Source organism: Acinetobacter sp. 24-47-47 (genome assembly GCF_057737035.1).
Window position 1 is genome coordinate 1,268,772 of the sequence record NZ_CM173216.1, and the last position, 115,343, is coordinate 1,384,114.

A 115,343-nucleotide genomic window follows, 5' to 3' on the forward strand; every position below is an offset into this window, starting at 1 on the left:
CTCTTGTTCATCACTAGCAAGAGTTGGAATACTGTGAGCGAATAGACTGCCAGTGCAATAAAATTTTTCACCATTGAGGACATATCCATTTTCAACTTGTCTTAAAGAGGTATAGCGTTGTGCTGCATTCTTAGTTTTAAACTCAGCCAAGGCATTTCCAAAGCGAGCACCTTGTAAAACTTCAGTAAATAAACGTCTTTTTTGAGCATCAGACCCAGTATTTCTCAAAATTTCAAGTGCATAGAAATGATTTTGTGGAATTTGTCCGATAGAGCCATCTACACCACTCATTAATGCGATGATTTTTGTCAGTGTATGAATAGAAACATCGGCACCGCCATATTGTTGAGGTACTGTAATGGCCCATAAGCCAGATTGACTGTACGCTTCGATTTCTTCATGAGGAAGTTCACGATTTAAATCTCGTTCAGATGCACGGTACTTAAACTTTTCTGCAAGTTCGTGTGTGACTTTTAATGCTTCTTCATCAGAGCGAATAATATGCGCTGGTCTATAGCTGCCTGATTCTTGGATCTCTAAAGCTTGTAAAGATGACATGATGACTCCTTAAATCCAGGCATGACGTGCAGGAAAAGTATGGTTTAAGTAATACGAACCCAGCGCGTGAAGTTTCCAGCGAATAGGATCATGAAGGGTATGTACACGTGCATTTCGCCAGTGTTGATCAAAATTATGAACATTGAGGCTGGCGCGACTTCCTCCGAGCTCAATCAACTTTTCTGAGATATGCAGTGCAGCATCATTGGCATAGACTTTAGCTTCAGCAACTTTGATCGAAGCTTCAGCAATCTGTTCATCGGAGATTTGTTCAACTACACTGAGTGAATCTAAATAATCAGCTGCTTCATCAAGCAAAAGAATGGCGGCATCTAACAAAACATTAGCTTTGCCAGCTTCTTGCAAGGTGAAATGCTCATCACTGGCACGTTCAACTTGTGCATCCACAATTGGGCGTGCTTTACGGATCGCAAACAACATGTCCTCAAACGCTGCTTCAGCAATACCAACATCGATAGCCACTTGCATCAGCTGTGAAAACGCGCCTCTAAAATTAGGGACGTCCAATAATTTTCTTTCATCAAAAATCAGTAATGGATCAACTTCAACATGGTCTAAAATCACTGTGCCACTTGAAGTGGTACGTTGACCAAATCCATCCCAGTCATTGATGACTTCGATACCAGTGGATTCACGGTTCACTAAAATTAAAACCACGTGACCTTCAGGGTGTATGGCTTTGATGGCTAACCAATGTGCAAATGAACTGCCTGTAGAATAGAATTTTTTTCCTGAAACTCGATATTTCCCATCCTCCAAAACAAGGTGTGTGTCTAAAGTCTTGGTATCTTTGGTATGTCGTTCTGGCCCCCCATTGGCAAGACGCTTACCTTTTAAAATTTCGTTGAAAATAAATTGCTTTTGTTCATCGCTTCCCATGATGTTGATCATATTGAGCAATGCAATTTGATTTTGTGGAATTTGCCCTAAACTTGAGTCCGCTTTATTTAGAATACGAAATACTTGGGCAAGGGTACGATGAGATACTTCAGCACCGCCATATACGTGGGGGATGCGTAAGCCTCCTAAACCTTTTTGGCTGAATAATTCAATTTCTGCAAATGGTAAAGCTCGTTGTTGGTCACGCTGATTGCGACCTTCGAGCGCATAATCAGCAACATGATAGGCTGCATGAATGGCATCTTGATCATTTTCAATAACATGAACATTTTCAGTAATTAAACGAGACATAGATCAATTCCTCTTTGAGGAGATATACGCTACGCCCATAGAATATTTTTTTTAAATGCTGGTTTTCGTTGAACTATTCAAAAAAAATGCTTAAGACAAATATAGATATCGATTGAAAAATATTAGAAAACTTAAAATTTTGATTAATAATGAATTTTAATAAATTTCAGTGCTCTAAACACGTTGAATTCATTTAGACTTTGCAATAAAAAAGATAAAGATTTGCTAAACATTTATAATTTAACGGATTCATATTTCCAAAAATAACAATTTAAGTTGCAATTGATGCATTATCACATTGTGTTTTGGCATAGGGTTGCATAAAGTAAGCAAAACAATAAATCCTATGATTGATCAAGACTTCGGAGATTTTATGCGCATCCTTTACCAGTTTCCTTTATCTCACTTTTGTGAAAAAGCTCGCTGGTTACTTGATCATAAGGAATTGGATTATGTTGCTCAAAATATGATTCCGGGCGTACATCGTGCATTCGCAAAATTAAAAACAGGTCAAAACTCTCTGCCGATATTACGTGATAAAGAAAAGTGGATTGCAGATTCAACCCAAATTGCCCTGTATTTGGATGATGTTTATCCAGAGCATTCATTGCTCAGATCAGATTTAAAGTTAAGAAAAAAAGCACTTGAAATTAATGACCTGAGTAATCAATTGGGTGTATCAGTGAGGCGGTGGGGGCTTGCTCAAGCTTTATCTGAAAGCGATGAGCCGCTAGAAATCATGATTGGTGAAAAAGGATATCTGAGAAAATTTCAAAAGATCAGTAAGCCACTTATTAAAACTTTAGTTTCAACTAGCTACCAACTTGATGATGAACAAGTTGCGCTTGCTAAAGAAAATATGCATGAAATTATTTTGCAGTTAAACGACCAATTGATTCAGAATCAAGCTCGATATTTGGTAGGAGATCGTTTAGGTTTGGCAGATATCGCTGTTTGTTCAATGCTTGCTCCACTACTCGAGATTTCTGGTACACCATGGGAAAGAGAATATCATCAGCCAGTTTCATCTGAATTTGAGGACTATCAAAATCAATTGCTTGATTTGCCGATAGGGCAATATGTCAAACGTATTTATGCCAACGAACGAAATGCGCGGGTAGATTGGCGCGGGATATAACAGAGCATATTTTCTGTTATGTTGTCTGATTGGTTAATTTATTTTCATTTTAATCGATATTTTTGAAAAAATAACGCATAATCATTTTGTGCCATGAAAATATTGAGAAGAAGATGGAATTAGATCGATACGATAAACAAATTTTAGAAATCCTTACGCATGAAGATTTGAATCTGAACGAGCTTTCGGAGCGTATTAACCTGTCTGTAAGTTCAGTGCACCGTCGTATTAAACACCTCATTGAAACCAATATCATGACAAATTTAAAGCGTGATATTAATTATCAAAAATTGGGGTTTAATTTACATGTGTTGTTACAAGTATCATTGAGTAAGCATGACTCAGATACTTTTGCAAAATTTTTAGATGAACTTAAAAGTATTCCTGAAGTGATCAATGCTTTTTTAGTCACAGGGCAATCTGCTGATTTTATTATAGAAGTTGTTGCTCGTGATATGGAAAATTATAGCCAGATTTTGTTACAGCGCATTGGTAAAATTGATCATGTTGTGGCATTGCATTCAAGCTTTGTCATTAAAGAATATGATGTATTTAACTGTCATGGTTTATTGAGTAAAGCATAATTCAAGCAATTACAAAATAAAGACGACCATCAGTTATAAAAAAACGCACCTGAAGGTGCGTTTTTCTAATTCTGAATATAGATTAAGCATCCAATTGTGCTAAAACTTCTTCAGAGAATTCAACGTTGGTATATACGTTTTGAACATCATCTAAATCTTCAAGCATATCAATCATTTTCATGATTTTTTTCGCTTGATCGATATCTGTGATTTCTGCTTTAGTTGAAGGGTTCATCACCACTTCTGCATTGTCAGATTTTAAACCTGCAGCCGCTAAAGCATCTTGCACTGTACCAAAAGACTCTGGTGTAGTGATCACAAGAATTTCATCTTCTGTCACTTCAATGTCTTCTGCACCAGCTTCCAACGCAACGTCCATAATTTGGTCTTCTAAAGAAACATCTTCAAAAGTAATTTCGCCACGTTTTGTGAAAAGGAAAGCAACTGAGCCGTTAGTACCTAAGTTACCATCTGTTTTAGAGAAGCAGTGACGAACATCTGGTACGGTACGGTTTAAGTTATCAGTCATTGTCTCAACAATAACAGCTACACCACCAACACCATAACCTTCGTATGTGACTTCCTTTAAATCATCATTGTCTTCACCACCAGCACCACGCTGAATGGCACGGTTGATGACATCACGAGTCATGTTAACGGACAATGCTTTTTCAACAACTGCACGAAGACGTGGGTTGCTTGCTGCATCTGGACCACCGAGTTTTGCAGCTGTAACAATTTCACGAATATATTTTGTGAAAACTTTACCACGACTAGCATCTTGTTTAGCTTTACGATGCTTAATATTGGCCCACTTGGAATGACCCGCCATGCGAAATATGCTCCTTGTAGATTGGCCTTATGCCTAATCAAATCTGCGAAATTCTACCATAAGGGCTTTTTTTTAATAAAGACCCTTATTTTAGCAATTGATCAAGATCAGGCTTTATTCTTCGGTTCAGGAATAATAATGTCTAAACCTGTATGTTCCTTATAAAGTTCCTGAATCAATTTCAAATCATGATCCAACTCTGATGGCATGATTTTGCCAAAAATTCCGCCTTGTTTGGTTTTTTGGTTCACAAACAAGAAAACGATAGGGACGTTTGCCGCTTTTGCGATATGCCAAAAACCAGTGCGGATCGGTTTACGTTGTTCACCATTTTTCGCACGAGTCGCTTCAGGAGCAATCACGAGATTAAATTTGTCATTAGAGTTGAAGAGTTCAACCATTTGCGCCACGATATCTTTATTTGAGTGACGGTCAACTGGAATACCGCCAACCCCTTCTAGAATTGGCTTAAAAGGTCCTTTGAATAGTTCTTTTTTAATTAGTGTGTGAATCGGGATATCATGGATTTGGAACAGTGCGATTGAGAGTACAGCATCCATCATCGTGGTATGTTCAAAACCGATAATGACTTGTTTATCACCAAGAACATTCGGTTCAACATGATATTTGACACCAGCAAGTTTAAATGCCATTTCGGCAATGTGTTTTTTCATGATTCACAGAGATATTTGAATTTTATATGGCAGAGTTTCTTACTTCATTTTAAAAAATTCAATCCCTTTAGTAATAAATTATAGAAAAATTGACTACTAAATTTAGATTTTATCTGCAAACTTTACATCCTCGACGCTTACCGAAAATTCATAATTTTTCACATATTTGTGACTGAAATTCTATAGGTGATCAAGATCGTACGTGATTTGCAAACTATGATGAATAAATTTTGGTCAAGCTGAAGATAAAAAAATGAAAAACCTTGTTTTTGAATTTGATATTGGCTAGTATTCTGATTCGAAAATACTTGAGAAATCAGTATTTATAGGGCCTATAGCTCAGTTGGTTAGAGCAGCGGACTCATAATCCGTTGGTCGACAGTTCAAGTCTGTCTGGGCCCACCAAATTTTATAATCATATGCATTCATATGAAATCCAAACCCTTAATTCTAAAAGAGTTAAGGGTTTTTTATTGCTTTGTTTAACGTCATATAACTTCATATGGGAACACGCTCTGTGTATCCTTGTTTGTATCCTAAATGGCTTTGTTGCACAAAGATTTGAAAGGCAAAGAGCCCCTAATTGAGCCAAATTTAAGGCGTAACTTGGGTAAGTGGTCGACCTAATTCCGTAAATCTGTTGAGGACCGCTACACGTGCATGAACCTCATTGACTTGGCTATCAAAGCTCCTTGCACTTAGTTTATCTCCTAATAATTTGATGCATTGCATTTTAGTCTCAACCAAACTTCGGCGATGATAGCCTGACCATTTTTTCCATAGAGTCCTACCTAAACGATTAACTGTTTGAAGTAATTCATTTCGTGCTAGCGAGCTGCTCTTTGTATCTTTCCATGGTTTCGCATTTTTTCTAGGTGGAATCACCGCATGCGCTTGCCGATCTGCAATGGCCTGACGGCATTGCTTGGTGTCATAAGTTTTATCGGTATAAACAGAGTCAATCTGCTCATCTTGTGGAATCTGATCTGTAAATCACCTAGTACCTGTGAATCACTGATATTATTGGTTGTGAGCTGAATAGCTCGTATTTGAAGAGTTTCAGCATCTATAGCAATATGTAGCTTACGCCATTGGCGACGATATTCAGGTCCATGTTTTTTGCGTTTCCATTCACCCTCACCTACAAACTTCAAGCCTGTAGAGTCCATGAGTAGATGCAGCCCATAGCTACTTTTTTGGTAGCTGATTGCAATATCAATATACTTTTGTCTTCTACAAAGCGTACTGTAATCTGGCGCTGTCCAATTTAATCCGCAAAGTTTAATCAGACTTTGCACAAAGCCAGTGACCATACGTAAAGACAGATGGAATAAGGATTTAATCATTAAGCTGAATTGGATGGCTGCGTCGGAGTAGGTTTGATTTCGTCCTTGTTTGCCTTTTGATAGAGCATACCATTGCGTAGTAGGATCAAACCAAATGGCAATATTTCCGCGATTAATGAGTGCTCGGTTATATGCGGGCCAATTGGTTGTGCGGTAGATTTTGTGTGTAGGCTTCTTCATTTGAAAATTATATGGCTGAAGAAGCCCTTAAGAATAGCTTTCTGCAACAAAGCCCCTCTAAGCTAAGAATATTTTAAAATGATGCTATTACGAATAAAAATCAATTAAAGCTTTAAAATTATTATAAGAATCATTTGATTATAAATATCTATTAAACAAAGGGTTTACAGATGTTGTAAAATAAACTTTTAATTGTTAGATTTATCGCAAATTTAATACAAAGTGACAACATGTTTACAGAAAAATTATTGTTCAAGGGGATACTTCTAAGTATTGGTGGAGGGATATTTATTTCATCTGCACATGCACAAAATTTTGACCCTGCGATTGATGGACTTATACGAAATCAAGAACGCCAAGCAGAATTAGAAAAAATCATACAACCTTCGGCAGATGTAAATTTAGATGCTGTACACCAAAAAGAAAGCTTGAAACTTCACGAAATAAAAGAAGAAAAATGTTTTGATATTAATGAAGTAAAACTAAATGGTGAAATGAGTGATAAGTTTAGTAAATACTTAACACAAGCTTTAAAAGAACTCGAATTTAAGTCTGGCATGTGTATAGGTGAGCAAGCTGTTAATTTGCTCATGACTAAAACACAAAACATCATTATTGGTCGTGGCTATACCACAACACGTATTTTGGTAGCCCCGCAAAACTTAAGTACGGGTACGTTAGAACTGACTGTTATTCCTGGTTTGGTTCGAGAAATCAAACTCGATTTAAGTGATGAAGATAATACCCGCGCCGGCCGAATTCAATATGCGAAAAACATATTCCCAATTAAAAATAGTGATGTGCTGAATCTACGAGATTTAGAACAAGGCTTAGAAAATTTAAAACGTGTGCCTACTACAGAGGCTGATATTCAAATTGTCCCTGCTGATGCACCGAATCAGAGTGATGTCATCGTCAAATGGAAACAAAGAAAAATTCCAATCCGTGTGACTCTAAGTGCGGATGATGCAGGAAGTCGCCAAACAGGTAAATATCAAGGTAATATAACAGTCTCGTTAGATAACCCTTTATTCCGAAGTGATTTATTTTATATCACAGTTGGTCGCAACTTAGCGGATCAACAAAAAATCACAGATCAGCATGGTACGACTGTAGAAAGTGGTACTAATAACTATGCACTGCATTACTCAGTACCGTATAAAAACTGGCTCATTAGTGCTAATGCAAGCCAATACAACTACGACCAAGCCGTTGCCGGAGCGAATAACGTCTATAACTACAATGGTGAAAGTAAAACACAAGATCTAGGTGTAACACGATTGTTATATCGCGATGCGAAAAGAAAAACTTCAGCAAGCTTTAAAGGTTGGCATCGAGAATCAAAAAGCTTCATTGATGATGCAGAGGTGAGCATTCAAAGACGTGATGTTTCAGGCTGGCAATTCAATATAGATCATCGAGAATATATAAAATCATCGGTACTTGATTTGAGTCTTGGGTATAAACGCGGGACAGGTGCTTTTAGTGCTTTACGTGCCCCGGAAGAAGCCTTTGATGAAGGTTCTTCACGCATGAAAATTTGGACATTAGATGCCAATCTAAATGTCCCATTTCAATTTGAAAAACAAAACTATAACTACTCCAGTTCAATCAGAGCACAGTACAACGATACACCATTAACCATGCAAGATCGTATGTCAATTGGTGGGCGTTATACAGTACGTGGTTTTGACGGGAACATGACTTTAGCTGCTGACCGTGGTTATTACTGGCGTAATGATTTAGCGATGTCAATTTTCCCAGCACACCAATTTTATATTGCATTAGATGCAGGGCATGTCGATGGACAGTCAGCAGAATTGCTACTGGGTAAAACCTTAATTGGTGGTGCAATGGGTTTCAGAGGACAGTTCAAAGTCGGTGGGAATTTCTATTATGACGTATTTGCAGGTAAGCCGATTAAGAAGCCTGAGTACTTTCAAAATTATGACATGAACTATGGTTTTAGTGTGAATTACTCATTCTAGTTGAGGCCATTATGAAAATTGGAAATATTAGTTTAATTGCACCATCACATTACCCTCATGAGCATTGGAGTGAAGCTGAAGTATTGGGTTCATTGATGTGGTTATGGCAATACGTGCCCAGCTTAAAGGATGCACCCTTAAGTTACTTAATGACGAGAGTTGTGCCTTATATACAGAATAAGCAATTTGTTGTGTGTGTTGAAAATGGTCGAGTCATTGGCTATGTCAGTTGGGCATTTTTAAATAATGAAACTGAAAAAAAATATATACAAAGCCAAGGTCTACCGTTGTCAATCAATGAAAGTAACAGTGGTGATCGTTTATGGATTATAGATTGGTTTAGTCCATTTGGCCGTAGTAAAACAATGAAGAATCTAGTCGCACAACAACTGTTTCCTAAAAATGGTATGAGATCGCTTTATCACAGAGGTAGAGAGACAGGTTTAAGAGTTATGACATTCAAAGGCGATTTAATGAGTGAGCAAGATTTTAACGATTGGCAAAACAAATACGCACTTGCTGAATAATTTATTTAAAAGATTAAAGAATAGGTAATTGAAAAATGAATAAGAACTTTTATAAAACGATTTTCAGTAAAACACGTGGTGAAATGGTCGTTGTTGCAGAAAATGTGTCTGCAGAAGGACAAACAAGTAATTCAAACATCACACATTTAGAGCTAGACACAGAATCTACAGCTGAAAAAAGTTTAGGCTTAAAAGTTCTATCATTTTCCATCATGCTTTTGACGGGCGTTGCAAGCATTGGTATGACCACAGATTTAGCAGAAGCCAATGTGATTGCAGACCCAAATGCAGCAGGGAATCAAAGACCGACGATTATTAACAGCGCTAATGGTACCACCCAGGTGAATATTCAAACGCCAAGCCAAGCTGGTGTTTCAATGAACCACTACGAACAATTTGATGTGAATAAAAATGGGGTGATCCTCAATAACAGCCGTCAAAATGCTCAAACGCAATTGGGTGGTTATATCCAAGGTAACCCTTGGCTTGCAGTCGGTGAAGCTAAAGTCATTGTGAATCAAGTTAACTCAACCAATGCCAGTCACCTTAATGGCTATATTGAAGTGGGTGGACGTAAAGCCGATGTAATTATTGCCAACCCATCTGGAATTAATGTTGATGGTGGTGGATTCATCAATGCTGGTGCAGTTACGTTAAGTACGGGTAATCCGTTACTAAATAATGGTGCGGTTACAGGCTTTCAAGTTCGCGATGGTTTAATCAATATTACAGGACAAGGATTAGATACCAGTACAGCAGACTACACGCGTTTACTTAGTCATGCAGCACAAATTAATGCAGGTGTATGGGCAAAAGACTTGCAAATAGTCACAGGTCAAAATGACATTGATGCACAAAGTAATATTAAAAGTATAGGTAATGCAAGCAGCGGTACAACGAACAACACACCAAAATTTGCCATAGATACAGGTAGCTTAGGGGGAATGTACGCAGGTAAGATTAGCCTGATTAGTACAGACAAAGGTGTGGGTATTAATAATGCAGGGCAAGTGTTTGCTTCTGCTGGCAGTATTAAAATTAGTGCAGATGGACAACTACAAAACAGTGGTTCAGTTGTTGCACAACATAAAGAAGATCCTCAACAAGCAACATTAGATATTCAAGCTACAGAGTTAAATAACAGTGGCAGTATTTCGAGTTTGGGTAAGCAAAGCATACAAACGACAAACCTGAATAACACTGGTTTGATAGCAACTTCTGGTGAATTGAATATTCGAAATAAAGAAACCATTCAAAACCAAGGCGAACTCAATGCAGGTCGTGTTGATCTAGAAACAAAAGATCTGAAGAACAGTTCAGGTAAAGTTGTTCAAACAGGCTTACAGGACTTAGCGATTGATGCAAAAACACTTAACAATAAAAACAAAGGCTTAATTGGTTATACCGAAATTAATCAAGACACAGGAACAAACCCTAGTACAGGCACAGGTGGTGGAAATACAGGTGGCTCAGGTGCAGAAACAGAAGCCCCAAGCACTGCGACAGGCGGCGGTAGTACCAGTTCAGCCAATTCGTCTATTACAGCGAGTTTTGCCCAAGGTAAAATTAAGGCGGACAGCATTGAAAATGATGCAGGGAAAATCACGGCAAATGGTGGGGTAAGTTTAACGCTCAATCAAGGTTTGGATAACAGTGATGCGACATTAAACTTAAATACTTTGAATGTTCAGGGACAGCATTTTAAGAATAATCACGGTGTGATTACAGCACAAGATGCCAGAGCTAAAACAAAAGATGTTGATAACACTACAGGTAAAATTCAAGTCGTTCAGCACCTGAGTATTGAGAGTGAACAACTTAAAAATACACAAGGACAAATCCTTACGGGTAAAACATTAAGTATTCGTACAGGTGACCTAAATAATAACGAAGGTGAGCTTCTTTCATCACAAGATTCAGACATTCAAGCAAATGATGTTCAGAATACAGCAGGTAAAATTTTAGCGAATCAAAATGTAGCGATTGATGCAACATCAATTACAGCTGATGGGCAACTCAGTGCAGGCAATGATTTAAAGCTGAAGTTAAAAGAGAGCTTCACGACGAAAAATAAAATTGAAGCAGGAAACAATTTAAAAATTGAGACTGTGGGTAATTTGGTAAATACAACAGAATTACAAGCAGGATCAAAATTAGAACTTAAAGCCAGTGATATTGATAATAAAGATACAGGTAGAATCATTGCCAATAACGGTACCCTTATTCAAAGTGAAAACTTAACCAACCGTGGTGAAATTAACAGTAATGGTCAAACATTAGTTGAGCTGACGAGTACTTTAAATAATATTGGCACAGGTCGTATTTATGGTGACCATGTTGCAGTAGCTGCAAATAAAGTGCTCAACCAAGAAGAAACTGTTGATGAAACAATAGCTGCTGTGATTGCAGCACGAGATCGATTAGATTTGGCAGCGCAAGATATTGTCAATAAAGAAAAAGCATTGATCTCAAGTGAAGGCAATATGGTGATTGCTGGCACTTTAGATGAAAACAAACATGCGGTTGGACAAGCACAAAGTATCAATAATAACAGTGCTAAAATTGAAGCAGGTGCCGACTTAACGATTTCAAGTCGATTGTTGAGAAATACCAATGAGCATTTGCAAACTCAAATAAAAGAAGTTGATCGTCAATATATAGTTGAATATGAAGCACAGGGGCAGAATCAACGCTATCTAGAAGGTAGCCAAGCTGAACTAGGTTGGAAGATTGGCAATGATGAGTCGGATCATCTTGTGACACCAGATGGTCAATGGCATGAAAATTGGCATCGCTATAATTACGAAAAAATTAAAGACCAAACACAAGTTGTAAATTCTGCCCCTGGTCAAATCCTCGCTGGAGGAAATATTAAAATTACGGGTGACGTATTATTGAATTCGGACAGTCAAATACTGGCTGGGGGATTACTAGATGTTAAGGTTGGTGATTTAGACAATCATGAAACATTAGGTCAAACAATTATACGTGATGAGGGAACTTTAACAAATTTTTGGAGAGATCATAAAAAAGGCACGGATGTAACAGGGTCAAATACTTCTGCATATAGACCTGCACCAATGATTACAGAGTTAAATTTAGGTGTGTTGAGTTATCAAGAACATGTTCAGGGATTATCAACAACGAATCCTAATACCCAACTTAATACAAATTCAACACTTGAAAATGATATTACGGTTCGCACAATTGATGTAAATACGTCTTTACCAAGTAGTAGTTTATTTAATACTAATCCAGCTAATCCTGAATATTTAATAGAAACTGATCCAGCTTTCACAAATTATAAAAAATGGCTAGGCAGTGACTATATGCTCAAATTATTGAGTTTAGAACCTCAAAATCTGCATAAACGTTTAGGCGATGGTTACTATGAACAAAAAATCACGACTGAACAAGTGAGTCAGTTAACTGGTCGACGCTTTTTAGATGGTTTCAATAGCAGTGAAGAACAATTTCAGCAATTGATGCTGAATGGCGTAACAACTGCACAAGCAATGCAACTTAAAGTCGGGATAGCTTTAAGTGTAGAACAAATTGCTAAATTAACCAGTGATATTATTTGGTTGGTGGAAAAGCAGATCACTTTGAATGATGGAAGTATTGAAACTGTACTAGCTCCACAGGTCTATGTAAGGTTGCAGAATGGAGATATTAATGGCAATGGCGCATTACTAGCAGGCAGTAATACCGCCCTGAATGTTGAAAATAGTCTTGTTAACAGCGGTACAATAGCAGGTCGAAATGCACTAGTGATTCAAGCAGATGGTATCCAAAACCTCGGTGGACGATTAACAGCAGATCAGCTTTCGGCTAAAGCTAAGAAAGATATTAATAATTTAAGTGGGACCATTGATGCTAAGCAAAAGTTATTCTTAGATGCTGGTGAAAATATCAATATTGTCACTGAAACCAATACAACAGAAAGTGATCAGGGTTCAAACACGCATTTAAACCGTCAAGCTGGTGTTTATGTAACAGCTAAAGGTGGACAAGGCATACTTGCATTAAATGCAGGAAAAGATATACAACTCAATGCTGGTGTTATTACAAATGCCAGTGAAGAGGGTATTACACAACTTAATGCCAAAAATAATATTAACTTGGGAACGACACAAGTCAGTCAGAAACAACAAAATATTAAAGATTCAAATAATTATATTAAACGTAGTGAGTCTGGAGAAATTGGTAGTCAGATTCAGGCAAATAACGATATTCAGCTTAATGCAGGAAATGATATTAATTTACGTGCATCTGAAGTCAATAGTGCAACAGGGAATGTTGTTGCTCAAGCACAAAATATCAATATTGAATCTGGTGAATATACAAAAGTTGCTGATGATGCTTTAAAAACGAAGAGTAAAGGCTTTGCGAGTACAACGACTCGAATATTCAAGGACAGCTCTGAACAAACACAAGCTGTAGCTAGTGTCATTGGTGGTGAGAATATTTACTTAAATGCTGAAAAAGATATCTCTGTAAAAGGTAGTCATGTTATTGCAGATCAAGATACCAATTTAAGCGCAAAAAATAACATAAAAGTGGAGTCGGCACTTACTCAGTCTACTGAAGAGAGTTTTTATAGTAAGAAAAAATCAGGACTATTTAGCAGTGGTGGTATAGGTGTTACTGTAGGTCAGATAAAAGAAAGTACAGATAACAACAATCAACAATTCACAAGCAATGCTTCATCAGTTGGAAGTTTAGCTGGTCATACAAACATTATCGCTGGCAACACCTATCAACAAACGGGGAGCACAGTATTAGCACAAGAAGGTGATGTAAATATCTTGGCACAACGTGTCAATATAGAAGCAGCCAACGAGCAAAATACCAATGATTATAAGCGTGAAATGGAACAGAAAGGCTTAACGCTTGCTGTAAACGTGCCAATCGTGCAACAAGTTGAATCTGTTTTAGATTCAGCAAAACAAGTGGGTCAAAGTAAAAATGATCGTGTTAATGCAATGGCAGCAGCCAATGCAGTCTTCGATACCTACAAAGCAGGACAGTCCATAGGCAAATTAAATGATGTTCTTACTGGCTCTGCTACTTTGAACCAATCGGTAGAGGTTGGGGTGAGTCTAACGTATGGCGAACAAAAGAGTGTAGAAACAAGCCATACACAAAGTAATACAGCTGTTCAAAGTAAAGTGAGCGCTGGAGGCACAACAAACATTGTAGCAAGTGGTGCAGGGGGAGATTCCAACATTAATATCCTTGGTTCTGATGTTGTTGGATTGAATGGTACCCACTTGGTAGCAGATAACGATGTCAACATCAAAGCCGCTGAACAAAGTAGTATTGAACAATCAAATAACAAGAGTTCAGGTTGGAATGCCGGTGTAACTATCAGTAACCAAACAGGTTTGGGGGTGACAGCAGGAGGGAATCTTGGAAAAGGCAAAGGTGATGGCACTAATACAAGCTATGTCAATAGTCATGTCGGTTCAAAAGACAGTTTAACGACAATTAGCAGCGGTAATGCAACCAATATTATTGGTGGTCAGGTACAAGGCAAAGGTGTACAAATTGATGCCAATGAACTGAATGTTGAAAGCTTACAAGATAAAGCGACCTATAAGAGCAAACAACAAGATGTTTCAGGGCAATTCAGTGTCGGTACCAATGGCGGTAATGCATCGGGTAGCTTTAGTAAGTCGAATGTTGATGCAAATTATGCCTCAGTTAATGAGCAATCAGGGATCTTTGCTGGAGATGATGGTTACCAAATCAATGTGAAGACTAATACTGATTTAAAAGGTGCTTTAATCACCTCATCTCAACAAGCTGAAAACTTAAAAAATAATAGTCTAAATACTGGGACTCTGACTAAATCAGATATTCAAAATATCAGTGAATATGATGCTAAAGGGATTTCACTGAGTGCTGGATTAAATGCGACTAAATCTGATCAGGGTAAACTCGGTACTGTAATATCAGCGCCTGAAAAAATTGATCAACATGCTTCCACAATCCAAGGTGTAAGCAAGTCGATTGGTTTTGGTGTGGACAGTGATAAAAACAGTAGTGTGACGCAAAGTGGAATTAATACGTCTAATATCACGATTAGAGAAACAGTTCGTCAAGAAGAGCTAACAGGAAACTCTGCTGGGCAGATGAAGTCAGAAATCCTCACACATGTCACAACAGATACAGCACGTGAAAACAGTGGCGCATTGCAAAATAACTTTGATCGAGATCAAATTCAAAGTGAAATTAATTTACAGATGGATGTGACGAAGCAATTTGATGCGAACCGCCAAGAAGTACGTACTGAAATTAATAAAAAGCTAGATGAAGCCCAAAAAGCAAAAGAAGCAGGAACACTGAGTCAAGCTGAGTTTGACAAGAAACAGCAACAACTTCAAACCTTAGGAATATTAGTCGATAGTATTTCAGCAGGATTATCAGCCCCAACGAGCAGTGGCTTAGGTATAGCAGCCGCAACAGCAAGTCCTAAACTCAGCTATGAGATTGGGCAATATTTCAAATCAAATGATAGTGAAGGAAGTGCAGCGCATATTTTAGCGCATACTGTATTGGGTGCGGCAGTTGCAGCAGCAGGTGGCAATAATGCTTTAACGGCAGGTTTGGCAGCAGGTGGAGCAGAAGCATCGGCACCTCTACTAGCTAAATACTTATATGGTAAAGAAGCAAAAGACTTAACTGCTGATGAGAAAGGAACGGTAAGTGCGATTACAGGTTTGGTGGCATCAGGTTTAGAAGCGACTACAGGCGATGTAAGTTCTACAGTGCAAAGTGGGCAGGTTGCGCAGAATGCGGTTGATAATAATGCTTCCATTGCTGGTGCTTATGCCAAGAAAAAATCTGAACAATACAATGATCTTTGTAAACAAAGTGGTATTTCTGCTGGACAGTGTAGTGAATGGACTGGTCAGCGAATTATAAATAATTCGAAAGAACTAGCAATGATCATAGTTCCTACAGAAATATATGAATTAATTCCTGTTGGTAAAGGGGTTGGAATAATAAGTAAAGCCACAGGTAAAGTAATAGCAAAATTTGATGATGCGAAACAAGCCGAGAAAGTTTTAGAGAATATTAAAGTCAGCAAGAAAGCGAGAGAATCATCGAATTTTAAAAAATATAGTGAAGATATACGAAACAAATATTTTGAAAATATTAATAGTCAAAACTTTTTTGAAAATACTAAATATACCTCCAAGGTTAATGCACAAATCCAAAAAGATAATTATCATGGTTTTCCTGCTACGATAGACGAATTGGCTAAAAAGTATGGAAAAACAACAGTATTTACAGGATCAAAAGATGGGGTGCCACGTCTAAAATTGGAGTTAGAGGGGAATTATAATGGTAGAAAAGGTACTTTTGAATATCTTCGTAATCATGATGGTACTATTAATCATCGATTGTTTGTTCCAAATAAGGATTAACTATGTTAAGTGAAGTTTTAGAGATCTATGCAAAAGATGGTTTGACATTAAGAGATAATGGCTTAAAGGAGGCAGTTATCAGCATTAATGCATCTCTTGAAGTGCTTGAATTGTTTACAAATTTTAACATTTTAATTCTAGGAGGTGACATTTATGAAAAGCAACCTGATGGTAGCTTCAAAAATGCTTACACCGATTGGTATTATGAAGGGGATTGTGCTTTAGAAAGCATAGAGGTTGCAAAGAGTTTTTTATCAAAAATTAATAGCGATCTCTTTGTTTCATTTGTATTTAATATTTAGATAATGTGAGGTTTGCTTGGGCCAATGATTTGAATCGTTGGCTTATTTTAAAAATAATGATAGTGGTGAATTATAAGGCAAAGGTGTACAGATTGATGCCAATCAGCTGAATCTTGAAAGTTTGCAAGATACGGCCACTTATAAGAGCAAACAACAAGATATTTCAGGCCAAATTAGCGTTGGTACCAATGGTGGTAATGCATCGGGTAGCTTTAGTAAGTCGAATGTTGATGCAAATTATGCCTCAGTCAATGAGCAATCAGGGATCTTTGCTGGAGATGATGGTTACCAAATCAATGTGAAGAATAGCACTGATTTAAAAGGTGCTTTAATCACATCAACGCAAAAAGCTGAAAACTTAAAAAATAATAGTCTAAATACTGGCACTCTGACTAAATCTGATATTCAAAATATCAGTGAATATGATGCTAAAGGGATTTCACTGAGTGCTGGATTAAATGCGACTAAATCTGATCAGGGTAAACCCGGTACTGTAATATCAGCGCCTGAAAAAATTGATCAACATGCTTCCACAATCCAAGGTGTAAGCAAGTCGATTGGTTTTGGTTTGGACAGTGATAAAGACAGTAGTGTGACGCAAAGTGGTATTAATACGTCTAATATCACGATTAGAGAAACAGTTCGTCAAGAAGAGCTGACAGGAAACTCTGCTGAGCAGATCAAGTCAGAAATCCTCACACATGTCACAACAGATACAGCACGTGAAAACAGTGGTTCATTGCAAAATAACTTTGATCGAGATCAAGTTCAAAGCGAAATTAATGTACAGATGGATGTGACGAAGAAGTTTGATGCGAATCGTCAAGAAGTACGTACCGAAATTAATAAAAAGTTAGATGAAGCTAAAAAAGCTAAGGAAGCAGGAACACTGAGTCAAGCTGAGTTTGACAAGAAACAGCAACAACTTCAAACCTTAGGAATATTAGTCGATAGTATTTCAGCAGGATTATCAGCCCCAACGAGCAGTGGCTTAGGTATAGCAGCCGCAACAGTGAGTCCTAAGCTTAGCTATGAGATTGGGCAATATTTCAAATCCAATAATAGTGAAGGAAGTGCAGCGCATATTTTAGCGCACACTGTGTTGGGCGCGGCGGTTGCAGCAGCAGGAGGCAATAATGCACTGGCTGCGGGTATTTCTGCAGGTGGAGCAGAAGCATCAGCACCTCTACTAGCTAAATATCTGTATGGTAAAGAATCACAAGATTTAACAGCTGATGAGAAAGGAACGATTAGTGCAATCACTGGTTTGGTTGCATCTGGTGTAGGTGCAAGCACTGGTGAGGTGGCTTCGACTGTGCAAAGTGGGCAAGTGGCCCAAAATGCAGTGGATAATAATTACCAGACCAGAGCTACTCTTAAAGCTGTGAATAAACATCTGCAAAAATGTAGTGCGAATGATAGAGCTTGTATTGAGCAAGGAATTTCAATATTAAGAAAGACCGACCAAATGCTTGATAAAGCTTTCAATAAGTGTGTGCAAAAAGCTGATGCTGCTTGTGTAGAACACCATTTAAAAAATATTTTGGCAAGTGATGTTTCACCGGAAATGAAAGAGATTGAACAACAGCTAAGAAGACTAAAAGTTTCAATTGAAGCAAAAGGGCTTCTCAATGAAACTAGTGGATTTTCAATACAAGCAACGAAGCAATTAGATTTCTTGAGATATGCACAAAGAAGTTGCCAAAACATGACGTATGGTGCTTGCAGTACAAAATATAATGGTTTAAAGCAAAGCGCAGCAGAAAAAATATTGATTCCAGCAAAATCAGCTGTTTTAGATTATATGGTAGGGGAAAAACCAAGAACAGGAGCAAGTTACTATATTGCTGGTTTTGGTTATGTTGCGACAGAAATATTTTTCCCTGAAAGTGCAACAGATCTAGCTTTAATGGCAGTAGGTGGTGGAACAGCTAAAGGAGTCAGTCTAGCCAATAAGGAGGCAAAAGTAGCAGATGGTTTAATTCAGCGACAAAAAATTGAGAATAACGCTAATGTGGAGAATCCTAGTTTTGGAGACTCATCAGTACGTGACTTTCAATCCGGTACAACGTATAGGGCGGAAAATATTAATGCTGGACAAGTAACAGATAGAGATGGATTAGTACGAGTAAATGAAAATCTTATTGGAAATAATCCAAAAACATTAATGATCAACAGGTTGGTGGTAGTTATCATCCTACAGGTTATCCAGCATGGAAAGCAGGCACAACTGTAACTGATCGAAGAGTAATTCAATCCGAAAAAATGCGAATGGTGATTGATGAAGTTCAATACTCTAACATGGTAGAAGCTATCAAAAAAGGAGAAAATCCGGCACAGAAATTAGGTGGTTGGGCGACAAAAGAACAGGTTAATTCTGTTGCAGATATGAGAAATAAACTTGCAATAACTGAAGAGTTTAAGCCTAGTATTAATGAATCATCTGGTAAGCCAAATAAATTTTATGTGGTTGAATTTGAAGTACAGCCAAGTGTGGGTATACGAGAAGGAAGAGCAGGCTCTATGTATGATTATAAGACTGGTAAAACTCTACCAGGTAATGCTCATCAGATTAATTTCGTAGATAAATCTCCTTACACGAACCCTGAGCTATTTAAAATTAGCTCGACAAGAGAGATTAAATAATGAAAACAATACAGAAAGTAATAGAGACAAATGTTTTTGAAAATGGAGAAATTTATGAATTTATGAATTATCCTGAATATGATTCTGATATTTCGCTCAATATTTTTAATAATTTATTATTGAAGAATGAGCAAATTACTGCTTTAGAAAAAAAAATTATTTATAGTGATGGTAGTGAGTATATTTTACCTATTGCGGAGAGTGTTCATGTTTTATTAGATTGTAAATGCTTTTTGATTATTTTTAATAACCAGCCTTCTAAGTTAAGTAAAAAAATAGAATATCCTTGGTACTTCTTAAGACCAAACAACGCTGCTGTATACAATTCGGATGGTAGTTTAAGACATCAATTAATTATTCCAAAAGATCTAATCAACTTAACTAAGATCGGAAAAGAAGATTGGTATATACATTCTCCTTATTATGGTGATTTTCCTAATTTTCAAGGGTTTGGAGTAATGGTTACTAATGATTTGTATTGGCCTGATTTGTGTTTTTGTATATATGATGGTACACCGAATTTAATTTGGACAGAATATACTCAAGCGCGACGATGATATTGTGTAACGGATTTAAAAGGGTATTTCTTGAAAACCCATTCAGTTGAAGATGCAAAGTATGATATTTTTTGATTGAGTGATTAGCCGCCTATTTTATAGAGACCTTTTAGTTAGATAAAATGGCAAATTAACGAGGTGCTTATGAGCAATAAACCATACCCTGAAAAATTTAAAATTGAAGCAGTAAAACAGGTCACAGAGAAAGGTCATAGTGTTGCTGATATCGCATCACTTTTAGGTATAACTACACATAGTCTTTATGCATAGATTAAACGTTATGATCCACAGCAGCCCAAGATCACAGAATCTAATGATCCAAGTGCATAATTAACAAATTTAAAAAAATAACTGCAATGACTCAGCGAAGAAAGGGCTATATTAAAGAGGTCGCGGTGTACTTGGCAAACCAGTCCAAATGAGGTACGCCTTTATTCGGGACAATATGATGCTAAAGGGATTTCACTGAGTGCTGGATTAAATGCGACTAAATCTGATCAGGGTAAACCCGGCACTGTAATATCAGCGCCTGAAAAAATTGATCAACATGCTTCCACAATCCAAGGTGTAAGCAAGTCGATTGGTTTTGGTTTGGACAGTGATAAAGACAGTAGTGTGACGCAAAGTGGTATTAATACGTCTAATATCACGATTAGAGAAACAGTTCGTCAAGAAGAGCTGACAGGAAACTCTGCTGAGCAGATCAAGTCAGAAATCCTCACACATGTCACAACAGATACAGCACGTGAAAACAGTGGCGCATTGCAAAATAACTTTGATCGAGATCAAGTTAAAAGCGAAATTAATTTACAAATGGATGTGACGAAGAAGTTTGATGCGAACCGCCAAGAAGTACGTACTGAAATTAATAAAAATTTAGATGAAGCTAAAAAAGCCAAGGAAGCAGGAACACTGAGTCAAGCTGAGTTCGACAAGAAACAGCAACAACTTCAAACCTTAGGAATATTAGTCGATAGCATTTCAGCAGGCTTGTCAGCCCCAACGAGCAGTGGCTTAGGTATAGCAGCCGCAACAGTGAGTCCTAAGCTTAGCTATGAGATTGGGCAATATTTCAAATCCAACAATAGTGAAGGAAGTGCAGCGCATATTTTAGCGCATACTGTATTGGGTGCGGCAGTTGCAGCAGCAGGAGGCAATAATGCACTGGCTGCGGGTATTTCTGCAGGTGGAGCAGAAGCATCAGCACCTCATATCTGTATGGTAAAGAATCACAAGATTTAACAGCTGATGAGAAAGGAACGATTAGTGCAATCACTGGTTTGGTTGCATCTGGTGTAGGTGCAAGCACTGGTGAGGTGGCTTCGACTGTGCAAAGTGGTCAATTAGCTCAGAATGCGGTAGAAAATAATGGATTTTCAATTATTGATGAGAATTATGGGCAGGTAGTTAAAGAAAATACTAAAGAGAAATTTTCTTGTCCAACTGGATATATCTGTCCGATACCTGAGAAAACCATAGGTGAAAAGGGCTTATTGGTTATTAATGATTTAACGATTAGACAATTGGCTGCTGCTTTAGGTGCGACATATGATCCTTTAACAGGGGATTTTATTACTCCAAAAGAAAGACAAGATGCTAAAGTTGCCATGCTTGGCTTAGGTTTCTCAAAGACACTCAATGGGCCAATTAAATTAACTGATGAAGCATTTGAGAATATTGGGAAAAAATATGGTAGTGACATTACGAAATTATTAAAAGAACCTGAGGCAGATTTTGCTGGTCGAATTCCTGTTCGACCTAGAGATGGCTATACTGAAGTTGGTACAAACCAAATTGATACACCTTTAGGGAAACATTTAATTGATGCGACAATTAATAAAAAATCCAAAGTAATTTCTGGAGGGCATAATGCTGATAATTTTTATGATGTCCTTAAGAGTAGTGGTGGGAAAGTAATTGGTAATCCAAATCAAGTCACAAAAGGTATCTCTGATATTAAATATCAACTACCAAATGGAAGAGTTGAGACAAAAACAGTTTATGATCCGAAAGTGTACAGTGATAAACAAATGGCAACGATGGCAAATGAAGCAGCAGCAAAAGCAATTGTAAATTATGGGGTAAATGGAAATAAAATACAGCATGTAATAGTGAATGGGATTACTTTTAGAGTACCGATTAGCTCATATAGAGGGGCTAATTATGTTCCATCAGCATTCCCTATAAACCCTACTTCTAGAGGAGTTAATTAATGATAGGTTATATTAATGAAGAGGGCTCTTCAGCAGATCTAATGCCTTTGCTTTGGTGCTTGGGTTTTGGAATAATAGGGGGACAAGACCTAGAATATTATTTGAGAGGTATTATAGGTAAAGATCCTATGGAGCCTGTTGGAGGTGATCCTGGTTGGAGTTTAGTTCCTGAGTTACAAGAAGATGGTACAACCATTTATTGTGCTTGGGTTCATGAAATGATGGGTTTAGAGCCGAATGAAGGTGATTATGAAGAAATTATTGTAAAGTTCTATATCCGGCAAGGATTAGAAAATGTTTTAAAAGAGCAACCAAATAGAAGCGTAGAAATTGAAAAAATATTCAAAAAGTACAGTTTATAAAAAGCTAGACGAAGCCTAAAAAGCTAATGAAGCAGGAACATTGAGTCAAGCTGAGTTCGACAAGAAACAACAACTTCAAACATTAGGCATATTAGTCGATAGCATTTCAGCAGGATTATCAGCTCCGACTAACAGTGGCTTAGGAATAGCAGCCGCAACAGCAAGTTCTAAACTCAGCTATGAGATTGGACAATATTTCAAATCAAATGATAGTGAAGGAAGTGCAGCGCATATTTTAGCGCACACTGTGTTGGGCGCGGCGGTTGCAGCAGCTGGTGGAGCAGAAGCATCAGCACCTCTACTAGCTAAATACCTATATGGTAAAGAATCCAAAGATTTAACAGCAGATGAAAAGTCAACGATTAGTACGATTACAGACTTAGTTGCTTCAGGTGTTGGTGCTACTGCTGGAGATGTAGCGAGTACAGTGCAGAGTGGGCAGGTTGCGCAGAATGCCGTGGAGAATAATTATCAAACCAGAGCTACTCTTAAAGCTGTAAATAAACACCTTCAAAAATGTAGTTCGAATGATAGAGCATGTATTGAGCAAGGAATTTCAATATTAAGAAAGACCGATAAAATTCTTGATAAAGCCTTCAATGATTGTGTGCAAACGGGTAATTCTGCTTGTGTAGAACAACATCTAAAAAATATTTTGGCAAGTGATGCTTCACCAGAAATGAAAGAAATGGTGAAATAATTATAACGATTAAAAATATCAGGACAGGTTACAGGCTTATTAAATGACACCATTGGTTACACAAGTCAAGCAATAAAAGATATAGAAGCCGTCCGTTCAGGTCAGGATGTAGGTTCCGTCAGTGGTGCTACTACAAATTTTATTGGGCCCACACCTGAAAAAACTTTAGGTAAGCGAACTCTTGCTTGGGCTAATGAGCTTACTTTGAAACAAATTTGGGCTACAGTTGGTTTGAAGAATGATTTCCTAACAGGTCAGGAAATTACAGAGAATGAAAGACAACTTGCAATCGCTTCAATAGGCATACCACAAAGTCAACTTAAAAATGGCAGTTTAGTAAGGATTGATATATCTAATCCAAGATCTGCAGGTTTAAGACTACCATCTGGTAATGAGGCTGGTGCAAATAGTCAGTGGATTCCTGAGGGTAAATTACTAATGGTAGTTTAGAGGCTGTTATTGATGCAACAAAGGTCAGGAAAGACATGTTAAAGGTCAGAAAAATAGGAAATTAAAATGAAATTTAATTTTAGAGATATATATGTATCAAAAGAATTAAAATTTAGTGTTGGGATTGAAGAAGGAATGAAAAAATATTATGTATCTTTTCTAGTTCCGACTCATAATAGGCAAAGTGATTATGAAATATATTATTGGTTACCAGCAAGCTATTTAGAATATATTTACGCTGAACCCGAAAAAATTTATCCATTTATTTTAGAGTGCGACAAAGGGCTACATAAAGAAATGGAAATAGATTTAACTTAAAAAACTATACTAATTTCGTTTAGATTGCTGTTTTTTAATAAAGGGCGTTTGACTGACTTTTCAAAGGAAATATTCATCAGTTCACATATGAAGGACTGGCTCAAATACTTACCATTGGGCTGGCAGTTCAGATGGTGCCAGAAATTCTTTAAAGTTAGATAATAAAACCAAAGCCATTTTGCGTAAAAATGGATGGAAGTCAGAGGCACTAGAATGATTTTAAAGTTTAATGATGATTTTTTTGTTCAATGGGATGTAATTTTTGCATTAAATGATGGATTAAATTTAGGAATATTTAGTTTTTGGATTCAGGATAAATGTTATCCAGGGAAAGGAATTAATATCACTTTGAACTCTATTTTTTATACTTTGGTCAGTAACATTGAAGTGATTAATAATCTAAAAAAAGATTTTGGAGAAAAGCCTATTAATGAAATTGATTTTTCATCTTTGGATGGTGATAATTTTGTTTGGATTGATACAGGGGAGTTATTTCAATTTGGTTTTGGTTTAGGGCTTGGTTTTAATAATAGAGTTCTATCATAAGTCATTTTTTATTCAGTTCCATGGTATAGATCCCAGCAATTAAATTGAATCTTAAGCCTAATCTTTTGCCTCGATTACGATATCGCTCGGCAAGGATTTTGAAGGTCTTCAAAGTCCCAAATACATGCTCAATCCCAATTCTTCTTTTATTGATTTCTTGATTGTAAACTTTTAGCTCAGGTTCTAGTTTACAGTGCTTTTTGGCTTTTTGGCTTTTTGGCTTTTAGGTTTTAATGGTGTTCATCTTTCAGCATGCGAAAATTCAGAAGAACAGAAGGTTCTGCAAAATTATATTGAGCAATATCAACATGATGATTTAGAGGAACTTGAAGCACGCTGGAAATCTCTTTGGCAGATTAAGACTGGAGATGAGTTTGTTCCAGAATTAACTTATGATGCGCGTCAACCGACATTAGGTCAGCTGATTAAATATCATCATTTGCATGTCATGCATAAAGCCCTTTTTGAGTCCAAAATCTCTAAAGGTGTAGGTAGGTTTATTTTTAAAGCGTCCTTTTGAGATAATGAGTTGGCATCAAAAACTTTGTTAAAAACCGAATTTAAGTCAAAACATATGGTTGTGGGCTGCGAAAATTGTGGTCAATGTAGATTGGCTGATACTTTATATATTTGCTCTGAAACATGTCCTAAAGGACTTGCAAATGGTCCTTGCGGTGGCACCACATTAGATCGATGTGAGTTTGGAGATCGGGAATGCATTCACTCTGTAAAAGCCCGATTAGCCAAAGCCGTAGGACAAACTGACGTTTTAAAAGATACCCTGATTGCAACCGTACCCGTTGAAGTTCGTGGAACCAGTTCTTGGAAAAATTGGTTTTTGGGAAAAGTTTAAGTCTTTTCAATTTCTTGTATGGGTTGATTTATAGTATTGAAATGCAATTATTAATTAGCGTTATATAGGGGCTTAAATTAAATTATCCTATAAATCTAAAAGCCAAAATTTAATCTATTTTCCTATATATCAATATTTACTGATTCTTAAATTCTCATGATGACTCTATAATTTATTTATTACATAGATGTAAAACGAGAATTAAGGATGAGCATAACGCCCATTAAGTCAGGCACTGGCAATTTAGCTAATGTGATTTATCAACAAATAAAGGATGATATTTTTAGCTTTAAGCTCAAACCTGGACAACGTTTTACTGAAACGGACCTTTCTGAAAAGTATGAGGTCAGCCGTACCCCAACACGGCAAGCACTGTATCGTCTTGAACAGGAAGGCTATGTGAATGTGCATTTCCGCAGTGGTTGGGAAATTAAGCCTTTAGATTTTACCTTTTATCAGGAGCTCTTTGATTTACGTATGATCTTGGAAAAAGAGGCTGTTAAACGTTTATGCGTAATGGATCATGAGCAATCTGAAGAATTACAGAATTTAAAGCGATTATGGCTTGTAGACGAACAGGACTATAACCAGAACACCAAAGCATTGGTGCTGCAAAGTGAAGATTTTCATTGTGCCTTGGTTAGAGCTGCAGGAAATCGTCAAATCGCCAAGATTCATCATGAAATCAGTGAAAAAATCCGAATTGTGCTCAGTCTAGGCGCCATGCGTGAATTCGATATCCAGCATGCTTATCAAGATCATGCTGCAATACTTAGATGTATTTTAGCTCGTGATGCTGATGGGGCGATCCATTTAGCAGAACATCATGTCTTACATAGTATTGAGGACGTGAAGAAAATTACTCTTAAAATATTTTCGACTGATTAGGATAAATTATTAAAAAAATGCCAATTTTAAAAAATTGGCATTTTTTTTGCCTCTAATTCATATCTTGTATACAAGAATGTACACAAAACTAATCCAGCGATGCCAGCACAACATTTGCTTAGTTTTAGTGCATAGATTTAATGAATAGTGCACCAATTTGAATTCAATATTTGTAAACGCATCAATATTGTGCGTATAAATGAGGATAGTTTTTTTGAGATCTCGTGTAACTTTATTAATAGGTTTAACTGGCATCAATCAAGGGGTGTTTGCAACAGATCAGGTCAAAATCCTAGATACGATTTATGTCAGCACAGCTTTAGCCTCAGAATCTACACAGCACGCTCAAGCGCTTACCAAATTTCAGCATGATCTATTGGATATCCCGTTTAATAAAAGCCATTTGTCGCAAGACGTTATCCAGCAGCAAGATATTCAGCGCATGGATCAAGCCCTCAGCATCGTGAGTGGGGTATTGCATCAAAATAATTATGGTGGGGGCTTTTGGGATAACTATTCATTCCGAGGATTCCAAGGCAATCCCAATATGGGGGTGGATGCCATTCGTAATGGGCTGAGTGTCAATCGTGGCATTTCTGCACCTAAAGATATGGTCAATATTGAATCACTGGATTTTTTAAAAGGTCCCAGTGCCGCACTGTATGGACGTGGTGAGGTCGGTGGGGCATTGGATGTCACCACAAAAAAACCAAAATGGACGTCAGAAACAACGCTTAATCTTCGTGGAACAACACAAGATGAATATCGTTTAAGTCTAGAGCAGACCGCGCCAATCAGCGATGCGTTGGCGTATCGAATAGCCGCTGCAATGGAAGATAACCAGTCTTTCCGTGATCATGTCAGTAGCCAACGTTTATTTGTCACGCCACAATTCTCATGGAAATTATCTGAAAATACCCAAGTGGATTTAGATACTGAATTTACCCAGCATCTAGGCACATTTGACCGTGGTATCACGGCTGTCAACAACCAGTTATTGATGGATCCAAAGACCTTTACGGGTGAGCCTTCTGATGGTGATATGCGCGTCAAAGACAATCTCTATCAAGTACGATTAAAGCATCAGCTCAATGACGCATGGCAGATGAATGCTGCGATCAGTTATAAAGATGCGCAAATGGTCGGCTATTCAACAGAACCACGCAAATTACAGGCCGACCTTGAAACATTAGAGCGTCAGCGTCGTCATCGTGATTATCAGACCGAGGATATGCTGCTCCAAGGTGAATTACTTGGTCAACTGCAACTCGGTCATGTTCAGCATGAATTGGTACTCGGTGCAGAAACAGGGCGTTTGGACTTTATGCAACGTCAGTTGCGCCTCAATCACTCGGCTGCTCAGCCGAATTGGATCAACATTTACCATCCCGTTTATGGCCAATTTAGTCTTGAACTGCCTTTACATACTGATTCGGATGAACGTCAGCAGTACATGGCTGTGAATGTACAAGATCAGGTCTTTTTTAATGACCAATGGAATATGTTATTCGGAGGTCGATTCGATCTTGTCGAACAGCGCTTCATCAACTATCGCACGCAGTTCAAGGATCAGAGTACAGCACAAAAGTTTAGCCCACGCATAGGCCTTAATTACCGTCCTACACCAGCACTGTCTGTATATAGCAATTATGGTGAAGCATTTTCCATGAATAATGGCATGGGTCGTACAGGGGAGACGTTTGCACCTGAAACAGCGAAAAGCTATGAAATCGGCGCGAAATACCAATGGCAAGATCACAGTATGCTTAGCATCGCCTTGTTTGATATGAGCAAAAAAAATGTCCTGATGACGGATGCCATTGATCCAAACTATGAAGCTGCGGTTGGTGAAGTGAAAAGCAAAGGGCTCGAAATTGACTTCAACCATCGTATCAATGACCAGATGATGGTGTCAGCAGGCTACGCCTATATGGATGCCAAAGTCAGCAAAGATGATGTGTTACCTGCAGGCTCAGCACTGAGCAACGTACCCAAACATAGTGCACATGTCATGGCAAGTTATGACCTTTGGCAAAATACGCAACATGCAGCAGGTCTAAATTTCAACCTCAATTATGTCGGGCAACGGAGTGGAGACAGCCCAACCAATACGGCTAATGGTTTCAGCTTACCTGCCTATACCGTATTGAACCTTGGGGCTTATTACCAAGCAAATCCAAATTTACGCTATCAACTGAATATTCATAATCTGTTAAACGAGGAATATTATCTATCCAGTTATAGCCATGTATGGATTCAACCCGGTGAGCCGATCAAAGCAGCGTTATCGGTACAGTGGCAATACTAATGCAAAGATTTATTGTCCTTTTACTGAGCTGTGTACTGTTGGGTTGTTCGGCAACAGAGCAACCGATATCAGCAAAAATACAAAGCCCAACATCGCACTGTGTGGTTGATAGCTCAGAGACCGAAGTCTGCCTAGCTCAGCCAGCACAGCGTATTGTGTCCTTGTTTGAATCAGGTTTAGACGGGCTATATATGTTGGGGCAGGGTGCAAAGGTCGTGGGGATTCCTGCTGAGGTCTATTTACAGACCTTGTTATTTAATGCTTATTCCAAAATGGATCCACGTATTGCCAATAAGCAACTCGCTACACCTTCACAAGGCTCAAATGCCACCAACATTGAAAGCTTAATGCTATTAAAGCCAGATTTGGTGATTTTAGGTAGTGGGCAAACACAAACCATTCAATTGCTTCGACAATTTGGTATTGCAGTCTATGTGATGGAATCAGGCACTTACGATCAGGTGAAAGAAGAGCTGTATGAAATTGCACAGCTTACAGGTGCTGAGCAACGGGCTAAAGAAATTCTGGATTTTTCAGATGTGCTTCTGGCTGAAGTGGCACTCAAAACCTCAAAGCAAAAATATAAGCAATCAATATATTACGCATGGTCAGGTGGACGAATTTATTCAACCTCAGGCCGTAAATCGATTACCAATGATTTTATTGAATTGGCAGGGGCTTACAACGTGGTTAAAACGGAGACCAATCAACCGAATGTCAATCCAGAAACGTTGATTGAGTGGAATCCTGACAATATTGTACTGTGGAATACCGACCCAAACCTGATTTATCAGCGTAAAGAATTGCAAGGTCTAAAAGCAGTACAACAACAGAAAGTGTTTAATCTCAGCCCTGCATTTATCTATAACCCACATACCATCAAAATTCTTGTGACTGCGATTTATCTGCATCATCACATTTACCCTGACACCTCAGACTTAGCAGTTGAAGCCTTGCAACTCAAAATTTTAGAGAAACTCTATGGTCAGAAAATTGCCAAGGAGTTGATGTCATGAATAAGGCAAAATTGAAATACACCTGGTTTTATCCATTGCCGATTCTACTGATTTTTATGTCGCTGTTGCTAGGACCGAGTCAAACATTAAGCGCAGGGGATTATGCACTGTGGTTTATCCAGTGGATGTTGGGTACAGCGTATTTTGATGCGCAACAATTTAGCTTGATGCAAAATATTGTCTTCAATATTCGCCTACCACGCCTCTTATTGACCTTTATGGTCGGGGCGGCTTTGGCAACAGCCGGCAATGGCTTGCAAGCTTTATTCCGCAACCCCTTAGTGGATTCCTATGTGCTGGGGATTTCTTCAGGTGCCGCCTTTGGTGCGGCTTTAGCATTATCTTTGAGTTGGTTATCGCCCAATTTATCAGCATTTATTTTTGGCGTATGTGCAGTGGCATTAACCTATATATTTGCCCGACAAAAACATGAAAGCCAAACTTCGTTGGTGATGGTGATTTTATCCGGCATGATTGTTTCAGGTCTGTTTCTAGCAGGACTGACCATTATTCAATATTTCAGCGATCCTTTTAAATTACAAGCGATTGTGCAATGGACCATGGGGAATTTACATCAAGCATCGTGGCAAAAAGTCCAATATGCGGTTGTGCCGATCACGGTGGCTTTAATGGGCTTATACGCCATGCGTTGGCGCTTGAATTTGATGGCATTGGGAGCTGATGAAGCACAAGCTGTGGGGGTGAATCCGAAGTGGGAGCAACTCATACTGATTGTATTGGTGACGCTATGCACCTCCACTTCAGTAGCTGCTGCAGGCATCATTAGTCTATACGGACTATTTATGCCGCATATTGTGCGCATGCTGGTCGGCCCTGACCACCGCTACAGTATTCCTGCCAACATGATTCTAGGCGGTAGTTTTTTACTGCTGATTGATAATTTTTCACGAGTTTTACTGAGCTTTGAAATTCCAATTGGCATTTTCACCATGCTCCTCGGTGCGCCATTTTTCTTATTATTAATCAAAACACAAAGGACGGCTTGGGCATGATTCATATTGAACAGTTGAACTATGCCTATGGGCATAAACACGTGTTAAAAAATATTCAGCTTGAATTTCCAGCCCATCAGTTCTCGGTGATTTTAGGTCGCAATGGTTGTGGCAAATCGACCCTATTTAAACTGATGGCAGGTTTAGAACAGACCACAGATGGGCAAGTACTTTATGCAGGTCGAGCTTTAGAAAACATAAAAGGTAAAGAAAGGGCCGCGCTACTTGGATTTTTACCGCAGTTCCATAAAACGGTTTTCCCATTTTTAGTTAAAGATGTGGTGATTACAGGTCGGGCTGCATTTAGTCGATTTCGTCCATCTAAACAAGATTGGGACATGGTCGATCAGGCTTTAATTGATCTCGATATCGAACATTTAAAAGAACGCCCTTATACCGAGCTGTCAGGCGGAGAGCGTCAATTGGTGATGATTGCCCGTATTTTGGTGCAAGCACCAAAAGTGATTTTATTAGATGAGCCGACCAATCATTTGGATGTCTATTATCAATCTTATTTGATGAAAAAACTGCGTCAATTGTCACGGCAGAATTTTACTGTGATCGCCATTATGCATGACCCGAATTTGGCATTTTTATTTGCCGATCATTTGTTCTTTATGCGTGAACATGAAGTGATTCGCCCTGATTCAAAAGCGCGTCTCACCGATCCGAAATTTTTAAAAAGCGTCTACGATGTGGAGTTTCATGAAACCATGATTCAAGACAAGACCATTGTTATCCCTGATCATTCTTGGTTGTAAAATGAATTTAACCTATGAAACACTGCAATCCACCGATCAATCTGTCATTCAATTTGCTTTATATTCACGGCAGCTTTTATTTCCAGAACTGTATGGTGCTTGTATTCCAAAAGATATTGCCCAGTTTGAGCAGTACTATGTGGACAGTCCTTTAGGCTGTTTTATCGTGGTCAAAAATCAAGCCAAAATTATTGCAACGATTGCTTACCGTGCCTATGACGGACGTTTTGATTTGGATATTGCTGAAGGTGCTGGTGAGGTGGTCAAACTTTTTGTACTGCCTGAATATCGTCGACAAGGCATTGCCACGCAACTGTGTCAGTTATTATTTACACATGCCGAGCAACACGGCATAGAAACCTTGTATTTGCATACACATCCCTTTTTACCTGCAGCGGAGCAATTTTGGCGTTTACAAGGTTTCGACGTGATTAAACGTGAGTGGTTAAAAACTTACGATACCATTCATATGTTAAAAACTATAAAATCTGATCAACAATTTTGAAATTTAGCCATAAGCTTAATTATTTATATAGATTATAGCTAAATACTGAAGTAATCAGTCTAGATCATCCAGAGCATTTGAATAGAATTTCACACCTATTTTGATGCGATCACGCCCTTGGCTCATACGCCAACGATTAGTATCACGTAAGGAATAGACGCAACCACAATATTCCTGTTGGTAAAACTCCTCTTTTTTGCTGATTTCGAGCATACGCACAGCACCACCATTCTTACGCCAGTTGTAATCCCAATAAGTTATCCCTTCATAATGTGAAGCTGAACGATGACCACAGTCGTTGATTTGCTTCATATCTTTCCAACGGGAAATACCAAGCGAACTACTTATTAGACTGAAGCCATTTTCAGCTGCATATAAAGCTGTACGTTCAAAACGCATGTCAAAACACATAGTACAACGAATGCCTTTTTCAGGTTCATTTTCCATACCTTTGGCGCGTGCAAACCAATTGTCTGTATCGTAATCACAGTCGATAAAAGGAATGTTATGTTTTTCGGCAAAGCGAATATTTTCTTCTTTACGAATTTCATATTCTTTGACAGGATGAATATTGGGGTTATAAAAAAAGATCGAAAAGTTGATGCCTGATTCAATCAGGGTTTCCATCACTTCACCCGAGCATGGTGCACAGCAGGAATGAAGTAGAAGTTTGTCGTGACCTGCTGGGAGAGACAGTTTTTGACGTTCAAGTTTGTTTGACATGGTTATATAGGTTTAAATTTAAACCCTATATTTTAAAGATTGAGTTGATAATTAAACCTCTAATAAGCTGATATTTTCTAAGGTTAGGTTGAGATAAATTCACTTGAGCACCATTTGAGTGAACGGAATCGCATCCGTATACCAGTGATCTACTCATTAACTGTATGCATAAGTTAGCTCATCTATTCTAAATCGCTTTGAAATAGCGAATATGCTTTAACATGAGGGATTCTCATCTTAAGCTGAATTTATATCGTTTTACTCACTTTATTATTCACGTTTAAATACAGCCATTCAGAAATTTAGTTTTTTATAAAATTTTAGGTGGCAATCTCCATGAGTACAGCATTTGAGTGTTCAATTAAACGTATCCGTTTTGATGAAAACTATACGCCAGCAGAAAGTACACGTTTGACTACAAACTTTGCTAATTTGGCTCGTGGTGAAAGTCGTCAGGAAAATCTGCGCCGTACACTTGCGATGATCAACAACCGTTTTAATAGCTTGGCGACTGTCGATAATCCTAAAGGTGATCGCTATTCACTTGAGATCGACATCATTTCTGCAGAAATTGATATCGAAGGCAATGGACAAACTTTCCCATTTATTGAAACACTGAAAAGTGTGGTGATTGATCACCAAACAGGTGAACGTATTGAAGGTATGATTGGCAATAGCTTCTCATCTTATGTGCGTGATTATGACTTCAGTGTGGTATTGCCTCAGTTGGGTTGTGGCGTGGGTGAAAAACCTGAAGATTTTGGTAATCTACATGGCAAATTGTATAAACATCTAGTGAATTCAGCAGTATTTAAAGCAGAATTCAACAAAGAACCGGTAATTTGCTTAAGTGTTTCAACCTCTAAAACCTATTACCGTACCACCAACGTACATCCTATTTTGGGTGTGGAATACAAAAATGATGAATATTCACGTACCGATGAATATTTTGCCAAAATGGGCTTACGTGTACGTTATTTCAAACCTGAAGGTGGTAACGCACCACTCGCATTCTATTTCGCTGGAGATTTACTTCGTGATTACACTGATTTTGAATTGATCAGTGCGATTGCAACTATGGAAAGTTTCCAACGCATCTATCGACCTGAAATCTACAACACCAACTCTCCTGCAGGTGTGGTGTATCAACCAAGTCTAAGCTATGGCGATTATTCACTTACACGTGTGGTGTATGACCGTGTAGAACGTGCTGAGTTAGCAGTCAAACAAGGTAAATGGACAGAAGAAAATTTCATTAAGCCTTATCAAGACATTTTAAATGAATGGGCTGAAAATTTCGAAGTCGAAACAGCTGCTTAAAACATCCAATTGATATACAGATTCACGAATTTAGAGAAAGAAGATTAGACATGGCACTTACACCACCGAAATTATTACTCCCAACTTCAACTGCGGGTAGTTTACCGAAGCCATCTTGGTTAGCTGAGCCTGAAAAACTATGGTCTGCATGGAAACTCGAAGGGGAAGAGCTTCTTGAGGCAAAACGTGATGCATTGAAATTATCATTACATGAGCAAGTCACTGCTGGTATTGATATCGTGAGTGATGGTGAACAAACCCGTCAGCACTTCGTCACCACATTTATTGAGCATCTTGATGGTGTGGATTTCGAAAAGCGTGAAACCATGCGTATTCGTAATCGTTATGATGCAAGTGTACCTTCTGTTGTGGGCGAAGTTTCTCGTAAACAAGCGGTATTTGTTGAAGATGCGAAATTCTTGCGTAGCCAAACCAATCAGCCAATTAAATGGGCGTTGCCTGGTCCAATGACCATGATTGATACTTTATTTGATGGTCACTACAAGAGCCGTGAAAAATTGGCTTGGGAATTTGCCAAAATTTTAAACCAAGAAGCTTTAGAGCTTGAAGCAGCAGGCGTGGATATTATCCAATTCGATGAACCGGCGTTTAACGTATTCTTCGATGAAGTAAATGATTGGGGGGTACCAACCCTAGAGCGTGCACTTGAAGGTTTAAAATGTGAAACTGCGGTTCATATTTGCTACGGTTACGGTATTAAAGCCAATACCGATTGGAAACAAACTTTGGGTAATGAATGGCGCCAATACGAAGAGTCATTTCCGAAGCTACAACAATCTAAGCTCGATATTATTTCGCTTGAATGCCAAAACTCACGTGTGCCAATGGATTTGATTGAATTGATTCGTGGTAAGAAAGTCATGGTCGGTGCAATTGATGTGGCAACTAATCAAGTTGAAACCGCAGAAGAAGTCGCGAATACCCTGCGTAAAGCTTTGCAATTTGTGGACGCGGATAAGCTTTATCCATCAACGAACTGTGGTATGACGCCGCTCTCTCGTCAAGTGGCACGTGGCAAGCTTGAGGCTTTAAGTGCTGGAGCTGCCATTGTCCGTAAAGAGCTAGAAGCTTAATCAAACGTAGTCTTGTATTAATCAGGGCAAATCGTCGCAAGATCATTTGTTCTGTCTAATGTACGACACGTCATATGTATATTTGAGATGAAAGAGATGATTGAAGCAACAGACTTTAGAAATGCAATGTCTTTACTTACAACTGCGGTAAATGTGATTACAACCACAGGCGAAGCAGGGATGCATGGCTTTACTGCATCTGCGGTATGTAGTGTCACAGATACTCCGCCAACACTATTAGTCTGTATGAATCAGTCCTCTCGTTCACATGTACATTTTGTTGAAAATAAAATCTTAGCTGTAAACGTACTGAGTACTCAGCATGAACAGCTTTCGAATGCTTTTGCTTCAAGCAAGCTCAGCTCAGAAGATCGCTTCAGACTAGGTGATTGGATTGATTTAAAAACTGGGTCGCCGATTTTAGAAGATGCTTTAGTCAGTTTTGATTGCGAGATTGAGACTATTCAACAAGTCGGTACACATAGTATTTTTTTATGCCGTGTGACTGCAGTAAAGCAAAGTAATCAAGAAGAAAGTTTGGTGTACTTTAACCGTGCTTATCATCAAGTGGGTCAGTTGGAACACGCTTAATTCAACCCCTTAATCCCTTCATCTTTTTAAAAGTTAGTCTATTGTGGAACTTATAACCTTTTTAATCATCGGTGCATTTGCTGGTTTTGCGGCTGGGCTGTTTGGTGTAGGCGGTGGTACGATTATTGTGCCACTACTTTTTATTGTCTTTACCCAAATGGGTTATGATCCTGATGTCATTATGCATCTGGCACTAGGAACATCTTTAGCAACAATCGTTGTCACTTCGATTAGCTCATTAATGGCACACCATAAAAATGGTGCTGTGCTATGGCCTGTATTTAAAAATCTAGCTCCACCCATGGCCATCGGCTGTTTTGCAGGTGCTGGAATTGCTGGTTTGTTATCGGGATTACATCTTCAAATCATGGTCGGCTTATTTTTGATTTGGGTGGCGTATAATATGTTTACAGGCTCGAACAAAGCAATGAATTCAACAATGACTCTTCCTTCATCAAGTCAGCAAGTTGCAGCAGGTAGTGTCATTGGGATTGCATCGGCACTCTTTGGGATAGGTGGTGGTAGTCTGACCGTTCCATATCTGAATCGTTATGGGGTGGTGATGCAAAAGTCTGTCGGTACATCTGCTGCTTGTGGATTACCAATAGCTCTAGCTGGTGCTATAGGGTTTATGGTTTTTGGTATGACTGCTGAGATCAATGTGCCGAATACCATCGGGTATGTTCATATTTATGCTTTCATTGGCATTAGTGTGATGAGTTTTATAACAGCAAAATTTGGTGCCAAAACTGCACATGCCTTATCGCCAGCAATGTTAAAGAAATGTTTCGCTGTCTTGTTGGTTATCATTGGAAGTATCTTCCTTGTAAAAGGATTGATTTAATTTCACCCAAATGTCTTATCAGCCTAGATAGCTCACTTAATGTGGGCTAAAGCGAAGATTTTAATATGTCCCTAGAGGGATCATGATTTGAGTTTTTTCCCATATGATCGAACTAAAACATTTGAAAATGCTATTGGCTTTGAGAGAGCATGGCTCTTTAGTCGCTGCAGCGAGTGATCTCTGCATTACACCTTCAGCCGTATCTCATCAGTTACGTGAGCTTGATCAGTGGATGGGTGGTGAAGTCGTCAACCGCAGGACGAGACCAATTACTTTTTCTAATGTTGGCTTAAGACTGTTGCAGTTAGCGGATGAAATTTTACCGCAAGTTCAGATTGCTCAAAGCGATATCACGCGTATTATCCATGGGCAAACTGGTAGAATTACATTTTCTTCAGAATGCCATAGTTGTTTTGATTGGCTCATGCCGATATTAAATCAGTATCGAAACCAATATCCTGATGTTGATTTAGATTTTGCATCAGGGTTTGAAGCAAATCCTCATGAATTGCTACAAAATGCCGAATTTGATTTGTTGATTACTGCAGACCCAATTGCATTAAAAGGAGTTGAATATTTCCCAGTATTTGAATATGAATCACGACTTGTTTTATCTACAACACATCCTTTGGTACGTGCAAAAAACATTACTGTTCAAGATTTAGCTGAAGAAACGCTGATTACATTTCCAGTAGACAAACATCGTTTAGATATCATGTCGAAGTTGTTCATTCCTGCAAATATTCTTCCAAAAAATATTCGAACCACAGATCTGACCCAGATGCTGATTCAGTTAGTCGCAAGTGGGCGTGGAATCGCAGCTTTACCAGATTGGGTGGTAAACGAATATGAAACCAAAGGGTGGGTCACTTCACGTCGCCTAGATTGCGTTGCACCAGAGGGGTTAAGGCGTACTTTATATGCAGGGTTTCGAACTGAAGATAAGGAAAAAGATTATTTCGATTCATTTATAAAAAAATTAGCTAAATTTTCAGAATCAAGAAAACTTTATTACATGTAAGAAAGTTTAATCATTCTGAATAAAGTGAAGATTGAGCTTCGAATGAATCTTCATATTGATAATGAGCAAAGTTAAGATGAAAATTAGATAGTCGCTATTATTTGTATGAAGACGAATTTTTTGCTTTTGATTATACTTTTTAACTAAGAGTGATGTCTGACATCGAGACATTGGACTCATCATCTGTTTGTAGACAGTAAACGATTTGATCTCAGTCCATTGTCCAGTATTTTGGTCATTTATCTAAGTGGTTTTTTAATTATAAAACTCAATACATTATAAATTTAAGATTATATCCATGATACAACTCATACCTTCTTTTTCAGTTTCAGACTATCTCAGCTTATTTTCGATTATCTGTACGACGCTTATAGGTATCGTCGCTGTCTTTTACGGTCGAAAAACGTATTTTGTGAGTCTGAAAAGTTTTAATGAAAATAAAAATTTATATGAGGCTGCATCTTTTTACATTCGAGAATTTATCTCTGTAAGCCCGAATAAAACGATAGATCCTTTTTTGAAGAAAATTGCCAGTGATCAACTCAATGGCGGTGTCGAGATTCCTTCATTCTTAACCGATATACTTATACGCAAATATGCAGATTACTATTTTTACTTAGTGAAGTCCCTTCGCACTACATGGAAGTTTTTTAAAGTTGAAAATGGAGAAATTCAATGTATTTATTCAGAACGGGAATTAGTCTTTAAAGGGTTAGCGTATGGTGCCTTATATACCGTCACCGGTTCTTTAGCTTTTTTTATATTTTCAAATTTTACTTGGTTTTTAGCTCGTTATACCTCTGATAGCGCATTAAACACAGGGATGACTTTAATCATTTTACTTGTATTTCTTTTGTTCGTAGCACTTGGAAGCTTAGTTATGATTTTTAAGATAATCACTGTGCGTGATATCAACCAGAGTCTAAACCTACTTAAGCAATCAGAAAATAACCGCTCATAACAAACAAAATAGAATCATGTGTTAGCTTTTTTCTTTGCACAAGAAAATTGCACGCAGGTTAATTTCGGTGCTTACCGAGTATTCTTTACTCCGACTGATTCAACAGGTTTACTTCAATAAAGTTCCGTTCAATACAATCAGCTCTAAGAGAAATGTTATATATCAAGCGATAGTAATACTAAAACACAAAAGAGTATTACTTTGGCACAGCCTTTGCATCTATCTATTCAATCATAAAGTGATCTAGGGTTCCGATACATGAAGTTTCATGTAGGTCTGCGACCGAGAGTTCACGGCTTAAGTTGCAAGCTCAAGCTACACGGAGGGATAAAAGCCCGGGAGGTAAACCGTAAAAGATTGGGATGGATGCATATGAGCACAATAAATTATCACGAAGATCAAGTCCTTTGGACAGAACGTTTACCGGGTGGACACCACTGGTCAGCACGCATTCAGCGTGGCGCAGTATTACAACTCAAAGCCTTAGGTAAAAATGCCAATGTGGCACTGTACTGCGTCAATAGCGAAGACAAGCTCGAACGGTATAACATGCCAGACAGTTTAAAAGGGCAACATACGGCATTTTTAAGTACAGGACATATCCTTGCATCTGACCTTGGTCGCGCGATGATTTCCATAGTCAAAGATGACCATGGCTGGAATGATGCATTTTGTGCACCAAGTAATGCTCAGCAAATTGAACAACAATTTGGTTCAAAAACCTTCCAAGATGCACGAAACGACATGTACCGTAACGGCAAAGATTCTTTACTGCTTGAAATGACCAAATTTGGCTTATCTGCAACAGACCTGAGCAGTACGTTAAATCTGTTTTCTAAAGTTCAACCGGACGACCATGGCAATCTTAGCTATGTAGCATCTGACAATACGAATCAAGTGATTGAACTCCGCATTGAAATGGATTGCTTGGTGTTCTTATCATCCGCACCGCATGCTTTAGATTACAGCGCTGAATATTCTCCTGCCGATGTTCAATTGTCTTTATACAAAGCACTTCCTTTAAGCGGCAACGATATATGTCGTGATTCATGCCCGCAAAATCAGAGAGCATTTCAAAACAATAATCGTTACTACGCACTCAGCGCTTAATTGGGGAGAATAATCATGACAGCTTTAGCTAATTTACAAAACAGCTTAGAAAAAACGGTCCTTAGCGAAGTATGTTCTGCCGGTGAAGCATGGATGTGCGAAGTCAAAAAAGGACAATATTTCCGTATTGTGGATTTAGAAGGCAACCAAGCGGTGGATACGCTCTTTATCTCGACATCAAACCCTGAAGAGCGTTATAGCGCAACTGATACCTTAGCGATTAATCAACAAATCTATTTAGAAAAAGGCACACCCTTATACACCAACTTTGGCAACAAAATTGCCACCATTCATGATGATAACTGCGGTCGCCATGACACCTTAGGCGGTGCTTGTTCATGTGAAAGTAACACCGTTCGTTATGCACATGACAAATATCCAATGCACAGTTGCCGTAACAATTTCATGATTGCGCTGTCTCAGCATCCAATTGCCAAAAAACACGGCTTAAACGTGCGTCACATCGGTCCAAATATTAACTTTTTTATGAATGTGCCCGTGACCTCTGAGGGGCATCTAAAGTTTGATGATGGTATTTCTGCACCGGGTAAATATGTGGAAATTAAAGCGGAAATGGATTTAATCGTGCTGATCTCCAACTGCCCACAACTGAATAATCCTTGTAATGCCTATAACCCAACCAAAATTCAATTGATCATCCGTGAAGGCGAGGACGCATAACCATGACTAAAAAATATGGATTGAATAAAGTTTTGATCGCCAACCGTGGTGCAATTGCGTGTCGTGTCATTCGTACCCTTAAAAAACTCGGTATCCAATCAGTTGCAGTCTATTCAGAGGCCGATCGTGATTCACTGCATGTGACTTTAGCGGATGAAGCGGTGTATATCGGTGAAGCACCAGCCAGCCAAAGCTACTTAAACGTTGAAAAAATCTTAGAGGTTGCTAAACAAACCGGAGCACAAGCCATTCATCCGGGTTATGGCTTCTTGTCTGAAAATGCTGAATTCTGCGACCTATGTGAATCACAGGGTATTGCTTTTATTGGACCAAATTCTGCGCAGATGCGTGCCTTTGGTCTGAAACACACGGCGCGTGAGCTTGCGATTCAAGCCAATGTGCCATTATTACCGGGTAGTCAATTACTTGCAGATGAAGCTGAAGCCTTAACGGAAGCGAATCGTATTGGTTATCCTGTGATGCTGAAAAGTACGGCCGGTGGCGGTGGGATCGGCATGCGCTTGGTCTGGAATGAAGCTGAACTGAAAGATGCTTATGCAACCGTGTCTTATTTAGCCCAAGCCAACTTTAAAGATGCCGGTTTGTACTTAGAGAAATTTGTGCAAAATGCCCGTCACATTGAAGTGCAAATTTTTGGTGATGGTAAAGGTCAAGTGATTGCACTCGGTGAGCGTGATTGTTCGGTACAGCGTCGTAACCAAAAAGTGATTGAGGAAACACCGGCACCGCATATCAATGATGAACAGCGTGCCTATATCCAAAATGTTGCCATTCAATTGATGCAGTCGGTGAACTACCGTTCTGCCGGTACGGTTGAATTTGTGATGGATACAGACACCCAAGAATTCTATTTCTTGGAAGTGAATACACGTCTACAAGTGGAACATGGTGTGACTGAGCAAGTTTTTGGTGTGGACTTGGTGGAATGGATGGTGACATTAGCCAGCGGTGACTGGACTGCGCCAACTGAAAAACTCGAATCCCAAGGTCATTCGATTCAAGTGCGTTTATACGCCGAAGATCCAATCAAAAACTTTCAACCAAGTGCCGGACTTTTGACGCATGTCGAGTTTGATTCTAATGCCCGAAATGAAACATGGGTGGAAACAGGCTCCAATGTATCGTCATTCTATGACCCGATGATTGCTAAAATTATTGTCACAGCAGGCGATCGTGCTTCTGCGATTCAAGCCATGACGGATACTTTGGCGAAAACTTCAGTTGCAGGGATTGAAACCAATCTTGAATATTTACAAAACATTATCGACTGTGATGTGTTTAAAGCAGGGACACAAACCACACGTTTCTTAAATACTTTTGAATGGAAAACCCAAAAGATTGAAGTGTTACAAGCTGGCATTCAAACTGCTGTGCAAGATGTTACAGGACGTTTGGGCTACTGGGATGTTGGTGTGCCACCATCAGGTGCGATTGATCCATTATCACTCAATGTTGCGAACCAATTGCTTGGCAATGCGTATAACACTGCAGGCTTAGAATGTACGCTACAAGGTCCAACGTTAAAATTCCATTGTGACAGTCAAATTGTGCTTGCCGGTGGCGATATGCCATCAACACTAGATGGCGAAGCTGTGCCAATGTGGCAAACTATCAATGTGCGTAAAGGTCAGATTTTAAAATGTGGCAAAATTACAACAGGTTGCCGCACCTATATCGGCATCAAAGGAGGTTTGAATGTGCCTGAATATCTCGGCTCACAAGCGACCTTTACCCTCGGTCAGTTTGGCGGTCATGCAGGGCGTAACTTACTGATTGGCGATATGCTCCCAATTACAGCATTCACAAGCGATGAAATTAAAGCTCTTGCACCTGAACAGGTGCCATCATTTAGCCATGAATGGGAAATTGCGGTGATGTATGGCCCACATGGTGCGCCTGATTTCTTTACCAAAAATGACATTGATACTTTCTTTGCCAATACTTTTGAGATTCACTTTAACTCAAGCCGTACCGGCATCCGTTTAATTGGTCCAAAACCTGAATGGGCGCGTGAGGATGGTGGTGAAGCAGGTCTGCATCCATCTAACATTCATGACAATGCTTATGCCATTGGTGCCATCGACTTTACCGGTGACATGCCAATTATCTTGGGTCCAGATGGTCCAAGTCTCGGTGGTTTCGTTTGTCCTGCAGTGGTGATTCATTCTGAACTATGGAAACTCGGTCAGCTTAAAGCCGGTGACAAAGTGAAATTTGTCCCTGTAAGCTATCACCAAGCCAAACTTTTAAATGAAAAATATCATGCGCAATTAGAAGCTTCAGATACAGAAGCGGTGGCATTTGATGAGTCGTTCTATCCTGAACTCGCAACTCTAAAAAATGCGGTTCTCGATACCTTAAAAGGTGAAAATGGTGCGCCTGATGTGGTGTATCGTCCTGCCGGCAACAACTACATGTTGGTGGAATATGGCGAGTTGGTGCTGGATCTAAACTTACGTTTCCGTATTCATGCTTTGATGCAATGGGTACAAAAGCAAAATATTCAGGGCATCATTGATCTGACACCGGGTATTCGTTCGCTACAAATTCACTTTGACTCATTAAAACTCGATCAACTTGATTTACTGCGTTTATTACAAGTGGCAGAAGCTGAACTGCCTGATGTGACCGAAATGCAAGTGCCATCACGTACTGTGTATTTACCACTCGCTTGGGAAGATTCACAAACGCAACTCGCGACCGAACGCTATATGCAAACCGTGCGACCTGATGCACCTTGGTGTCCGGACAACATTGAATTTATCCGTCGGATTAATGGCTTAAAAGACAAACAAGCCGTAAAAGACGTGGTGTATGACGCAAATTATTTGGTCATGGGCTTGGGCGATGTGTATTTGGGTGCACCTGTCGCAACACCACTTGATCCGCGTCAGCGTTTGGTGACGACCAAATATAACCCTGCACGCACATGGACTCCTGAAAATGCCGTGGGTATTGGCGGTGCTTATATGTGTGTCTATGGTATGGAAGGTCCGGGGGGCTATCAGTTTGTCGGTCGTACCACTCAAATGTGGTCACGCTATCGTAAAAATGCTGACTTTGAGCAAGGCAAACCGTGGTTACTGCGCTTCTTTGACCAAATTAAGTTTTATGAAGTCTCTGAAGAAAAACTGATGCAGATGCGTGAGGATTTTAAAGCGGGTCGCTTAAAACTTCGCATTGAAGAAGGTGTATTGAACTTAAAAGAGTACAACGACTTCTTAACTGAAAACCAAGAGTCCATTTCGGCATTTAAGTCGGTGCAACAGGCTAACTTTGATGCTGAACGTCGTCGCTGGCATGAAGCAGGACTTGCAGAATATGTCTCTGAAAGCCTTGATACTGTAGTTGATGGTGAAGGCGTTGAAGTGCCTGAAGGGGGCTGTGCGGTGGAATCGCATATGCCGGGTTCAATTTGGAAAATTGAATGTCAATCAGGTGATATTGTGGAAGAAGGTGCAACGCTTGCCGTGATTGAAGCGATGAAAATTGAGATTCCGATTATTGCGCCTGAGCGTATGAAGGTTGAAGCGATTACCATTGAAAAAGGGCAAACGGTAAAAACGGGGCAGGTGTTGTTTACCTTGGCGCCAGTGGCTTGATGAGATAGAAATAAAAAGACCGCTTAGGCGGTCTTTTTATTTGGTACAGGATTTTCCGAAATAATGTGTTCGAATATTTTCTCACATAATTCTTTAGCAGAATCAGTTAATTCCCATTCAACATGATCCATAACTGTTAGAACTAAGCGACAAAATTTAAGTTTTTCTTTAATAGTGCCTGATTGATCGGAAAAACATTTTTTAGGTTTGCCATCGTCAGTTTTAGGATCACCATCTTTAATTTGATCATCGATAATTTTTCCAATTCCATTTTTAGCATGGAAATAATTTTTAGAAAAATCTAGCTTTGCAATCTCGAAACCTTCTTTGGTATCTGCTTGCATACCATCTATGGATAGATGATTGGAAAGAGCATTTCTTTTTGTTTCATCATCCTGAAAAGCATCATTTAAACCTAAAAATTTAATAAGGCAAGCATGATAAATAATGTTTGATGGCAGGGTATTTTCAGTTTCTTTACACTCTAAAAGAAAAAACTTTTTTCCTAGTTTTTCTTCTAAACTTGTAGCTCTCATGCCTTTATTTTTAGTTTTAATATCACCATCAGCTATAAGAAACACACTACTAGAAGTTAAGAGAGCATTCATACCGCAATCATCTAAATGATCAGTAAATTCGTCACTAAAATCCCAATGTGTTAGGTTACTACCTGCATATTCCACAAATGTGTAATGGTAATTCGGCATTAATCTTTGAATATCTGATGTCCTAAATTTATATAGATCTAAATTATTAGGTTTTCCTTCAAGTTCTAAAGCTTCTTCTTGTTTTAATACATCTAAATATTTCTGCATATACTTAGTGATATAAAGGCGATCTGTAATCCCTTCCACCCAAATTGTGCAGTTTGCTAAATATACTGAAGAAGGACGTACACCTAATGAAGCAAGCAAATCACGATCTCGGTCACAACGGTAAATTTTAAACTCAAATTCACCTGAACTATCTTTTTTAGGTTGTTTAACAAATTTTTGAATCATGACTTGATCAGATTCATCTGCCATATCTAAAAGATGATTCGAGTGTGTGGTAAAGAAATAATAATGCGGTGTTTCATTTAAATAAAAATTCATGAGTTGACGAACCATACCAGCATGCATATGAAGTTCTGGCTCTTCTATAAAGAAAGCATGTGTTTCTATATTTCCTTCTTTGTCTTTACTTTTTATATAAGCTTCGTAGGTTAAGATTATCGCTTGTTGTAAGCCATCACCTAATTGAGAAATTGGAAATTGTTTATCTTTACCAATTTTAATATTTACAACATCTTGATCGTGCTTAGGAATGAGTGAAACAGTCTCATTGTCAAAGAAATACTGACTTAACTTTTCTTCATAATCTTTAATTAGTTCACGTTGCTCAGGTTCACCTAAAAGATGAATTTTAAGTTCGTGATAAAGACATTCACCAGTGATAATATTTTTAGCATTAAATTTATTTGTATCAGAAAAATAGTCTTTTTGAGCGCGTTCGATATAAGGTTGCGTATTTTCTAAATTTGTTACAGGTCGCATCCCTCTTAGTATGGGAATGTATAATTTCCCATGTTTAAAATTTTCCTGAAGTTCAATTCTTTTAATTTTATTATCTATTTTAGAAAATAATTCTTCTAATTTTTTTCGAGAATTATTAGATGCATCGCTGTAACCTGAAACTTTATTTTTAGTTTGATTTACTGAATCTTTTAAAGCATCAAAATTAAATTTACAGCTATTCAAAAATTGTAGGTCTGAGGTTATCTGAAGTTTTTCATTAGTAGTTACAGGTGATGTGCCATTAGAACTCCATGTATTGTCTCCATGTTTAGATGGTCTTCTAAATTGTGACTCATGTAAGTATTTACACAGATTGTCAACCTCAATTTCTAAATCATATTTTTGAAATTTTTCTAAACCTGTCGCTGTTTGAAATAATGTTCGTAAAAACCTACTTTTACCAGCATTATTTTTTCCAATAAAAAAATTAAGTCTCTTTATCTCAATGACTTTAGTATATTCAACGTCATTGTCAGAACTATAACTTTCTAAATTTTCAGCCCAATAATATAATTTTTCTGTCATAAAAAGCCCCCAAACATGGCAGCTAATTTAGCAGTAATTTATTATTTTTCAAAGTGATAACAAAACACTAAGATTCCCAAAAACAAAATCACTAACTCAGATGATCTTTATAAAGTGAAATTGAGATCGACAGGCGATTGCTTGGTCTATCAAGTCATTGATGCAAAAATTGTGGTATTAGTTTTAGATATAGACAGCCGATATACGATTTATAAAAAAATAATTATTTCAAACTCTCTTTATGCTCTTGTCCCCAAACCGCCATTTGAACCATCAACTTTTCTAGGCCACGACCTGATGGCGTCAGATCATACATTGAGGTCGTTTTACCCGTGGTTTCATCAAGAGACTCAATTTTTTCAACAACATTGTTCAATTCAAGTTCTTTGAGCTCTTTAGAAATCATTCTGGGTGTAATGCCTTGCAGCAGACGTTCAATCTCATTAAAACGGCGTGGCTGTTTAATCATGGTTGCAACAATCGCAAGTTTCCATTTTCCATTAATGACGTTCATGGCATTTTTAAGTGCCACAATAAACATCAAATTACATTGGTCATCCTCGCTTAATGTTTCTGCATTCTCTTTCATAAAATCAGCCATCTATCCTCCCATCTCGTCACAAAATTTAATCAAATGAAATCCTAAATTCACTATACAACAGTATAGTGATCTCGTTTTTTAACTCGCCTATAAATTACATCATTGCAAAAATAATCCAAGGTTATTGAATGATTTTAGTTACTGGTGCTACTGGCCATTTAGGGCGAAGCGTAGTGCAACAATTAAAGCAACAGCTACAAAACAATGAATTTGCTATATTGGCGAGAAACTTAGAAAAAGCCAAACCTTATGTCAATGAACATATTGAAGTCCGTGAAGGAGATTTCAATCAACCTGAAAGTTTGATCAAAGCCTTTCAGCGTGTCGACAAGCTACTTCTTATTTCAACGATGGAAATGAATCGCTTTGAACAACATAAGAATGTCATCGATGCTGCGCGTGAAGCAGGTGTTCAACATGTGTATTACACAGGTTTATCCATTCAAAATATTGAAAATTCAGCGGTGAAGGACTTGATGATCAGTCATTTTCAAACTGAAGATTATCTCAAAGCAAGCGGACTGAAATATACACTCCTACGCAACACCATGTATGCAGAAGCGATTCCACAAATTATTGGTGAAAGGGTCATCGATACAGGCATCCAGCTCTCTGGAGGAGCGGGAAAAGTGCCTTATGTGCTAAGGGCAGAGTTAGGAGAAGCAATAGCAAATGCCTTAATTCAAAATGATCATGAGAACAAGGTTTATGAGTTAGTCGGCAGCCAAGCTTATAGTTATCAAGATATTGCTGATGAGCTAAGTCAACTCAAAACAATACCAGTGGAATATCACGATCTCACTGAAGAAGCCTATCAACAGTTCTTAAAAAGAATCGGTTTGCCCGAATTTCTGATCTATCTCACACATGGCACAGTCGTAGATATTAAACATCGACAGTATGAAGTTCAAAGCCAAGATTTAGAACAACTTTTAGGTCGTCCAAGCCAATCACTCAAATCAATATTGGCGAGTTTATACGCTTAAAGAATTAAAAATATTCACATTTAAACATTATAGGTAAATACATGAAATTATTAGAAGCTTTACAGTGGCGTTATGCAACCAAACAAATGACTGGTGAAAAACTACCGCAAGAATTAGTCGATCAAATTCTTGAAGCTGCGCGTTTAGCACCGACCTCAGCGGGCTTACAACCGTTCCATATTATCTCGATCAGCAACCAAGAACTTAAAGAGAAAATTTCACCAGTTGCATTGAATCAACCGCAAATTACCCAGTCCTCGCATCTTTTGGTATTTACGGCTTGGGATACGATTCCAGACGAGCGTATCGATGAACGCTATAACGCAATGAATCGTGAGCGTCATTTACCTTTAGATACGACCATGGATGTGGTGCAAAACTTAAAGAACCTGTTCTCGACGTTTACTGAAGAGCAGCAATACCACCATACTGCAAAACAGGCTCATATTGGTTTTGGTATGGCAATTGCGGCAGCAGCTGAGTTAGGTGTAGATGCAACGCCAATGGAAGGTTTTGATAAAGATGGTCTGGATGAATTATTAGGTTTAAAAGAAAAAGGCTTAAAGTCTGTGGTGCTATTGGCACTAGGTCGCCGTAACTCAGAAAAAGATTGGTTAATTGGATTGAAGAAATTCCGTATTCCGCGTGAGGAGTTCGTCACTGATATTCAGTAAAGTATTTCATTAGAACAAGAAGACAAAATAATAACCATTCGAGTTGACCGTCTATCTCCAGAAAGGCGGTCTTTTTGCATTTCTGAACATTGAACAAATCAAGTGCACAATTTTGATTCATGCACATTTTTGAATCTTTCCGACGAATTTTTTTCTAGCTCTCTTTTATATATCACAAGAAAAGTTTTGGCACGTTTTCTGCATTTACCAAGTATTACCAATTCTTTTTTTTGTAATACCTAGAGGTGCTGCAGATGACGACAAATCAATCCAAACAATCGAAGCATCCCATCCTTCAATTCTTCATTGAACTGATGAGTGTCCGTGCGGGTTTACACCTACAACAATCTCAAACACCTAAGGAGCTCAAACGTGCCTAAACAGAAGCTGGCGCGGATCAGCATCACTTTACCTGAAAATACATTGCAGGCTATGGATCAAAAAATTGTAGATCAACATTATGAAAGCCGATCTCAAGCTATTGTTGACATGATTAACCACCATTTGATCAATGACCTTGTTAGCCGAAATGAAGTCATGGTCGGTACTTTAACCTTATTGTATGACGTCAGTTTAAAGCCATTAAGAACACAGCTTATAGATTTACAGCAACAGTTTTTGACTCAGGTGATTAGTTCACTACATATCCAATTAGATGATGACAAAGTCATGCAGGTGATGTTGATGCAAGGGGTCAGCAGTGACCTAAAAGCCATCAGTGAGCAATTTAAAGCATTAAAAGGGGTAATTAAGGGGCATTTAGAGCTGATGGATGCAGTCATGCCACCTATTCCTCAAAATTCGGAACACGTATAAGGAGCACCGCCGTGCAGACATTATGGACTATACAAGATTGGCAACAGGCTTATGCAAATCAAACTATTCAACTGAATGATTTGAAGCGTTATGTTGCTGAATTCTCCAATGATGATCACGCTTGGATTTCAATAGCCAGTGCCGAGCAAATACAGGCGCAGATTGATGCATTGGCCCATCAGGATATTGCTGATCTTCCGTTATATGGCGTGCCATTTGCTGTCAAAGACAATATTGATGTTGCTGGATTCTATACCACTGCGGCGTGCCCAGATGCGGCTTATTTAGCAACGCAAGATGCAACCGTCGTGGCTAAGCTTAAATCTGCTGGTGCAATCGTGGTGGGCAAGACCAATCTAGATCAATTTGCCACGGGATTGGTTGGCGTGCGTTCACCCTATGGGGCTGTAAAAAACAGTTTCAATCCGGATTATATTAGCGGTGGATCAAGCTCTGGCTCAGCGGTTGCAGTAGCAAATGGGTATGTACCATTCGCCCTCGGTACTGATACAGCAGGTTCTGGCAGAGTTCCCGCGGGTTTCAATAATATTGTCGGACTCAAACCAACCAAAGGCTGGTTTTCAGCGACAGGTTTAATCCCTGCATGTCGAAGTATTGATGTGATCTCAATTTTTGCAACTCAAGTAGATGATGCTTGGACGGTAGCGCAATTGATGCAAGGTTATGATGCGACCGATGCTTATTCAAGACAGCATCCGAGAACAGTCCCGACACAATTTTCGAAGGGCAAGATTGCAATCCCAGATCACTTAGAATTTTATGGTGATACTCAAAGTGAGCAAGCATTTCAAACAGCCATTACTCGAATGAAATCGCTCGGATTTCAAGTTGAAGAGATTGATTTCACAGTATTTAATCAATTGGCTGCTGCATTGTATAACCGCTCATGGGTTGCGGAGCGTACGCATGCCGTCGAACACAAAGTTCGACGTGAGCAATGTCATCCGGTAATTAAGCAAATTATTGATCAAGCTGATCAATTCAATGCTGTAGACGTGATGCAAGATGAGTATCAGCGTGCAGAATGGGCTAGACATATTAATCTTCAATTAGAAAATTATGATGCGTTGATGGTGCCTACCGCACCTACGATTTATCGCATTGCAGATGTTGAAGCAGATCCGATCCAAAAGAATTCGCATATGGGGGCTTATACGAATTTTGTTAATTTTGCTGATTTATCAGCATTGGCACTCCCAAATGTCATCCGTGATGATGGTTTGCCAAGTGGTATCACTTTAGTTGCTGGCGCTTGGATGGATCAAGCTTTGGCACACTTCGGTCAGCAATGGCAAGCGACTTCAGGATTAAATTTAGCAACGTCAAAGCAAGGCTATCAAATTCATAAATCAATAGGATCTGAGCACACCGTTAAATTGGCAGTGGTGGGAGCACATCTTACAGGCATGCCGCTGAATTTTCAGTTAACGAGCAGACAAGCCACCTTGGTTAAAAAAACGCGTACTGCGCCGTATTACAAACTATTTGCTTTAAAAAATACTCAGCCACCTAAGCCGGGGCTACAACGAGATACATCAGGTCATTCTATTGAAGTGGAAGTGTGGGATGTACCAAGAGCATTGTTCGGTGACATTGTTGCTGAAGTCCCAGCACCACTTGGTATTGGCAATGTCCAACTCATTGATGGAACATGGGTGAAAGGCTTTATATGTGAAAACCATGCTTTAGCAGATGCACTTGATATCAGTCACTTTGGTGGATGGCGTGATTATATTCAAGCCTCAAATTTTACCAATACTAAATTTAAGTGCACGAGCATTGGTGAGGTGGTGCAATGAAAACGATAGTCTGGGGAGTCATTGGAACTGCACTGTTATTCGTGGGTTGTGATAAAACCGCAAAAATTCCAGAACCAAGTCAACATGCTCAAGCCGAAAAATCAATGCAACCGATTCGGATTGGTTACAGTGATTGGCCAGGATGGGTGGCATGGCAAGTTGCTATTGAGAAAGGGTGGTTTAAAGAAGCTGGATTAAACGTAGAGTTTAAATGGTTTGATTATTCAGCCTCTATGAATGCTTTTGCAGCAAACCAATTGGATGCGGTTTCTGTTTCTCATGGGGATAATTTGGTCATTGCCTCAGGTGGAACGCGGGGCATTATGATTTTAGCAACTGATTATTCATCAGGGAATGATGTCATTCTTGCAAAAGAGGGCATTCATAGTGTGGCAGATCTTAAGGGTAAAACGATTGCAGTCGAAAAAGGGCTGGTCGATCATAATTTATTGAATACCGCACTTTCAGATCAAAATATATCAGCCAATGAAATCAAACTGATTAATGCAGCAACCAACGAATTACCCCAAGTGTTTAGCAGCCCAGATGTGGATGCCATCGCTGTATGGCAACCTGTAGCAAATCAAGCTTTAAAAAGCGTAGCTGGGTCCAAAATCATCTATAGTTCTCAAGATAAACCAGGATTGATCTATGATACGTTGACGGTAAATATGACGCATTTATCTAGGCATCAAGCAGAGTGGAAAAAAGTGCTTCAAGTATGGGATCGAACCGTCAAATTTATTCAAGACCCTGGGACGAGAAACGATGCTTTGATGATTATGTCTAAGCGTGTTGGTGTAGAACCTGAGCAATATGAACAATTTATTCAAGGCACACATTTGTTGGATCTTGAGGCAAATCAAAAGGTATTTAAACGCTCTTCAACTTTAGATTCTATTTATGGATCAACTTATCATGTCAATAAGTTTAATCTTGAAAATGGAGTTTATACGGTAAAACTAGATATTGATGGGCTGATTTATCCAAAATTGGTTGAATCATTTAAATAAAAAAAGCCCAGTGCAGAGGGGCTTGCACTGGGCACAAAGTTGGACTGAATGATTGGTCGGTAGAGCAACAGAGTTGCCTACCTTGTATGGATTAAGAATAGATAAAAATGGAAAAACTGGGAAACGGATTAAAATCATAAAATCAATCGTTTTATACAATGAATGCGTTAGCGTGTATGAAGTGTCTATAAATCAACAAAAAATCACATATTTTTCACGAATGAACGCTTAACATCAACGTTTGATGCGAATGAAAAAGGATCATGTGCGTTGTATACAACAGCTGATATTTCCAGAATTATTGAAATGGCGTGGGAAGATCGGACACCCTTCGAAGCCATTCTGCTGGAATACGGATTAAACGAAAGTGCAGTCATTCGATTGATGCGACAACAATTAAAAAAAAGTAGTTTTGAAATGTGGCGTAAACGTGTTGCGGGGCGGAATACCAAGCATCTTCACAAGCGCTCACCAGATATTTTAAGAGCTTACTGTACTCGACAATATAAACCGAAGTAGGCCTATTGGGAGATAAAGCTTTGCGTATTTTAAAACAACGAAAATGGTGGATTCTCATTCTGCTCATTTCGATGGGTGGGATATATTTCATTTTCCGTTGGTGGCAAGGTCCTGTAGTCGAAACTTACCTAATCGAAGAAAAACCACTGATTCAAACAGTGGTCGCTTCAGGTCGTGCTGAAAATGTAGCACGTAGTGAAATTGGGAGTGAAATTTCGGGTGTGGTGATTGAGCGACGCGTGCAAGAAGGTCAACGAATAGCAGCAGGAGATGTACTGTTAATTATTCAATCTGATGATTTAAAAGCACAAGTCCGTGAAGCAGAAGTTGCGCTAGAGGAATTGCGGAAAATTCGCTATCCACAAGCGCAGGTTGAATTGAAAACGGCAGAATTCCAATTACAACAAGCCAGTCGCGAAGCAAGACGTCGTCAGCAAACGGAACCGGGAGTGCTTTCTGTAGAGGAAAAAGAACAAGCCTTAGAAGCTGAACGCTTAGCGAGAAATCAATTATCTGCGGCAAAACTGAAGGCGCAAAGCCTTGCTCCAGGTCAAGTGGAAGAAAAAACCTTAAGTGAAAGATTAAATGCACTACGTGCCCAATTGGCAAAAAGTGAAATTCGGGCACAAGTATCGGGTACGATCTTGACGCGTGAAGTCGAAAAAGGGGATGCGATTCAACCTGGAAAGGTGCTCTTTACAGTCGCAGTTGATAGTCCAACGCAAATTAAAGTGGCGGTGGATGAGCAAAATTTACCTTATCTGAAATTGGGTCAAAAAGCGGTAGTGATTGCAGATGCTTATCCAGAGCAAGCATTTCCAGCTGAAGTTAACTTTATTGCACCTAATATTGATCCTCAACGTGGTACGGTTGAAGTCAAATTGGCGGTGAACTCTGTACCCAATTTTTTGAAGCAAGATATGACAGTCTCAGTGAATGTCGAAACAGCACGTCGAAATAAAACCAAAGTAATAGCCAATGACGCGCTTATTGACCCTTCAACCACGCAAGCTGAAGTTATGGTGGTAAGAGAGGGCAAGGTCCAACGTCAATCTGTAAAATTAGGGTTGCGTGGGACTGCCATGTCTGAAATCTTATCAGGGTTGGATCACAATGATCAGGTCGTTATAAAGCCTGATCAAGTAAAAGCGGATCAGCGTGTCAGAACTAAGCAGGTACAAGCACTTTGAAGATGAAGCGTTTATGGACCAATTGGCTCATCGCTGTTGGGTTTTTACGCGAGGGTCGCAGTCAAACACTGATGATTATTGGTGGTGTTGCTATTGGTGTTGCCGTTATTGTCTTTATTAGTGCATTAATTCAGGGGCTTCAGTCCAATTTGATTGAGCGTACGTTGGGTACTCAGGCACATATTAGTTTACATGCACCAGATGAGGTCAATCGCGTCGTTAAAGTGCCTGAGGGCGTAGCACACATCATCCATGAAGATCAAAGGGCTCAAAGACTCAAGTCGATCAATAACTGGCAAGAAGTTCTTGAAAATCTAGACAATATCAAGACGCTCAATGCCGTTTCTCCCATGGTTTCAGGGCCTGCACTGGTAAAACGGGGGGAAGCGATTCAGTCAGTTGCGATTATGGGGATTGATTTACCACGGTATCAACGTATTGTACCTTTGCAAGAGTATCTAAAAACTGGTCAGCTTCGTTTAAAAGCAGATGATGTACTCATCGGAAGTGAGTTGGCCAAAGACCTTGGTGTGCGCGTAGGCAGTAAAATTCGCGTTGATAACGGTCAAGATATTAACGCCGTCATGAATGTAACGGGTATTTTTGAACTCGGGGTCAAAGAACTAGACTCACGCTATATGTATATCGATCTAAAGCGGGCACAGTCTTTATTGGGTTTGCCGGGTGGGGTTACCATTATTGATCTTCGTATTTCTGATATTTTCTCCGCAGATCAGGTCGCAACGCAAATTCATCGTCTCACTGGATTAAAAGCTGAAAGTTGGATTGAAAGTAATGCGCAATTGATGAATGCGATTTCAGCGCAAAGTCTTTCAACCAATATGATTATTATATTTGTTGGAATATCTGTTGCATTTGCGATCGCCAGCGTACTCTCCATTACAGTGGTACAGCGTACACGTGAGATCGGAATCTTGCGTGCGACAGGTGCGAGCCGAGAACAGATTTTGATAATCTTTCTCATTCAAGGTGCGATTTTCGGCTTACTTGGTTCTATTGTCGGAATCCTGACCAGTTATGCATTGGTTTGGTCATTTAATGAATTTGGTCCAGGATTATTTTACATTCCAATTTCACCTTATTTGATTGGATCAGCTTTATTACTTGCAACATTGAGCGGTTTAATTGCAGCGGCGATTCCTGCCCGTCGTGCAGCGCGTTTAGATCCTGTGGAGGCAATCCGTCATGTCTAATCATGATGAAGTACTGCGTTTAGAGGCTTTGAAAAAGTCTTATAACATTGGACAACCCAATGAAATTGAAGTGCTGCATGGGATTGATTTTGCCATACATCGTCAAGATTTTGCTGCGTTAATTGGACCTTCTGGTTCAGGTAAAAGTACGTTATTAAATATTTTAGGTTTGCTGGATCAACCCACCAGTGGTGAAATTTATTTACTTGGTCAACCAACCAGTCAAATGGAAGATCAACAAAGAACGGAATTGCGTGGGAAGAGCATTGGATTTGTGTTTCAGTTTCATCATTTGATTCAAGCGTTCACCGTTATTGAGAATGTTTTGATGCCTCTAATGTTGGCGCATGGCAAACCCAATCAACAAGCTTTGGATCGAGCACATGATTTGTTAAAAGCGGTAGGATTGAGTCAATTTGCACAACGAAAAGCCAGTCAACTTTCTGGTGGGCAGCAACAACGTGTCGCAATCGCCAGAGCTTTAATCACTCAGCCTGCTTTACTCCTCGCTGATGAACCTACAGGTAATCTAGACAGTCAAACAGCGAGCGAAGTCTTTGAGCTGTTTCGTGAAGTAAATGAGCAACAAAATTGTGCGGTATTGTTAGTGACCCATGATCCACGATTATCCGCTACATGTGATCGAACCATTCAATTGGTAGATGGGCGAATTGAGCGTGATGAAATGAAGTCGTGATTAATCCAAGTCTGCATTTAAAATGGTGTGGTCAAAAGGATTGATGTTGTATGCTTTATCCTGACCGTTTGTGTGATCAGGATATAGCGCCTTATTTAGAATGACTGACCTTGGTCATTCTTGGAATTTTAGGTAAGTCGGCGAGTGCTGGATCAAGTTCATCTTCTTCAGCATGTACCAAAGCATCTACACGTTGTCTTAACGATTTAAATTTTTCAGTGAGCATCAATTCATGCTGACGTGGTCTTGGTAGATCAACCTCAATGATTTCCTTAATTTCGCCAGGATTGGCCTTCAATGCCACAATCCGATCGGCCAGTAAAATTGCCTCGTCCATATCGTGTGTCACAAAAATAATCGTGATATCGATATTGGCCCAAAGATCGATCAGATGCTTTTGCATTTTTTGACGCGTATGAGGATCTAAAGCCCCAAAGGGTTCATCCATTAAGAGAATTTTTGGCTGATTCACGAGCGCGCGAGCGATGGCAACGCGTTGTTTCATCCCTCCAGAAAGTTCATGAGGGTATTGCTGCTCAAATTTTTCAAGTCCGATAATGTTGATCCATTCACGGGCTTGCGCCTCAGCTGTAGCATTGCTGGCACCTCGCATGAGTGGACCAAACATGACATTTTCTTTTACCGTTTTCCATGGAAACAGTGTGTAGCCTTGGAAAACCATGCCACGCTCTGGACTCGGTCCTGTGATGGTTTCACCGTCTACCAGTAATTCACCACTGGTATATGGATCAAGACCTGCCACAATACGGCTAAAGGTAGACTTACCGCATCCTGAAGGACCAATAACACAGATAAATTCACGTTTATGAATTTTTAAATCTAAAGCATTTAAAATGGTGCGCTCAGTTTTTCCGTGGCTAAATTTCTGGGTGAGATTTTTCGCTTCTAAAATGACGGGACGAGCGTAAATTTTGTCAAAGTAAGCGCGGGCATCAAAATCTGAGGGTTGAATTAGTGAAGACATTAGCGAGCTCCCGTTTTCCATTTAAATAAGTGCTGTCCAAGTTTCATTAAAATCACGTCGCAAATCAGACCAATCATCCCGATAATCAAAATTGCGGCGAAAACATTGTCAAAGTTTTGATAGCGAGCTTGTTGAGTGATGAACCACGTGATACCGGATGTACTTCCTATGAGTTCTGCAACGATTAAATAGGTCCAAGCCCAACCTAAAAGTACACGAAGGTTTCGATAAATTTCTGGGAGTGCAGCAGGGATGACTACATAAAATAAACTTTTGATTTTGTTGGTTCCTAAGGTGAATCCAGCTTCAATAAGACTGCGGTCGACCAGACGGGTGGTATTGGCAATAATCAGAATTTGTTGGAATAAGGTACCAATCACAATAATGGCAATTTTAGGTGCGTCATTAATGCCCAAAATCGCAACAGCAAGAGCGCCAAAGGCTGGTGCAGGCAGATAGCGAAAGAACTCTACAAAAGGTTCAGTTAATTGAGAAATTTTATGAGAAAAACCGCAAAGAATACCCAAAGGAATACCAATCAAAGAAGAAATAAAAAATGCGGTAAACACCAGTTTAATGCTGTGCCATAAACTTTCATGAAACCATGGTGCATTTGCTTGAGCGGGTGGCGTTGTAAATGCGGTCACTAAGGCTGTAGCGACTTCATCTGGTGCGGGTAGATAAATGGGATTGACCAAAATTCCCCGAGGTGGTGGGAGTCCTTGATCGACTGCCAATTGCGCTTCAGCATAATAAACTTCTCTACTGACACGGCTATCGACTTGTAAAAATGTTGTGCTACCAGAATCTGTGATTTGAACTTGGGGATGCCAAATAAAAGGCAGATAACTCACTGCACACCAGATTAAAATTGGAATTAAAAACGATCCAAAACCAAGCAAAAATTTATGCTTTTGACTCAATTCTCGTGCAACATAGCTCATCGTTGCCACCTCAGTAATACAAAAAATAAAATTCGTATGATTAGGTTGCAAAATCGATGCCATTTTCGAAGCGTGCTTTAAAAGCGCTAAATTTTTAAGTTTTCATTCATTTTTCTTATGTACATTCTTTCAATATCAAGGTTTCGATCATCAAAATATGATGGAGAATTACAACTCTTCACTTGATGGTGATCACTATCACGTTTTAAATGCAGATAGAAAAGATGAGAGCCTGCTTAAATGAGATCGGCTAAATTTGTGACATTCTTAGCATGTATGTTCATGTTCCAAAGCCTTTGGAATGTGGCGGCGGCTTTTTGTGTTCATGAAAGCGACTCAACATCGACACAAAGTTTTCACTTTGGTCATCATCAACCTGTACTTTGCCAAGCCGATCTTTCAAATAAAAGTCCGAAGTCCCAAATTGAAAAAGGCTTCGCGCTTGGTGATGATCAAAGCGTGACGCTAGAAGAAAAAGCGCAAATCGATGTTTTGGATCATCAAGATCATCTGCCGTCAATGTCTCAGTTTATTCTTGCTGTAAACGAGAATTTGCCTTCATCACAACACATCGAAAAGATTTACCAAAATCACTTTCTTTGGATTAATGCCTATCAATCGCCTCATTTAGGTAAAATCCCTCCGCCTCCTGAATTAACCCCGCTATTGGTGGGGTAGCCTAAAAATTTCCCACCACTTATTTTTAAATTAGTGGGAAATTCACATGTCTTTTAAATTAAAACATTCTATTCGATTATGGCTGGTTTTAGGTTCGCTTAGTTTGGGTGCAAATGCTCAAGCAATGACAGTCAATTCGCTTGAACAAGCACTCGTTCAAGTGTCTCAATATCAACAATCAGAACAGATTTGGCAGCAACGACAACAAATGTCAGAACTTGCAGTCAAGCAAAGTGGACTTTGGCAAAACCCGACTATCAATCTCTCTCGAGATGGTTTTGGTTCGAGTCAAGATCAAGAATTGAGTCTTGGTATTATTCAGCCGATCGACATTTTTGGTCAAAGACGGATTCAAAAAAATATAGCGCGTTTGGCTGGGCAACAAAATGAATTGCAAGAAAAGTTGTGGGAAGCACAAAGCCAATTAATCGTGAAGTATGCTTGGTCACAGTTTTTAATTTCGCAATCTGAAGCACAAATTCAAAAGTCTCAACTGCAAGTCAGTCGTGAAACTTTAGACAGCGCTAAAAAACGATATCAGGCAGGAAGCATAGCCTTGGTTGAGTATGAACGAGCGCAGATTGAAGCGGCAGAAAATGAACGCAATTATCAGCAAGCCATTTTAAATAAAGAAATTGCGAAACGTAATCTTTCTAATCTCTGGGGAGAAACTGAAGCAGAGGTGAAGGTTGATTCAAATCGGATTTATTGGCCTGACCAAGTTGAACAGAATGTTCAAAATTATATTTCTGCAGGTTATTTAGAAAAGCTTTATGCACTCAATGTTGTGCAGGCTAATCAACGAATTGAGCAGCTTAAAGTAAAAGCAAAACCAAATCCAAACTTGAATGTAGGGATGACGCGAACAAAAGCGCCCAATGAGACAAACGATACTAGTTTATCTGTGGGTGTCGATATTCCGTTCAATATTTTTAATCGTCAGCAATACGAAATTCCGCTTGCTCAACGCCAGCAATCTCTACTTGAGCGTCAACAACAAAGAGAACTCAAACAACAAATTTTAGAGATTGCAAACTTATTTCATCAGGTGCGTGGCTTAAAACTGCAGTATGACGCTGTACTGAGACAAAAAGACTTGTCTGAAAAAGTACAGACGCGCTCTTTGCTTGGTTTTAAAAATGGAAAACTTTCAATCACTGAGGTGCAACAAGCAACGACACAATTACAAAACATTCGGCTCAGTCAAATTCAGCTCTTAAGAGAGGCATGGCAAACCGCACTTGCTGCTGAGGCATTAAGTATTGGTACCAGTTATGAACAAATTAGTCGTTCGGATGCCTATACCCAATTACTCAAAGAGGCTGTGTCACAGTCAGAAAATTTCATCAATATAGGGGCAGAATAAAATGAGATCTATACAACAAGGAAAAATAAACCAAGCATTCCTCATCGCCCTCATTATTGTGGTGACGGTAGTTATCGGGATTTGGATTTATTTTAAAGATAATAACAAAACAGCAATTGTTGAGAGTGAAGAGCAAGCTGAAACGTCGAATGGCGCAGAAGCTGATCATGCAGAAGAAGGTGAGATTGAACTCACATCTAAACAGTTAGTAGAACATGGTATCAAGATAGAATCAGCTCAATTAGGTGCAATTCCGAGATACACAAACTTGCCTGCAAAATTGATGGTAAATACAGATCAACAAGCGCATATTTCCCCTAATTTTGCTGGTCATGTTGAGCAAGTGAATGTAGCACTGGGACAAGAAGTGACTAAAGGTCAAGTACTTGCATTATTAAGTGTCCCAGAACTTATTGACCAACAAGCGAATTTGAGAATGGCGCAATCCAATTTAGATTTGGCACGCCAAGATATGCAACGTGAACAACGGATGTGGTCGCAGGGGATCTCCGCAAAACAGGATTTGCAACGTGCTGAAAATGCATATCGTCAAGCACAAATCGCAGTGCAAAGTGCCAATGCGCGTTTACAAGCTTTAGGAGCTTCAGCAGGTTCGAATGGTCGTTTTACCATTCGTTCGCCAATCTCGGGCGTGATCAGCCAAAAAGACATTGTGGTGGGTGAAAATGTGCAACTTGCAGATCAGATTTTCATCATCGAACAATTAAAAGATTTATGGCTCGAATTTGTGTTACCTGCAGATGCGAGTAATCAAATTCGTGCACAACAAAATATTCAATTTAAATCTTTACAGTCAGGTCAGACGTATACAGCAGTTGTGCAATCGTTAACGCCGCAAGCAGATGCGCAGACTGGCCGCTTGATTGTTCGCGCCAAAGTTCAAGGAAAGGCAAGTGAGTTAAGACCAAATTTGATGGTAAATGTTGAACTTCAAAGTCCCGATGCATCGAATGTATTACGCGTTGCAAAAAATGCAGTGCAACAAATCGAAGGTAAATCAGCAATATTTATTGTTACAGAACAAAAAAATGGAAAACTCCACTTTAAAGCACAACCCATTGAAGTAGGTGAAATGTCTTCAGATGGTCAATGGGCAGAAATTAAGTCTGGTCTTCAAACGGGGCAAAAATATGTCAATCAAGGCAGCTTCTTACTGAAATCGGAGTTAGAAAAAGGAGAAGCTGACCATGGGCACTAATCATGACATGCCGAAGGCTGAAGGGCTATTTGAGCGAATTATTCAGTTTTCAATTCAACATGCGATTTGGATCATGCTGTTTGCCTGTGCTTGGATTGCTGTTGGAGTTTATAGTTATCAAAAATTGCCAATTGATGCAGTTCCAGACATTACCAATACACAGGTTCAAATTAATACCCAAGCCAATGGATTTACTGCGCTCGAAGTTGAGCAACGCATTACTTATCCAATTGAAAATGCCATGGCGGGGATACCAGATCTTGAATTAACACGTTCGATCTCTAGGTATGGTTTATCTCAGGTCACCATTATCTTCAAAGATGGCACAGATATTTACTGGGCACGTCAACAAATCAATCAGCGTGTGCAAGAGGTTCAATCCGAATTACCTGATGATATCGCACCTACCATGTCTCCAGTATCTACGGGACTGGGTGAAATTTATCAATGGGTATTAAAAGCAGACCCAAAGGCTAAAAAACCTGGTGGTGCTTCATACACAGCCATGGATTTACGGGAAATTCAAGATTGGATTGTGCGTCCACAATTGCAACGGGTAAAAGGCGTTGCAGAGGTGAATACTATTGGAGGATTCAATAAAACTTATGTTGTTTCGCCAGACTTGAATCGTATGCAGCAATTACAAGTCAGTTTGACGCAACTTCAACAGGTCCTCACTGAGAACAATGAAAATCGTGGAGCAGGATTTATTGAAGATGGAGGTCAACAACTGACAGTACGAGTTCCTGGAACACTGAATACAATAAAGGATATTGAAAATACAACGGTGGTTACCTTGAATGGAAATCCTGTCCGTGTTTCAGATATTGCTTCAGTGTCGATCGGACATGATCTTAGAACAGGTGGTGCGACCAATAATGGAGAAGAAACCGTACTTGGCATCGCCATGATGATGATGGGTGAAAACAGCCGTAGCGTTGCACAAGCGGTTGATCAAAAAATTCAAGAAATCCAAACCACACTGCCCGAAGGCGTAAAAATTGAAACTGTTTACGATCGTACTACCTTAGTCGAGAAAGCCATTAAGACAGTTCAAAAGAATTTAGTCGAAGGTGCAATTTTGGTGATTGTGATTTTATTCATTTTTTTGGGAAATATTCGAGCAGCTTTAATCACAGCATGCGTGATTCCACTTTCGATGTTATTTACATTATCGGGTATGGCACAGCAAAAGATTAGTGCCAACCTTATGAGTTTAGGTGCTTTGGATTTCGGAATTATTGTAGATGGGGCGGTTGTAATTGTCGAAAACTGTATTCGCCGATTAGCTCATGCCCAAGAACAGTTTAGACGACCGTTAACACGATCAGAGCGATTTAAAGAAGTATTCCTTGCTGCTCGTCAAGCGCGCCGTCCTTTAATTTTTGGTCAAACGATTATTTTAGTGGTGTACTTGCCCATATTTGCTTTAAGTGGTGTTGAAGCAAAAATGTTTCACCCTATGGCACTCACCGTAGTATTAGCTCTTATTGCTGCGATCATTTTATCCATTACTTTTGTTCCTGCTGCAGTGGCTTTATTTGTAACAGGTGAAGTAAAAGAAACTGAAAGTAGATGGATGTTATGGTTAAAGAAAAAATATCTAAAAGCATTAGATATGACTTATTTATATCGAATGGTCATGTTAACACTCGCAGTTAGTATTTTGGTTTTAACAGGGTTGTTGGCGACACGTCTAGGAAGTGAATTCGCACCGCAATTAAGCGAAGGTGATTTTGCTATTCAACAAATGCGTTCACCCAGTACCAGCTTAGAAGAATCATTAAGAATGCAGGAAATGACTGAGAAACTTTTGCTTCAAAATTTTCCAGAAATTAAAAATGTTTTCGCACGAACGGGTACTGCTGAAGTGGCTACAGATGTGATGCCACCCAATATCTCAGATGGATTCATCATGTTGAAACCTCGCCAAGAGTGGCCGAATCCCAAAGAAAGCTTAGATGATTTAAGGTCACGTATTGAAACTTTTTTGGAGACTTTGCCTGGCAACAATAGTGAATTTTCTCAACCCATTGAATTGCGTTTTAATGAGCTCATTTCTGGAGTCCGCAGTGACATAGGTATAAAAATTTTTGGCGATGATATGCAGGTGTTAAACGATGAAGCTGCCAAAATTGCCAAGATTGTGCAAAAAATCAGTGGCAGTACCGCAGTCAAAGTAGAACAGACTTCAGGTTTACCCTTATTAAATATAGACGTAAATCGTTCTTTAGCAGCGCAATATGGTCTTTCGGTTCGTGAAATACAAAATTTAGTTGCTTCAAGTATCGGTGGTCAACAAGTCGGTGAAATTCTACAAGGCGACCGCCGTTTTGATTTTGTTATTCGACTTACTGATCAAGATCGGACAGTCATGGGGATTGCACAATTACCCATACAACTCCCCAATGGTGGGACAGTAAGACTGGCAGATGTGGCTACAGTTTCAAATATTGATGGTATGAATCAGGTGAGTCGTGAAAATGGCAAGCGTAGGATTATTGTGACGGCAAATGTTGAAGGGCGAGATCTGGGTTCATTTGTCCAAGAGTTGCAATCTAGCCTCACGACATATGATTTACCGAGTGGCTATTGGATTGAATATGGTGGACAGTTTGAGAATTTGGCATCTGCCAAAGCTAGAATGACTATCGTGATTCCATTGGCTTTGATTACGATTTTTATCCTGCTGATGGCTGTATTCAAAAATATAAGAGAAAGTTTATTGGTCTTCACGGGCGTACCCTTTGCTCTCACGGGGGGAGTCTTATTTTTATGGTTACGTGATATTCCCATCTCAATGTCTGCGGGTATTGGTTTTATCGCTTTATCAGGTGTCGCTGTTCTGAATGGACTGGTTATGTTGACCTTTATTAAGGAGCTAAGAAGTGAATACATTTTAAAAGATGCCATTTGGCAAGGTGCAATGTTGCGATTACGTCCTGTGCTGATGACTGCTTTTGTGGCGTCTTTAGGATTTGTTCCAATGGCGCTTGCTACGGGTACGGGTGCTGAAGTACAGCGACCGCTTGCGACAGTGGTTATCGGTGGAATTATTTCATCCACCATACTGACGCTACTACTTTTACCTGTATTGTATAGGTGGATGAATCAAGCAAAAGCAGAACAATAAATTAAACAATAACATTATGTATATGAATCAGAAGCCTCACTTTATTTTAAGTGAGGCTTCTGATGAGGAGTATAAAATGGGTAGTTCGCATAATCATGATCACAGTCATGTGGAAGTCAGTAAAGGCAACGCAAAGAAACTGACTTTTGCTTTAGCCTTAACCACGACATTTTTAATTATTGAAGTTGTTGCTGCATTTATTACTCAAAGTTTAGCTTTATTGTCTGATGCTGCACATATGTTTACTGATGCTGCCGCTTTAGCCATCGCGTTGGTTGCAATTAAGATTGGTCAAAAGCCTGCAGACAATAAGCGAACTTTTGGTTACCAGCGATTTGAAATTTTGGCAGCTCTATTTAATGCGGTGATGTTATTTATCGTTGCAATTTATATTTTGGTAGAAGCGATTCATCGATTAAGTAATCCGCCTGAAATTCAAAGTGTTGGAATGATGATAGTCGCCGTCATTGGCTTAATCATTAATTTAATTTCGATGAAGATTCTTTTTTCGAGTAGTAAAGACAGCCTCAATGTCAAAGGGGCATATCTAGAAGTATTAAGTGATGCACTTGGTTCTGTAGGTGTGATCATCGGGGCTGTAATTATTTATTTTACAGGTTGGGTACTCGTTGACACGATTATTGCAGTCCTGATCGGATTTTGGGTTCTACCACGCGCTTGGATTCTTGCCAAGCAAAGTGTCAACATCCTGCTCGAAGGTGTGCCTGATGAAATTGATATTGAAAAGCTCCGTGCAGATTTATTATCGCTTGAAGGAGTTAAGGACATTCACCAACTCAAAGTTTGGGCGATCACATCCAAAAAAGTCATGCTCACAGTTCATTTGGTTGCACCGAATGTCGATCCTAAACGTTTACATCAACAAGCTTTTGAAATGTTAAGTCATGATCATCATATTACTGAAATGACCTTGCAGATAGAAGATGATGCATATCACCATGAACTAGAACATCAGCATTAAAAAAGCCCCCGAAAGGGGCTTTTTTTAGATTTAGAGAATTTAAATGGATCTACACAGATTCAAGTGAGGCGTTTTTGGTTGTGGTGTGCAGCCCATTCGTTGATGACTTACGGTATTGAGCACCACGATGATCATCTGGAAGTAATGGTCCATGACCAAACAACTTTTCTCTAAGCGTCCCCTTGGTATATTCAGTAGGGTAAACACCGCGACGTTGTAACTCAGGAACGACGTATTCGACCACGTCTTCAAAAGATTGATGTGCCAAAATATAAGCCAAATTGAATCCATCAATGCCAGTTTCATCCACCCATTCTTGAAGACGATCGGCTACTGTGCTTGGTGAGCCGACAATCACGGGGCCGTTTCCACCTACACTGGTCCATTTTGCAATTTCTTCAATGGTCCAAACTTTATCTGGATCTGCTTCTACGTAAGATTGCAACATAGACTGAATGGCATTGGTATGAATATATTCAACCTGGTCTGTAGCTTTGAATTGTGAAAAATCTACACCAGACCACCCTGAAGCGAGTGTTAATCCACCATCATAACTACCGTAAGATTGATACTCTGTAAATTTAGCCTGTGCTTTTTCATCAGTTTCATCGACCACAATCGCAAGCATCGTATAGATTAAAACAGCGTTTGGATCTTTACCTTCTTCAATAAGATTATGGCGAATTCCTTGTGCTAACTTTTTTACAGCAACTTTCGTTGGTGCAGATATAAATACGCATTCTGCATTTTGACTGGCAAATTTTTGTCCACGCTTTGATGCACCTGCTTGGTATAAAACAGGTGTGCGTTGCGGAGAAGGTTCACAGATATGAATACCTGGCACGCTAAAATATTTACCTTCATGTTGGATTGGATGAACTTTGGTGTGATCCGCAAAAATACCAGCGGCTTTGTCGCGTCGTACCGCATCATTTTCCCAAGAACCTTCCCAAAGTTTATATAAAACTTCCAGATACTCATCTGCAATATCATAACGATTGTCGTGACTCACTTGGGTTTTTAAACCTAAGTTTTTAGATCCGCTTTCTAAATATGAAGTCACAATATTCCAACCCGCGCGACCTTTGGTGAGATGATCCAATGTGCTCATACGTCGTGCGAAGGGATAAGGATGTTCGAATGAAATAGAGGTGGTTACACCAAAGCCTAAATGTTGGGTGACTGCTGCCATTGCTGGAACAATCTGAATTGGATCATTCACAGGAACTTGAACAGCACCATTTAAAGCATGTTGAGCCGATTGATGATACACATCATAAATACCCAAAACATCTGCAAGAAAAATACCGTCAAAAATACCTTTTTCTAATATTTTTGCTAAATCAGTCCAATATTCCAAATCTTTATATTCTGTAGAGCGATCGAGCGGATGACGCCATAAGCCTGGGGACTGATGTGCAATGCAATTCATTTCAAAAGCATTAAATCGTATATGTTTAGTCATAATGAAAATATAAAATAATTAAATGTTTATATTCTCATTATATGAAATATCATACTTATTATTTAATGAGAAAAACTGCAATATACATAATAAAAAAATAAATGAATTGATTATGTTTGAAATCAGATTAGTAAATAAAATAATCGTATAAAAAATTAAAATAATTAGTGCTAATTTAATTTTATTCAATTTTTTTGAAGAGAATAAAATGACCGCACAAATAGATATAAAATTGCATGAAGCTGAAATTTCAAAAGAATTCTACCAAATTCATCAGCCAGCGCATGTGATTAAGACAGATCAAGAAGCGATTCAAATCGCACAACAGCTCGCTGAAGATTTTGCAAAGGAAGCCTCCATTCGTGATCATGAACGCCGTTTACCTTTGAGTGAAATTAACAAGTACTCTCAATCAGGGCTTTGGGCAATTAACATTCCAAAGCAATATGGCGGTGCAGGAGCGAGCTACATGACTCTCGCTGAAGTTGTTAAAACCATTTCTAGCGCTGATCCATCACTAGGTCAAATCGCACAAAATCATTGGGTGTTTTTAGAGCATATCCGTTTAGATGCCACCGAAGAACAAAAACAATTCTTTTTTAAAGCAGTACTGGGTGGAGAGCGTTTGGGGAATGCTTTCTCAGAAAAAGGGTCTAAGACGGTTGCCGATCTCACCACAAAAATCGAATTTGATGCTTCTGGCAATGGGATTGTGAATGGACAAAAATTCTTTGCGACTGGAGCTTTACTGGCACACCGCATTCCAGTTGTTGCGATTGATGCTGAAGGAAAACCATTTGCTGCAATCGTGCCACAAGGGACAGAAGGTGTAAAAATTACCAATGATTGGAGTGGGTTTGGTCAGCGTACAACGGTCAGTGGATCAGTCGAATTAAACAACGTTAAAGTAGATGCAAAATATATCGTTCCAATTTATCAAGCTTTTGTAAGACCGACAGCAGCTGGAGCAATTTCTCAATTTATTCAAGCTGCTGTAGATGCTGGGATTGCACGTGGTGCGATTCAAGAAACGATTCATTACGTTCGTAACTTTGCACGTCCATGGATTGATTCAGGTTTAGATAAAGCAAGTTCAGATCCATATACCATTGCCAATATTGGTGAATTGAAAATTAAGCTGCGTGCTGCTGAAGCTGTTCTGGATTTGGCAGGATTAGCGATTGATTTAGCACTTGCTGAACCGACCGAAGATCATATTAATGAAGCAACATTGCTCGTGGCTGAAGCAAAAGTCTTAACGACTGACATTGCGATTTTAGCAGCGAATAAATTATTTGAGCTTTCTGGCACGCGTTCGACCTTATCGGAATTAAATTTAGATCGTTATTGGCGCAATGCCAGAACACACACTTTGCATGATCCCGTGCGTTGGAAATACAACATTGTAGGAAATTATTTTCTAAATGATGTCCCACCACCACGTCATCCATGGAGCTAAGGAGAAATTTATTATGACTATATTAAATCAGAATGAAGAACTTTCACTTGGTGCCAACTATGAAGAGGTTGCAGCAAAGTTTCGACCGATTTTTAAGCGGATTGCAGAAGGGGCCGTTCAACGAGAAACCGATCGTGATTTGCCTCATGAACAAATTAAATGGTTAAACGATGTAGGTTTTGGTGCATTACGTGTACCAAAAAAATATGGCGGTGCAGGTTTTACCCAACAGCAACTTTTCCAAATCTTAATCGAGTTGGCGACAGCGGATTCAAATATTGTGCAAGCTTTACGTGGACATTTTGCATTTGTCGAAGACCGTTTAGTGGCCCATAAAGATCAATCACAAGCGTTTTGGTTTAAGCGATTTGTAAATGGTGAAATCGCAGGAAACGCTTGGACAGAAGTCGATAATGTTGAGATAGGCGACGTCATTACCCGAGTGAAACAAAATCAACAAGGCGAATATGAAGTTTCAGGAGAAAAGTTCTATTCTACAGGTACTATTTTTGCCGATTGGATTGATCTTTTTGCCTATGATGAGACCACTGATCAGCATGTGATTGCAGCGGTCTCAACTAAAGCTAATGGAATTAAAGTACATGATGATTGGGATGGATTTGGTCAAAAAACAACGGGAAGTGGGACGCTAAAAATCAACCAAGTGTCGATTGAACGAGATCATATTTACCCGTTTGATCAGCGTTTTAAATATCAAACAGCTTTTTATCAAGTTGTACATCTAGCAACACTGACCGGCATCGCATTTTCTGCGGTGGAGACCTTTAGTGAGGAAGTGCGTAAGCGTACTCGAATCTTTAGCCACGGGAATGCTGATCTTGTCCGTGATGATGCTCAGATTCTACAAGTGATTGGTAAGGCATCTTCCCAAGCATTTGCCAGTCAAGCCATTACTTTAAAAACAGCTGCAGCACTGGATGATGCATATTTAAGTCACTTTAATGCGTCATCTGAAAAAGATCATGAGATTAATCAAATTGCGGAACTAGAATCTGCTCAAGGGCAGGTCGTCATTTCTGATCTTGTACTTGATTTAACAACTAAACTATTCAATAGTTTGGGTGCTTCAGCCAGCGCTTCATCAAAACAGTTAGATCGTTTCTGGCGTAATGCAAGAGTTGTATCCTCACATAATCCGATTATTTATAAGGAGAAAGTGGTGGGAGCTTTTGTTGTGAATCAAACTGAATTGCCATTTGTATGGCAAATTGGTAATAGTCCTTTGGCGAAACATTTGAAAACTCAAGCTGCCTAATTGATGTAATTTCGATGATGCTGCTAAGAAGGTCCTGTTAAGGACCTTTTTACTAGGTTCGTAAATAAGAGCTCTAATAGCCTAAGCGATTTAGATAGATCACTTTAAAAAACACTAAAAAAAGACACTAAAAAAAAACACTAAAGAATAGTGTCTTAACGATTTAAAGCGAGCTCAAGAAGCCTTATCTGTTTGCAGAAGCCCTGATTCATCAACTTTACCGATACGCCATTGATAAGGGGGCAATGCACCATTTACGCTAAAGTCTCCGACAATTCGATCTTTATAAATTCTTGGGTTGTGTGATGCAAGCGTACGAATATTTCGCCAGAAACGATCTAAAGCTAAGTTTTTATCAGTGGCTGATGCTCCTAGAGCATCAAAAATGATGGTCGAAGCATTTAATGCAAGTGTGGTGATAATGGTTTGAGATTGAGCAACCTCTAATTCTGCTATGGCATTTTGATCTGCTTCGAGTTGTTCATTATCATTCAACCCAGCTTCAAAAGCACGTTGTATCGCCTGTGCATTTTTTCCAATAATTGCTGCAGTGGTGTACGCGACACCACGAATTTGACCCACCACTTGTAGGATTTGAGCATCATTACGGACGAAGGAAGCATTGGCATGCGTATAATTTCTTTCACGTTTATAAACCTCAGCTGATACTTCATAGCTTGCTGCTCTTGTAAGCCCTGAAATAATTGCCAATTGAATCAGTTGATAGAATGCTGCTGAATATTTAAAGCGCTGTTGGTCTCCGATGACATCTTGTTGATTCACAACAACATCAGTGAACTTAGTAGTACCACTTGCTGTAAGAATTTGACCAAAACCATTCCAGTCATCCACAATCTCAACACCTTCAGCATGTCGAGGGATTAGAATACTGGCTGATTCTCCATACAAATCAGTAATACCCACATCAATCCAGTCTGCATACAAGCTTCCTGTGGTATAAAATTTTTGTCCATTCAATATCGTGCGTCCCTCAGCATCTTTGGAAAGTCTCGTTTTAAATTCATGAATGGACTCATTTCCACCTTCAGACCATGCGCTTCCAATAATTTGACCTTGAGCCACTCTAGGAAGCCATATAGATTTAAACTGTGGGTCGCGGCTGAGCAGTAAATCTTCCACAAAGCCAAAATGTACGCGAAGTGCCTGCGGTAAATTTGCATCAGCTTCGGCAAGTTCGATTAATAGATTAAATAATTCTGGAATCGTTGCATCAAATCCCCCTTGCGAACTGGGTAAGCGAAGTTTCGTAAAACCGATGTCTTTTAACCATTGAATCTGTTCAAAAGCTAAAATTCGCTTTTTTTCGCGTTCTGATCGCGAAGCTTTGATTTTTTCAAATGTAGGTCTGAATAACGAGGCGAGATTTTCATAACGTGAAGAGGGTCCTTGTCCCCATACAGCATTAATTTGTGTGGTCAGTGCGCTGGGGCGGTGTTGCAATGCAGTTTGAGGTTTTAAATTAATAATACTCATAATAATCAGTCTTTATTCTAAATTAAAATAAAATAATAGCGCTAATAAAATGTGTGAAAATCGATTTATTGTGATATGTAAATATAATATGTTGGATTAATAAAAAATTAGATATTATCTTAAATAAAGAAAATGATATTCAATAAAATGAATTGAGATATAATCATATTGTGATTGGAGAAAGGGTTTAAATTAAATGGGTAAAGATTTTAAATCCAATACTTATATTTGTGATGATCATGTCATAGATACGATTTATTGGTTGATGCACCACCAAGATAGTTATGATCGCTTTGAGTTTGATGCATTTAGTCAAAAAATAACGGTACACCATGCCAATGGAACAGATGAGATTAAGCCAGGACAGTATCTTAATGCCAGTTATGGCATATTGATCACATCATAAAAACCGAAGCAAAGCTTCGGTTTTTTTATTTAGCTAATCTTATGAATTAACTTGCCATTGCATCTATAGTCAGCTCTGATACAGTCGGCTTCGCTTTTTCTGCTTTTAGACCTAACTTATCGAATAACTGCTTATCTTTGCCTTCACCAGCATTAGGTGTCGTTAAAAGCTTTTCACCTGAGAACAAAGAGTTAGCACCCGCCATAAACGCTAATGCTTGATCCGAATCAGAAAGAGATTCTCGACCCGCTGAAAGTCTTATATAACTTTTTGGCATGATAATACGCGCTACGGCAATAGTGCGAATCCATTCAGTCACATCGAGTTTTTCAACGTCTGCTAAGGGTGTGCCTTCGATCGGCACAAGCATGTTGATTGGTACCGATTCTGGATGAATAGCTAAGGTCGCAAGTTCATGTAATAGACCAATACGATCTTGAGTATCTTCACCTAAGCCAACAATTCCACCGCTACACACTTTCATGCCTGCTTGGCGTACAAAGTCTAAAGTATTTAAACGATCATCATAAGTGCGTGTGGTAATCACATTTGGATAGTACTCACGAGAGGTATCTAAATTGTGATTGTAATAATCTAAACCTGCTTCTTTTAAACGTTCCGCTTGTGATTGATTGAGCATCCCTAAGGTCATACAAGTTTCAAGTCCTAGGGCCTTTACCTCACGTACCATTTCAAGTACATAAGGCATATCGCGTTCATGAGGATTTCGCCATGCAGCACCCATACAAAAACGAGATGATCCAGAAGCGAGAGCTTCTTTGGCTTCATTAATTACTTTTTCAACAGCAATTCTTTTTTCGGCCTCAAGTTTGGAATCATAACGTGCAGATTGAGAACAGTATTTACAATCTTCAGGACATTTACCCGTTTTGATCGATAGTAATGTACTGACCTGAATGGTATTAGCATCAAAGTATTGACGATGCACGCGTTGTGCTTCGAAAATTAAGTCCATGAAAGGTTGTTCATAGAGTTTTTGTATTTCTTCACGCGTCCAATCATTGCGTACTTGCATAATTTATCCATCAATTAAAAAGCTACTTATTTGATCATACTGTAATTTTAATAATGCAAAATCGTAAAATATGACAATAATGACTCAAAAAAATTATCAAATTTGCCAACTCAATAGAAATTAATCATTGTGGATTTAGTTACAAACTTAACTATTTTTATGCGTTTTTCGCCGCAGAATTATTTTTTGGGAACTTGAAGTTGAGAACTTGTTGCTAACGTGTGCTTAAAATTTCAGATCATGCTCAAAATGGTGATTTTGTCTTGTCAAGTCATCTTGGAAAAGTAGTGTTAATTATTTCTTTTTGAGTGTTGTTCTTGTACTGCCCAGTCAATATGGATTTGCACAATCTCACTAGACTGATTTCTTTTTAGTATCAATTGCTCAATATTGTTTGGATGATACGGTGCATTCCCGATTCCAATCGCAATATTCCGCATAAAGCTTTCATAGCCTGTTCTACGCAGTGGACTGCCTTCTGTGTTGGCTAAGAATGTTGCTTCGTCCCATTGCCATAATTCAATTAAAGAAAGACGATCCAGCCCATGACGGGGATGGAAATCAGCAACCGTTGTGATTTGTGCGAAACTATTCCAAGGACAAATCAGCTGGCAATCATCACATCCAAATACGCGATTACCTATGCCACGGCGTAGTTCTTCAGGAATCACCCCTTGGTATTCAATGGTCAGATAGGCAATACATTTTCGGGCATCTAATTGATATGGCGCTACAATTGCCTGCGTTGGACAAATATCAATACATGCTGTACATGAGCCGCAATGCGCACTGGCAGGCTCGTCAAAGGGTAATTCAAGAGAACTAAACAGTTCACCGAGTACAAAAAAGGAGCCCGATTTTTTGTGGATGAGCAGGGTATGTTTGCCTGTCCAACCCATACCTGCAGATTCAGCGAGTGATTTTTCAAAAATAGGCGCTGAATCGGCGAAAGGTCTTGATTCAAATGGACCGACTTTTTCTCGAATAAGGTTTGAAAGTGTTTTTAATTTACCGCGCATGGTTTTATGGTAATCCCGTCCGCGTGCATATCGCGCAATAACGGCAGAATTAGGGAAATCAGGTACTGTTCGAGGTTGAGGTCGTTCAACCAAATAATTCATTCTGACGCAGATAATACTTTTTGTATGGGGAACCAACAGTGTTGGATTAGCACGTTTTTCCAAATTTTCTTCGAGGAACTTCATGTCACCATGAAATCCTTGATCTAAATATGCTTTTAATCGAGGTAATTCATCTTGAGCATCAGGTCGGGCAATGACACAATCAGCGAAGCCCAGTTCCAATGCTTGAGATTTAATCCAAGCTTTAAGCGCATGAGGATCAAATTGCTGTGTTGGAATACGAGCTGGTATAGATGAGAGAGATTGAGTCATAAATAAAAAAAGGAACGATAATGCATCAACAAGTTTATCACAGCAGTGAGATACAAGCTTGGGAACAGCGCTGGTTTGACGATCAAAATAGTGCTTTTGGTCTTATGCAGCAAGTTGCTTGGATGATGGCACAAGAAATCATCACAATTCTTCAAGGTATTGAAAAAAAGAAAATCCGTATCGCAGTCTGCTGCGGCAAAGGAAATAATGCAGGGGATGGTTATCTTGTTACGTACTATTTAGCACAGCACTCTTTATCACGACATTGTTCATTCAACCAAAATCTAGAAATCGATATTTTTTATTTTTCACAAGTCGATCATCACTCGGCTGACTCCTTGCAGAGTGCTTATAAAATGAGTCAATCCATACCACTTAAGCAGTTCACCGATCTGAACCATTGTAAGGGTTATGATGTCTATATTGATGCATTGTTTGGAATTGGAATTAATCGTACTTTAAGTGAAGACTGGCAGAGAATTATCCATCATATTAATGAGCAAGACGGCGTCAAAATTGCGATTGATATGCCGAGCGGTTTAGATGCAAATACAGGTCAACCATTACCAATGGCTATTCATGCTCAGCATACGCTTACCGCACTCGCATATAAGGTAGGGCAATTTGTAGGGCGTGCACAGGATTTTATAGGACATCTAAAACTCATTCCCATTTTACCATGTGACTCAGATTTAAAACCTGTGGCCCGATTAAGCCCAGTCAAAACAATTTTGCCGCGACGACACTCTACAGGACATAAAGGAACGTATGGGCATGTGCTCGTGATTGGCGGTCATGCACAAATGGGAGGTGCGGTGATTATGGCGGCTGAAGCTGCATTTGCCGCTGGGGCGGGTAAAGTCACGATCGTGTGTGATGCTAAACATCATTCAGCAATTTTGTCACGATCTCCCAATGTAATGGTGCAGGATATTAATCGTTTCGATCCATCACAACGAAAAAATTTGCTACAGCAAGTCGATTCGATTTGTTTTGGAATGGGGTTGGGACGTGATGATTGGGCAGCTGAGCAATATGATCAATGGATGAGTATTCTGTCCTCTACGAACAAACCGACTGTACTCGATGCTGATGCATTGTGGTTCTTATCTGAAAAGCCCATTCGACTCAATGAGAGAACTTACGCAACGCCACATCCTGGTGAGGCTGCAAAACTTTTACACTCTAGCGTGGCGGAAGTTGAGCATGACCGCATCAAAGCAATTAAACGATTACAAACACTGTATGCTGGTGAATGGGTATTAAAAGGTGCAGGAAGTTTAACAATTGACACGCAGCAAACCATTTGGATTTGCACCCAGGGTAATCCAGGAATGGGTACAGGTGGAATGGGGGATATTCTTGCAGGAATGATTGCTAGTCTTAAAGGACAATTGTCTAATTCCATCCAGCTTCATGAAATTGTTAACTTACATGCCGTGGCAGGTGATGTATTGGCTCAACAGGGTGAACGTGGTTTGTTAGCTCAGAATATGGCTCAAGCGATTTATCAAATAGTAAATCTAAAATAAAATTCAGGGATAGATATGCGATATTTAAAATTAACGATACAAGGTCTTGTTCAAGGGGTCGGATTTCGTCGCTGGTTTATGGAACAAGCCTTAAAGTTGCATTTAACTGGTTACGTTAAAAATATGGATAATGGGGATGTGGAAGCTATCATTGTTGGCACATATAAAGATGTAAATGACATGATCAAACTGGCCATGGCAGGGCCTCATAATAGTAAAGTTAAGCAAATCTTCTATGAAGACTTAATTGACATCAAAGAGCGTGATTTCGATAACTTTCAAATTCGCCAATAAGTGCATTGAGTGTCGAGAGACTTTTAACGTCGACGACTACTGCTGCGGCTTCGTCCACGTGCCATTCCACCTAAAGCATTTAAAACAGCCAATTTACTCATACTGCCAGAGGCATGTGCATGGCAAATTGCTGCGGCAAGTGCATCTGCAGCATCTGCTTGTGGTTTAATACTTAAATTAAGTATGCGCATAACCATCATTTGAACCTGTTCTTTATCAGCAGCGCCATAGCCAACAACAGATTGTTTAATTTGACGCGCAGTATATTCAGCCACTTGTAGATCTAAATTGACCAATGCCGCTATAGCTGCACCGCGTGCTTGACCAAGTTTTAAGGCAGAGTCAGGATTGACCGCCATAAATACCTGTTCCACAGCAGCTTCGGTAGGACCATGAAATTTAACGATTCTTTCAATGCCTGAAAAAATTCGTTTTAGACGCTCAGGCATGTCAGGTGTTTCAGTGCGAATTGTTCCAGCATCAACAAAAGTGAGTTTTTGCCCCTCTTTTTGAATAATACCGTAACCTGTTAGACGTGAACCAGGATCAATTCCGATAATTAATGACATTCCATGACTTTAAAAATAAAATAATGCCCATATTGTTACATAAGCGTATGAAAAAAGCTTGATACAGATTGAGCAGATGATTACGACCCTATATTTAAATTTTTGAGATTAGATTACATTTCATGAAATTAGCTCTTATTGTTTTAATCGGTATAGTCCTTGAAATCTTCGTATGGGTCGGTGTGGGTGATCTAGTCGGAAGTATGTGGTATGTATTCTTCTGGTTTATTGCTGCATTCTTTATTGGTTTAAATATGGTTCGTTCTCATGCATCAGGTTTAATGCCACAGATGCAGCAAATGCAACAAGGTCATATGAGTGCTGATCCGAATTTGACCAATAACTTACCTAAAATTATTGCGGGTATTTTCCTTTTGATTCCGGGGTTAATTTCCGATCTATTCGCCTTACTTATTCTAATTCCACCTGTTCAAACAGCATTTAAAGCGGTGATGATGAAAACCATGATGAAGCGTCAGCAAGCCATGATGGAAAAAATGATGGGTGGTATGATGGGAGATATGGGCGGCATGGGTGGTCAAGCAAATGGTCAGAATCCATTTGCAGATTTAATGCGCCAAATGCAAGAAATGCAAAGCCAGCAGCACGGTCGTGGTTCAAATGACTCTACTATCATTGATGGTGAAGCAAGAGAAATTACACCTGAAGCAAAGAAAATTGAAATGAAAGACGTTAATCAAAAGTAAATTGCGCATGTTCAAAACCAGATGTAATGTCTGGTTTTTTTATTTTTGTATCTCGATTTTCCTAAAAAACAGTATAATTCAAACAATTTTTATTCATTTTTGATTTATGTCTCTATTACTTACCATCTGTGTCCTACATCTTGTTGCTCAATTGAGTCCTGGACCTGATATTTTGTTGATTGCCAAATGCGCAGCGTCAACCACAATCGCAAACACGTTGAAAGTTATTTTAGGTATTTCTATTGGAATTTTATTTTGGGTGATTTTAACCTTATCAGGTTTTGCACTTTTGATTGCCCAATTCCCATGGATTCAACAAGTCTTAATGTTAGTCGGTGGTTTATTTTTGGCAAAAATGGGCTGGGCGATGCTAAAGGGTGGTTGGCAAACCTATAAGTCTTTCAAACTTGATGCAATTGATGAAAATCAGTTACCTTTAAAAGCTGAAAAATACTTTCTGATGGGGTTGTTTACAAACCTATCCAATCCTAAAACACTGATTTATTTTAGTAGTGTATTTTCACTTGCCTTAACTGCTTCAGCACCAGAGATGTTGAAAATACAACTGGCAGTCATTATTCCGATTCAAACGTTTTTAACCTTTACGTTTTTGATGGTCGTTTTAGCACGACCTAAAATTAAACAGCTCTACCAGCGTTCAGGGCATTACATAGATATGGCATCGGGTGGTCTATTTTTGATCTTTGCAGTCTGGTTGTGGATAGATGCGCTTATTTTGCTTAACTGAATCCTGATCTAACTCTTCTGTTTGAGTCAGAACGAGCGTGTCTTGCTGATAACGTCTTGGTCGCAAAGTTGCTTCAGTATTTTCAGAACCTTGATAAGAGCGACTTCTGTTTGCTCTTTCTCTCAAGCCGCCTTTCTTAATTAATTGAACCATCGTCATATCATCATTTTTTAACTACGTTTATTTTACTTCAATTTATGATTTCCATGCGGATATGATGGGCGAGTGCGTGAATAAAATATGGATAATCTCTAGAAGAAAAAAGAATGATAGAGCAGGTTGTCAAAAAAAATTCATATAGATATCTGATAATACAAGATATTGAATGAAGACATAGATGGTTGCTGTTTTATAGCTACATCTGAGGTTGATTATTGGTGAAGGCTTATATAGTATAAATATTAGCCTCTAAGGTGATGTAGATAAAAATAAAAAGACAGTCAAATCGGGAGGATGAGTATGCTGTATCAGTATCATTGTGCGTGTTGCGACAAGGTGGTTGCTTCGACAGACAAAGTGTGTTCTGAATGCGGATCACAAAATATCAGAACACCTTATGGTTTTTGGATATTTTGTATCATTGCGTGTTTAGCCGCAGCCATTGTGTTTAAAGTGGCCCATTTATATTTACAAGATAACCAAAATGTCCCTGTGAAGCAGTCGTTTTTGGACACGCTTCATCAAAGTGATAAAGCAAATTGAATCTATAAAAAAGCCCACATCAATGTGGGCTTTTTTATTTGGAAATTACAAACCAGCTGATGCTTTAAGCGCTTCAACCTTGTCTGTCTTTTCCCAAGTGAATGCAGTATCAGAACCTTCACGACCAAAGTGACCATATGCAGCAGTTTGCTTATACATCGGTTGAATGAGATTCAACATACGTGTAATACCATATGGACGTAAATCGAAATGCTCTCGTACCAATGCAATAATCAATTCTTCAGAAACCTTAGCAGTATTGAATGTATTGATTGAGATAGATGTTGGTTCAGCAACACCAATCGCATAAGACACTTGAATTTCACATTTATCGGCTAGACCAGCGGCAACAATATTTTTTGCAACATATCGACCAGCATAAGCAGCAGAGCGGTCTACTTTAGATGGATCTTTACCAGAGAAAGCACCACCACCGTGACGAGCCATACCACCATATGTATCTACAATGATTTTACGACCTGTTAAACCACAGTCACCGACTGGACCACCAATCACAAACATACCAGTAGGGTTGATGTGGAATTTGGTATCCGCATGGAACATATCTGCTGGAATTACTTTTTTCACGATTTCTTCAATGACAGCTTCTTTTAAATCAGTCTGTGAAATCTCAGGATCGTGTTGAGTCGATAATACGACCGCATCTAAACGAACAGGTACGCCATTTTCGTATGCAAAAGTCACTTGGCTTTTCGCATCTGGACGTAACCATGGCAAACTTCCATTACGACGAAGTTCTGCTTGTTTTTCCATAAGACGGTGCGCATACGAAATAGGAGCAGGCATTAAAACATCTGTTTCGCGACTCGCGTAGCCAAACATTAAACCCTGATCGCCAGCACCTTGATCTTCAGGTTTTTGACGATCTACACCTTGAGCAATTTCAGGAGATTGTTTGCCAATCATGTTGATGACAGCACAAGTTGAACCATCGAAACCTAAATCAGAATGATGGTATCCAATGCCATTTACGGTTTGGCGTACAATTGCTTCAAAGTCTACATTTGCAGTTGTTGTGATTTCACCTGCAAGAACAACAGCACCTGTTTTTACAAGCGTTTCACAAGCAACCCGCGCATATGGGTCTTCTTTTAAGATTGCATCCAAAATAGCATCACTGATTTGGTCAGCCATTTTATCTGGATGGCCTTCGCTTACAGATTCTGAAGTAAATACAGCGTACTCGCGCATAAGTCCTATCACAGTTATTTCTAAAGACGCAATATGGTACATCGACTTAACGTTAAGGACTAGCTTAACCTGACTAAAAAACATGAATTTATGTCATTTTTGTGTTTTTTTAATTGATATCATCATCTGTTAAATTGATAAGTGAAAACTTTTGTATAAGACTTATTCTTTTTAAGACTGAGCTGAAATACAAAACAGCTTAAGTGGGTACGAAAGAATGTGAATACATGATTCAACATCAGTACTTTAAAAAAAGGCCAAGCCACTAAAAAATATTGGATTGAATTGAATATTGATAAAACCGACTCGCATTGTATGAATTTTTTCGCTTTAGGGCTGAAATATACGTTTCTGGGCTTTACGCTGTTTGATTTTTTTAAGACAATACACCCAGTTTTTGAATTTTATTCATTTCCCATCTTTAATTTATCGGACACTGATCTATGACAACCCCGCTGAATGAACGTCGCATTGCTAACGCAATTCGTGTACTTGCAATGGATGCTGTGCAAAAAGCAAATTCTGGACATCCAGGTGCACCAATGGGGATGGCTGATATTGCTGATGTTGTATGGCGTCAATTCTTAAATCACAATCCGACAAACCCTCAGTGGGCTAACCGCGACCGTTTTGTATTATCAAATGGTCATGGCTCAATGCTTCAATATGCATTATTACATTTGACTGGCTATGATCTTTCAATTGAAGATTTAAAAGCATTCCGTCAATTGCACTCAAAAACACCGGGTCACCCAGAATTAGGTTATGCACCTGGTATCGAAACAACCACTGGTCCATTGGGTCAGGGTATCGCGAATGCTGTTGGTTTTGCTTTGGCTGAAAAAACCTTAGCAGCGCAATTCAACAAAGAAGACATTAAAGTCGTTGATCATTTCACTTACTGTTTCTTAGGTGACGGCTGTTTAATGGAAGGTGTTTCTCATGAAGCATGTTCATTGGCAGGTACTTTGGGGCTAGGTAAATTAATTGCTTACTATGACGACAATGGTATTTCAATTGATGGTGAAGTAGAAGGTTGGTTCTCTGACGATACAGAACAACGCTTCTTAGCTTATGGCTGGCAAGTATTGAAAGTTGATGGTCACGATGCAGATGCATTACGTGCGGCAACTTTAGAAGCGAAAGCTGAAACGAAGAAACCAACAATCATTATCTGTAAAACGATTATTGGTTTAGGTTCACCAAACAAACAAGGTAAAGAAGATTGCCATGGTGCACCACTGGGTAACGACGAAATCGCATTAGCACGTGAAGCGTTGGGTTGGACTGAAGGTCCATTCGAAATTCCTGCTGACGTTTATGCTGCATGGGACGCGAAAGAAAAAGGTCAACAAGCAGAAGCAGCTTGGAACGAAGTATTTGCACAATATGAAGCAAAATATCCAACTGAAGCGGCTGATCTTAAACGTCGTTTAAGCGGTGAATTACCTGCTGACTTCGTTGCAAAAGCGGATGCGTATATTGCTGAAGTAAACGCAAAAGCTGAAACCATCGCAACACGTAAAGCAAGCCAAAATGCAATCCAAGCATTTGCCCCAATGCTGTCTGAAATCTTAGGTGGTTCTGCTGACTTAGCAGGTTCTAACTTAACACTTTGGAAAGGCGCACAAGGCGTTCAAGACAATGCTGCAGGTAACTACGTACACTATGGCGTACGTGAGTTCGGTATGACTGCAATCGCAAACGGTGTTGCACTTCACGGTGGGTTCATTCCTTACGTAGCAACATTCCTCATGTTTATGGAATATGCACGTAACGCAGTACGTATGTCTGCATTGATGAAACAACGTGTGATTCATGTTTACACACACGATTCTATTGGTTTGGGTGAAGATGGTCCAACACACCAACCAATTGAACAAATCGCATCTTTACGTGGTACACCAAACCTCAACACATGGCGCCCATGTGACACAGTTGAAGCAGCAATTTCTTGGAAATCTGCGTTAACACGTTCTGAAGGTCCAACTGCGTTGATCTTCTCTCGTCAAAACTTAGCATTCCAAACACGCACAGAAGCACAAATTGCTGATGTTGCGAAAGGTGGTTATGTATTAGCTAAAGAAAAAGGCGAATTGAAAGCGATTATCATTGCAACAGGTTCGGAAGTTGCATTGGCAATGGAAGCTTATGCACAGCTTGAAGGTGTGCGTGTTGTGTCTATGCCATGTGCTGAAGAATTTGTTAAGCAAGATGCTGCTTACCGTGAGTCAGTTCTTCCATCTAATATCCGTGCGCGTGTAGCGGTTGAAGCGGCGCATGTTGACTACTGGTGGAAATTTGTAGGTCTTGATGGTCGTGTGATTGGTATGACTACGTATGGTGAATCTGCACCAGCGAAAGATTTGTTCCAACACTTTGGTATTACGACTGAAGCAGTTGTCGCAGCAGTGAAAGAAATTACTGCTTAATTCTTAGAATTAAGTGTTTTAAAAGGCGTCCCAACTGTGGGGCGTCTTTTTATTTTTATGTATCTATATAGATACATTCATTCCCTAGATTTCAGATTGGAAGTGAGTAGCGCAATGAGTTTGTATGAGCAAATTAGTGATGAAATTACTTTAATGGATGCGGGTGAGCAAAAGTGGATTGGTGAAGACTTACCACTTGAAGCGATGGTAGCAGTAGAATTATTGCTACAAGATATGGCTGAAGAGAAAATCATTAAAGTACGTCGAAAAAATCGTGAAAAAACTTCAGGATTAAAACAGATTGATCGTATTCTGATTGAAAAGCTTTAACAGTCATAAAAAAGCCTCTTATGAGGCTTTTTTATTATCCTATTTTTATTATTTTACAGTTAATTAGCCGTAGTTTCTGACACGGTAAAATTTAATTTTGGATCAGCATTTTGTTGAATTGTCCATTCACCACTTACTCTGAAAGATGCTGCTGAAGCATAAGTATCTTCCATAAACTGGAAATACGTGATTAAGCCATCTTTAACTATTGCTTTAATTGAAAAAGGTGAAGTAAAAGTGCGCTTAGCGTAAACAGATGTATAAGTAAATTGACCGAATACAGCCACTGTTTCATCTTCAGCTAAAATATCTGTGATTTGAAAATCATCGATCGTCCAATAAGTTCCGACATTAGAAAAAGTATAAATGTAGACATCACGACCTGTAGAAGTACCAGCCCAAGGTTCAATTTGTTTAAGTTCAGGATTATTAAAATTTAGCGAAGTATAAATGGCATCTTCAGCCACTAACTTTTCTGAAGCAATCGCTACTCTTGATTTATCAGTATTATATAAAAAAGCCAATACGACATCTTTAGGTGCTTTAGTTTTAAGCGCTTTATCAATCGCTTGTTGTTGTTCACTCATCATTATTCTCCAGTTCAAAGTGGTAATTTTAGTATTATAAATGAGACAAAATATTAGTATATTGTATAAATGTTTAATTTAATCTCATATTTAAGATATGTGTTGATGTTAACTGCTTATTAGGAGAAAGCTTAAAGATGAAAAACATGATCTATACACAAGTGATAGTCATAATCTGATCAAATTGATTTGATAAAAGTGACACCTTCTTAAGGTGCGTTCTAATCTTGCAACAAACTGTTCTATCTGTACTGATGCAAGAATTTCAGAATGCTATACATTATTCACTATCCATTTCATAAATGTTTTAAAAAATTTGAGGAAAAATTGATGAACTTTAAAACAATAGCGTTAAGTGCCGTAGTACTTTCTGTAGCAACAGTTTCAGTTGCTAAACCAGTTGAGTATAAAATCGATCCAACTCATACAGCCACAGTATTTACTTGGGATCATTTTGGTTTTTCTACACCATCAGGTAATTTTAGCGATATCCAAGGGACGATCAAAGTAGACAATGAAAAGCCTGCGAATTCAGCGGTGAATGTCACAATTCCACTTTCAAGTATCAATACAAATGTCAAAGCATTAGATGAACATTTATTGAAACCAGATTTCTTTGATGCTGAAAAATATCCGAATATCACTTTTAAAAGTACTAAAGTACAACCAAATGGTAAGAACAAGTATAAGATCACAGGTGATCTAACGATTAAAAATGTTACTAAGCCTGTCGTACTAGATGCTGTTTTGAATAAACAAGCTGAACATCCTATGACGAAAGCGCAGTCTATTGGTTTCAATGCAACGACTTCATTTGACCGTTCTGCATTCGGTGTTGGAGCATATGTGCCTAATGTAGGCGATAAAATCACGGTGAATATTACAACTGAAGCTTCAGTAGATAATAAAAAATAATAAAATCAATTTGTTAAGTGATAAATAAGCCGCCTAGATGGGCGGTTTATTATTTTCTTATGAGGCCAAAAGCTTCTCTTTTTAATGCTCTACCCGTAATTATCGAAAGTAAGATGAACCAAATCTACAACAAGAATTTTATCTAATTAGCTTACGTCATTGGCGTGGCTCAAGCTTTAGAATCAATGTCACATACGATTTTACACAGGGAGATAATAACCATACTAAGAAGTTTGTAGATCAATTCATTAAACGTGATATACGCTTGCAGAGATAGGAGTAGAAATATTTAAAAAAGTCATGGATATTGTATGGTTTAAAAAAATTGCATTTATTTAAAATAAATTTAGATTTATGATTTGGACTGATTATAATTATTTAGTTTATTTTAAATATGTATTTGCAAATATTTGAAAAAGCCATTGAGCTTATTACACCATCATACAATCGAAAAAAATATCTTGAGCGCCACTTACGTCTTAAATCTTTTTTTGAAGAACGAGAAAGGATTAAAAATCTTAATGAAAGCGAGGAAGTTAAAACGCTTCTGCTAAATTCAGCAATTTCTGCACTTACTGGAGCAAAAAACGTTGATATAAATGAGCTGGAATATTTCTTAGATAAATTTAATGCAATGGAGTTTGAGTTACTTTATTGGACTTTTGTATGGAATAGAGCAGGTTATCAGGTATTAAAAAACTCTAGAGGTGAAATCATTAGACTAAAGGTATCAAAAAAAGGAAAAATAAAAGTTTTAGTAATGAATTTACTAGTTTTATTTTCTATGAGTTTTGCTCCCATAATGTTTTACTTTAAAAAAGATGAATATTGGAGATTGTTTAATTCTTTAGGTGCATCACAGATAGTTCCTGAAATAATTTATGGAGTTATATGTGTGATATGTGGACTCACCATAGTCAAACTTCTTAACGATTGGGTACATTGGAAAAATTTGAACAAAATTTTAGATACTTGATATCAAAAAATATTAACTGTTGAAAGCGGTTACTCACTCTATCAAATTCGGTTGAATGGGATGCAACGGAGTGGATGCTCATAACGAATGGTGGATTGATTGGCATAGCACAACCCAATATCCTGATCTACAGTTGGGTTGAAGGCAATCAAATCAAAATCATTTAATCTGTTCAATAAAACGGCTTAAGATTGAACCTGCCACAGATTCAAGTTTTTCAGCATAACGGTGGTTATCTGCACGTAATTGAGTAATATCTATACCCGCTTTACGCAATTCGCAAGTATGACCAATCAACCATTTCTCTAAACTATCTGAGGTCACTTCAGGATGGAACTGGAGTGCTAAAATATTAGATCCAACTTGAAAAGCCTGATTTTTATAAATTTGAGTGCTCGCCAGAAGTTTCGATTGCGCGGGAAGATCAAAGGTATCACCATGCCAATGCAAAACTGGCACACCATTTAAAGAATTTAGAACGTTGTCTTGCTCATTTATAATATCTACCGTACTCCAGCCAATTTCTTTAGTATGGCCAGCATATACTGCACCGCCCAAGGCTTTTGAAATGAGTTGAGCACCTAGACAGATGCCAAGCGTAGGGCGTTGGAGTTTTAATCTTTCTTTAAGTAAGTCTATTTCTGTTTGTAGGAAAGGGTAATCTTCTGTCTCATAAACACCAATCGGTCCACCCAAAATAATGGTCAGACCTTCGTACTTTAAGGCTACTGAAAGATCATCCACACCTGCATCAAAATATCTGACCCGATAACCCAGTTGATATAGTGTCTCCTCAAAAGAACCTAGATCTTCAAAGGCTAAATGCTGTATTGCATATACTGTTTCAGGAAGCTTTCTCATGATGTGACGTTCTTAAAAGAATGATGAGGAGATTATAGTATAGAGCTTTTGGAACTAAGGTTTCGTCCATAAAACAATATAAAACGATTTATTTCGCAATCTCTTTTTTTAATAATGTCTTAAGCATCGCTAGACTAGAATTGAGAATATCTTTTTTTAAGCGTTCATCTTGAACTCCACGCGCTAATAGTACGGAGCCCACCATTTGACAGAGTATGGCCCAAGCGAAATCAGGTTCTGGAGCATGCTGCGCAAATAGTTTGTAACCACGCTGAAGTTCGTTTTCAAAACATTGTTTAATGTCAGCATCAGCGCGTGAAACTTCAGCAGCAAGTGAGGGTAAAACACAGCCTTTTTCTGGGTGTTGAACGTGTAATAGAGAAAGATATCGGTTCATTTCAAAATCTAACCAAGATTCTGGATCTTGATGAGGATTCATTTCCCACTGTTGAATACTTGCTCCGATTTCAGATTCGATTAAGGCTTTAAATAAGTCTTTTTTTGAAGAAAAGTGAGAATAGAAAGCACCGCTGGTCATATTTGCAGCGTGCATAAAACCATCAACCCCAGTATTGTTAAAACCTTGTTTTTTTGCAAGTTCACCACTGGTTTTTAAAATATCACGACGTTTTTCTTCTTTATATCCTGCTTTATATCTCATATTGAATATTCAATAACCATTGACTGTGCATCAAAACTATAACATAGTGATCGTTATAATAACGATCGTTATTTAATGGAGCAATGATGAGCGATCAGCAGTCAAAAATTAATTATTCAGAAGAAAAATCAACACATAACAAGGTCGCACTGATCATTGGTGCAGGAGATGCCACAGGCAGTGAGATCGCAAAACGCTTTGCACGAGGTGGATATACTGCTTGTATGACTCGACGCAATGCAGACAAGCTTGCACCTGTCATCCGAGAGATTGAAGCACACGGTGGTAAAGCTTATGGATTTGCTTCAGATGCAAGAAAAGAAGATCAAGTGATTCAACTGATTGACACAATTGAACGTGACATTGGTCAGATTGAAGTATTGGTTTTTAATATTGGAGCAAATATGCCGTGTAGCATTCTAGAAGAAACAGCACGTAAATATTTTAAAATCTGGGAAATGGCTTGTTTTAGTGCTTTTTTAAATGGTCGTGAAGTAGCTAAACGGATGGTCGCAAGGCAGCGCGGCACTATCATTTTCACTGGTGCAACAGCAAGCATCCGTGGTTCAGCATATTTCAGCGCTTTTGCTGGCGCTAAACATGCGTTAAGAGCCTTAGCCCAAAGTATGGCAAAAGAGTTAGGGCCTCATCATATTCATGTTGTGCACATCATTATTGATGGGGCGATTGATACTGATTTTATTAAAGATACTTTCCCTCATTTGTATGAAAAAAAACAGCATGACGGTATTTTGAATCCTCAACATATAGCTGATAACTATTGGCATATTGCTCATCAACCACGAGATGCTTGGACACATGAATTGGATTTGCGACCATGGTCTGAACAGTGGTAATCATATTTAATAAGGATAAGACATGACTACACAACAACAAAAAGTTGAATTTTATTTCGATCTTGGCAGTCCATTTAGTTATTTGGCTTTTTATAAGCTACAAGAAATCACCCAAAAATATAATGCAGTGATTGATTACACACCAATTTTATTGGGTGGAATTTTTAAGTCGACTGGTAACAAGAGTCCAATTGAGGTGCCTGTTAAAGGGATCTATTCAATGCAAGACTTAAGTCGTTGGTCAGATTATTATCAGATCCCGATGCAGATGAATCCATATTTTCCAATGAATACATTGACTTTAATGCGTATATTAACGGCAGTGAAAATCTATCATGATGAATATTTTGAAGTGATTTTGACCAAGCTTTTTGATGCGATGTTTAGAAAGCCCTTGAATTTAGCCGATCCAGAAGTTCTGATAAATTTATTTCAAGGTGATGCAATCGACGGTCAGCAACTTTTGGATTTAAGCCAAGATCCGGTGGTAAAACAAAAATTGATTGATGAAACAAACAATGCCGTACAACGAGGGGTATTCGGAGCACCTACATTTTTTGTACGGGAAAATATGTACTGGGGGCAAGATCGCTTGCATTTCGTAGAGCGCGAATTACAAAAATAAGTGAAAAAGAAATTAGATTGAGACTCAGCTAAATTTATTAAAAATATTGATGTGATATAACGAATAAGAGAGTACGAAATTAACAGCTTGAGGAAGTCACGATGACCCATAATGTTTTAGCTTACGCAGCGCTTGATTCTAAAAGTCCACTGGTTCCATATACTTTCCAGCAACGTCAAGCTCGCACCGATGATGTCATTATTGATATTGAATACTGCGGTGTATGTCATTCTGACTTACATCAAGCGCGTAATGATTGGGGTTTTAGTCGTTACCCAATTGTACCTGGTCATGAAGTAATTGGTCGCGTAAAAAGCATCGGAGCATCGGTAACGAAGTTTAAGGTTGGAGATCTGGTCGGAATCGGGTGTATGGTAGATTCATGTCGTACTTGTTCTGCTTGTCACCAAGGTTTGGAGCAATATTGTGAAGCTGGCAATACACAAACGTATGGTAGTTTAGATCGTCATGATCAAACACCTACTTATGGTGGCTACGCACAAACGATCATTGCGAGCCAAGATTTTGTATTGAAAGTACCTGAAAATTTAGATACACAATCCATTGCACCCATCTTATGTGCTGGGATCACGACATGGTCGCCATTAAAACATTGGAATGTCGGTAAAGGCTCTAAAGTGGCTGTTGTTGGACTCGGTGGTTTAGGTCATATGGCGATTAAACTTGCTCATGCACTTGGTGCAGAAGTGACTTTATTTACACGATCAGCAAATAAAGAACAGGATGCACGTGATTTAGGTGCAGATCATGTCGTGTTATCAACAGATCCAACACAAATGAAATCAGTGAAAAATCAGTTTGATTTAATTATTGATACTGTGCCTTATGATCATGATTTAAAGCCTTATATTCCGACACTTGCATTGAGTGGGACACTGGTATTGGTAGGCTATCTCGGAGAATTTAGCAGCAATTCCGTGCCCATGATTATGGGAAGAAAATCAATCGCTGGATCGGTGATTGGTGGGATTCAAGAAACTCAAGAACTACTTGATTTTTGTGGTCAGCACAATATCGTGTCAGATGTTGAAGTCATTGATATGCAAAATATTAATGAGGCATTTGAGCGAATGCTTCAAAGTGATGTGAAATATCGTTTTGTGATTGATATGAAAAGTCTACAAGCCAGCTAATCCATTAAGCTCCTGTAGCAGAAAAGAAGCGGCAATCAGCCGCTTCTTTAGCTTTTGTTTTAGAAGAAACCCATTGGTTTAGTTGAGTAACTCACCAATAAATTTTTAGTTTGTTGGTAATGATCCAGCATCATTTTATGATTTTCACGACCAATCCCTGATTTTTTATAACCACCAAAAGCAGCATGAGCAGGGTAGATATGGTAGCAATTTGTCCAGACTCGACCTGATTGAATTGCACGTCCTGCACGATATGACGTATGCGCTGATCGTGACCAAACACCAGCACCTAATCCATAAATGGTGTCATTGGCAATGTTGATAGCATCGTCGAAATCTTTAAATGTTGTCACAGCCAAAACTGGTCCAAAAATTTCTTCTTGGAATGTTTTCATGCTGTTATTGCCTTTGAAAATCGTCGGCTCAATATAAAAACCTTGTCCAATTTCTTCACGTGCTTGACCACCTGTAAGAATTTGAGCACCTTCTTCACGACCTGTCGCAATACAACCTAAAATTTTATCTTGTTGCTCTTGCGAGGCTTGAGCACCAATCATGGTTTCTGTATCAAGTGGATGTCCCGTTTTAATTCGCTTCACGCGCTCTACAGCCATCTCTAAGAATTTATCAGCAATACTTTCCTGGACTAAAGCGCGTGATGGACAAGTACAAATTTCTCCCTGATTCAGGGCAAACATGGCAAAACCTTCAAGCGCTTTATCTAGATATTCATCATCCTTATCCATGATGTCTTCGAAGAAAATATTTGGAGATTTGCCACCCAGTTCTAATGTCACTGGAATAATATTTTCGGTGGCATATTGCATAATTAATTGACCAACCGCAGTTGAGCCAGTAAATGCAATTTTTGAAATACGTGGATTTGTGGCAAGAGGGCGTCCTACTTCAACACCATAACCATTGACGATATTCAGCACACCTGGTGGTAAAATATCTTGTATCAGTTCAACTAAAACTAGAATACTGACAGGAGTTTGCTCAGCTGGTTTTAAGACAATACAGTTCCCCGCTGCTAATGCAGGCGCAAGTTTCCACGCCGCCATTAAAATCGGAAAGTTCCATGGAATAATCTGTCCAACGACACCCAACGGCTCATGAAAATGGTAAGCGATAGTATCTTCATCGATTTCTGAAATACCACCTTCTTGTGCGCGGATACAGCCAGCAAAATAGCGGAAATGGTCAATACACAGTGGAATATCTGCAGCTAAGGTTTCACGGATAGGTTTACCATTGTCCCATGTTTCTGCCACAGCAAGTAATTCTAGATTCTCTTCTAAGCGATCTGCTATTTTTAATAAAATGTTAGAGCGAGTTGTTGCAGACGTTTTGTTCCATTCAGTTTTAGCGGCATGAGCTGCGTCCAAAGCGAGTTCAATATCCTCGACTGAAGAACGGGGAACTCGAGTAAAGACTTTCCCATCTACGGGAGAAAGATTATCAAAATACTCACCTTTTACTGGAGGAACCCATTTCCCACCAATGAAATTTTCGTATTGTGCTTTAAATTGAACTTTAGAATCTGGTTGATTGGGATCAGCGTAGCGCATAGTGTCCATCCTTTGGTTGTGCTGTAAAGTTATGGAAAATATCTTCGTCTTTGGTATTAGATATCTTCTATTATTGATGAGTTAACATAACCACAATAAGGTTGGAAAAAGGTTGGAATGATGAAGGTTTACAACTGATCAACAAATACTATAACTATAATAAGTACAACATATGCATATTGGGAAATGTTGAGATAATAAGGAATGAACTCAATGCAGACTCTTATCAAGCAAAGACAACAAATAGAAACACTTAGAGAGAAAATCAGTCTTTCAACTGTACAGGCGAAACAACTTGGTCAGCATATTTTAAAGTCTTGGCAAAGATCGAAGTTGGCAGAAATTCCGAAAGAGCGAATGGTAGCGCCGTTGATCACAACGAGTACTGTTGAAAGTAACAGCCTAAATCAAGCATTGAAAATATGTGAACAAGAGTTAAAACATGTTGCACAACAATCATCTATGGTACTTGCGGTAGGCGATATCAACAGCACCATTATTTGGACAGAAGCTAGTCAACAAATGCGTAAGGCTGCAGAACGCGTTCACTTTATTGAAGGCGGTCAATGGCGGGAGGAAGTGGTTGGAACAAATGCTTTAGCATTAACCTTGAAAACTGAAAAATCAAGTTGTGTGTTTTCAAATGAACACTATATGGAGTCTATTCATGATTGGGTGTGCTATGCAGCACCAATTGTTGATCCATTTTCGAAGCAACTCATTGGTGTATTAGATTTATCAACGACATGGGATCATCACAATAGTTTTGGACTACTCGCAGCAGAACGTTGTGCATCTTTAATACAATCAGCATTACTGAATTATCAACGCCAACATTTATTTATTCGTACCTTTGGAATTCCTCAAGTCATATTTAACGGACGTACCTTGGTGGTTACACCTAGACAGATTGAAATTTTGACAATATTGGCATTATGTCCTCAAGGGCTTAGCTTAGATTCGCTTCATCAAGCTTTGTATGGGGAGCGAAAGGTAAGCATGGGAACTTTAAAAGCTGAAATGTCGCAGCTTCGAGATTTATTGGGTGGAATGTTAGGCTCAAGACCCTATAAATTACTGGCGCATATTGAGGCTGATTTCCTCCGAATCGAAAATGCTTTAGACGTTGGATTTATTGATAAAGCTTTACAGCAGGTCAATGGTGTAATGCTCGCAAAAACAGAAAGCCCATTCTTATGTTCTTGGCGAAATTGTTTAGATTCGCGTTTGAGTGAAGCAATTTTTAACTATTGTGATGTTGAAGTGCTTTTAAAATACATTGCACGAAATCCTGATGCAGTTGATGCAATGGAGCGTTTAATGGAGTTGTCACCGCAAGATTATTCAACGCAACAACTTTTACAGCACTATCGTAATTGAGCCGAATTAAAGTAAAACACAACGGCCTAAAGCATATTCTTCGTATTGTTAACGTATTTTATCCTCATTTATTTATACCTACAAAAATTTAACGCCGCCGTTCCTGATGTAATGCACTATCAGATTCGATTGAGAATCAAAGAGTAAAAAAGAGAATCTGAAGTGTATCCAGATTCTCTTTTAGATCTAGCAACTCAAAAGTTTACATTGCAGCTTTAAAAATGTTGATGACTTGTTGGAGATCTGCTTTACGTGGGTTAGTGAGCATGCAGGCATCTTTTTGTGCATTTTGAGCCATCACTTCTAAATCTTCCTCTTTAACCGAAAGCTCTTTTAATCCTGTTGGAATGCCAATAGATTGAGAGAGGATTTTTATCGCATCAATTGCTGCATATGCAGCTTCATTAATGGTTAATCCTTCAATATTTACACCCATTAATTCAGCTATTTTGGCATAACGATCAGGGCAGGCAATTAAGTTGAACTCACAGACATGTGGGAGTAAAATCGCGTTACACACACCATGCGGAAGATTATAAAAACCGCCTAATTGGTGAGCCATGGCATGTACATAACCTAGAGAGGCGTTATTAAATGCCATGCCTGCCAAATATTGTGCATAACTCATTGCATCACGTGCTTCAATATTCTCACCATTAGCAACCGCAGGACTCAGCCATTGACTGATCATGCTGATGGCTTTTTCAGCACAGGCATCTGTAATTGGATTTGCTGCTGTTGAAACATAGGCTTCGACGGCATGAGTAAGCGCATCCATACCTGTTGCAGCTGTCAATGCTGCAGGTTTTGCGATCATCAGTTTAGGATCATCTATGGCAATGAGTGGAGTGCAACGCCAATCGACGATTGCCATTTTTACATGAGTTTCTGTATTGGTAATAATACAGAAACGCGTCATTTCCGAAGCAGTTCCTGCAGTTGTGTTGATTGCAATAAGAGGTGTCATCGGAACGGTACTTTTATCGATTCCTTCATAGTCGCGAATGTGCCCACCACCTGCAGTCACTAAACCAATACCTTTAGCACAATCATGTGAAGAGCCACCACCTAAAGAAATAATAAAATCACAAGCATTATTATTGTAGGCTTCCACACCATCGTGGACATTAATATCAGTCGGATTAGGCTCGGCACCAGCAAATATGTAGCTCTCCACTTGCGCTTCTTTTAAATAGCCAGCGATGATATCTGCGACACCAAATTTGTATAAACCTGCATCAGTCACAATCAGTGCTTTTTTAGCCCCTAAATTTTGGGCTTTGCTTCCAACTTCTTTAGCACTACCTGGTCCGAAAAGTGAAACACAAGGGATATAAAAACCGTTTGTTTGGTCTGCAATATTTTTAAAAGCCATGGTGAGATTCCTTTTACCATTTATTGTTGTGTTCGGCGATATTTACCGTGTTTGCAGTATTGGACACGCTTGAGAAGATGTGTACCTACCAAATACCAACCCAATTTCTCCATGGCTCAAAACAAGAAACAGAAAGCAAGAAATAATATTTCAAATGGGTGAAAAGCAGATTGGTCGCAAAGGTCTGTGAAGAGATGGGAACGTTGAAGAATAGAAATATTGTATGACCAAGAGAAAGTCCATTCAGCTTGATCAATACACATTAACAATCAAGACCACTAAAATGAGGTCTTAGATGAACAGAGTTTAGAGATTTTTTGAAGCAAGCCAAGCGAAGAGTTGGTCATATACTTGCTGACGAACCAGTTTTTTTGAAAGAACCAAATCATGCAGACCATCTTTAATTGTCATTACAGTGACATCACCTTGTAATGCTTTTGCATATTTTTCGATAGTTTTTACATCTAAAATCACATCAGAGGTCTGAGCATCAATGTTATATTTCTTGGGATTGGTCGTGCGACTTGAGTGCATAACAAGGAGCGGAACTGAAATTTTAGGACCAGATTGAATTTTCTGTTGTGCTTTCGCAACAGCACCGATAAAACTCAAATACACTTTGGTGTAGGTTTTAGGTTTAAGCTGGAGATCAAAACTCCATTCGCCATTTAAATTTTCGTGCAAACTCTTCACGTAAAATTTATTTAATTCACTTGGTAATTGCATCAACGGAAATTGCTGAGCTAATTTTGCAATCATTGGAAGCGCATATTTTTTTTTCAAGACATTCATATTGAAATCATAAAATGGGCTGTTGGCCCAGATTGCTTTAATCAATGGATGATCAGGGTGTCGAATTGAAAAATAAGTGGCAGTTAAACCGCCTGTAGAATGACCGCATAATAATACCGATTCATTTCCCTCACTTTGAATTGTATTCAATGCGGCATGAATATCTTCATCATATTCGGTTAGGGCTTTCACAAAATAAGGTTTTTGATGCGGAAGTAGTGATCTACCGTATTTTCTAAGGTCAATGGCGTAAAAATGAAAACCTTGGGCATTAAATTTTTTCGCCATTTCTTGTTGAAAGAAATAATCAATAAAGCCATGGATATACAGCACAGCTTTAGTTGATGGAATATCTGATGGGCGACGTACTAATGTTGCAATAACCTCACCATCATAATCAGGCGAAAATTTGAAAATATGTTGCTCAAATTTTTCACCTAAAATGTCGGGTTGGTATTGTAGCGTGGTCTCAGCACTCATTTTTTCGATCATCTATTGATTCATTCCCTGATTCAAAATTGTTTATATTGACTATAAATATTCTTTTAAAAGTTGTTCTGTCTCGTCAAACAATCGCTGAGCTAAACTACGATTTTTCGCATGTGCAGATTGAAAAGCTGGTGTTTGCAAACTTTTGTATTGACCTGTTTTCTTAGACCATTCAGGTGATAACGCAATTTGATGAATAAGATTTGCTGGTTTGTTGGGTGAGATTAAGAACAATTTTAAAGCGCGATATTGATAGTTAGGAAGCTCGCGATAAATTTCGGAATCCACACCACCTGGATGAATTGCATTACTGGTGATAGATGTGCCTTTGAGCTTTTCAGCTAAGGCATGACTAAATAGTAAATTTGCTAATTTACTATTTCCATAGCTGAGTACACCGTTATATTTTTTAACAGAATGAAATTTAAATTGATGTGTGTCAATTTTACCCAGAACATGCATCATGGATGCAAGATGAATGATACGGCCTGAAGGCGCGTTTTGAAGTAAAGGTAACAATTGTATTGTCCACACAAAATGTCCTAGATAATTGACACCTATTTGTTTTTCAAAACCATTAGCCGTTTCTTCTAATTTAGGCGTCATTAGACCTGCATTGTTGACCAAAATATCAATCTGTGAATATTTTTCTTTTAAAGTTTGTGCTGCAGATTTGACTTGATTTAAATCATTTAAATCTAATTCTACAATATCAATTTGACCATGACCTTTGGTGCTGATTTCTGCTTTAGCTTTCTGAGCTTTATCCAAATTACGACAGGCAAGTACGACATGATGACCATCTTCAACAAATTTTTTTGCTGTCGCTAATCCAATTCCTGTATTTGCACCTGTAATCACCACTGTTTTCATTATTGTCTCTAAAGTTCTTAGTATGAGATTGTTTTAATACAGTCAGAGCAGTGAGTCAAACGTACTTTCAAGAAATTTTCATATAATTGTTGCATGATACGAACTGCTTATCTGACTCATACAAAAGTTACAGAATCTGAATAGCACAACTCATTTTAAGATAGAATAATATAGTTATATCGTTGTTATTTTTAAAATTCTTCCAGTCTTTCTTATTTAGGCAAACTGTATGCTGGCGTGTCCTCCGCAAAATCCAAAGCAACGTCATCAATATACTGCACAGGCATTAATTGATCATTGCGATACACTCAAAGCCGTATTTCAGGATCAGTGGTTATATCTATGGACGATTACGCCTGAAAATTTATTCGTAATTGATCAGGAAAATAATAGCTTAGTGATCGCAGATGGACTGCTCACAGTTGAGTGTATCGATGATTATAAAATTCAATTTTATACATCCCACTCAAATGTCGAGATTCAAAAAATTGCGGATTTTATGTTCAATGATTTTAGTTTTATCTTTAATCATAAGGCCTCACATCATTCTTTATATTTAAAAACGAAAGTGCAGTTATTTCGTCAAATGCTGGTTGAAGAAGTCTTTAAATGGGTCGATGGAGAAAATCGTGTTGAACAGTGCCTCTATAATTTGACCGATCAGCAAGCGATGCAGTTAGATCGAATCATGATGCAAAGTGAGTATTATGATGAACCTCATTTGCTGAATTTCAGCCGATTTGGTGCTGAAATACCTCTGGAAGTTGAACTAAATTTTAAACATCTGTGTTTGGTCAATTCAGTCATGGGAGATAATTTTCTTGCAGTGCAAAAATTGATCCCAGTATACGATCAGTTAAGCACTTCAGCAGAATTAATGTTGCCAAAACGGTTATATCGTATGGCACAAATTTCGTTCGAGGAACAATTTAGCTTATCTCAATTGGTAGACTTAGAGCCTGATTTCAATTTACTCAAACAGCATAACGAGCAAACACCGCATTTATTAGGTTTTACACGTTGGATCAAACGAGGGTATTGGCAGTATCAAGATATTTTCAATAAACAAAATTTTTTAAATAAAGATGTGCAGTATTGGGTAGAAGATATAGCGCAACAGTCGCCACTGTTTATACACAAAAGAGCAGTGAATTGGTTATTTAAACAAGATTATCTTGTCATCGACTGGGTAAGTGAAAATTTAAAAGATCCAAATATTCGATTGGCTGTCACCGCTTTAAGTTTTGTGGATTGCTCTAAAGTACATCCGCATGTCATACAACTCTCGATTCAATATTTTGAACAGGTTATCGGTCGTTTATTTATTTCTGAGTGTTTACGTATTTCACAGCAACAAGCATGGTTTGAACTATCTGCTGAGCATCATTCATATGCATTGAATGAGGCACAAAATGCTCAAGATTTTAAAAAATCACAGCCACTCACGGCTTCTATTTTATATCTTAAGGAATGGTTGGACTTGTTATGGTCATTGGATCAGCAAGGATTGAGTTCAGTGAAATATGTCTTTAAACGTATTTCTCAAGTGATGCAGTCTTATATGTTGTTTTTAAATGACTTAGTTAAAGATCTACCTGATGAAATCATCAAATTTATTGAGCCCTCAACACAACATCAAACGCATTTTCATTTCTTGATGCAGCAGTATCATATCAATCTAGATGAGTTTAGGCAGCGCTTTAAACATCCAAACTCTCAATATAACCGCAGCAATAGTATTTTTGACTCTTATGTCGCAGATTATCTCATTGATTTTTTTCAACAAGATCGAACCATTGCGAAAAACATGACATGGCCCGCATGGTATCAGCAAGCAATACGTTGGCATCAACATTTACATTATGTTGATACATTGACGACTTTGAAATTGCGACATGCTGAGAGTCATTGGAAACGAGTATCACCCCAAGCAGTTATGTATACAGAGAATTGGAAATTTGTGGAATTGAATGAGTTAGAGCAAATTATTCAAGAGTCTGTAAATTATAAACATTGTTTGGCTTTATCTTATACCCAAAGAATTATTGATGGTGAATATGTGGCGTTCCATATGTCAAATTTACATGATCCCTCACAGCATTTGACACTCGGTTGTTTTTTTAAATTCGATCAGTTGCATTTTGACCAACTGCGTTTGCCCAATAATGAAGTTGCTGATCTTAAGGTTGTGAGGGAAGCCAAAGCGTTTGTACATCAAGTCAATGAAATGTTGATTTGGAATTTTGGAGATCCTGAACAAATCAACAACTGATGCGCCTTAAATTGACGTATTCACGCGTTAACATGATCACAAGGCTGATTTTTGGCTTAACTTTTTGATGAAATGTCGTTAGGCTATGAGCGTTCAAATTAGGTTAAGCACATATGAAACAAGAAACTGCACTGAAGTTAATGAAAGCAGGGGAAAATGTCTTTTTGACAGGTTCTGCGGGTGCAGGAAAAACGTATACGCTTAATCAATATATTAATTATCTTAAGGCACGAAAAGTTTTAGTCGCCATTACTGCATCTACAGGCATTGCAGCCACACACATGAATGGGATGACCATTCATACGTGGGCGGGGATCGGGATCAAAGATTTTTTATCAGATGATGATCTAAAACGCATGAAAGAGCGTAAATATCTCAAAGAGCATTTAGAAAATGCGCAGGTATTGATCATTGATGAAATTTCGATGTTACATGCAAAGCAGCTTAATTTAGTTAATCAAGTGCTCAAGTTTTTTAAAGAGTCTGATGAAGCATTTGGTGGCATACAGGTGATTGCCGCTGGAGATTTCTTCCAGTTACCACCAGTCGGACGCAATGACGAAAAAAATCGAGATAAATTCTGTTTTATGTCCCAGGCTTGGGTAGAAGCGAAATTTCGTGTTTGTTATTTAACTGAACAACATCGACAAGATGACTCAGCCTTGAATGATATTTTGAATGCAATCCGTGCGCAAAATATTCAAGCCGAGCATATTCAAGCTTTACAACAAACGCGTGAGCAAGATATTGGTGAAACATTTACACGTTTGTATACCCATAATATGGATGTTGATGCCATTAATTACCGTCATTTAAATGAGATTGATGGGGATGGTCATCAATTTTGTGCACAAATGGATGGTAATGAAAAATTAATCGAGACATTAAAATCTTCCGTACGTGCACCAGAAGAATTGACCTTAAAGAAACATGCCAAAGTCATGTTTGTAAAAAACAATTTTGATGTGGGTTATATCAATGGCAGCCTTGGTGAAGTCATTGGCTTTGAAGAAGTAGATGATCACGGGGTATTACCTAAAGTTAAATTAACAGACGGCACTGTTCTGGTGGTCGAACCTGAAACCTGGTCTGTTGATAATGATGCAGGAAAGACAATCGCGAGTTTTTCCCAAGTTCCTTTGCGGTTAGCTTGGGCGATTACTATTCATAAGTCTCAAGGGATGACTTTATCGGCGGCGGAAATCAATTTGGCGAATACCTTTGAAAAGGGTCAGGGCTATGTCGCCTTATCTCGTTTGAAATCTATTGATGGTCTGAGGTTGCTCGGCTTCAATGAGCAAGCATTAGAATTAGACAGTTTAGCAATTAAAGCCGACCGAAGATTTCAAGAACTCTCTGATGAAGCAGAAGCGCATTTTGGTGATGCTGATTTAGAAGCGCAACATAAGGCATTTATTCGGCACTGTGGTGGCACACTCAATGAGCTTGAGATTAGTCGTAATGAGAAAAAAATTGCCAAAAATGCAGGCAAAGCCAATTATGCCACCGCGACTCTCGATGAAACTCGCGAACTCTTTGAAAATGGTTATGAAATTCAGGATATTGCGGTTGAGCGTGGTTTAACGCCAGCAACCATTATTAACCACTTAGGCAAACTCCATCGTGAGCAGGGCTTAGATATCTCGGTTGCTCATCCTGGGGATGAAGTCGTTGAACAAGTACGTAAAATCTATAAAAAATTACTTAAAAGACAGAGTCCTGAACATTTCGGTGAAGATGGTGCGATCAAGTTGCGTCCGATCGTGGAAAATACCAATCCGCGTATGGGCTATGACCAAGTGAGATTAGCCTTATTATTCATTGAATAATGAGTTACGCATTTGAAATTGATTTTTTAACACACAAGCAAAGGGAATTAAGATGCCACAGATGATCGTTGAGTATTCGGATAATATCCAAAATTTAGATGCGCAAGCGTTACTTTTAGGCTTAAACCACGCTTTATTTGATACAGGTCTAGTGGGGCATCCTTCTGATATCAAATCACGTATTCGTGCTAATAGTGATTTCCTGATTGGTTTTGGCGAAGAGCCTCAAGCTTATATTCATGTTCGTTTAGGGATCATGACGGGGCGTAATGAAGAACAAAAGAATCTTATTTCAGATCGCTTAAATGAGTATCTTCATAGCTTTAATGGTTATCATGCTCAAGGCTTAACGGTTCAATTGATCATTGAGTTAGCGGAAATGCCAAAAGAGCATTATCGTAAAGGTAGAGTTCAGAAGTAAGACTAAAAAGGCTGAAGTGATCTTCAGCCTATCGTTATGCAGCAAAAGTCAGTATTTCGATATCTGCACTGTTTTGAATTTTTTCAGCCGAATAGCTATAGAGTTCATCGATGAAAGCGACATTAAAACTTCCGACAGTTTGAGCCTGCGTATAAGCGAGCTTACCTGCGATGGCAAAGTGTACATGGGCAGCAATACATGCAATGGTTGGGTTTGTTACGCCAGCATAAGCAGCAATTAATGCACCTAAGGCGCATCCTGTAGCGGTAACTTTTGGCTGTAAATGTGAACCACCATTAATCTTAACCATACATCCATAAGACTTAGAAAGAATAAAATCAGATTCGCCAGAAATTGCGATACATTCAGAGTAATCTAATAAAGTTTTTGCCTGTTCTACTACGGCAGCGCTATCGAGGGTACTGTCTACACCCTTAGATTGATTTTGTTGTCCAGCTAAGCTCCCAATTTCTGAAGCATTACCTCGGATAATGGTGGGTTTAAACCGCAATAAATCATTTGTAATTTCAGTACGCCATGGCAAAACAGCACTATAGCCAACAGGATCTAATACCCAAGGTATATTTTTTTTGTGAGCAGTTTCTGTGGCAATTTTCATTGCGGCAACTTGTTCTGTATGAGGTGTCCCTAAATTGATACTTAAAGCTTGACTAATACCCACGAAACTTTCAGCTTCAAAAGGATTATCAATCATGGCAGGTGAGGCACCAGCAGCTAACAGTACATTTGCGACATAGTTGGCAGCAACCTGATTGGTCATACAATGCACTAAAGGTTGAGTGGTTCTTAACAGATGCCATGCTTCAATGACCTGTTTAAGAATCTCTTGGGTTTGAACCTCAATATCTTTTGGAGCATTTGCTATCAAGTTTTCTGGATGATTCATAGTCGTTCGCTAGCGTGTAAAATAGTGGTCTTGGTGATTACAATTACGACAAATTAAACTGACATAGTCATCAGCGTCATAATCCACAGAAAGTTCATTCGAGCCACAATTCATACAACGTTTTTGTGAGTAGAAATTTAAACGTGGCTCGATTTTACTCCACGATCGCCAAACAGGTTGAAAAAAGATTGATTCATCATAGCCTAGAAAATGAAAAAATAAGATTTCGCTCATTTTACTTAAAGGCAAGTTAGGTAGCCTTGGCAGTGTTGAGGTTTCCCATTTTTCAGCTAAAGAACGTTCACGATATTGCTGTAAAGTCTTTTTTAAAAGGTTGGTATTGATAAAATTTTCATTACGGGCTTGGAGTGCTTTCTGATGGTGCAAATACTCAAGCGCAGTTTGAACTAAATAATAGATTTGACCCACAGCAAGAGAGTCTAATAATCTAAAACAAAAGGTTTGAAAACTCTGATTTCCAGCAATTTGAACGCCCCAAGTTCGACAGTAGTATTGCGCAAATTGAATAATTTCTTGGTACAACAGAGTATAGAGTGCACTTTTGACTTCATCACTATTTTTAAATGGTACACCTTGGCTCAGATTTTCATAAAAGAGCTGACGTAACGCTTGAGTAATACTAAACAAGCTCGGCTCAGAATAGCCGTCAAGACGGACATTAATATAGTATTGACTGAGTTCACTCGAAAAGTCACGTGGGACAAGAATATTGTCTTTCAAAAGTTGTTTCATCAAATGATTTTGAAATAAATAACTTGGGGTAATGGTATGATATTTAATATTTTCCCAATCGATGAATTCTTGATGTTGGGTATGCTCATGGACTTGTTGATCTAATATTGAGAGTAAAAACAACTTGTGCATAAAGCTCAGTTGATGCAAATCGAGTTCTTGTATGTCTTTATTCTTCGATGCAATCTTACGTTGTTCTTGAATGCGAGTTTCCTGCATCATTTTCTTTCGTTTTGCTGTGCAGCGCTCACAATGGCAGTTGCGGTTTTCATCTTGAAAGACTTGATGGTGGCAATGGGAACATTGATGGAATAGGATTTCTTTATCAAATTCTTCTGCTTCAATAAAGTACATACTGGCCTGACAAAGTGGACAGAAACTACTTTCATCAGCATTTTTTTGGAGAATTTGCAACATGGCAGCACTTTAATTTCAAGATGAAAGAATTATACACACGATTGTTCAACATCGCTTGATTGAGTCAGTATTGAAAACAAATCTGACTGGTGTTGCGATCAATAAAATAAGCAGGTGAATGCCTGCTTATGTGAAATATATGAATAGATCGAACCGGAAAATCATTTCCTCAAGTGTTAGATCGACCTAGATAGAGGATTTAATAGGTTAAAGGGCAAGGGAGCTCTGAATCGGAAAAATGTTGCATTTTAGCTTGGATCAGTACCTGAGATTTCTTTTGAGATAATCTCTTGATTCCGAGTACATCATAGTTTTTCAATACAGCTGTGACTTCTGATGTTTCAATAGGCATTCCCTCACTGGTTAAAAACGCTGCAATCACGCGATGATCAATTTTAGCAGCATCCATCATCTGCATGGTTTTGATGTTTTCTACTCTGACTATATGGTTCCTGATGAGCATGATTCACCTCATTTATGATTTATAAGTTTTTTGATGATTACCGCTCTTAAACTGAAGCAATAATTATGCTTGAAAATAAATAAGTGAATTTTTGTTACATTTCTATCGTACTTAGACAAGATATTTGAAACGGGTAATAAAGAAGCAAACTGTTGTTACTACAAATAAATTAAATTGAAAAAAACATGAATAGACCCATATTAAATAGAGCGTCAAACACAGACAATTCGTCAATTTTGACCTATGATCAATTGACTTCACATAAAAGCATAATCGCTGTAAAGAACAGCTTATAGGACGAGTTATGAATATCGCGGCAAATCCAGTGATCGAAGCAGATCAAACGATTTTTTTGAAAGATTATCAGAAGCCAGCATTTGTCGTGGATTCGATTGATTTAAATATCCAAGTCTATGACGATCATACGATGGTGACAGGCACACTAAAAATGCAACGTCAGACTGAAGGTGATTTGGTATTGCTTGGTCGTGAGCTTGAGTTGAAGTCAATTACACTGAATGGTCAAGAGTTAGATTCTTCGCAATATCATCTAGATGATGAACAGTTAGTGATTAAAGATGCACCTGATGATGCATGCATCGTTACAGTCGTTGAAATTCATCCTGAATCAAACACACAACTTGAAGGTTTATACCAAGCAGCATCTGATCTGTTTGTAACTCAAAACGAGCCAGAAGGCTTTCGTAAAATTACGTTCTATCCAGACCGTCCAGATGTGCTGTCTGTTTTCACAACACGTGTCGAAGCGGATAAGAAATTTCCAGTCCTACTGGCGAATGGTAATTTAATTGAAGCGGGTGAAGTGGGCGAAGGACGTCATTATACCATTTGGCAAGATCCAACCAAGAAACCAGCCTATCTCTTTGCATGTGTCATTGGAGACTTAGCGGTATTAAAAGATCGTTACGTCACTTCTGAAGGTCGTGATGTAGCTCTAGAAATTTATGCTGAAGAAAAAGATATTCCTAAGTGCCATATTGCCATGGAAGCACTTAAACATTCTATGCGTTGGGATGAAGAGCACTATGGATTACCTTATGATTTAGACAATTATATGATTGTCGCGACCAGTGCATTCAATATGGGTGCAATGGAAAACAAAGGGCTTAATATTTTTAACACATCATGTGTTTTAGCTGATGAAGAATACACGACTGATGCTGCGATTATGCGTGTTCAATCTGTTATCGCTCATGAATATTTCCATAACTGGACGGGTAATCGTATTACTTGCCGAGACTGGTTCCAACTTTGTCTGAAAGAAGGTTTAACCGTTTTCCGTGATCAATCTTTTTCTGAGGATTTGCAGTCTGCTGCTGTTCAACGAATTGATGATGTGGCAGTGCTTAAAGCGCATCAATTCCCTGAGGATTCAGGCCCATTGTCTCATCCTCCACGTCCAGATCATTTCGTAGAAATTAATAACTTCTATACAGCGACTGTGTATGAAAAAGGTGCAGAAATTAACCGAATGATGGCGACTTTATTAGGTAAAGAAAAATTCCGTAAAGGAACGGATGAGTATTTCCGTCGCCATGATGGTCAAGCTGTGACTGTGGAAGATTGGGTTGCTGCATTATCAGCAGGTTCTGGTGTGGATTTATCAGGATTTTTAACTTGGTATAACCAACCGGGTACACCTAAGCTTGAAGCCAAAGGTGAGTATGATGCTGAGCAGAAAACTTATCGTTTAAACTTTAAGCAAAGTTTAAAACCACATCCAAAATATCCAAACTTAAAAGCGGTTCCAATTCCTGTCGCTTTGGCTTTGTTTGATGAACACACTGGTGAGCAACTTCAACTTGAATGCTCAGCTTTAGTTGAAGATCAAGTCAAAGATGGTGTTTACTTATTCACGACTGATGAAGCAACGATCGAGTTTAAAAACGTGGCGAAGGTGCCTGTAATTTCACTATTACGAAATTTCTCTGCACCTGTGAATTTAGAGTTTAATTATACTGATGAACAGCTTGCGTTATTATTACAGTACGAAACCAATGGCTTTAATCAGTGGCAAGCGACGCAAACATTGCTTGAGCGCATCTTATTAAATGACCAACCTGCTGACATATATATTGAAGCGATGTTAAAAACGCTACCTAGAGTAATTCAGCAAGATCCGCTGTTAGCTTCACGTTTATTTGATGTTCCGAGTGAAGGTTATTTGGGTAGTCGTATTGACCACGATTATCAACCGACAGCGATCTATGAAAAGCGTAATGCTCTATTAGATACTTTGTCTCGCCGTTTAGGTGATTTTGCTAAAGAGACTTATTTATCATTAGATCCAGCAATACAGTCAGATTTTTCCCAAGCTATGGGTACACGTGCTTTAAAGAACATCATGCTTTCATTTATTGCGCGTCAAGGAGATGAGGCTGCATTTGATTTAGCTGAGCAACAGTATCGTCAAACACGTAATATGTCTGAACGTTTAGGTGCTTTAAAAGTGTTGGTTTGGAATGATGCACCGCAAGCTGTTGAGATTTTAGAAGATTTCTATACGCGTTTTAAAGATGAGGCTCTATCAATGGATCAGTGGTTTATGATCCAAGCAGCTCATCCGAAAGCGACAGCAGAAACGATTCAAAAACTGACATCACATGCTGATTACGATCTTAAAGTACCTAATCGAATCCGTGCTGTAACTGGTGGTTTAAATTCAAACCCTGTCAATACTTGGAGTTTTGGGGTAGATCATATTATTCAGTTGGCTCAATATTTGGATGAAAAGAATCCGATTGTAGGCTCACGTTTGTTACAACTTTTATCACGTTGGTACACGTTAGCCCATCCTCAACAAGCCGAAGTCAAAGCGAAACTCGAAGCATTGAAACCTATCGTGAAATCTAAAAATGTATCTGAAACTTTAAATAGTATGCTTGCTGTTTAAATCACAAATAAAAAACCAGTGCAATGCACTGGTTTTTTTGACTCAACAGAATCAAGCTTGCATGGTCATTAGACTCGCATTACCACCTGCAGCTGCGGTATTAATACTAATTGCACGTTCAATAAAGAAGCGTTCTAAAGGAATGTCATAATTACCAGGCTCTAGATGTGTTATTCCGATGATCGGACCTTGTCGCTGAGCCACTTTATCTTGCAATTTTAACAGTTGATTTTTGGTGCCATGATGTAGAATTGCATCAAAACTACCTGTCTCAATATCAGCAATAATGGCGATACGTTGAGCGACCTCTTTAGGCATAGACTGTAAGTATTTTAAAACAAACGTATTCTCACCTAGAACAGTTGGCTGAGAGCCAACCGCGAGAATGGCATGAAGTTGATGAATCTGATCTATTTCTTGATCTGCCAAGCTTAAAACACGATGTCTCGGTAACACAACATATTGATTGCTTTCACCTGTTGGTCCTTGTAATTCATAGCTATGTCCGACACAACTTGGTTGCAACACCTTCATTTGATAATGAGGAAATGACTTATTGACCCAATCTTTATATTGATTCAATAAGTTTTGATGTTCAGTCAATTCAACGCCTTTGCTCGTTGCATAAGGTTGTTCAATTTTTTTATGTGTACATTCATGCATTAACCGATAAATATACATCGGTCCACCAGCTTTGGGACCTGTACCAGATAAACCTTCTCCACCGAAGGGTTGTACACCGACAACAGCACCTACAATGTTGCGGTTAATATAGAGATTTCCAACTTCTGCTTTTGAAATTACGGTTTGTATGGTTTCATCGATACGCGTGTGTAAGCCCATAGTCAAACCATAGCCTTTGGCATTGATTTGATCAATAAGTCGATCAAGTTCGCCATATTTATAAGTAATGACATGCAGTACTGGACCAAAAACTTCACGTTCAAGATCATCTAAATGTGGTAACTCAACTAAAGTCGGTTTAACAAATGTCCCTTGCTTGAGATGAGAGTCATCTTCATCCCACATGAGTTGTTGAACGGGATAACCCAGAGATTTCATTTTATTAATATGTTGATCAATGGTTTGTTTTGCTTCTCGATTAATTACAGGTCCAATATCAGTTTTCAATAAACTTGGAATGCCGACACGCAATTGCTTCATTGCACCTTTGAGCATTTTGATCACGGTATGTGCATTATCTTCTTGAACACATAAAATTCGCAGTGCTGAACAACGCTGACCTGCACTATCAAATGCTGAGCTGACAACATCTAATACCACCTGTTCAGTCAGGGCAGAAGAATCTACGATCATGGCATTTTGACCGCCAGTTTCTGCAATGAGAGGTATTGATTGACCAAATTGATTCAGTCGTTTTGCAACGGTTTTCTGCAAAATTTTCGCAACCTCAGTTGACCCTGTAAACATAATACCTTGAATACGATGATCACTACTGAGTTGTGCACCCACTGTTTCACCACGTCCTGGCAAGAGCTGTAAGACAGATTGTGGTACGCCAGATTCCCAAAGGATCTGAACTGCAATTGAGGCAATTAAAGGAGTTTGCTCCGCTGGTTTGGCGATTACAGTATTCCCTGTTACAAGTGCCGCCGCGATTTGACCTGTAAAAATTGCCAATGGGAAGTTCCAAGGACTAATACACAGTACTGTACCTAAGGGTTGAATAACGGCTTTGTGTTCTAGATCTTTCACTTGTGCTGCGTAGTAGCGTAAGAAATCTACTGCTTCGCGTACTTCAGCAATCGCATTGGCAAATGTTTTACCGCTTTCGCGACTGAGCAGAACCATTAGCTCTTCAAGTCGAGACTCCATCACATTGGATGCTGTAATTAAATATTCTGCACGTTGATCTTTTTCTAAATTTTGCCAATCCTGCTGTGCTTCAGTCGCATTAACTAACGCCATTTCCACTTGCATGGCATGAGTCTCCGTCACTTCACCGACAATATCTTGATGGTTCGCAGGATTGAGAATTGCCATTGACTCTGTATCGTGTACGGATTCATCTAATCTCAGACCCATTGGGGTGGCTTTAATTTGAACTTTAGACCATTGTTGATAAGTATGATTCAAATGTTCAAGGTCTTGGTCATTTGCAAGATCAATTCCAAGAGAGTTAGGGCGATGATCAGCATATAAATGTTTCGGATATGGAATAGCAGGGTGCTTTAATCCAACTTTGCCTTCGATTCGACTTGTGACATCAATGGTTTGATGTGGATTTTCAATCAAGTCATCAATTTTGAGTGTTTTATCAGCAATACGATTTACAAAAGACGTGTTTGCCCCATTTTCAAGCAATCGTCTAACCAAATAAGCCAAAAGGGTTTCGTGATTTCCGACAGGTGCATAAATTCGGCAAGGTACGCCAAGTTTATCATCTGCTTTAGAACCGACGACTTGTTCATAAAGTGGTTCACCCATGCCATGTAAACATTGGAATTCGTATTGTCCCTTATAATATTGTTCAGGATTTGCCAAATGATAAATAGTGGCTAAGGTTTGTGCATTATGTGTTGCGAATTGTGGATAAATAAAGTCTGGTTCGGCTAAAAGTTTGCGAGCACATGCAATATAAGATAAATCTGTGTGCACTTTTCGAGTAAAGACAGGATAATCGGTCATGCCTTCAACTTGTGCTTTCTTAATTTCACTGTCCCAATAGGCGCCTTTGACTAAACGAATCATTAAACGTTTTTGACTACGCTTAGCTAAATCAATGATGTAATCGACCACGTAAAAACATCTTTTTTGATAAGCTTGAATCACAAATCCAATGCCTTTCCAGCCATTCAATTTTGGTTCGAAACATAAGCGTTCAAGAAGTTCCAATGAAATTTCCAGACGATCAGTTTCTTCAGCATCGATATTTAGACCAATATCATATTGTTTCGCTAGAACCGCTAGATTAAAGACTTTGTGATAAAGCTCATCGTGTACACGGTCAATTTGCGAGCGTTGATAACGTGAATGAAGTGCTGAAAGTTTGATTGATATACCAGGGCCTTCGTAAACATCTTTGTCAGACGATGCCTTACCAATCGCATGAATCGCATTTGTATAATCTTGATAATAGCGCTCTGCATCATGATCTGTAAGCGCTGCTTCACCTAACATATCATATGAGTAACGAAAGCCTTGTTCTTCTAATCGTTCGGCATTATTTAACGCCTCATCAATGGTTTCACCTGTCACAAACTGTTCACCCATCATACGCATAGCAACATCAACGGCTTTGCGAATAATGCCACGGCCACTTCGTGCCAAGATGCCTGTGAGTAGACCAGATAAACTATTTGCTTTAGGTGTTTCCATTAACTTACCGGTCAACATTAAGCCCCATGCTGCCGCGTTTACAAACATTAGGCTGCTTTGACCTAAATGATCTTTCCAATTGCCTTGGTTGATTTTGTCTTTGATCAATAAGTCACGTGTTGCTTTATCAGGGATACGTAAGAGCGCTTCAGCTAAACACATGAGCGCAATACCTTCTTGTGAAGATAATGAAAATTCTTGTAATAAACCCTGTACAATGCCTGCTTTGCCCGCTGCCCCTTTACGTTCACGTAATGAATGCGCTAAATTGAAGGCTAATTGATAAATTTTGTCTGAAATTTCTTGATCAATCTCGGTCTCTTCGAGAAGTGTTTCGACACATTCAGATTCATCACGGCGCCATGCACGATTTATTTCTAATTCTAGATCTGATTTATCTTTAAATTCAGTAATGTCTTGAATGTCTAATGGGCGAGAAAGGGGTGAGCTAAGTTGTTCCATGAGATATACGCCAGCGTCCTGTGACAATGAAATAGATTTATCTTTAAGGTTTATTTAATTTATGATTACAGAAAATATGGTGCATAACTCACTATAATTAGAGTTAAATTTAGAGAATAATTCGCATGCAGACTCAAATGATGACCTTGGATCGTACAGATTTAAAAATTTTAGATATCTTGCAAAAAGATGGGCGTCTATCAAATATAAAACTTGCTGAAATGGTCAATCTTTCTCCCACAGCAGCGCTTGCTCGAGTACAAAAACTAACCAAAGATGGATATATTACAGGTTATGAAGCCAAGTTAAATCCAGATCTGCTGAATCGAAGTTTTGTGGTATTTGTCGAAATTTTATTAGATAAAACAACTCCAAATGTATTAGAAGAATTTTCTGATGCAGTCAGAAGTTACCCTGAGATTGTTGAATGTCACATGATCAGCGGAGGGTTTGATTTTGTGGTTAAAATCCGTTGCGCCAACATGGAAGAGTTTCGCAAGATTTCTGGACAGGTTTTATGGCAACTGCCAGGCATCAAAGAAACCCGTAGCTATCCAGTGATGGAAGTTATTAAGGAATCGTCGCAAGTGCAACTTAAGCAAACATTTAAAAAGTAAATGTATAAGAAAGGGGCTATAAGCCCCTTAATTTTTTATTTCTCATTACCTTCCATTTTTGATTTCTTGCATTTCAATTTCATATTTCTGTTGAGCTTCATCAAAACGGTCAGTCACATCTTGCGCTGGCGGGCGGCCTAATAAACTCACCACCATAATACTCACCCAAGATAAAATAAACCCAGGAATGATTTCATAGACGCCTGTATCAGCCATGGTGTTTTTCCATACAATGACGGTAACAGCACCAACAATCATACCTGCCAATGCGCCATTGATGGTCATTCGCTTCCAGAAGAGAGAAAGGATAATCAGTGGTCCAAATGCTGCACCAAAGCCAGCCCACGCATAAGCAACTAAACCGAGTACCTTGCTGCCCGGATTCATTGCAAGGAAGATCGCCATAATCGCAACGATTAATACCATCAAACGACCTACCCAAACCAGCTCGGTTTGTGATGCAGATTTACGAATAAATGCTTTGTATAAGTCTTCTGTAAGCGTGGTAGAGCATACCAATAGCTGGCAACTGAGGGTACTCATCACTGCTGCAAGAATCGCGGCGAGAATCACTCCTGCAACCCATGGATTAAATAAAATTTTAGTTAATTCCATAAAAACAGTTTCAGGATTTGCATTGACTGCAGCACCGAGTTGAGGAAACGTATCAAAGTAAGCGATTCCGAAATAACCGACAGCGACTGCACCACCAAGACATAGAATCATCCATGTCATTCCAATTCGACGTGCTGCTGGAATAGACTTCACGGAATCTGCTGCCATAAAGCGCACAAGAATATGTGGTTGACCAAAGTAGCCAAGTCCCCATGCCATTGAAGATAAAATTGCTACAGTGCTGAGATCTGAAAGTAAATTATTCGCTAATGGGCGTGCGGATTCCACAATGACACTAACTTGCTGAGCATTTTCACCAATGGCTAAATAGGTCATTACTGGAGCAAGTAAAAGCGCAAAGATCATCAAGCCTGCTTGGAATGTATCTGTCCAACTGATGGCTAAGAAACCGCCAATACAGACATAACTAATCGTTGCCACTGCTCCAATCCATAGGGCTGTGTTGTAATCCCAACCAAATAGGCTTTCAAATAAACGTGCACCTGCGACCATGCCAGAGGCACAATAAATTGCAAAGAAAATCAAAATTACAAAAGCTGAGATGATACGAAGAACTTTTTTCCGATCACCAAAGCGGCTGGTGAAATAGTCGGGGAGAGTCAATGCGTTATGTTGTATTTCGGTGTGAACACGTAGACGACCCGCGACCAACAGCCAGTTCAACCAAGCACCGATAATTAAACCAATGGCAATCCAAGCTTCGGATAAACCTGAGAGATAAATTGCACCAGGTAGGCCCATGAGTAACCAGCCACTCATATCTGATGCACCTGCGGATAATGCAGTGACGACACTGCCTAAACTCCGACCACCTAAAATATAATCATCAAAATTATTCGTGGCTTTGTAGGCATAAAGCCCAATGCCAAGCATCGCCACAATATAAAAAATAAATGTGATTAGCGTAGGATTTAATTGGCTCATTGCTATGCCATCCTTTGTCTGTCCTAAATGACCATCTTTCCGAGATGAATTTTTAATCGAATTATTCGAGGAGCTGATTCAAGCACGTTTTGAAAATTACGCTCTGTTACATTTGAGTGAGATTTATAGTTGTTTAGTGAAACTGAATGTAATTTTGGTTACAAAGACTATTTTTTCAAAAAAGTTTACTTTGAGGGTTAAAACAATTCTATAAATGATTATTTTTAACATAAAGTTACATTTGTCACTTAAACAGCGAAGTTGTAATTTTTTATTGCATAAAGAAGTATTAAATCAATAGTGAAAATAAGCATGAAGCCTATCATCGATATTGCACGATAATGGTGCATTATTGTTGAGTAATAAAAGTGTCTACGGTTCAATTTGATAAAACAAGAATAGAGCATGATCTGCTCGGTGAAAAAGCGGTTCCTTTCGATCGTTACTATGGGATTCATACCCTGCGTGCGATGGAGAATTTTCAGATTTCGCATCAACAAATAGGTGAAAACATACATTTTATTCGTGCATTGGCACAGGTAAAAAAAGCATCAGCACAGACAAATTTAAAATTTTCCAAATTGAGTCAAGATGTCAGCCAAGCGATTCAATGGGCTTGTGATCAACTGATTGAGCAGCCTGAAAGTTGGAAATCATCATTTCCAATTGATATTTATCAGGGTGGGGCTGGAACTTCTATTAATATGAATAGTAATGAAGTGGTGGCTAACCTTGCACTCGAGTATCTCGGCTTGCCTAAAGGTCAATATGATGTAATTCATCCAAACGACCATGTGAATAAATCGCAATCGACCAATGATGTTTATCCAACTGCATTGAGATTAGCAACATATTACAGTTTAGAAGATTTATTGTCTCAAGTTCGCTCATTAATCGCTGCTATTGAGATCAAAGCATCTGAATTTCAACACGTAATTAAAATGGGGCGAACTCAACTCCAAGATGCTGTACCCATGACACTCGGACAAGAGTTTCGTGCATTTGCGACGCTATTAAAAGAAGACTATCGCCTCATCCAAAAGATGCGTCATTTACTGCTAGAAATAAATTTGGGTGCGACTGCGATTGGAACGGGTGTGAACACACCTCATGGATATGCACTAGAAGTGGTTCAAACGCTTTCTCAAATTACTGGATTGAAATTACAAGGTGCTGAAGACTATGTTGAAGCCACCAGTGACTGTGGCGTATTTATTATTCTATCAAGCACTTTAAAGCGTTTAGCCGTCAAGCTCTCAAAAATTTGTAATGACCTGCGCTTATTAAGTTCAGGGCCTCGTACGGGATTAGCTGAAATTAGATTACCTGAATTACAAGCCGGCTCATCCATTATGCCTGCGAAAATCAATCCAGTTATTCCTGAAGTAGTGAACCAAATTGCTTTTAAAGTCATTGGTAATGATTTGACAGTGACCATGGCAGCTGAAGCGGGGCAATTACAATTAAATGTCATGGAACCTGTAATTGCACTGACCATGAATGAATCAACCAATTTATTAATTCAAGCAATGCAAACACTAGAAAACAAATGTATCCAAGGTATTACTGCAAATGAACAGACTTGTTACGATGCAGTGATGCGAAGTGTTGGTATCGTCACATTATTAGATCCGATTCTAGGTCATGCCAAATGTGATGAAATTGGGAAGGTTTGTCTTGCAGAAAATAAAACCATTCAGCAAGTTGTCATTGAGCAGAATCTTTTGACGCAAGAGCAGTTAAATCAAATTTTCTCTTTTGAAAATTTAGTGTCTGAGATCGCGGGTAATGTTGTCGATGATATGAACATGGACAAAGTAAGCTAATAGAGTAGATAGAATCTGAAAATCAATTGAATATGAATTGATGGCATATTTCATTCAATGAGGTATGCCATTTTCATTGAAACTTTTAAGTATAATTTCTTAATTGAATGTTTATAATAATTAAAATTTTGAGCCATCAATACAAACATTATAATTTAGAGAAAGTGAATGAAAAGAATAGTAATAAGCACGCTGCTGTGTTCGATGTTGCTGGTATCCTGTTCAAAAAAAAATAGAGGAACACTCTGCTGAAGCAGTTCAAGAAAACACTGCTGATACGTAAGTTGATATGCAAGAAGCGGCTGAACCAAATACTTTGCCCGTCCAGGAGTAAAAACCTGAGGTCATATTAAATCAAGAGGTTAATTCGGTTGATCTTACTCGTCGTATGGTTCGAGAGGCGCAAGTTAACTTTACCGTTAAAGATGTGGTGAAAAGCAGTTTAGAGATTGAAAAAATAACCCTTCAAGCAGGCGGATTTATTGAAAGAAAAGATATTGATTTCAATGTGGTTGATCTTAAACGTCAGAATATTTCAGAAGGTAAAGTAAAAGTATTTGAAAAAGTTGAACCTATATCTTTTATGGTGCTACGTGTACCGAGTGAGCGTGCCCCACATGTTGTTAATCAACTTTTACCTTTAATGTTTTTTCTGAATCAGCAACGCTATAGTGCACAACGTTTTGAATTGAAGCTTCTTCAAGAAAAAATGAATCAAGCACAGACTATTTCAAGTCAAGCACGACCAGCTCATTTGAATGAAATCACACGGCTCACTCAACTCGAAGTTCAAGACCGTGTTAAATTCAGTACGATCAGTTTACAACTGAATCAACCAACACTGGTCCGAGAAAGGGTTGATATTGATATTGATACAGTGGCGCGATTAAATGGTGATCACTTTACTCAGCGTGTTTGGAATAGCATCAAATATGGCTGGCAATTTGTGCTCGATCTTTTGGTGTTTTTATTAATGATTTGGCCTTTGTATTTGATTGTCTTACTTGGCTTCTTGTTATATCGATGGTTAAAACCTTATTTTGATAAACTCAAATAAGCCCATGCCTCAATTTGGCTGAACTGAAGAAAGAAGTTTGGCCAAATCTTGCATTCCTTCGGTTGCTGATTTTGAGATACATGTATAGTATTGTGGCACACGGCCGAGATCGGCTTTAGGGTCGATATAATACGCATCACAGCTTGGTGAAATACTGTGTACTAAGCCTGCAACAGGATAAACAGCTAAGCTTGTTCCAATCACAACAAAGATTTCAGCTTGCTGGCAAATCACTTCTGCTTCTTCAAAAGCGGGAACGGATTCACCAAACCATACGACATGTGGACGAAGCGGATATCCAGCGTCACAGAAGTCACGAGAAATATCCAGTTCAATTCCTTCAATTGTGTAAAATTTGTCTGTGAATTGAGCATCTGGCCCCGAGGTTTTGGCTAGTCTTATATTTCCATGAAGATGCAGTACTTTTTTACTACCAGCGCGTTCATGTAAGTCATCAATATTCTGCGTGATCACATGGACATCATAATGTTGCTCAAGTGCTGCAATCGCCAAATGTGCTGCATTAGGTTCAGATGCTAAAATTTTTTTTCGCCGTTCATTGTAAAAGCGCTGTACTAAAACAGGATTGTTACGCCAAGCTTCAGGCGTTGCGACGTCCTCTATGCGATGGTTTTCCCAAAGTCCATCGCTATCTCGAAATGTATTGATACCACTTTCAGCACTCATACCAGCACCCGAAAAAATCACAAGCTTTTTTTTAGACTGATTCATCCAATCTCCATCCTATTGATTTTATGCCCACGTATGACGTCTGGATCAACTTAATATTCAAATATTCATTAGAGCTTATATAGTTTGATTCAGAAATTTAGAAATTTCTTGTGCGAATTTAATGGGTTCATTGATCAAAGGCGTATGCCCTGAGCGCTCAAACAGTACGATACGATGATTTTTAACCGATTCAGCAATGAGCTTTTGCCCTTGCGCTGGATAGAGTGCGGATTTAGCGCCGATAAAAAAAGTTGCTGGACATTCTAACTTTGAGATCGCGGCTCTGTAATCTTCTTTATGGTTTAGATAGTTGTCAATGTACCAACGCATATAGTCGAGACGTTGCATAGGGAGGATTAACTTTTGAATTTTCGGTTGATTGAGTGTTGTTTTAAAAATTTTAGCGCTCAATTGATGATTATCTTGTAAAGATAAAAATTTAACCCAAAGCTCGACTAATTCGCGGCTTAAGTGAGTAGGTAATTCACTCAGGTTTTGATAATTTTCATGTTGATGTAAAAAAGAAGAAAGTTCGATGAGTAGCTTTTTGAACTCTGGATAGCGATCGCCCAATAGCCCGAAACTCCAAGTTTCATCAGAAGGTATTTTAGGGGTTTGATCAATATGCAAGTATGCTTGGATTTGATCAGCAAATTGACCATATTGCATACCATGCATGGCAGTAGTTGCCCCCATAGAATAAGCAATCACTTTATATTGTTGTCTAGGGCGTTGACTGATCAATGCCTGAATATCGTTCCAGTGACTTGAAATAGCATCAGCATCTGGAATTTTACAATGCT

At 38.8% G+C, this 115,343-nt stretch carries 96 protein-coding genes, 1 tRNA gene, 7 pseudogenes and 1 riboswitch (2 of these 105 cut by a window edge); of the genes and pseudogenes, 72 read left to right on the forward strand and 32 right to left on the reverse strand.

Annotated features, from left to right (window positions below):
- Both AC1M9E_RS05895 and AC1M9E_RS05900 read right to left on the reverse strand, forming a co-directional pair.
- A protein-coding gene (locus tag AC1M9E_RS05895; protein ID WP_488225127.1) for an SfnB family sulfur acquisition oxidoreductase crosses the window boundary here: on the reverse strand, positions 1-558 show its 5' portion. The gene continues 666 nt to the left of window position 1, outside the view; 558 of the gene's 1,224 nt are visible here — the first part of the coding sequence; its start codon is at positions 556-558; its stop codon lies beyond the left edge, outside the window.
- A 9-nt stretch (positions 559-567) separates the two neighbouring features.
- On the reverse strand, positions 568-1,770 hold the full coding sequence (locus tag AC1M9E_RS05900) for an SfnB family sulfur acquisition oxidoreductase (RefSeq protein WP_488225128.1): 1,203 nt from the start codon (positions 1,768-1,770) through the stop codon (positions 568-570).
- A gap of 373 nt (positions 1,771-2,143) precedes the next feature.
- On the opposite strand from AC1M9E_RS05900, the gene AC1M9E_RS05905 reads away from it, so the two are divergent.
- On the forward strand, positions 2,144-2,908 hold the full coding sequence (locus AC1M9E_RS05905; protein ID WP_180027696.1) for a glutathione S-transferase family protein: 765 nt from the start codon (positions 2,144-2,146) through the stop codon (positions 2,906-2,908).
- Positions 2,909-3,021: 113 nt separating this feature from the next.
- On the forward strand, positions 3,022-3,492 hold the full coding sequence (locus AC1M9E_RS05910; RefSeq protein ID WP_035264497.1) for an Lrp/AsnC family transcriptional regulator: 471 nt from the start codon (positions 3,022-3,024) through the stop codon (positions 3,490-3,492).
- A gap of 82 nt (positions 3,493-3,574) precedes the next feature.
- Here the strand turns inward: AC1M9E_RS05910 and AC1M9E_RS05915 are convergent, their stop codons facing one another.
- Together AC1M9E_RS05915 and AC1M9E_RS05920 are read right to left on the reverse strand one after the other, a co-directional pair.
- A complete protein-coding gene (locus AC1M9E_RS05915; RefSeq protein WP_035264495.1) occupies positions 3,575-4,324 on the reverse strand; it encodes a YebC/PmpR family DNA-binding transcriptional regulator in 750 nt (249 codons plus the stop codon).
- 107 nt (positions 4,325-4,431) lie between these two features.
- Complete coding sequence (locus tag AC1M9E_RS05920) at positions 4,432-4,998, reverse strand: 1-acyl-sn-glycerol-3-phosphate acyltransferase (RefSeq protein ID WP_171076734.1); 567 nt, start codon at positions 4,996-4,998, stop codon at positions 4,432-4,434.
- 328 nt (positions 4,999-5,326) lie between these two features.
- Here AC1M9E_RS05920 and AC1M9E_RS05925 point away from each other — a divergent pair.
- Positions 5,327-5,403, forward strand: a tRNA-Ile gene (locus AC1M9E_RS05925).
- Positions 5,404-5,592: 189 nt separating this feature from the next.
- On the opposite strand, the pseudogene AC1M9E_RS05930 reads toward AC1M9E_RS05925, so the two are convergent.
- Positions 5,593-6,524, reverse strand: a pseudogene (locus tag AC1M9E_RS05930) (IS5 family transposase).
- A 230-nt stretch (positions 6,525-6,754) separates the two neighbouring features.
- On the opposite strand from AC1M9E_RS05930, the gene AC1M9E_RS05935 reads away from it, so the two are divergent.
- The 15 genes and pseudogenes from AC1M9E_RS05935 (at position 6,755) to AC1M9E_RS06005 (ending at position 24,569) form a co-directional block, all read left to right on the forward strand.
- The gene (locus AC1M9E_RS05935; RefSeq protein ID WP_488225129.1) at positions 6,755-8,512 is read left to right on the forward strand and encodes a ShlB/FhaC/HecB family hemolysin secretion/activation protein; all 1,758 of its coding nucleotides are present in this window, start codon (positions 6,755-6,757) and stop codon (positions 8,510-8,512) included.
- An 11-nt stretch (positions 8,513-8,523) separates the two neighbouring features.
- Complete coding sequence (locus AC1M9E_RS05940) at positions 8,524-9,039, forward strand: toxin-activating lysine-acyltransferase (RefSeq protein WP_481596953.1); 516 nt, start codon at positions 8,524-8,526, stop codon at positions 9,037-9,039.
- A 35-nt stretch (positions 9,040-9,074) separates the two neighbouring features.
- Positions 9,075-10,040, forward strand: a pseudogene (locus AC1M9E_RS05945) (two-partner secretion domain-containing protein); the annotation flags it as partial.
- Positions 10,041-13,238: 3,198 nt separating this feature from the next.
- Positions 13,239-15,854, forward strand: a pseudogene (locus tag AC1M9E_RS05950) (hemagglutinin repeat-containing protein); the annotation flags it as partial.
- A 623-nt stretch (positions 15,855-16,477) separates the two neighbouring features.
- The gene (gene imm40, locus AC1M9E_RS05955; RefSeq protein WP_488225130.1) at positions 16,478-16,777 is read left to right on the forward strand and encodes an Imm40 family immunity protein; all 300 of its coding nucleotides are present in this window, start codon (positions 16,478-16,480) and stop codon (positions 16,775-16,777) included.
- Between the two features lie 76 nt (positions 16,778-16,853).
- Positions 16,854-18,134: pseudogene (locus AC1M9E_RS05960) on the forward strand (VENN motif pre-toxin domain-containing protein); the annotation flags it as partial.
- A gap of 914 nt (positions 18,135-19,048) precedes the next feature.
- Positions 19,049-19,423, forward strand: a complete 375-nt coding sequence (locus tag AC1M9E_RS05965; protein WP_488225131.1) for a hypothetical protein — start codon at positions 19,049-19,051, stop codon at positions 19,421-19,423.
- On the forward strand, positions 19,423-19,980 hold the full coding sequence (locus AC1M9E_RS05970) for a hypothetical protein (RefSeq protein ID WP_481596955.1): 558 nt from the start codon (positions 19,423-19,425) through the stop codon (positions 19,978-19,980). Before AC1M9E_RS05965 ends, AC1M9E_RS05970 begins: the two co-directional genes overlap by 1 nt.
- 144 nt (positions 19,981-20,124) lie before the next feature.
- Positions 20,125-20,247, forward strand: a pseudogene (locus AC1M9E_RS05975) (transposase); the annotation flags it as partial.
- Positions 20,248-20,421: 174 nt separating this feature from the next.
- Positions 20,422-21,413, forward strand: a pseudogene (locus AC1M9E_RS05980) (VENN motif pre-toxin domain-containing protein); the annotation flags it as partial.
- 779 nt (positions 21,414-22,192) lie between these two features.
- Positions 22,193-22,555 carry a hypothetical protein gene (locus tag AC1M9E_RS05985; RefSeq protein ID WP_488212884.1) on the forward strand — a complete coding sequence of 121 codons (363 nt, stop codon included), beginning with the start codon at positions 22,193-22,195 and terminating at the stop codon, positions 22,553-22,555.
- A gap of 40 nt (positions 22,556-22,595) precedes the next feature.
- Positions 22,596-23,255: a VENN motif pre-toxin domain-containing protein gene (locus AC1M9E_RS05990; protein ID WP_488225132.1), complete on the forward strand. Its 660-nt coding sequence runs from the start codon at positions 22,596-22,598 to the stop codon at positions 23,253-23,255.
- Positions 23,256-23,459: 204 nt separating this feature from the next.
- Entirely contained in the window at positions 23,460-23,705 is a 246-nt protein-coding gene (locus AC1M9E_RS05995; RefSeq protein WP_481612544.1) for a hypothetical protein, read from the forward strand.
- 66 nt (positions 23,706-23,771) lie between these two features.
- Complete coding sequence (locus AC1M9E_RS06000; protein ID WP_481596956.1) at positions 23,772-24,023, forward strand: hypothetical protein; 252 nt, start codon at positions 23,772-23,774, stop codon at positions 24,021-24,023.
- Positions 24,024-24,236: 213 nt separating this feature from the next.
- Positions 24,237-24,569: an Imm42 family immunity protein gene (locus AC1M9E_RS06005; protein ID WP_481595413.1), complete on the forward strand. Its 333-nt coding sequence runs from the start codon at positions 24,237-24,239 to the stop codon at positions 24,567-24,569.
- Position 24,570: 1 nt separating this feature from the next.
- Here AC1M9E_RS06005 and AC1M9E_RS06010 read toward each other — a convergent pair whose 3' ends face one another.
- On the reverse strand, positions 24,571-24,723 hold the full coding sequence (locus tag AC1M9E_RS06010) for a transposase (RefSeq protein ID WP_481595666.1): 153 nt from the start codon (positions 24,721-24,723) through the stop codon (positions 24,571-24,573).
- 69 nt (positions 24,724-24,792) lie between these two features.
- Between AC1M9E_RS06010 and AC1M9E_RS06015 the strand changes: the two are divergent.
- The 7 genes and pseudogenes from AC1M9E_RS06015 to AC1M9E_RS06045 all read left to right on the forward strand — a co-directional run.
- Positions 24,793-25,422 (forward strand): annotated as a pseudogene (locus AC1M9E_RS06015) (methylenetetrahydrofolate reductase C-terminal domain-containing protein); the annotation flags it as partial.
- Positions 25,423-25,629: 207 nt separating this feature from the next.
- A complete protein-coding gene (locus tag AC1M9E_RS06020; RefSeq protein ID WP_488225133.1) occupies positions 25,630-26,310 on the forward strand; it encodes a GntR family transcriptional regulator in 681 nt (226 codons plus the stop codon).
- Positions 26,311-26,524: 214 nt separating this feature from the next.
- Positions 26,525-28,618, forward strand: coding sequence for a TonB-dependent receptor (locus AC1M9E_RS06025; protein WP_488225134.1), 2,094 nt, complete (start codon positions 26,525-26,527; stop codon positions 28,616-28,618).
- Positions 28,618-29,634, forward strand: a complete 1,017-nt coding sequence (locus AC1M9E_RS06030; protein WP_488225135.1) for an ABC transporter substrate-binding protein — start codon at positions 28,618-28,620, stop codon at positions 29,632-29,634. The genes AC1M9E_RS06025 and AC1M9E_RS06030 overlap by 1 nt, the downstream gene beginning before the upstream one ends.
- Positions 29,631-30,647, forward strand: coding sequence for a FecCD family ABC transporter permease (locus tag AC1M9E_RS06035; protein ID WP_488225136.1), 1,017 nt, complete (start codon positions 29,631-29,633; stop codon positions 30,645-30,647). The genes AC1M9E_RS06030 and AC1M9E_RS06035 overlap by 4 nt, the downstream gene beginning before the upstream one ends.
- On the forward strand, positions 30,644-31,408 hold the full coding sequence (locus tag AC1M9E_RS06040; protein ID WP_488225137.1) for an ABC transporter ATP-binding protein: 765 nt from the start codon (positions 30,644-30,646) through the stop codon (positions 31,406-31,408). Before AC1M9E_RS06035 ends, AC1M9E_RS06040 begins: the two co-directional genes overlap by 4 nt.
- A gap of 1 nt (position 31,409) precedes the next feature.
- A complete protein-coding gene (locus AC1M9E_RS06045; RefSeq protein WP_481607468.1) occupies positions 31,410-31,913 on the forward strand; it encodes a GNAT family N-acetyltransferase in 504 nt (167 codons plus the stop codon).
- 54 nt (positions 31,914-31,967) lie between these two features.
- Here the strand turns inward: AC1M9E_RS06045 and AC1M9E_RS06050 are convergent, their stop codons facing one another.
- Positions 31,968-32,636, reverse strand: a complete 669-nt coding sequence (locus tag AC1M9E_RS06050; RefSeq protein WP_092766431.1) for an epoxyqueuosine reductase QueH — start codon at positions 32,634-32,636, stop codon at positions 31,968-31,970.
- Positions 32,637-32,972: 336 nt separating this feature from the next.
- Here AC1M9E_RS06050 and AC1M9E_RS06055 point away from each other — a divergent pair, with 336 nt between their 5' ends.
- The 9 genes from AC1M9E_RS06055 (at position 32,973) to uca (ending at position 43,881) form a co-directional block, all read left to right on the forward strand.
- A complete protein-coding gene (locus AC1M9E_RS06055; RefSeq protein ID WP_481588267.1) occupies positions 32,973-33,956 on the forward strand; it encodes a putative oxygenase MesX in 984 nt (327 codons plus the stop codon).
- 50 nt (positions 33,957-34,006) lie between these two features.
- Complete coding sequence (locus AC1M9E_RS06060; RefSeq protein ID WP_481588266.1) at positions 34,007-35,050, forward strand: methionine synthase; 1,044 nt, start codon at positions 34,007-34,009, stop codon at positions 35,048-35,050.
- A 96-nt stretch (positions 35,051-35,146) separates the two neighbouring features.
- Positions 35,147-35,641: a flavin reductase gene (locus tag AC1M9E_RS06065; protein ID WP_481588562.1), complete on the forward strand. Its 495-nt coding sequence runs from the start codon at positions 35,147-35,149 to the stop codon at positions 35,639-35,641.
- Between the two features lie 43 nt (positions 35,642-35,684).
- Positions 35,685-36,485 carry a sulfite exporter TauE/SafE family protein gene (locus AC1M9E_RS06070; protein ID WP_488225138.1) on the forward strand — a complete coding sequence of 267 codons (801 nt, stop codon included), beginning with the start codon at positions 35,685-35,687 and terminating at the stop codon, positions 36,483-36,485.
- A gap of 103 nt (positions 36,486-36,588) precedes the next feature.
- On the forward strand, positions 36,589-37,506 hold the full coding sequence (locus AC1M9E_RS06075) for a LysR family transcriptional regulator (RefSeq protein ID WP_488225139.1): 918 nt from the start codon (positions 36,589-36,591) through the stop codon (positions 37,504-37,506).
- 298 nt (positions 37,507-37,804) lie between these two features.
- Complete coding sequence (locus AC1M9E_RS06080; protein WP_488225140.1) at positions 37,805-38,467, forward strand: hypothetical protein; 663 nt, start codon at positions 37,805-37,807, stop codon at positions 38,465-38,467.
- 232 nt (positions 38,468-38,699) lie between these two features.
- Positions 38,700-38,811, forward strand: a riboswitch (guanidine-I (ykkC/yxkD leader).
- Between the two features lie 28 nt (positions 38,812-38,839).
- Positions 38,840-39,577, forward strand: coding sequence for an urea amidolyase associated protein UAAP1 (locus AC1M9E_RS06085; protein ID WP_488225141.1), 738 nt, complete (start codon positions 38,840-38,842; stop codon positions 39,575-39,577).
- 15 nt (positions 39,578-39,592) lie between these two features.
- Positions 39,593-40,258: an urea amidolyase associated protein UAAP2 gene (locus AC1M9E_RS06090; protein ID WP_488225142.1), complete on the forward strand. Its 666-nt coding sequence runs from the start codon at positions 39,593-39,595 to the stop codon at positions 40,256-40,258.
- A gap of 2 nt (positions 40,259-40,260) precedes the next feature.
- Positions 40,261-43,881, forward strand: a complete 3,621-nt coding sequence (uca, locus tag AC1M9E_RS06095; protein WP_488225143.1) for an urea carboxylase — start codon at positions 40,261-40,263, stop codon at positions 43,879-43,881.
- A 23-nt stretch (positions 43,882-43,904) separates the two neighbouring features.
- On the opposite strand, the gene AC1M9E_RS06100 is transcribed toward uca, so the two are convergent.
- Entirely contained in the window at positions 43,905-45,962 is a 2,058-nt protein-coding gene (locus AC1M9E_RS06100; RefSeq protein ID WP_488225144.1) for an AAA family ATPase, read from the reverse strand.
- 223 nt (positions 45,963-46,185) lie between these two features.
- Entirely contained in the window at positions 46,186-46,563 is a 378-nt protein-coding gene (locus AC1M9E_RS06105; RefSeq protein ID WP_481592738.1) for a winged helix-turn-helix transcriptional regulator, read from the reverse strand.
- Positions 46,564-46,691: 128 nt separating this feature from the next.
- Between AC1M9E_RS06105 and AC1M9E_RS06110 the strand changes: the two genes are divergently transcribed.
- From AC1M9E_RS06110 to AC1M9E_RS06155, 10 genes are all read left to right on the forward strand, one after another.
- A complete protein-coding gene (locus AC1M9E_RS06110) occupies positions 46,692-47,549 on the forward strand; it encodes an SDR family oxidoreductase (protein WP_488225145.1) in 858 nt (285 codons plus the stop codon).
- 41 nt (positions 47,550-47,590) lie between these two features.
- Positions 47,591-48,223 (forward strand): nitroreductase family protein, encoded by a 633-nt coding sequence (locus tag AC1M9E_RS06115; RefSeq protein ID WP_488225146.1) that lies wholly within the window; start codon positions 47,591-47,593, stop codon positions 48,221-48,223.
- A gap of 254 nt (positions 48,224-48,477) precedes the next feature.
- The gene (locus AC1M9E_RS06120) at positions 48,478-48,603 is read left to right on the forward strand and encodes a hypothetical protein (RefSeq protein WP_488225147.1); all 126 of its coding nucleotides are present in this window, start codon (positions 48,478-48,480) and stop codon (positions 48,601-48,603) included.
- Positions 48,596-49,039 (forward strand): CopG family ribbon-helix-helix protein, encoded by a 444-nt coding sequence (locus tag AC1M9E_RS06125; protein ID WP_035263841.1) that lies wholly within the window; start codon positions 48,596-48,598, stop codon positions 49,037-49,039. Before AC1M9E_RS06120 ends, AC1M9E_RS06125 begins: the two co-directional genes overlap by 8 nt.
- Before the next feature lie 11 nt (positions 49,040-49,050).
- Positions 49,051-50,859, forward strand: coding sequence for an allophanate hydrolase (gene atzF / locus AC1M9E_RS06130; protein ID WP_488225148.1), 1,809 nt, complete (start codon positions 49,051-49,053; stop codon positions 50,857-50,859).
- On the forward strand, positions 50,856-51,872 hold the full coding sequence (locus AC1M9E_RS06135; RefSeq protein WP_481595395.1) for an ABC transporter substrate-binding protein: 1,017 nt from the start codon (positions 50,856-50,858) through the stop codon (positions 51,870-51,872). The genes atzF and AC1M9E_RS06135 overlap by 4 nt, the downstream gene beginning before the upstream one ends.
- Positions 51,873-52,178: 306 nt before the next feature.
- Positions 52,179-52,391, forward strand: a complete 213-nt coding sequence (locus AC1M9E_RS06140; RefSeq protein WP_051586492.1) for a TIGR03643 family protein — start codon at positions 52,179-52,181, stop codon at positions 52,389-52,391.
- A gap of 20 nt (positions 52,392-52,411) precedes the next feature.
- Entirely contained in the window at positions 52,412-53,581 is a 1,170-nt protein-coding gene (locus tag AC1M9E_RS06145) for an efflux RND transporter periplasmic adaptor subunit (protein WP_481608443.1), read from the forward strand.
- Positions 53,582-53,583: 2 nt separating this feature from the next.
- Positions 53,584-54,795 (forward strand): ABC transporter permease, encoded by a 1,212-nt coding sequence (locus tag AC1M9E_RS06150; protein WP_481595392.1) that lies wholly within the window; start codon positions 53,584-53,586, stop codon positions 54,793-54,795.
- Complete coding sequence (locus AC1M9E_RS06155; protein WP_481595391.1) at positions 54,788-55,492, forward strand: ABC transporter ATP-binding protein; 705 nt, start codon at positions 54,788-54,790, stop codon at positions 55,490-55,492. Before AC1M9E_RS06150 ends, AC1M9E_RS06155 begins: the two co-directional genes overlap by 8 nt.
- 91 nt (positions 55,493-55,583) lie before the next feature.
- Here the strand turns inward: AC1M9E_RS06155 and AC1M9E_RS06160 are convergent, their stop codons facing one another.
- Both AC1M9E_RS06160 and AC1M9E_RS06165 read right to left on the reverse strand, forming a co-directional pair.
- Positions 55,584-56,477 (reverse strand): ABC transporter ATP-binding protein, encoded by an 894-nt coding sequence (locus AC1M9E_RS06160; RefSeq protein ID WP_035263830.1) that lies wholly within the window; start codon positions 56,475-56,477, stop codon positions 55,584-55,586.
- Positions 56,477-57,421, reverse strand: coding sequence for an ABC transporter permease (locus AC1M9E_RS06165; protein WP_488225149.1), 945 nt, complete (start codon positions 57,419-57,421; stop codon positions 56,477-56,479). Before AC1M9E_RS06165 ends, AC1M9E_RS06160 begins: the two co-directional genes overlap by 1 nt.
- A gap of 240 nt (positions 57,422-57,661) precedes the next feature.
- Here AC1M9E_RS06165 and AC1M9E_RS06170 point away from each other — a divergent pair, with 240 nt between their 5' ends.
- The 5 genes from AC1M9E_RS06170 to AC1M9E_RS06190 all read left to right on the forward strand — a co-directional run bounded on the left by AC1M9E_RS06170 (position 57,662) and on the right by AC1M9E_RS06190 (position 64,799).
- The gene (locus tag AC1M9E_RS06170; protein WP_481607458.1) at positions 57,662-58,099 is read left to right on the forward strand and encodes a cation efflux protein, CzcI-like; all 438 of its coding nucleotides are present in this window, start codon (positions 57,662-57,664) and stop codon (positions 58,097-58,099) included.
- 46 nt (positions 58,100-58,145) lie between these two features.
- Complete coding sequence (locus AC1M9E_RS06175) at positions 58,146-59,465, forward strand: TolC family protein (RefSeq protein ID WP_481607457.1); 1,320 nt, start codon at positions 58,146-58,148, stop codon at positions 59,463-59,465.
- Between the two features lies 1 nt (position 59,466).
- Positions 59,467-60,684 carry an efflux RND transporter periplasmic adaptor subunit gene (locus AC1M9E_RS06180; RefSeq protein WP_481607456.1) on the forward strand — a complete coding sequence of 406 codons (1,218 nt, stop codon included), beginning with the start codon at positions 59,467-59,469 and terminating at the stop codon, positions 60,682-60,684.
- Entirely contained in the window at positions 60,674-63,817 is a 3,144-nt protein-coding gene (locus tag AC1M9E_RS06185; RefSeq protein WP_488225150.1) for an efflux RND transporter permease subunit, read from the forward strand. The genes AC1M9E_RS06180 and AC1M9E_RS06185 overlap by 11 nt, the downstream gene beginning before the upstream one ends.
- 76 nt (positions 63,818-63,893) lie before the next feature.
- Positions 63,894-64,799, forward strand: a complete 906-nt coding sequence (locus tag AC1M9E_RS06190) for a cation diffusion facilitator family transporter (RefSeq protein WP_481607454.1) — start codon at positions 63,894-63,896, stop codon at positions 64,797-64,799.
- Positions 64,800-64,848: 49 nt separating this feature from the next.
- On the opposite strand, the gene AC1M9E_RS06195 is transcribed toward AC1M9E_RS06190, so the two are convergent.
- Complete coding sequence (locus tag AC1M9E_RS06195) at positions 64,849-66,264, reverse strand: LLM class flavin-dependent oxidoreductase (protein ID WP_481607453.1); 1,416 nt, start codon at positions 66,262-66,264, stop codon at positions 64,849-64,851.
- A 208-nt stretch (positions 66,265-66,472) separates the two neighbouring features.
- On the opposite strand from AC1M9E_RS06195, the gene AC1M9E_RS06200 reads away from it, so the two are divergent.
- Both AC1M9E_RS06200 and AC1M9E_RS06205 read left to right on the forward strand, forming a co-directional pair.
- A complete protein-coding gene (locus AC1M9E_RS06200) occupies positions 66,473-67,723 on the forward strand; it encodes an SfnB family sulfur acquisition oxidoreductase (protein ID WP_488225151.1) in 1,251 nt (416 codons plus the stop codon).
- 13 nt (positions 67,724-67,736) lie between these two features.
- A complete protein-coding gene (locus AC1M9E_RS06205; RefSeq protein ID WP_488225152.1) occupies positions 67,737-68,999 on the forward strand; it encodes an acyl-CoA dehydrogenase family protein in 1,263 nt (420 codons plus the stop codon).
- Positions 69,000-69,173: 174 nt separating this feature from the next.
- Here AC1M9E_RS06205 and AC1M9E_RS06210 read toward each other — a convergent pair whose 3' ends face one another.
- Entirely contained in the window at positions 69,174-70,493 is a 1,320-nt protein-coding gene (locus AC1M9E_RS06210) for an acyl-CoA dehydrogenase family protein (protein WP_481607451.1), read from the reverse strand.
- Between the two features lie 196 nt (positions 70,494-70,689).
- Between AC1M9E_RS06210 and AC1M9E_RS06215 the strand changes: the two genes are divergently transcribed.
- Positions 70,690-70,899 carry a hypothetical protein gene (locus AC1M9E_RS06215; protein WP_481591093.1) on the forward strand — a complete coding sequence of 70 codons (210 nt, stop codon included), beginning with the start codon at positions 70,690-70,692 and terminating at the stop codon, positions 70,897-70,899.
- Between the two features lie 46 nt (positions 70,900-70,945).
- Here the strand turns inward: AC1M9E_RS06215 and bioB are convergent, their stop codons facing one another.
- Complete coding sequence (bioB, locus tag AC1M9E_RS06220) at positions 70,946-71,935, reverse strand: biotin synthase BioB (RefSeq protein ID WP_481592720.1); 990 nt, start codon at positions 71,933-71,935, stop codon at positions 70,946-70,948.
- A 290-nt stretch (positions 71,936-72,225) separates the two neighbouring features.
- Entirely contained in the window at positions 72,226-73,329 is a 1,104-nt protein-coding gene (gene queG / locus AC1M9E_RS06225; RefSeq protein ID WP_481607450.1) for a tRNA epoxyqueuosine(34) reductase QueG, read from the reverse strand.
- 20 nt (positions 73,330-73,349) lie between these two features.
- On the opposite strand from queG, the gene AC1M9E_RS06230 reads away from it, so the two are divergent.
- Both AC1M9E_RS06230 and AC1M9E_RS06235 read left to right on the forward strand, forming a co-directional pair.
- On the forward strand, positions 73,350-74,861 hold the full coding sequence (locus AC1M9E_RS06230; protein ID WP_488225153.1) for an NAD(P)H-hydrate dehydratase: 1,512 nt from the start codon (positions 73,350-73,352) through the stop codon (positions 74,859-74,861).
- 15 nt (positions 74,862-74,876) lie between these two features.
- Positions 74,877-75,155, forward strand: a complete 279-nt coding sequence (locus AC1M9E_RS06235) for an acylphosphatase (protein WP_092766403.1) — start codon at positions 74,877-74,879, stop codon at positions 75,153-75,155.
- 23 nt (positions 75,156-75,178) lie between these two features.
- Here AC1M9E_RS06235 and ruvC read toward each other — a convergent pair whose 3' ends face one another.
- A complete protein-coding gene (ruvC, locus tag AC1M9E_RS06240; RefSeq protein WP_035263804.1) occupies positions 75,179-75,724 on the reverse strand; it encodes a crossover junction endodeoxyribonuclease RuvC in 546 nt (181 codons plus the stop codon).
- Between the two features lie 122 nt (positions 75,725-75,846).
- On the opposite strand from ruvC, the gene AC1M9E_RS06245 reads away from it, so the two are divergent.
- Entirely contained in the window at positions 75,847-76,431 is a 585-nt protein-coding gene (locus tag AC1M9E_RS06245) for an FxsA family protein (RefSeq protein ID WP_035263802.1), read from the forward strand.
- Between the two features lie 106 nt (positions 76,432-76,537).
- The gene (locus AC1M9E_RS06250; protein WP_179998148.1) at positions 76,538-77,179 is read left to right on the forward strand and encodes a LysE family transporter; all 642 of its coding nucleotides are present in this window, start codon (positions 76,538-76,540) and stop codon (positions 77,177-77,179) included.
- Here AC1M9E_RS06250 and AC1M9E_RS06255 read toward each other — a convergent pair.
- Positions 77,123-77,332, reverse strand: coding sequence for a hypothetical protein (locus AC1M9E_RS06255; RefSeq protein ID WP_035263798.1), 210 nt, complete (start codon positions 77,330-77,332; stop codon positions 77,123-77,125). The genes AC1M9E_RS06250 and AC1M9E_RS06255 overlap by 57 nt on opposite strands.
- A gap of 306 nt (positions 77,333-77,638) precedes the next feature.
- Here AC1M9E_RS06255 and AC1M9E_RS06260 point away from each other — a divergent pair, with 306 nt between their 5' ends.
- Positions 77,639-77,881, forward strand: coding sequence for a hypothetical protein (locus AC1M9E_RS06260; RefSeq protein WP_035263796.1), 243 nt, complete (start codon positions 77,639-77,641; stop codon positions 77,879-77,881).
- 45 nt (positions 77,882-77,926) lie between these two features.
- On the opposite strand, the gene metK is transcribed toward AC1M9E_RS06260, so the two are convergent.
- Positions 77,927-79,093, reverse strand: coding sequence for a methionine adenosyltransferase (metK, locus tag AC1M9E_RS06265; protein ID WP_035263794.1), 1,167 nt, complete (start codon positions 79,091-79,093; stop codon positions 77,927-77,929).
- 443 nt (positions 79,094-79,536) lie between these two features.
- Between metK and tkt the strand changes: the two genes are divergently transcribed.
- Complete coding sequence (tkt, locus tag AC1M9E_RS06270) at positions 79,537-81,525, forward strand: transketolase (protein ID WP_481607447.1); 1,989 nt, start codon at positions 79,537-79,539, stop codon at positions 81,523-81,525.
- A 114-nt stretch (positions 81,526-81,639) separates the two neighbouring features.
- The gene (locus AC1M9E_RS06275; protein WP_035263790.1) at positions 81,640-81,855 is read left to right on the forward strand and encodes a hypothetical protein; all 216 of its coding nucleotides are present in this window, start codon (positions 81,640-81,642) and stop codon (positions 81,853-81,855) included.
- 59 nt (positions 81,856-81,914) lie between these two features.
- Here the strand turns inward: AC1M9E_RS06275 and AC1M9E_RS06280 are convergent, their stop codons facing one another.
- Positions 81,915-82,442, reverse strand: a complete 528-nt coding sequence (locus tag AC1M9E_RS06280) for a nuclear transport factor 2 family protein (RefSeq protein WP_035263788.1) — start codon at positions 82,440-82,442, stop codon at positions 81,915-81,917.
- A gap of 330 nt (positions 82,443-82,772) precedes the next feature.
- Between AC1M9E_RS06280 and AC1M9E_RS06285 the strand changes: the two genes are divergently transcribed.
- Both AC1M9E_RS06285 and AC1M9E_RS06290 read left to right on the forward strand, forming a co-directional pair.
- Positions 82,773-83,357 carry a YceI family protein gene (locus tag AC1M9E_RS06285; protein WP_179998144.1) on the forward strand — a complete coding sequence of 195 codons (585 nt, stop codon included), beginning with the start codon at positions 82,773-82,775 and terminating at the stop codon, positions 83,355-83,357.
- Positions 83,358-83,751: 394 nt separating this feature from the next.
- The gene (locus tag AC1M9E_RS06290; protein WP_481607446.1) at positions 83,752-84,333 is read left to right on the forward strand and encodes a hypothetical protein; all 582 of its coding nucleotides are present in this window, start codon (positions 83,752-83,754) and stop codon (positions 84,331-84,333) included.
- Between the two features lie 159 nt (positions 84,334-84,492).
- Here the strand turns inward: AC1M9E_RS06290 and AC1M9E_RS06295 are convergent, their stop codons facing one another.
- Both AC1M9E_RS06295 and AC1M9E_RS06300 read right to left on the reverse strand, forming a co-directional pair.
- On the reverse strand, positions 84,493-85,194 hold the full coding sequence (locus AC1M9E_RS06295; protein WP_481595375.1) for a glutamine amidotransferase: 702 nt from the start codon (positions 85,192-85,194) through the stop codon (positions 84,493-84,495).
- Positions 85,195-85,282: 88 nt separating this feature from the next.
- Positions 85,283-85,855 carry a TetR/AcrR family transcriptional regulator gene (locus AC1M9E_RS06300; RefSeq protein WP_481607445.1) on the reverse strand — a complete coding sequence of 191 codons (573 nt, stop codon included), beginning with the start codon at positions 85,853-85,855 and terminating at the stop codon, positions 85,283-85,285.
- 86 nt (positions 85,856-85,941) lie between these two features.
- Between AC1M9E_RS06300 and AC1M9E_RS06305 the strand changes: the two genes are divergently transcribed.
- The 3 genes from AC1M9E_RS06305 (at position 85,942) to AC1M9E_RS06315 (ending at position 88,491) form a co-directional block, all read left to right on the forward strand.
- Complete coding sequence (locus tag AC1M9E_RS06305; protein ID WP_481607444.1) at positions 85,942-86,712, forward strand: SDR family oxidoreductase; 771 nt, start codon at positions 85,942-85,944, stop codon at positions 86,710-86,712.
- A 22-nt stretch (positions 86,713-86,734) separates the two neighbouring features.
- Positions 86,735-87,337 (forward strand): 2-hydroxychromene-2-carboxylate isomerase, encoded by a 603-nt coding sequence (locus AC1M9E_RS06310; protein WP_481607443.1) that lies wholly within the window; start codon positions 86,735-86,737, stop codon positions 87,335-87,337.
- Positions 87,338-87,438: 101 nt separating this feature from the next.
- Entirely contained in the window at positions 87,439-88,491 is a 1,053-nt protein-coding gene (locus tag AC1M9E_RS06315) for an NAD(P)-dependent alcohol dehydrogenase (protein ID WP_481607442.1), read from the forward strand.
- Positions 88,492-88,550: 59 nt separating this feature from the next.
- On the opposite strand, the gene exaC is transcribed toward AC1M9E_RS06315, so the two are convergent.
- Entirely contained in the window at positions 88,551-90,062 is a 1,512-nt protein-coding gene (exaC, locus tag AC1M9E_RS06320) for an acetaldehyde dehydrogenase ExaC (protein WP_035263774.1), read from the reverse strand.
- Positions 90,063-90,266: 204 nt separating this feature from the next.
- Here exaC and AC1M9E_RS06325 point away from each other — a divergent pair, with 204 nt between their 5' ends.
- Positions 90,267-91,442 (forward strand): sigma-54-dependent transcriptional regulator family protein, encoded by a 1,176-nt coding sequence (locus tag AC1M9E_RS06325; RefSeq protein ID WP_481595370.1) that lies wholly within the window; start codon positions 90,267-90,269, stop codon positions 91,440-91,442.
- A 202-nt stretch (positions 91,443-91,644) separates the two neighbouring features.
- On the opposite strand, the gene mdh is transcribed toward AC1M9E_RS06325, so the two are convergent.
- The 3 genes from mdh to AC1M9E_RS06340 form a co-directional block, all read right to left on the reverse strand.
- On the reverse strand, positions 91,645-92,817 hold the full coding sequence (gene mdh / locus AC1M9E_RS06330) for an iron-dependent methanol dehydrogenase (protein ID WP_035263769.1): 1,173 nt from the start codon (positions 92,815-92,817) through the stop codon (positions 91,645-91,647).
- A gap of 306 nt (positions 92,818-93,123) precedes the next feature.
- Positions 93,124-94,089, reverse strand: a complete 966-nt coding sequence (locus AC1M9E_RS06335) for an alpha/beta hydrolase (protein ID WP_488225154.1) — start codon at positions 94,087-94,089, stop codon at positions 93,124-93,126.
- 51 nt (positions 94,090-94,140) lie between these two features.
- Complete coding sequence (locus AC1M9E_RS06340) at positions 94,141-94,971, reverse strand: SDR family oxidoreductase (RefSeq protein ID WP_092766390.1); 831 nt, start codon at positions 94,969-94,971, stop codon at positions 94,141-94,143.
- A 229-nt stretch (positions 94,972-95,200) separates the two neighbouring features.
- On the opposite strand from AC1M9E_RS06340, the gene AC1M9E_RS06345 reads away from it, so the two are divergent.
- The 3 genes from AC1M9E_RS06345 (at position 95,201) to AC1M9E_RS06355 (ending at position 99,493) form a co-directional block, all read left to right on the forward strand.
- Positions 95,201-97,243, forward strand: coding sequence for a hypothetical protein (locus AC1M9E_RS06345; protein ID WP_488225155.1), 2,043 nt, complete (start codon positions 95,201-95,203; stop codon positions 97,241-97,243).
- A 113-nt stretch (positions 97,244-97,356) separates the two neighbouring features.
- Positions 97,357-99,072, forward strand: a complete 1,716-nt coding sequence (locus tag AC1M9E_RS06350) for an AAA family ATPase (protein ID WP_481607437.1) — start codon at positions 97,357-97,359, stop codon at positions 99,070-99,072.
- A gap of 52 nt (positions 99,073-99,124) precedes the next feature.
- On the forward strand, positions 99,125-99,493 hold the full coding sequence (locus AC1M9E_RS06355) for a 5-carboxymethyl-2-hydroxymuconate Delta-isomerase (protein WP_035263762.1): 369 nt from the start codon (positions 99,125-99,127) through the stop codon (positions 99,491-99,493).
- A 34-nt stretch (positions 99,494-99,527) separates the two neighbouring features.
- Here the strand turns inward: AC1M9E_RS06355 and thiM are convergent, their stop codons facing one another.
- The 3 genes from thiM to AC1M9E_RS06370 all read right to left on the reverse strand — a co-directional run bounded on the left by thiM (position 99,528) and on the right by AC1M9E_RS06370 (position 102,033).
- Positions 99,528-100,400 (reverse strand): hydroxyethylthiazole kinase, encoded by an 873-nt coding sequence (gene thiM, locus AC1M9E_RS06360; RefSeq protein WP_481607436.1) that lies wholly within the window; start codon positions 100,398-100,400, stop codon positions 99,528-99,530.
- A 9-nt stretch (positions 100,401-100,409) separates the two neighbouring features.
- Complete coding sequence (locus tag AC1M9E_RS06365) at positions 100,410-101,570, reverse strand: hypothetical protein (protein ID WP_481607435.1); 1,161 nt, start codon at positions 101,568-101,570, stop codon at positions 100,410-100,412.
- A 199-nt stretch (positions 101,571-101,769) separates the two neighbouring features.
- Positions 101,770-102,033 carry a hypothetical protein gene (locus tag AC1M9E_RS06370; RefSeq protein WP_481607434.1) on the reverse strand — a complete coding sequence of 88 codons (264 nt, stop codon included), beginning with the start codon at positions 102,031-102,033 and terminating at the stop codon, positions 101,770-101,772.
- Between the two features lie 304 nt (positions 102,034-102,337).
- Here AC1M9E_RS06370 and pepN point away from each other — a divergent pair, with 304 nt between their 5' ends.
- On the forward strand, positions 102,338-104,947 hold the full coding sequence (gene pepN, locus AC1M9E_RS06375) for an aminopeptidase N (protein WP_488225156.1): 2,610 nt from the start codon (positions 102,338-102,340) through the stop codon (positions 104,945-104,947).
- A 51-nt stretch (positions 104,948-104,998) separates the two neighbouring features.
- On the opposite strand, the gene putA is transcribed toward pepN, so the two are convergent.
- Entirely contained in the window at positions 104,999-108,748 is a 3,750-nt protein-coding gene (gene putA, locus AC1M9E_RS06380; protein ID WP_488225157.1) for a trifunctional transcriptional regulator/proline dehydrogenase/L-glutamate gamma-semialdehyde dehydrogenase, read from the reverse strand.
- Between the two features lie 125 nt (positions 108,749-108,873).
- On the opposite strand from putA, the gene AC1M9E_RS06385 reads away from it, so the two are divergent.
- Positions 108,874-109,365: an Lrp/AsnC ligand binding domain-containing protein gene (locus AC1M9E_RS06385; RefSeq protein ID WP_035263751.1), complete on the forward strand. Its 492-nt coding sequence runs from the start codon at positions 108,874-108,876 to the stop codon at positions 109,363-109,365.
- A 45-nt stretch (positions 109,366-109,410) separates the two neighbouring features.
- Here the strand turns inward: AC1M9E_RS06385 and putP are convergent, their stop codons facing one another.
- Positions 109,411-110,925 carry a sodium/proline symporter PutP gene (gene putP / locus AC1M9E_RS06390; RefSeq protein ID WP_481607431.1) on the reverse strand — a complete coding sequence of 505 codons (1,515 nt, stop codon included), beginning with the start codon at positions 110,923-110,925 and terminating at the stop codon, positions 109,411-109,413.
- 368 nt (positions 110,926-111,293) lie between these two features.
- Between putP and AC1M9E_RS06395 the strand changes: the two genes are divergently transcribed.
- On the forward strand, positions 111,294-112,751 hold the full coding sequence (locus tag AC1M9E_RS06395; protein ID WP_481607430.1) for an aspartate ammonia-lyase: 1,458 nt from the start codon (positions 111,294-111,296) through the stop codon (positions 112,749-112,751).
- A 388-nt stretch (positions 112,752-113,139) separates the two neighbouring features.
- Positions 113,140-113,808, forward strand: a complete 669-nt coding sequence (locus AC1M9E_RS06400) for a DUF4349 domain-containing protein (RefSeq protein ID WP_481607429.1) — start codon at positions 113,140-113,142, stop codon at positions 113,806-113,808.
- A 9-nt stretch (positions 113,809-113,817) separates the two neighbouring features.
- On the opposite strand, the gene AC1M9E_RS06405 is transcribed toward AC1M9E_RS06400, so the two are convergent.
- Both AC1M9E_RS06405 and AC1M9E_RS06410 read right to left on the reverse strand, forming a co-directional pair.
- Positions 113,818-114,540, reverse strand: a complete 723-nt coding sequence (locus AC1M9E_RS06405) for an SIR2 family NAD-dependent protein deacylase (protein WP_481613880.1) — start codon at positions 114,538-114,540, stop codon at positions 113,818-113,820.
- Positions 114,541-114,615: 75 nt separating this feature from the next.
- On the reverse strand, positions 114,616-115,343 hold the 3' portion of the coding sequence (locus AC1M9E_RS06410; protein ID WP_481607427.1) for an alpha/beta fold hydrolase. It continues 181 nt past the right edge of the window; the window shows 728 of its 909 coding nt (coding positions 182-909); its start codon lies off the right edge, out of view; the stop codon is at positions 114,616-114,618.

Coding starts and splice junctions, on each gene's coding strand:
- AC1M9E_RS05900 (WP_488225128.1), bottom strand. CDS start 1,770: ATGTCTCGTTTAATTACTGAAAATGTTCATGTTATTGAAAATGATCAA.
- AC1M9E_RS05905 (WP_180027696.1), top strand. CDS start 2,144: ATGCGCATCCTTTACCAGTTTCCTTTATCTCACTTTTGTGAAAAAGCT.
- AC1M9E_RS05910 (WP_035264497.1), top strand. CDS start 3,022: ATGGAATTAGATCGATACGATAAACAAATTTTAGAAATCCTTACGCAT.
- AC1M9E_RS05915 (WP_035264495.1), bottom strand. CDS start 4,324: ATGGCGGGTCATTCCAAGTGGGCCAATATTAAGCATCGTAAAGCTAAA.
- AC1M9E_RS05920 (WP_171076734.1), bottom strand. CDS start 4,998: ATGAAAAAACACATTGCCGAAATGGCATTTAAACTTGCTGGTGTCAAA.
- AC1M9E_RS05935 (WP_488225129.1), top strand. CDS start 6,755: ATGTTTACAGAAAAATTATTGTTCAAGGGGATACTTCTAAGTATTGGT.
- AC1M9E_RS05940 (WP_481596953.1), top strand. CDS start 8,524: ATGAAAATTGGAAATATTAGTTTAATTGCACCATCACATTACCCTCAT.
- imm40 (WP_488225130.1), top strand. CDS start 16,478: ATGTTAAGTGAAGTTTTAGAGATCTATGCAAAAGATGGTTTGACATTA.
- AC1M9E_RS05965 (WP_488225131.1), top strand. CDS start 19,049: ATGGTGATTGATGAAGTTCAATACTCTAACATGGTAGAAGCTATCAAA.
- AC1M9E_RS05970 (WP_481596955.1), top strand. CDS start 19,423: ATGAAAACAATACAGAAAGTAATAGAGACAAATGTTTTTGAAAATGGA.
- AC1M9E_RS05985 (WP_488212884.1), top strand. CDS start 22,193: ATGATAGGTTATATTAATGAAGAGGGCTCTTCAGCAGATCTAATGCCT.
- AC1M9E_RS06000 (WP_481596956.1), top strand. CDS start 23,772: ATGAAATTTAATTTTAGAGATATATATGTATCAAAAGAATTAAAATTT.
- AC1M9E_RS06005 (WP_481595413.1), top strand. CDS start 24,237: ATGATTTTAAAGTTTAATGATGATTTTTTTGTTCAATGGGATGTAATT.
- AC1M9E_RS06020 (WP_488225133.1), top strand. CDS start 25,630: ATGAGCATAACGCCCATTAAGTCAGGCACTGGCAATTTAGCTAATGTG.
- AC1M9E_RS06030 (WP_488225135.1), top strand. CDS start 28,618: ATGCAAAGATTTATTGTCCTTTTACTGAGCTGTGTACTGTTGGGTTGT.
- AC1M9E_RS06035 (WP_488225136.1), top strand. CDS start 29,631: ATGAATAAGGCAAAATTGAAATACACCTGGTTTTATCCATTGCCGATT.
- AC1M9E_RS06040 (WP_488225137.1), top strand. CDS start 30,644: ATGATTCATATTGAACAGTTGAACTATGCCTATGGGCATAAACACGTG.
- AC1M9E_RS06045 (WP_481607468.1), top strand. CDS start 31,410: ATGAATTTAACCTATGAAACACTGCAATCCACCGATCAATCTGTCATT.
- AC1M9E_RS06050 (WP_092766431.1), bottom strand. CDS start 32,636: ATGTCAAACAAACTTGAACGTCAAAAACTGTCTCTCCCAGCAGGTCAC.
- AC1M9E_RS06055 (WP_481588267.1), top strand. CDS start 32,973: ATGAGTACAGCATTTGAGTGTTCAATTAAACGTATCCGTTTTGATGAA.
- AC1M9E_RS06060 (WP_481588266.1), top strand. CDS start 34,007: ATGGCACTTACACCACCGAAATTATTACTCCCAACTTCAACTGCGGGT.
- AC1M9E_RS06065 (WP_481588562.1), top strand. CDS start 35,147: ATGATTGAAGCAACAGACTTTAGAAATGCAATGTCTTTACTTACAACT.
- AC1M9E_RS06075 (WP_488225139.1), top strand. CDS start 36,589: ATGATCGAACTAAAACATTTGAAAATGCTATTGGCTTTGAGAGAGCAT.
- AC1M9E_RS06080 (WP_488225140.1), top strand. CDS start 37,805: ATGATACAACTCATACCTTCTTTTTCAGTTTCAGACTATCTCAGCTTA.
- AC1M9E_RS06085 (WP_488225141.1), top strand. CDS start 38,840: ATGAGCACAATAAATTATCACGAAGATCAAGTCCTTTGGACAGAACGT.
- AC1M9E_RS06090 (WP_488225142.1), top strand. CDS start 39,593: ATGACAGCTTTAGCTAATTTACAAAACAGCTTAGAAAAAACGGTCCTT.
- uca (WP_488225143.1), top strand. CDS start 40,261: ATGACTAAAAAATATGGATTGAATAAAGTTTTGATCGCCAACCGTGGT.
- AC1M9E_RS06100 (WP_488225144.1), bottom strand. CDS start 45,962: ATGACAGAAAAATTATATTATTGGGCTGAAAATTTAGAAAGTTATAGT.
- AC1M9E_RS06105 (WP_481592738.1), bottom strand. CDS start 46,563: ATGGCTGATTTTATGAAAGAGAATGCAGAAACATTAAGCGAGGATGAC.
- AC1M9E_RS06110 (WP_488225145.1), top strand. CDS start 46,692: ATGATTTTAGTTACTGGTGCTACTGGCCATTTAGGGCGAAGCGTAGTG.
- AC1M9E_RS06115 (WP_488225146.1), top strand. CDS start 47,591: ATGAAATTATTAGAAGCTTTACAGTGGCGTTATGCAACCAAACAAATG.
- AC1M9E_RS06120 (WP_488225147.1), top strand. CDS start 48,478: ATGACGACAAATCAATCCAAACAATCGAAGCATCCCATCCTTCAATTC.
- AC1M9E_RS06135 (WP_481595395.1), top strand. CDS start 50,856: ATGAAAACGATAGTCTGGGGAGTCATTGGAACTGCACTGTTATTCGTG.
- AC1M9E_RS06140 (WP_051586492.1), top strand. CDS start 52,179: ATGGCGTGGGAAGATCGGACACCCTTCGAAGCCATTCTGCTGGAATAC.
- AC1M9E_RS06150 (WP_481595392.1), top strand. CDS start 53,584: ATGAAGCGTTTATGGACCAATTGGCTCATCGCTGTTGGGTTTTTACGC.
- AC1M9E_RS06155 (WP_481595391.1), top strand. CDS start 54,788: ATGTCTAATCATGATGAAGTACTGCGTTTAGAGGCTTTGAAAAAGTCT.
- AC1M9E_RS06160 (WP_035263830.1), bottom strand. CDS start 56,477: ATGTCTTCACTAATTCAACCCTCAGATTTTGATGCCCGCGCTTACTTT.
- AC1M9E_RS06165 (WP_488225149.1), bottom strand. CDS start 57,421: ATGAGCTATGTTGCACGAGAATTGAGTCAAAAGCATAAATTTTTGCTT.
- AC1M9E_RS06170 (WP_481607458.1), top strand. CDS start 57,662: ATGAGATCGGCTAAATTTGTGACATTCTTAGCATGTATGTTCATGTTC.
- AC1M9E_RS06175 (WP_481607457.1), top strand. CDS start 58,146: ATGTCTTTTAAATTAAAACATTCTATTCGATTATGGCTGGTTTTAGGT.
- AC1M9E_RS06180 (WP_481607456.1), top strand. CDS start 59,467: ATGAGATCTATACAACAAGGAAAAATAAACCAAGCATTCCTCATCGCC.
- AC1M9E_RS06185 (WP_488225150.1), top strand. CDS start 60,674: ATGGGCACTAATCATGACATGCCGAAGGCTGAAGGGCTATTTGAGCGA.
- AC1M9E_RS06190 (WP_481607454.1), top strand. CDS start 63,894: ATGGGTAGTTCGCATAATCATGATCACAGTCATGTGGAAGTCAGTAAA.
- AC1M9E_RS06195 (WP_481607453.1), bottom strand. CDS start 66,264: ATGACTAAACATATACGATTTAATGCTTTTGAAATGAATTGCATTGCA.
- AC1M9E_RS06200 (WP_488225151.1), top strand. CDS start 66,473: ATGACCGCACAAATAGATATAAAATTGCATGAAGCTGAAATTTCAAAA.
- AC1M9E_RS06205 (WP_488225152.1), top strand. CDS start 67,737: ATGACTATATTAAATCAGAATGAAGAACTTTCACTTGGTGCCAACTAT.
- AC1M9E_RS06210 (WP_481607451.1), bottom strand. CDS start 70,493: ATGAGTATTATTAATTTAAAACCTCAAACTGCATTGCAACACCGCCCC.
- AC1M9E_RS06215 (WP_481591093.1), top strand. CDS start 70,690: ATGGGTAAAGATTTTAAATCCAATACTTATATTTGTGATGATCATGTC.
- bioB (WP_481592720.1), bottom strand. CDS start 71,935: ATGCAAGTACGCAATGATTGGACGCGTGAAGAAATACAAAAACTCTAT.
- queG (WP_481607450.1), bottom strand. CDS start 73,329: ATGACTCAATCTCTCTCATCTATACCAGCTCGTATTCCAACACAGCAA.
- AC1M9E_RS06230 (WP_488225153.1), top strand. CDS start 73,350: ATGCATCAACAAGTTTATCACAGCAGTGAGATACAAGCTTGGGAACAG.
- AC1M9E_RS06235 (WP_092766403.1), top strand. CDS start 74,877: ATGCGATATTTAAAATTAACGATACAAGGTCTTGTTCAAGGGGTCGGA.
- ruvC (WP_035263804.1), bottom strand. CDS start 75,724: ATGTCATTAATTATCGGAATTGATCCTGGTTCACGTCTAACAGGTTAC.
- AC1M9E_RS06245 (WP_035263802.1), top strand. CDS start 75,847: ATGAAATTAGCTCTTATTGTTTTAATCGGTATAGTCCTTGAAATCTTC.
- AC1M9E_RS06250 (WP_179998148.1), top strand. CDS start 76,538: ATGTCTCTATTACTTACCATCTGTGTCCTACATCTTGTTGCTCAATTG.
- AC1M9E_RS06255 (WP_035263798.1), bottom strand. CDS start 77,332: ATGGTTCAATTAATTAAGAAAGGCGGCTTGAGAGAAAGAGCAAACAGA.
- AC1M9E_RS06260 (WP_035263796.1), top strand. CDS start 77,639: ATGCTGTATCAGTATCATTGTGCGTGTTGCGACAAGGTGGTTGCTTCG.
- metK (WP_035263794.1), bottom strand. CDS start 79,093: ATGCGCGAGTACGCTGTATTTACTTCAGAATCTGTAAGCGAAGGCCAT.
- tkt (WP_481607447.1), top strand. CDS start 79,537: ATGACAACCCCGCTGAATGAACGTCGCATTGCTAACGCAATTCGTGTA.
- AC1M9E_RS06275 (WP_035263790.1), top strand. CDS start 81,640: ATGAGTTTGTATGAGCAAATTAGTGATGAAATTACTTTAATGGATGCG.
- AC1M9E_RS06280 (WP_035263788.1), bottom strand. CDS start 82,442: ATGAGTGAACAACAACAAGCGATTGATAAAGCGCTTAAAACTAAAGCA.
- AC1M9E_RS06285 (WP_179998144.1), top strand. CDS start 82,773: ATGAACTTTAAAACAATAGCGTTAAGTGCCGTAGTACTTTCTGTAGCA.
- AC1M9E_RS06290 (WP_481607446.1), top strand. CDS start 83,752: ATGTATTTGCAAATATTTGAAAAAGCCATTGAGCTTATTACACCATCA.
- AC1M9E_RS06295 (WP_481595375.1), bottom strand. CDS start 85,194: ATGAGAAAGCTTCCTGAAACAGTATATGCAATACAGCATTTAGCCTTT.
- AC1M9E_RS06300 (WP_481607445.1), bottom strand. CDS start 85,855: ATGAGATATAAAGCAGGATATAAAGAAGAAAAACGTCGTGATATTTTA.
- AC1M9E_RS06305 (WP_481607444.1), top strand. CDS start 85,942: ATGAGCGATCAGCAGTCAAAAATTAATTATTCAGAAGAAAAATCAACA.
- AC1M9E_RS06310 (WP_481607443.1), top strand. CDS start 86,735: ATGACTACACAACAACAAAAAGTTGAATTTTATTTCGATCTTGGCAGT.
- AC1M9E_RS06315 (WP_481607442.1), top strand. CDS start 87,439: ATGACCCATAATGTTTTAGCTTACGCAGCGCTTGATTCTAAAAGTCCA.
- exaC (WP_035263774.1), bottom strand. CDS start 90,062: ATGCGCTACGCTGATCCCAATCAACCAGATTCTAAAGTTCAATTTAAA.
- AC1M9E_RS06325 (WP_481595370.1), top strand. CDS start 90,267: ATGAACTCAATGCAGACTCTTATCAAGCAAAGACAACAAATAGAAACA.
- mdh (WP_035263769.1), bottom strand. CDS start 92,817: ATGGCTTTTAAAAATATTGCAGACCAAACAAACGGTTTTTATATCCCT.
- AC1M9E_RS06335 (WP_488225154.1), bottom strand. CDS start 94,089: ATGAGTGCTGAGACCACGCTACAATACCAACCCGACATTTTAGGTGAA.
- AC1M9E_RS06340 (WP_092766390.1), bottom strand. CDS start 94,971: ATGAAAACAGTGGTGATTACAGGTGCAAATACAGGAATTGGATTAGCG.
- AC1M9E_RS06345 (WP_488225155.1), top strand. CDS start 95,201: ATGCTGGCGTGTCCTCCGCAAAATCCAAAGCAACGTCATCAATATACT.
- AC1M9E_RS06350 (WP_481607437.1), top strand. CDS start 97,357: ATGAAACAAGAAACTGCACTGAAGTTAATGAAAGCAGGGGAAAATGTC.
- AC1M9E_RS06355 (WP_035263762.1), top strand. CDS start 99,125: ATGCCACAGATGATCGTTGAGTATTCGGATAATATCCAAAATTTAGAT.
- thiM (WP_481607436.1), bottom strand. CDS start 100,400: ATGAATCATCCAGAAAACTTGATAGCAAATGCTCCAAAAGATATTGAG.
- AC1M9E_RS06365 (WP_481607435.1), bottom strand. CDS start 101,570: ATGTTGCAAATTCTCCAAAAAAATGCTGATGAAAGTAGTTTCTGTCCA.
- AC1M9E_RS06370 (WP_481607434.1), bottom strand. CDS start 102,033: ATGCTCATCAGGAACCATATAGTCAGAGTAGAAAACATCAAAACCATG.
- pepN (WP_488225156.1), top strand. CDS start 102,338: ATGAATATCGCGGCAAATCCAGTGATCGAAGCAGATCAAACGATTTTT.
- putA (WP_488225157.1), bottom strand. CDS start 108,748: ATGGAACAACTTAGCTCACCCCTTTCTCGCCCATTAGACATTCAAGAC.
- AC1M9E_RS06385 (WP_035263751.1), top strand. CDS start 108,874: ATGCAGACTCAAATGATGACCTTGGATCGTACAGATTTAAAAATTTTA.
- putP (WP_481607431.1), bottom strand. CDS start 110,925: ATGAGCCAATTAAATCCTACGCTAATCACATTTATTTTTTATATTGTG.
- AC1M9E_RS06400 (WP_481607429.1), top strand. CDS start 113,140: ATGGTTCGAGAGGCGCAAGTTAACTTTACCGTTAAAGATGTGGTGAAA.
- AC1M9E_RS06405 (WP_481613880.1), bottom strand. CDS start 114,540: ATGAATCAGTCTAAAAAAAAGCTTGTGATTTTTTCGGGTGCTGGTATG.